Raw genomic sequence first — 113,332 nt, 5'->3', positions numbered from 1 at the left:
GGTGAACTCGTCGGTGTTGACGATGACGGTGCCGCCGCGCGGCAGGTCGCCGATGTTCGCCTTCAGCGCCGCCGGGTTCATCGCGACGAGGACGTCCGGGCGATCACCCGCGGTGAGGATGTCGTGGTCCGCGATCTGGATCTGGAACGACGACACGCCGGGCAGCGTGCCCTGCGGTGCCCGGATCTCGGCGGGGAAGTTCGGCTGCGTCGCGAGGTCGTTGCCGAACGCGGCCGCTTCGGAGGTGAACCGGTCGCCGGTCAGCTGCATGCCGTCGCCCGAGTCGCCCGCGAAGCGGATGACGACTCGCTCCAGCTTGGTGGTGTTCGCGTCCGTTGTCATGGGTGCCTGCCTCTGGTCCGCATTCTGCCCCTAATGGGCTTCCTTCACGAGTTGCTTGGCCAGGGAATCGAAGATCACCTCGGTCGAGCCCTCGTAGATCCGCATGGGACGGGCCTCCCGGTAGAGGCGCTCGAGCTTCCCGCCGCGCACGAGCCCGAAGCGGCCCATGATCTGCACCGAGCGGTCGACGACGCGGGCGGCCGCCTCGGTGGCGCCGACCTTTGCCATCGACGACAGGTGCAGATTGGCGCGTGCGTCGCGGGCCGACGCGGCGGCCGCGCGGTAGGTCAGCGAGCGCGCCATCTCGATGTCGGTCCAGCAGGAGGCGAGGTGCTCGGGCACCGATCCGAGACGCGCGAGGCTGACGCCGAAGCCCTCCCGGGTCTTGGCGTGGGCGACCGCCTCGTCCAGCGCGGCCTGGGCCACGCCGACGGCGGCGCCGGCCACGGACACGCGGAACGTGGCGAGGGTGGCGAGGACGAGCCCGAAGCCCTTGCCCGGTTCCCCGATGCGGTTGCCGACCGGTACCTCGACGTTCTCGAGGATGACGTCGCTGAGCACGTGGGGCGCGATGATCTGGTGCGGGCGCTCGATGCGCAGGCCGGGCGCGTCGGCCGGGACCAGCACGAGGGAGTATCCGTCGCCCTCGCGGGCGAGGATGCTGTAGAAGTCCGCGTCGCCGCCGTTGGTGATGAAGGACTTGTGCCCGTCGACGATCAGCTTGCCGTCGCGCTCGACGACGGTGGTGCTGAGTGCCTTGAGATCGGAGCCGACGTGCGGCTCCGTCAGGCCCAGCGCGGCCACGGCCTCGAGCCGGGCCACCTTGGGCAGCCACTCCGCCTTGAGTTCCTCGGAGCCGCCGACGCTGATGCAGTAGCTGCCGATGCCCTGCATGCCGAACATGGAGTCGAGGTGGGCCGACTCGGCGGCGAGGGCCTCGCGCACGATGGTCACCGCGAGCGAGTCGACCTTCTCGAAGCGACCACCGTAGGCAGCCGGCACGACGACCTCGGTGAGCCGGGACGCGGTCAGCCGCTTGCGGACGTCCGGATCGAAGCTGTCCGCCTCGTCGGCGCGCGCGGCGATGTCGGCACACTCGGCCGCGAGGTCCCGGGCTTCCCGCTGGAGGTCGAGGTACCGCTGCGGCAGGGCGAACAGGTCCTGCTGGTCGTCACTCACCTTGTACTCCGTTCTGGCGATGCGTCCGATCCACCGGGTGCGACACGGCGGTGTGACTCGGCGCGGTCTCGGCCATTGTCGTGAACTGGATCACTATCCGCTAATCTATGATCACAATAGCAAGGAATTGGGTACCGTCAACCAGGACCAGTGGAGGAACTCGATGACCGATTCAACAACCGGCCGGACCCGCCCGGGGTTCGACCCCGTCCGCGCGTTCGATCTGACCGACCGCACGGCGATCGTCACCGGCGGCAGCCGGGGCCTCGGCCGCGCCATGGCGTTCGGGCTGGCTCGCGCCGGCTGCGACGTCGTCATCGCCAGCCGTGACCTGGCCTCCTGCCAGGCCACCGCCGACGAGATCACCGAGGAGACGGGACGCAAGACGCTTGCGCATTCGTTCCACGTCGGACGATGGGAATCGATCGAGGAACTCGTCGAGGCGGCCTACGGTCACTTCGGGAAGATCGACGTGCTGATCAACAACGCGGGCATGTCCCCGCTGTACGACAGTCTCGACACCGTCAGCGAAACGCTGTTCGACAAGGTGATCGGGGTGAACCTCAAGGGCCCGTTCCGGCTCGCGGCACTCGTCGGAACCCGCATGGCGCAGGGCGACGGCGGATCCATTATCAACATTTCCAGCGCCGGGTCCGTGCACCCCAGGCCGGACATCCTTCCCTACGCCGCCGCCAAGGCCGGACTCAACGCCGTTACGATCGGCATGGCGCACGCGTTCGGTCCCACGGTGCGCAGCAACGCAATCATGGCCGGCACCTTCCTCACGGACGTGAGCAACTCGTGGGACATGGAGGCGTTCTCCCAGCGGGCGCAGCGCTTCGCCGCCAAGCGCGGCGGACAGCCCGACGAGATCGTCGGCGCCGCCCTCTACCTCGCGAGCGACGCCTCGAGTTTCACGACCGGCTCCATCGTCACCGTCGACGGCGGCCACCCCTGATCCACCCGGAAGGACACGACATGACCACCGCCACCACCGCCGTCACGCAGCAGCGCTTCCAGCTCGCCTACGGCGACTGCGACGCCGTCGGGATCTCGTACTTCGCCATCAACTACCCGTGGATGGAACGCACGTACAGCGTCTGGCTGCACTCGTTCGGCCTCGACAGCCACACGTTGCTCGACACCGTCGGCGTCTACACCGTGGGCCTGAAGTCGGAGTGCCAGTACATCACCAGCTGCGAGGTGTTCGACGAGCTGACCTGCACGGTCGTCCTCGACCACCTCGGCACCACCTCGTACGCGCTGGGATTCGACTTCGAGCGCGGCGACGAACTCGTCGCTCACGGCAAGATCACGTTCGCCGTGCGCGGCGCCGATGGAAACAAGGCCCCGATCCCGGAGCGGCTGCTCGCCGCCCTCCGGACGCTGGAGCCGCCGAAGACGACGCAACCGTAGTTCCCGCGCGAGTTCCCGCGCGCGAAGGGGGCGTCCACTCCACCGAGTGGACGCCCCCTTCGGCATCTTCGGCGTGCGCGAAATCCATTGACAATTCCCAAATTCCGCATGCAGTCGTCAGCATCGGTGATCTGGATCACTTCGACTCCGATCCCGAACCGTCCGCGGAGGCGCTCGCCCCTGAGCGACGCAACTCCCGCTCGACCGTCGATTCGACGATCCGCAGAGGCCCGAGCCACCGCAGGAGAGCCCCCGTCCCATCCCAGCCGATGCGCGAGCATCGACGGCGGCTTTCCTCGGGACGGACCTGTCGACCGGCGCGGGAGCAGCCCGCCCCGGAATCACGAAAGCGAATGGACATGGGAACCAACGAAAAGAAGGTCGTACAGAACTGGCTCGCCGCCGTCCGCGGCGATTCGGAGGGGGTGGGAGACGCGTTCACCCGCTACTTCCATCCCGATGCCACCTGGACCCTCATCGGATCCACTCCCATCTCGGGCACCTACAAGGGTCTCGAGTCCATCCAGAACGACTTTCTCGGCGCGAACTTCCGCGGCGAGGAGCGCGAAGGCCCGTCCGTGCAGGGCCTGAGCCAGGAGTACGGCATCAAGCCACTCGAGGTCGAGGACGTCCTCTCGCTGGAGGACGGGCGCGTCGTCGTATTCTGCCGCTCGGATGGCATGGGCCGCAACGGGGTTCCGTACAAGAACCAGTACTGCTGGATCGTCACCGTCCGCGACGACAAGATCGCGGCCATGCTCGAGTTCTGCGACACCGCCCTGATCGAGCAGGCGCAGTTCGACAAGATGATCGTCCCCCGGGGTACCACCACTCCCGTCTACGAACACTGATCCGCCACATTTCCCTCGACGCAAGGAGCAATCATGGCCAAGCAGGGACGACTCACCCGGGAGAAATTCGGCTACACGATGCCGGTGGACGAGCCGCTCTACCCGAAGCCGCCCGTCTACTATCGCGACATGGAGACCATCACGGTCGCCTACGAGACCGACGAGAACGCCGCGCTCGACCTCCTTCCGGAGGCAGCGGGTTTCGAACTCACTCTCCCCGCAACCGTCCGCATCGTCATCGCCAAGATGCCGTTCACCACGTTCGGTGCGTACGAGGAGGCTTACCAGTTCCTCGACTGCACGTGGGAGGGCGAGCCGTGCATCTATCCCGTCCGCATCCTGCTCAACCAGGAGTCGGCACTCGCCGCCGGCCGTGAGATCTGGGGCAACCCCAAGAAGTTCGGCCACATCGAGTGGCAGCAGGAAAGCGAGGTCATGCAGGGAATCGTGGAACGTCCCAAGGGAAGCCGCATCTGCACCGTACAGATGAAGCCGGAGCGTCCGGTCGACCTCGAGCCCTACGACATGAAGCCGATGGGCCTCCGGGTCATCCCGAATCCCGAGGGTGGGGACCCGTCGCTCGCGGATCTGGTGCTCAACTCCTGCCGTGTGACCCCGAAGCAAGCATGGTCCGGGCGCGGCTCGATCTCGTTCGGTGTGGAATCCGAACTCGATCCATGGCACACCCTGCCGATCAAACGGATCACAGACGCCCTCTACGTCCGCTCGGACATGGACGTCGCGCCGACAGCGAAGGTCGTCAAACGGTTCTTCTAACCCGCTGCGGGTCCAGCATGTGCAGCCGACTCGGATCGGACGACGAGTACGACGCGGCGCTCGCCGACTACCGCCGGCGTGGCAGCACCCTCGAGCTGGACGGCAGATTCGGTGCGGGCGCCCACTCCTCACGAGTGGGCGCCCGTTCCCGTCGAGAACTCGTTTCACCAATATGCGTTGACATCATTCGAATCGTATTTATAGTTATCAGCACCTAGTGATCCGGATCACTGTCCACCTCCGGCCCCAGACCCTCGGCGGAGCGGCACGACCCCGACCGGTGCTCCGGCACCGATCCTGCTCGACCCTCGATTCGACGATCAGGAGATCCCAGAGTGACCGCAGTCGATCCCCGCCCCATCGCCCCCGACATCCTCTCCCCCGAGTTCCTCGACAACCCGTACCCGCTCCACCGCGTGTTGCGCGACCACTACCCGGCCCTGCACCACGAGGGCACGGACAGCTACCTGATCAGCAGGTACGCCGACTGCGCCGAGGCCTTCCGCAGCCCGAAGTTCTCCAGCCGCAACTACGAATGGCAGCTCGAGCCCATCCACGGCCGCACGATCCTGCAGATGGAAGGGCGCGAGCACTCCACGCACCGCGCGCTGCTCAACCCGTTCTTCCGCGGCAACGGACTCGAACGCTTCATGCCGGCCATCACCCACAATGCCGCCCAGCTGATCGGCGACATCGTCGCGCGCAACGCCGGCGAGCTGCTCGGCGCGGTGGCCCGGCAGGGCGAGGCCGAACTCGTCTCCCAGTTCACCAGCCGATTCCCCATCAACGTGATGGTCGACATGCTGGGCCTGCCCAAGAGCGATCACGAGCGGTTCCGCGGCTGGTACTTCTCGATCATGGCCTATCTCAACAACCTGGCCGGAGACCCCGAGATCAACGCCGCCGCCGAACGCACCCATGTCGAGCTGCGCGAGTACATGCTGCCGATCATCCGCGAACGACGCTCGGGCGACGGCGGCGATCTGCTCTCGCGCCTGTGCCGCGCGGAGGTCGACGGCGAGCAGATGTCCGACGACGAGATCAAGGCCTTCGTCAGTCTGCTCCTCGTCGCCGGTGGCGAGACGACGGACAAGGCCATCGCCAGCATGATTCGCAATCTGATCGACCATCCCGAGCAGATGCGGGCCGTGCGCGAGGACCGCACCCTCGCCGACCGCGTCATCGCCGAGACGCTGCGGTATTCCGGACCCGTCCACATGATCATGCGCCAGACCGAGGACGAGGTGCAGATCGAGGACTCGACCATCCCCGCAGGGGCGACGTGCATCATGATGCTCGCGGCCGCCAACCGCGACGAGCGCCACTTCTCGAATCCGGACGAGTTCGACATCTTCCGAACCGACCTCAACGTCGACCGAGCATTCAGTGGTGCGGCCAACCACGTGCAGTTCATCCTCGGCCGCCACTTCTGCGTGGGCTCTATGCTCGCGAAGACGGAGATGACCATCGCGCTGAACCTCGTGCTCGACACGATGGACTCGATCGAGTACCAGGACGGCTTCGTACCGCGCGAGGAGGGCCTCTACACCCGCAGCATCCCCGAACTGCGCGTGAAGTTCGAACCGACCGGGAAGCTCGGCTGACAGCCGCGACAGCCGGCCGTCCGCGCATGCGATCGCGTACGCGGACGGCCGGCACTGCCGCGTCGGCGAAAGACGGCACTGCCGCGTCGACGAAAGACGGCACTGCCGCGTCGGCGAAAGACGGCACTGCCGCGTCGACGAAAGACGGCACTGCCGCGTCGGCGAAAGACGTTACTGCAGCGTGTAGTCCGTCAGTACCCGGCGACCGGGCGTGAAGGTGGCCGGGATGCGCTGGTAGCCGGTGTTCACGCCCTGTCGCGGGTACGGCTGCAGCGCCGCGAGGTCGACGTCGTAGTCCGGCATCCGTTCGAGCACCTGGCTGATCAGAGCGTGCGACATGTACCGGCCGAGGTGCGAACCGGCGCAGCGGTGCACACCGATGCCGAAGGCGGTGTGCCGGTTGGGCCACCGTTCGATGTCGATCTCGTCGGGCTTGTCGAACAGTTCCGAATCGCGATTGGCGGAGGCCCACGACAGCAGCACCCGGTCGCCCTTCTGCATGGGGCAGCCGTGGAACTCGACGTCGTGCGTCACGGTGCGGGCGAGCGCCTGGGTCGGCGAGAAGTACCGCAGGAACTCCTCGATGGCGTGATCGAGGAGATCGGGGTGGTCGATGAGACGCTGCCGCACGTCCTTGTGGCGGCTGAGCCAGACCAGCGAGTTGCTCACCAGGGACGCGGTGGTGCCGACGCCGCCGGAGATGAGCAGGTCGACGATCGCGAACACGTCGTGATCGTTCATCGGGCTGCCGTCGACCTCCTGCTGGACGAGGTAGCTGATGATGTCGTCCTTCGGATCCCGTCGCCGTTCGGTGATGGTCTGCTCGATGCGTCCGGCCAGGTACGGGAAGTCGACCTCGACCGCGCGGGTGTGCTCGGGGGTGCCCGGAATTCCCGCGAGCACCTGGAAGTGGGCGTTGGAGTAGCGGCGCCACTCCGAGACGTCGAGTCCGAGCCACTCCACCGTGACGATCGAGGGCACTCCGATGACCGACGTCAGGTCGCACTCACCGCTCTCGATCACGCTGTCGATGAAGCCCGCGACGTGCCGGTCGATGGTGGGCTTCATCTTCTCGACGGCGGCCGGCGCACTGACCGGGTTGACGATCCTGCGGTACTTGCGGAACTCCGGGGGATCGAGCTCGATCGGAATATGGTCGTGATGCGGGGTTTTCGGGATCACCACGGACAGCCCGTCGCCGCCGTACTCGCTGCGCGCCGAGGAGAACGTCTCGTCGTCGCGGGCGGCGTCGAAGACCGAACTGTAGTCGGAGAGCACCCAGTATCCGCCGTGAGCGGGAGTCCAGCCGATCTTGACGGTTTCGCGGATCTTCCGGTACGACTCGGCCGGGTCGGCCGAGTGCTCGGGCGAATTGTGGTCGAAGTGGACGACCGGACAGCGAGCGGGGCTTTCCATCGTGCGTTCCTTCCGAGACGGGATTCGTTGGCGGCGAATCGGGTTCTAGGCCTTGGCGAGCAATCCGGCGTCGATGGGCAGGACCACGCCGGTCACGTACCGGGCCTCGTCGGAGGCCAGCCAGACCAGGGCATTGCTGATGTCGACGGCCTCGACCCAGGGGACGTCGAGTTCGTTGCGCCGGCGGCAGTGGTCGACGATGTCGGCCTGCGTGGGCGACTCGAGGTCCGGACGGTAGATGCGGTACATGGCGTCGTTCTCGATCATGTCCGTCCGGACGGTGCCGGGGTTGAGGGTGTTGACCCGGATGCCGTGTTCCCCCAGCTCGTTGGAGAGGGTGCGCATGAGGCTGACGACCCCGCCCTTGCTGGCCGCGTAGTGCCCGAGGTTGCGGCTCGCCCGGATCGCCGCGACCGAGCTGGTGAGCACGATCGCACCGCCGGTACCCTGCTCGATCATCCGGGGCACGACGGCCCGCACGGTGTGGAAGACACCGGTGAGGTTGACGTCGATGACGTTCTGCCATTCCTCGTCGCTGAGATGCCAGGTGGGCGTGAAACTGACGATGCCGGCGTTGGCGCTGACGATGTCGAGGTGCCCGAACTCGTCGACGGCGTCGGAGACGAGGAGGTCGAGGGCCGCCTGGTCACGCACGTCGACCACCCGGGACAGGCAGCGGCGGCCCGTCGCCTCGACGAGCCGGTGGGTCTCGGCGAGGTCGTCGGTGGTGGCGAGCGGATACGCGACCGTGTCGACGTCCTTGCAGGAGTCGAGGATCACGACGTCGGCACCCTCCTCCGCGAGGCGGACGGCGTTCGATCGTCCCTGACCCCGGGCGGCGCCGGTGACCAGCGCGACCTTTCCGGCTACTCGTCCCATGGGTGCTCCCGTTCTCATTGTATGCGTACTGTGACGAACCGCACTCTAATGCTTATCATGATTATTAGCTAGTGAGCCCGCAAGGTCCGAAGGTCCCCGATCGCCGGACACCTACGTCCCGTGCCGGCACAGGTTCCGGAGCCGCGCGCACGGCAGTCAGCCGCGACAGCAACGAACGGCTGTCGCGGCTGACTGGGGACCGCGCGGATATTCGGCAGGGATCCCTCCCCTGATCCGTCAGGCGAGCGACACCGGCCGCAACGGCGCCGCGGCCGGATCCGCCGACGGATCGGCCGCACGGAGCGACGCCCTCGCCGCGGCCCGGCCCGCCCGGTAGCCGAATACCAGGGCAGGGCCCAGGGTTCCGCCGGCTCCGCCGTAGACCATGCCGGTGGGGGCCGCCATGACGTTCCCGGCGGCGAACAGGCCGGGGATGACCCGATCGTCGACGTCGAGGACCGCGCCGTCGGCGTCGGTGCGCGGACCGCCCTTCGTGCCGAGCGTGCTGCTGTGGATCTGCACCGCATGGAAGGGGGCCCGCGCGACGGGTCCCAGGGTGGATTCCACGCCGGGGTACCTGTTCTTGTCCCCGACGAACCCGTCGTACACGCTCTCGCCGCGGTGGTACTCGCTGTCGTGGCCCCGGCGCACGTCCTCGTTCCAGTGGGCGACCGTCGATTCGAGGGTGTCCGCGGGGACGTCGATCTGCCGTGCCAGATCGGCGAGAGTGTCGGCCCGCACGACCCACTCCGGGGCTTCGGTGCCCGGCGCGGCCCCGAACGCCCCGTACTTCTCGACGTGGTCGGCGTCGAAGATCAGCCAGCACGGCTGGTTCAGGTAGTCGAAGTCGTGCGCGTCGAGCTGGTGGAACGCCCCACCGAGCGCGTTGTAGTTGGTCGCCTCGTTGGTGAACCGCCGGCCGAGCCGGTTGACCATGATCGAGTGCGGCGCAGTGCGCTCCCGGTGCACGAGCTGGACGGCCTGGGCACCGTTCGCCCGTTGCCCGGGCAGCACCGCGACCGGCGCCCACCAGGCCTCGCGCATGTTGCCGAGCTGCGCGCCGACGCGCATCGCCATGCGCAATCCGTCCCCCGTGCACGTGGGCACGGTGGCGGGGTGCGCCATCGGTCCGCGCAGGAAGTCGCGCCGCAGCCGCTCGTCCCATTCGAAGCCGCCGGTGGCGAGCACGACGCCGTGCTCCGCGCGCACGTCGTGCGCCCCGTTCCGCCCCTCGAACCGCACGCCGGTGATGCGGCCGGACTCGTCCTGGATCAGCCGCACGCCCCGCTCCCCGGTGTGCACGGCGACGCCCTCGTCGAGGCAGCCCTGGAGCAGGGCCGCGATCATGCCGCGGCCCAGGCCCTCCACGCGGTCCCGCTCCCGCTGCTCGAGCACGTCGGGGGGAAGGTGGCCGGTGCCGCCGCCGATGGGGGTCTCCGCGACCGTCATACGGCGCGGGACCCCGACGAGCTTGTCCTCCCATCGGCCGAGGTCGATGAAGCTGAACAGGTCGGGTTCGAGGGAGCGTCCGCCCTGCGGCATCCCGCCGGGCCGCTCGGGGTGGTAGTCGGGGTAGCCGGCGACGAGGCGCATCTTCAGCGGCGTGGTGTCGAGCCAGTCGAGCAGTTCGGGAACGGTGTCGACGAACGCCTCCGCGAGTTCGGGCAGGATCATCCCGTGCGACAGGGATTCGAGGTAGGCGAGGGACTGCTCGCGCGAGTCGACGATCCCCGCCTCCCGCGCGTACCGGTTGTTCGGCAGCCACGCCACGGCGCTCGACAGGCACGTGGTACCGCCGAGCAGTTCGCCCTTCTCGAACACGCCCACGCGGGCACCGCACCGGGCGGCCGACAGGGCGGCGCACAGTCCGGCACCCCCGCTGCCGAGCACGATGACGTCGTAGGCGTCCGATCCGTCGTTGTCTTGCATCGTAATTCCCTCTCTCGGGATGGTTCAGTCGAAGGTGGGTGACGGACTCGGCCGGAGTCGTCCGTCCTGCTCGGCGGGGGACGGCGGGTCGGGTGCGGCCCCGGCCGTGAGGACCGTCCCGTACGTCGCGGTCGGCGTCGCGTACCGGACCTCGAGCCGGCGTTCGCCGAAGTACCAGCGCCCGGCCCGTCTCACGTAACGGTCGTGGTACCGCAACGCGAGAATGCTCTGCACCCCCGCCTGCGCGAACTCGACGTGGCAGGGCACGACCCCCTGCGCCGTGTCCTCATCGGTGAAGTCCACTGTGCCGGGGTGCGGGGTGTGCACGCTGACCCCGTCGTATCCGTCGAGCGCGGCACGAACGTAGGTGATGATCGCGTCCCGCCCCCACAGCGATTCCGACAGACCGTGGAACGCGGCGTCCGGCGTATACAGCGCGGCCAGCGTCTCCATGTCGTGGTCGTCGACGGCCAGGGCGTACCGCGTCGCCAGTTCGCGGATCTCGAGGACATCCTCCGTCCGTCGCGGGTGGCGGTCCCGGCCGTCGAGCATGTCGTGTCCTTCCGTCGCAGAGCGCGTTTCGGGGCCTGTCACTACTTCACCAGGGCGCCGGCGTCGATCGGCATCGTGATGCCGGTGACGTAGCGGGACTCGGCTCCGGCGAGGAACAGAACGGCGTTGCTGACGTCGTCGGGCTGCACGAACGGGACGTCGAGGGCGTGCATGCCGTGCAGCAGCGGTTCGACCTGTTCCCGGGTGGGCTGCGGCTCGTCCGGGAGGAACAACTTGTAGATCGCGTCGTTCAGCAGCATGCGGGTCTCCACGTTGGTCGGCAGGACCGCGTTGACCCGGATACCTTCGGGGCCGAGTTCGTTGGCGAGACTGCGCATCACGCCGAGCACGCCGTGCTTGGCCGCCGCGTAGTGGGCGTTGTTCGGCAGGCCCTTCAGTCCGGCGATGGAGCTGATCAGCACGATGCTGCCGCCGCGGCCGCCGGCACGCAGGTGCGGGACGGAGGCCTTCACCGTGTTCCACACGCCGGTGAGGTTGATGTCGATCATGTCGCGCCAGATATCGTCGGTGAGATCCTCGACCGGATAGCTGCCGGCGATCCCGGCGTTGGCGACGACGACGTCGAGGCGGCCGAACCGCTCGACCCCCGTCGCCACGGCCTTGGCGACCGCGGCCGAATCCCGCACGTCCGCTTCGGTGGCGACGATCTGCCGCCCCTCGGCCTGCACCAGGCGGACCGTCTCGTCGAGGTCCGCCCGGGTGGCCATGTCGTACGGGGCGCCCTGCACCGGAGCGCACAGGTCGATCGCGATGATGTCGGCGCCCTCGCGGGCGAGGCGCACCGCGTGGTTGCGCCCCTGTCCCCTCGCCGCACCGGTGACGAAGGCAACCAGGCCGTCGAATCCCATGACGTGAACCTCTCTCTCGACTCGCTCTTCGGTTCGCGTCACGGACCGGGCGACCGTCCCCGCGAGGAGGCCGGCCGGGCTTGCGTGCAGAGCGGTGGATCGCGAGACGCGAGAAGAACGGAAACGGAAGAAATCTCTGCATATGATTATGCTCACATCGGACCCGGGAGGTCAATGGTCGATTCGGCGAGCACCCCCGGGTTCACGGTCCGCCCGTCCCGTTCCACCGGCGCGAAATCTCTTGAAGATGAACCTTTCAGATCGAGAAGGGGCGCGCGTTCCCGGCAGTGGGGCCGATACGCGGTCCCGGCGTGAAGCGCGCGGGAATTCGCTTCCAACCGGGATTGACCGCCTGGTGCGCGAACGGTACCACCCGATCGTGCAGGATCTCGTAATCCGGCATGCGGCACAGGATCTGGCCGAGCATCTCGACGGACAGCGCACGGGCGATGTGCGCCCCGGCGCACCGGTGCACACCCATGCCGAACGCCGTGTGCCGGTTCGGCCACCGCTCGATGTCCACGGTGTCCGGGTCGTCGAACGCCTTCGGGTCGCGGTTCGCCGACGCCCAGCCGAGGAGCACGCGATCGCCCGTGCGGAAGTCGTGCCCGAGGAACTCGACATCACGAGTCACCGTGCGGGCCAGGGCCTGCGTGGGCGAGAAGACGCGCAGGAACTCCTCGATCGCCCGCGGCAGCTTCTCCGGGTGCTCGGCGAGGGTGCGACGCAGCTCGTGGTTGCGGTCGAGGTACATCAGCGTCTGGCTGACGAGGGAGGCGGTGGTGCCCACGCCGCCGGAGATCAGCAGCTCCGCCATGGCGAATACCTCGTCGTCCGTCACCGGCCGGCCGTCCACCTCCGAGCCGACGAGGTGACTCAGCACGTCGTCCCGCGGCCGTACGCGCCGCTCGGCGATCGCGGCCCGCAATTGCTCCTCCATCCACGGGAACTCGACGGAGATGGCGTGCTCGAACTCCGGCGTGCCCGGCAGGTCGGAGAGCGCGGCGTGATGGGCGTGCGCGTACCGCTCCCAGTCCGCCGGCGGCAGGCCGAGCCAGTCGATCGTCACCACGGCCGGCACGCCGATGACCGTCGCGAAGTCGCACGTGCCGGCCTCGATGACCTGGTCGATGAACCACGTCGTGTACTTCTCGATCGCCGGCCGCAGGTGCTCGACGGCCGCCGGGGAGGTCAGCGGGTTGATCAGCTTGCGGTACTTGCGATGTTCCGGAGGATCGAGTTCGACGGGGATGTGGTGGTTCACCGGCGTCTTGGGGATGACGGTGGCCAGGCCGTCGCCGCCGTAGGGGCACCGCGCGGACGAGAAGGTCTGGTCGTCGCGGGCGGCCTCGAACACGCCGTCGTAGTCGGTGAGCACCCAGAAGCCGCCGTGACGGGTCGACCGGACCACCGGCCCTGCCGCCCGCATCCGACGGTAGGAGCCGACCGGGTCCTCGGCGTGCGCGGCGGAGTTGTGGTCGAAGTCGACCACGGGACAACGCGGTTCGGTGCTCCGGTCGTCGAGCGTCATCGGACTTCTCCTGTCGGGCTCGTGGACGCCATCGCCGAGGGGGCCACCATGGTGCGGGCGTCGATCGACACGATCTCGCGCATTCCGGGAACGATGTCGCGGCCGAGGTCGTCGAGGTACGCGACGACGTCGTCGGCCGTCATGTCGGGCCACTGCGCGCGCACGATCACCGGATCGACCGGCACCTGCGCCGCGAGAGCGCGCAACTGGCCGAGACAGTCGTCGGGGGTTCCGACGATCGCCTCCGCGGCGGCGACCTGCCGGAATCGTTCGGTGAGGGCGGTGGCATCGCGGGTGTCCAGTTCCCGCTGCGCGTAGGCCAGGAGGCGTTCCCGCGCCATGGATTCGAAGCGCCGGAACGCGTCCTCGGTGGTGGCGCCGGGAACGATCTCGCGGCGCAGCGGATGCCGCGCCACCGGCGGCCGCCCGTGCTTGTGCCGCGCCGCGGCATAGACGCCGAACATGCGGTGCATGTCGTCGGTCCGGGTTTCGGGCGTCACCGGCCACGCGTCGCCCAGTCGTGCGGAGCGCCGGACGCCGGAATCCTTCAGTGCGCCGATCCAGATCGGCGGGTGGGGATCCTGCCAGGGACGGATGTGGGTCTTGACCCTGTCGAGCCGCCAGAACCTGCCGTGGAAGTCGACCTCGTCCTGCGTCCACATGAGCCGGATGATCTGCAGCGCCTCGTCCATCATGGCGAACCGCCGGTCGAAGTCGACGCCGAACGCGGCGAACTCCTCGCGCCGGTATCCCGCGCCGGCGCCGACGATGAGGTTGCCCCGGGTCAGGATGTCGAGGGTGGCGAGTTCCTCGGCGAGCGCGACCGGATGGAACAGCGGCACCTGCACCACCATCGTGCCGATCTTCACGCCGGGGTCCAATTCGGCCGCGATCCGCGCCAGGGTCGGGATCGGCTGCAGCCAGCGCAGGTTGCCGTAGATGTAGTGGTGGCCCATCACGATGTAGCGCACGCCGTTGCGCTGCGCGGCCTCGACCTGGCGCAGCAGTCCGTCGAGGTGCTCGCGCGGCGACAGCGTGGAGTGCACGTCGCCGAGGATCACACCCAGGTCCATGTCTTCCTCGCTTCCGTCGACGGCTCGAGCAGCCAGTGCCGCAGCTTCGCCTTGGCAACCTTGTTCAAGGTGGCGCGCGGGAACTCCGGTACCAGGTGGACCTCGCGCGGTCGTTTGAAGTCGGACAGCAGTTCTGCGCAGGCCCGTTCGATGTCGGCCGGCAGGCCGTCGGGCGCGGCGCCGTCCGGGATCACGAAGGCGACCGGGACGTCGCCGAGCATCGGGTCCGGTTTCGCCACGACGGCGGCCTCCCGGACGCCGGGCACCGCCGCGACCACGCGTTCGATCTCGGCGGCGGCGACGTTCTCACCGCCGACCTTGAGCATGTCCTTGGACCGCTCGACGAACCACAACTGCCCGGAGCGGTCCTGGCGCACCCGGTCTCCGGTGCGGAACCAGCCGTCGGCGGTGAAGGCCTCCCGCGTCGCGTCGTCGTTGTGCAGGTACCCGGCGAACAGGGACACACCCGGTGTTCCGCGCACCCACAGGTCACCCACCGTGCCGGGCTCGACGGGACGGCCGTCGTCGCCGACGACGGCGACGGCGTACTCGGGGGCCGGACGTCCCATGGTCCCGTCGGGGTCGGGATGGGCCAGTTCGCTGACGACGGGGTGCGACACGGTCTCCGTCATGCCGAACCATCCGGTCATGCGGATCCCGTCGGCCACCGAGTGCTGCGTCGCGCTGCCCGACCAGTGCCGGTAGGTGTGGCCGGCCGGAACGGGAGCACCGTCGAGGGCCCGGAGCATGAACGACACCACCGATGCCCACGTGCACCGGTGCCGGAGCGAGACGTCCCAGAAGCGGGACGCGGAGAACTTCGGGGTAAGCACCACGGTGGCCCCCACCCACAGCAGTCCCAGAAACGAGTAGCCCAGGGCGTTGGTATGGAACAGCGGCAGAGTGATCAGTCCGACGTCGGTGCCCCGCAGCCCGGCGTGGGCGGCGTTGACCCGGGCGGCCCAGAGGCAGTTGGCGTGTGTCCAGACCACGGCCTTGGGCCGCGCCGTCGTCCCGGAGGTGTACTGGATGCTCGCGGGCGCGAGCGGATCGATGGACACCGGCGCGGGTGCCCCGGCGGCCCGTCCGAGCGCGCCGAGGCTGCCGGACGCCCTTTCGGGCACGGTACCCCCCGGTGCCGCGGCCTCGAGGGTCTCGGTGCCGCCGGTCGTCGCGATCCACTCCAGGCCGGGCATGGCGGCCCGCGCGGCCTCGGCCGACCGGGTTCCGATCAGCGCGGCCCGGGGGGCGCAGTGCCGGTCGTAGTAGGCGAGTTCGTCGGCGCTGCTGCGGGTGTTGAGGCACACCGCGACCGCGCCGGTCGACACGATCGCCGCCCATCCGACGAGGAAGTCGGGGCAGTTGTCCATCAGCAGCACCACACGGTCACCGGGTGCGATGCCGCGCGCCTGCAGTCCGGCCGCGAGCCGATCCACCGCGGCGGCGAATTCCGCATAGCTCCAGCGCTGCGCCTCGGCGCCGGTGTGCGGCTCCCAGATGAGGAAGGTCGTCTCCGGCCGGTCGGTGCGCCACCGGTCGAGCAGCCACGGCACGGTACGGCTTCCGGTAGACGCGCGGACGGCGAGGTCGGGTGCCGGTCCGTCGAGGATCGGGTACGCGGGAGCGTGTGCGGGCATTCGGGTTTCGGTGGTCACGACGGCACCTGCCAGTTCAGGTGCCTGATCCGGAAGAACTCGGCGAACCCGTCCTCGCCCATCTCGACGCCGGTGCCGCTGCGCTTCGATCCGCCCCATGGCACGTCCGCCCGCATGGGGCCGCCACCGTTGATCGCGACGGTGCCGGTGTCGAGGCGCCGAGCCACGGCCACCGCCTCGGCGTGGTCGCCGAAGACGCTCGCGTTGAGTCCGTACGGGGAGTCGTTCGCGACGGCGACCGCCTCGTCGACGTCCCGGTACGGAAGGACCACCGCGACGGGAGCGAACAGTTCCTCCCGGCAGATCTCGGCGGAGTTGTCCACACCCGTCACCAGGGTCGGCGGCAGGAACCAGCCCTTGCCCACCGGCCGCTCGCCGGCGACCGAGATGCGGCCGCCGGCGGCGACGGCGCGGTCGAGGTAGCCGCGCACGCGCGCGAGGTGCTCGGCGGAGATCAGCGGCCCCACTTCGGTGCGCTCGTCGAACGGGTCGCCGGTCGGCACGTTCTCCTCGATGAAGCCCGCTGCCAGATCGAGGAATTCGTCGATGCGATCGTGTGGAACGAGGATCCGGGTGGTGGCGCCGCAGCCCTGTCCGGCGTTGCGGCAGAACCGCAGGATCGACGGTCCCACGGCGGTGGACAGGTCCGCCGACGGGAGAAGGATGTTGGGGGACTTCCCGCCGAGTTCAAGCACGACCTTCTTGTGGGTGGCCGCGGCCTGTGCCATCACGGCCGCGCCGACGGCGGAGGATCCGGTGAAGCTCACCATGTCCACCCCGGGGTGGGAGCTGAGCAGTTCGCCCACGGCCGGTCCACCCGGCACGAGATTCAGCACGCCGGGCGGCAATCCGGCCTCGTCTGCGAGGTGCATGAAGGCCAGCGCGGACAACGTGCCCCGCGGCGAGGGCAGCAGGACCACGCTGCAGCCGGCGGCGAGCGCGGGCGCCACCTTCCACGAGATCATGTTCAGCGGGTAGTTGTACGGCACGATCGCCGAGACCACGCCGATCGGCTCGCGCAGCAGGAGGCTCTCGGACGACACCGCGCCGCGGATGCCGGGCAACCGCTCCTGGTAACCCCCACGGGGACCACGCAGCGCCGCGTCGGCGAACCACCGGAAGTTGATCGCCGGCTGCGCGACCTGCAGGGTGCGGGCCAGACCGATGGGTGATCCGACCTCCCGCACGACCAGTTCGGTGAGTTGCCCGGCGTGCTCGTCGATCAGGTCCGCCAGCCGCCGCAGGACCTTGGCGCGCTGGTCCGGGGAGGCGGCGCGCCATTCCCCGGCGTCGAAGCTGCGGCGGGCGGCCGTGATCGCGCGTTCGGTCTGCTCCCGGTCAGCGGCGGTCCACCGTGCCAGCGCCTCCTCGGTGGCGGGATCGATCGAGTCGAACGTCTCGCCGCGCCCGGTCTCCCCTCTGCCGCCGACGTGCACGGACGGGCCGTGCGCCGCCCGGGCGAACAGGTCGTGGATCATCGCCTCTCCTCGCGTCCCGGAACGTCGATGTCGAGAATCAGGGACTGGTAGGACTTTCCGTGCGGGTCCACCCGCAGGGACTTGGAGACCCCGCCCGCGAGGGCACGGGTGAGGACGAAGTTCAGGCAGCAGTTCACCGGGATCTCGTAGCGGGTCACCTCGCCCTCGACGAGGTTCCCGAACGCCTCGGCGACGATGTCCTCGGTGAGCACCGACCGGAGCCAGTCGTAGTCGGCGTCGTCGTGCGGGAACACGCAGATGTTGCTGGTGTCGCCCTTGTCGCCGGAGCGGCTGTACGCGACGTCACGAAGTTTCATGCGGTGGTCACCTCCACGGACAGGGGTACCTCGCTGCGGGGCAGCAGGGCGGGGGTCACGACGACGGCGGGGACGACCGAGGTGACCACGCCACCGCCACCTGCGGGACCGAAGTACAGGTATTCGACCTCGTAGGCGGCGGCCTTGGCGACGTCGGGATCGAGGGCCCGGGCCGCGAGCCGCAGCCGCACCTCCGCCGGCTCGCCGCCGGCGATCCGGTCGCCGAAGAGGGTGTCGACGCCGTGCAGTTCGATCCGCAGTTCGTCGATCTGCGCCCGGATCGGTTCGAGGCGCCGGCGCACGATCTCCTCGGCGCGACGGGCGCGGTCGACGCAGCCCGGTCCGCCGTAGGAGATCTCGGCGACGGCCTTGTATCCGAGGTCGACGCCGACGAGCACCTTGAGGGTGTCGGGCCGGGCGGATCCGCGGGCGCCGGACAGGCGTACCCGGTCGGGCCCGGCCTGTTCGATCCGCACGTCGCTGAAGTCCGCGGTCACGTCGGGGGTGAGATAGCGCGCGGGATCGTGGATCTCGTAGTAGAGCTGGGTGCGGGTGGTGCGCAGGTCGACGGCCCCGCCGGTGCCGTCGAGCTTGGTGACGATCAGCTCGTCGTCGTCGATCTCGGCCAGGGGGAAGCTCAGGTTGTGCGGGTCGGGGACGACCCGGTACGGCGGGTCCTCGAAGTTGCCGCCGGTGCTGTGGACGCCGCACTCGAGCAGGTGCCCGGCGAGGGTCGCGGTGCCGACGCGGTCCCAGTCGTCGAGCGACCATCCCAGCTCGTGGCAGATCGGCCCGACGAACAGGGACGGGTCGGCGATCCGGCCGCCGAGCACGATCTGGGCGTCCTGCCGCAGGCAGTCGACGATCGGATCGGCTCCGATGTAGGCGTTGGCGGAGACGATCCGGTCGGCGAGCGCGCGCGTGGTGGTGCCGAGTTCGGGGAGCGCGACGTCGGCGGCCGTGACGGCGTCCCGCACGTCGTCGCCGCGGATGATGCCGATCCGGGTCCCCCCGAGCCCCAGAGCGCGCAGATTGACGGCGAATTCGGCCGCCGCGGCGTCGGGATTGGCGGCACCGAAGTTGCCGACGACGCGGCCTCCCGACGCGAGGAAGCGGCGCAGGATCGGCACCAGGGCGGAGATGCGTTCGTCCTGGCCGGCCGACGGATCGCGCAGGCGGCGGATCTGGGCCAGCGCCATCGTGCGTTCGGCCAGGCAGTCGAAGCCCATGTACCGGACCCGGCCGCTGTCGGCCATGGCGGCCGCTGTCTCGAGCCGGTCGTTGGCGTAGGCCGAGCCCGAGCCGATACTCAGCTGCATTGGTACCTCGTCTCGTTGCGTGCGTCGGCGAACCTGCTGAATTCGCGCGTGACACCGGAATTCGCGCACGCCGTGTCGTGGGCGGATTCCGGTTCACCGCATCGATTTTCGGACTGCGGTCCGTGCGACTCTCAGGACTTGCCGATCACGCCCGCCTCGGCGAGCGCCGCGAGCCGGTCCGCGCTCAGCCCCAGCCGGTCCGAGAGCACCTCGGCGGTGTGCTCGCCGATGGTGGGCACACCGTCGTAGCTGGGACCGTCGTAGCTGCCGAGGTGCAGCACCGGCCCCGGCATCAGCACACCCTTCATGATCTCGTTGCCCGTGATCTCGACGAGGGTGCGCTCCTGGAAGTGCGGGTCGGCGACGACGTCCGCGGCATCGTTCACCGGTGCGCTGACGACCTCGAACTTCTCCAGGGTCTCGAGCACGCTCGCCCGCGGCATCGAGCCGACCCATTCCTTCACCATCGCCTGCACCTCGTCGTTGTGCTCGAGGCGTGCGGCGTTGGTGGCGTAGCGGGGATCCTCGATGATCTCGGGCCGCCCCATCGCGGCGAACAGCCGCTTGGCGATGCCCTGGTTGGACGCCGCGATGGACAGGAAGCGCCCGTCCTGGGCCTCGTAGATGCCCCGCGGCGACGCCGCGCCGGTGGCGTTGCCGATGCGCTGCTGGATCTCGCCGAGCGCGGTGTAGCGCAGGAACATGTCACCGATGATGAACATCAGCGGCTCGTACAGCGCGACGTCGACGACGTCGCCCTGCCCCGTCCGCTCCCGCTTGTACAACGACATCGCGACGCCCATCGCGGCGGACAGCCCGGCGATGGAATCGGCGAACCCGAACGGCGGGGAGGTCGGCGGCGAGTCCGGCCAGCCGTTGACGTGCGCGAAACCGCTGGCCGTCTCGGCGACGGTGCCGAATCCCGGCAGGCTGCGATTGGGTCCGGTCTGTCCGAACCCGGACACCCGGGCCAGCACGAGCCCCGGGTTGTCCGCGCTCAGCACGTCGTAGCCCAGGCCCCACTCCTCGAGCCGGCCGGGACGGAACGACTCGACGACGACGTCGACCTCGGCCGCGAGCCGGCGCACCAGGTCACGGCCTTCCGGCGAACGCAGGTCGATGCCGAGGGACTTCTTCCCGGCGTTGAGACGGGAGAAGCCCAGCGACAACCCCTCCTTCTGCGGAACCCACTGGCGTGCGAAGTCTCCGGTCGTCGGGTCCTCGACCTTGACCACCTCGGCGCCGAAGTCGCGGAGCATGCGCCCCGCGGTGGGGGCGGCATACATGGTGCCGAGCTCGAGCACCTTGACTCCCGCGAGCGGACCCGCAGCGGATGCGTTCATCGTCGTCTCTCCTAGCCTTGTCGTCCGGTTCGGCCCTGCCGAATGCGATGTTGCCGAATACCTTGCCGGCGAATCAGATCCGCCACTGGATGTGCTTGACCTCGAGGTACTCGCGCATCCCCCACTCACCGAGCTCGCGGCCGACTCCCGAGCGCCCGTAGCCGCCGAACGGCGCGTCCGGCCGCATGGCACCGCCGCCGTTGATCCATACCGTTCCGGCGCGGATCTTCTCCGCGACGCGGCGCGCCTCGACCGGGTCGTCGCACCACACGTTCGCGGCGAGACCGAAGGGGGTGTCGTTGGCGAGGCGGATGGCCTCCTCGGTGTCCTTGAACGGCAGGATCACCGCGACGGGACCGAAGATCTCTTCCTGCACCGCGCGCGCGTTGGGCGGAAGATTGCCGAGCAGAACCGGATTGACGAACCAGCCCTTCTCGGGCAGCGGCTTGGTCACCTCGAGCAGCTTCTTGCCGCCCTCGGCCGCCGCGCCGTCGATGAAGCCCTGCACGCGGTTCTGGTGGTCGGGCCGGATCATCGGGCCGATGTTCGTCGCACGGTCCCACGGGTCGCCGACGACCATCTGGTCGAACGCCGACGCGCCGGCCTCGAGGAACTCGTCGTAGACCGAGTCGTGCACCAGCAGCCGGGCGAGGGCGGCGCAGCCCTGACCGCCGTTGCGGGACCAGCGCAGGTGCATCTCGACGGCGATCTTCTGCACGTCCACGCCGGGCAGCACGATGTTCGGCGACTTGCCGCCGAGCTCGAGGGTCACGCCGGCCAGGTTCGCCGCGGCCTGCTCCATGATCTTCGCGCCCACCCCGTCGGAACCGGTGAAGGACACCCGGTCCACGCCGGGATGCGAGGACAGCCGCTGCCCGACGTCCGCGCCGCCGATGACGACGTTCATCACGCCCGGCGGCAGACCCGCCTCGCGGATGAGATCGCCCAGGAACAGGGTGGTCAGCGGGGTGCGCGGGGACGGGAGCAGCACCACGGTGCAGCCGGCCGCGAGCGCGGCGCCGAACTTGAAGATCGCCAGGTTCAGCGGGTAGTTGTACCCGGTGATCGCCGCGACGACGCCCACCGGCTCGTACACGACGTCGCTCATCGTCGGCACCGGCTTGTCGTACTCGCCGAGATGGACGGTGCGGTCGGTCTTCGCGGCCTCGGCGGCCCACCGCAGGTGCTCGTCGACGGCCATCTTGACCTGCAGGTACTCGGCGAGCGAGACCGGCGTGCCGACCTCGTTGACGATCGAGGGCAGCAGCCGGTCGGCGGCCTTCTCGAGCACGTCGGCGAAGCGGTGGATGTGGCGGGAGCGCTCCTCGCCGCTCAGGGCGGACCACGCCGGGAAGGCGGCGCGGGCGGCGGCGACGGCGGCGTCGACCTGGTCGGTGGAGGCGCCGCCGACGGTGGCGATGACCTCCTCGGTGGCCGGGTTGTAGACGTCCCACGTCTCACCGGCGGGCTCGACCTCCCGATCGCCGATCAGCAGGGTCCGGGTTTCGGGAACCCAGTCCTTCAACGGGAATTCGGTTTCGGGCGCTGGAGTCATCTCAGGCACCTTCCTCGGTGGTGGGGCGCTTGGCCATCAGGCCGACGCGCTCGAGCAGGCAGACGAGTTCGTCGCGCTGGTTGAAGCCGCGGTGTTCGAACCACACGATGCCGCTGTCGGTGCGGCTCTCGGATTCACGCTTCTTCAGGATGGTGGTCTCCGCGCGCAGGGTGTCGCCGTGGAAGACCGGATTCGGGAACTTGACCTTGTCGTAGCCGAGGTTCCCGAGCGTGGTCCCCATGGTCAGCTCGGGTACGTGGAACGCACCGATGAGCGCGACGGTGAACAGGCTGTTGACCACCCGCTGCTTGTGGATCGTCGTCTTGCAGAACTCCTCGTCGAGATGCAGCGGCTGGATGTTCATCGTCAGCGAGGTGAACAGCACGTTGTCCATCTCGGTGACGGTGCGGGTCATCGAGTGCTTGTAGTGCTTCCCGACCTCGAACTCCTCGAAGTACAGACCGCGCATCACCGTTCACCTCTCCGTAGGATCGCCTCGGCTCGTTCGAGCCATTGAATTGCCTTGTCGTAGTGGGCCTTGTCGATGTGCAGGCCGCGATACCGCAGCGCGCCGACGCCCTCCGCCTCCGCCTTCTCGTAGGCCTCGGCGAGTCCGCGGTAGAACTCCAGGTCCTGCTCCGACGGGCTGAACACGTCGTTGACGGTGGCCACGTGGGAGGGGTGGATCGCAATCATCCCGCGGAACCCGAGCTGCCGGCCTCGCACCGCGAAGTCGCGAAGCCCGTCCAGGTTCTCGAGATCCTCCCACAGGCCGGTCAGGGCGTGGATGCCGGCCTCCCGGCAGGCCAGCAGCACCCGGCTGCGCAGGTAGAGGGTTTCGTGTCCCTCGGGGGTCCACTCGTAGCCGACCTCGCGGGCGATGTCGGCGTGCTCGGCCGACGGGCCGATCATGGCACCGACGCGCGGCGACGCTGTGGCCACCTCGAGACAGTTGTGGATGGCCTTCACCGTCTCGACGGGCACGATGTACTCGAGCCCCGCCACCCCGTTGCGCAGCTCGAAGTGGTCGAGCAGCGCGTCGTAGCGCAGGACGTCGGTGGCCTGCTCGATCTTCGGGGCGAAGATGCCGGTCAGGCCCGGCACCACGACCGCCTCGAGATCGGCCCCGGTCAGCCGGGTGGCGAGGGGGTTGACGCGCACGAACAGCCCGACGTCCCGGTTGGACTCGCGCACCCGCGCGATGGACTCGGCGACGGTCGCGCGGGCGGCCGCCTTCTCCGCGGCCGGCACGGAGTCCTCGAGGTCGAGCACGACGCAGTCGGCGCCGGCCGCGACGGCCTTGTCCACCCACTTCGGGCGGTGCCCCGGGACGAACAGGATCGAACGATACGGCTGCACGTCGTCCTCCTAGTAGCTTCGCGGCAGGCCCAGCACGTGCTCGGCCGTGTAGTTGAGGACCATCTCCTGGCTGATCGGCGCGATCCGCATGAGCCGCGCCTCCCGGAAGTACCGCTCGACGTGGAACTCCTTGCCGTAACCGAAGCCGCCGTGGGTCTGCAGGGCGACGTCGGCGGCGTAGAAGCCGGCCTCGGCGCACAGGAACTTCGCCGCGTTCGCCTCCCGTCCGCACGGCAGGCCCTGGTCGACCATCCACGTCGCCTTGTCCAGGACCGCCTCGGCGGCGTCGAGGCGGATGCGGGCCTCGGCGAGCTGGAACGCGATGCCCTGGTTCTTCCCGATGGGACGGCCGAAGACCTCGCGCTGCTTGGCGTAGTCGACGCCGCGGCGCAACGCCGCCTCACCGATGCCGAGGGCGGCGTTCGCCGAGATGACGCGTTCGGCGTTGAGGCCGCCGAGGATGGTGCGGAAGCCGTGCCCGACCTCACCGACGACGTCCTCGTCCGCGACGAACAGCTCGTCGATGAACAGCTCGTTGGTGTCGACGGCGTTGCGGCCCATCTTGGGGATCGGCCGGATCTGCACCTTGCTGCGGTCCATCTCCGCGAACATCAGCGTCATGCCGGCGGTGCGCTTGGCGTTCTCGTCGCGGGGGCTGGTGCGGCACAGCAGGAGCATGCGTTCGGCCTCCTGCGCCTTGGTGATCCACACCTTCTTGCCGGACACCAGCCAGCCGCCGTCGACCTTCTTGGCGAAGGTGCGGATGTTGGTGGTGTCCGTACCGGCGTCCGGCTCGGTGACGGCGAACGAGGTGTGCAGCTCGCCGGTGACGACGCGCGGCAGGTACTTGCGCTTCATCTCCTCGGAACCGTGGTGGATGATCGGCTCGAATCCGAAGATGCCGATGTGTACCGCGCTGCACCCGCCCATGCCGGCGCCGGACGCGGCGATCTCCCGCTCGACGATCGCGGCCTCGGTGACGCCGAGGCCGCCGCCGCCGTACTCCTCGGGGACGGTGAGACCCATCCAGCCGCCCTCGGCCATGGCGTTGTAGAACTCCCACGGGAACTCGTGGGACTCGTCGTGCTCGGCCCAGTACTCGTCGGGGAACCGCTTGCACAGATCGTGGATCCCCCGCCGGATTTCCTCGTGGGTCTCGTTCTTGCTGTAGTCCATCTCGGTTGCCTTTCCCGGCCGTCAGACCGCGGGGACCGCGGTGCGGTCTGCGTCGGAGACCGCGGTGCGGTCGTAGGTGTCGGGGGTGATGCCCTCCTCGCGCAGGACCGCCTTGCGGACCTTCTCCGACGGGGTCTTGGGCAGCGCGCCGACGAATCGAAGGTAGCGCGGGATCGCGAAGGCCGGAATCCGGCCGTCGCACCAGGCCAGGATCTCCTCCGGACCGACGTCGCCGGTGCCGACCACGGTCGCGAGCACCTCGTCCTCGCCGCCCTCCACGTCGGCGGGAACACCGATCACCGCGCACTCGACGACGGCCGGGTGCCCGAGCACCGCCTGCTCGATCTCGTAGGAGCTGATGTTCTCGCCGCGACGGCGCAACGCGTCCTTGTACCGGTCCACGAAGTAGAACCAGCCGTCCTCGTCCTTCTTGAGGGCGTCGCCGGTGTGGAACCACAGGTTGCGCCACGCCTCGAGCGTCTTCTCCGGCATGTTGTAGTACCCCATGCTGCACGTCCACGGTTGCACCGGACGCACGACCAGCTCGCCGACCTCGCCGACCTCGACCTCGCGGTCCGTCTCCGGGTCGACCAGGCGGATGTCGAACCACTCGGAGGCCGCGAGCCCCGCGGCCCCGGCCGGCCGGGGCACCCCGTAGGGCGCGACGATCGGCGCGCAGGTCTCCGTCAGCCCGAACGCATCGACGAAGGCCTCGATGCCGTAGCGCTTCTTGAAGTCCTCGACGATGGAGCTGGCCGTCGGCGCCGCGTACACGCAGCGCAGGCGGTTGTCGAGGTCGTTCTCGCGCGGCGGCTGCTTCCACGCGAAGTCCATCATGACCCCGACGAAGTTGGTGACGGTGACGTCGTCGTCGCGCACGTGGTCGATCCAGCGGCTCGCGCTGAACTTCGAGCGCACCACGGCCCGCGCCCCGGCCACCAGGGCGGGGTAGACCGCCATGAACTGGGCGTTGCCGTGGAACAGCGGCGTGGTGGTGAGGTAGGTGTCCTCGCGGGTGAGCCGGGTGAAGCACACCACCTCCTGCGCGAAGAAGTACAGCTGCGAGTTCGGCATCGCCACGCCCTTGGACGGGCCGGTGGTCCCGGAGGTGAAGAAGATCGCGCCGAGGTCCTGGGGCCGTGCCTGCGGCAGCTCCTGCACCTCGCCCGCCTCCAGCGCCTCCCACGCCTCGGCGTCCCAGCCGTTGGCGCGCAGCAGTTCGAGTGCCAGGTCGCGGTTTCCGGCGCCCGAGTCGACCACCCAGAACTTCTCGATGCCACGCGCATGCTCGGCGATCGCCACGAACCGCTCGGCGTAGGTGTCGTCGATCACCGCCCACCGCGGCTCGACGGTCACCACCTGGTGGCGGAGGAACTCGCCCTCGTAGTTGGTGTTGATCGGCACCTCGACGAGTGCGCCGACCGCGGTGCCGAACCAGGAGCGCACGAGCTGGGACGAGTTCTGCGCCATGATGATCACCCGGTCACCCTGCTGCGCGCCGGCCCGGTACCAGGAGCTCGCGATCCGTTCGGCGGAGGAGAGCATCTCGGCGTAGGTGAAGCGCCGATCCTCCTCCGGCGTGACGAGGAATTCCGAATCCGGCTGGGACGCAGCGTACGTGCGCAGCACGTGGCCCAGCGTCCAGTCCTCCGGGTCGGTGAAGGTCGGTTTCAGATCGGTGTAGGTCTGCATCAGGACAACTCCCGGTTTGCGGGGATCGCGGTGATCGACGGAACGATTTCCTTGCCGAGCCGGGAGATGGCGGCGATGGTCTCGTCCGCGTCCATCGTCGGCCACTGCGGACGCATCAGCAGCGGGTCGACCGGCATGGTGGTCACCAGGTCGGTCAGCTGGGCGACGACCTGCTCGGGATCGCCGACGACGGCGTGGCTCGACACCGCCTTGGCGAACTCGTTCTCGAGGTCGGTGCCCTTCATGACGTCCAGGCCCTTGTTCGCGTAGGTGAGGTAGCGGCCCTGCGCCACGCGGGCGTACTCCTGCATCGCCTGCTCGCGGGTGTCGGCGACCAGCACGTTGCGGCGCAGCGGCTGCGGGCCGAATTCCTTGCCCCGCTCGGCGAAGAGATCCCGCACGACCCGGAAGCGTTCGAGCACTTCCTCTTTCGGGGTCTCCGGCGGCGTCGCGTAGGCGTCACCGTACTTGCCGGCGCGGCGGACACCGCCCATCGCGTGCGCGCCGATCCAGATCGGCGGGTGCGGATCCTGCACCGGGAACAGGTGCGGCTTGACGCCCTCGAGCTGGAAGTACTTGCCGTGGAAGGTGACCTCTTCCTCCGTCCACAGCTTCTTCATGATCTGCAGCGACTCGTCGAACCGTCCGGCCCGCTGCTTGAACGGAATACCGAGGTAGTCGAACTCCTCGGGTCGATAGCCCAGGCCGGCACCGAAGATCAGCCGCCCCTCGGTGACCACGTCGAGCGTGGCGATCTCCTCGGCCAGCATCACGGGGTGATACAGCGGCGCGATCATGATCTGGGTGACGAGCTTGATGTGCGGCTCGACGTGCGCGGCGAGGCGCGCGAGCAGCGGCACGGGCTGCAGCCACCGCAGTTCCCCGTAGAGGAAGTGCTGGCCGATCGCGATGTAGGTGAAGCCGTTCTCCTGCGCCGCGTCGACGATGCGCAGTACGTCCTTGAACTGCTGTGCGGGGCTCACCGACTTCGGAACGTCGCTGAGCAGCAATCCGACCTGAACCATGGTCCTGTCCCTCCGGTCGAAGTGGTCGTTACTGAGCGGTGAGTCCGCCGTCGACCGGAATGGTCACGCCGGTGATGTAGCTGGCATCGTCGCTGTTGAGGAAGGCAATCACCGACGCGATCTCCTCGGGCTGAGCACCCCGGCCGAGCGGGATGGTGGCGACGAAGTCCTTGGTCAGGGCCGAGACGTCGGCGCCGGGCTCGCGCCCGAAGAACTGCGAGAGCATCGGCGTGACGACCTGGCCGGGGCAGATGACGTTGACCCGGATACCGTCCTTGGCGCCGACGAGCGCGAGGGAGCGGGCGAACGGGACGAGCGAGCCCTTGGTCATCGAGTAGATCGGGCTGAACGGCGAACCGATCAGCGCGGACGTCGACGACGTGAGGGTGACCGAGCCCTTGCCCTCCGCCTTCTTCAGCAGGTCGAAGCCGAGGGTGGTGGAGTAGTAGGCGCTCTTGACGTTGACCGCGATGTTCTTCTCCCAGTCGGCGTCGCCGACCTCGAGGCCGCCCGGGCCGGGCATGCCGACCTGCGCGTGCAGCGCATGGAGGACGCCGTGGTCGGCGTCGATCTTGCCGAAGAGCGAGCGAAGATCGTCGTTGTTCGTCGCGTCCACCCGCATCGGAGTGGCCTGACCGCCCTCGGCCCGGATCTCCTCGGCGACGGTGACCGCACCGTCCTCGGACAGGTCGGCGACGTACACGTGGCCGCCCTCCTGGGCGATGCGATGGCTGATCGCGCGGCCCATTCCCGAACCACCGCCGATGATCGCGGCAATACGTCCCTCGTAACGACCCAGCATTTCGTTCACCTCGTTCTCGAGAAGTTCTTCGTTGATGTGCAATGTCAGGCGCGCTGATCGAACGTGCGGCCCAGGAGCTCGGAGACGATCCGGGTGCGCTGCATGGTCGGCGTGCCGCCCGCCAGCGCCCATCCGTGCGAATCGCGGTGCAGCCGTTCGATTCCGAACTCCTCGGTGTACCCGTTGCCGCCGTGCAGCTGGATCGCCATGTCGGTGACGCGCTTGGCCATCTCGTTGGCGGTGCACTTGGCGAGGGAGACCTCGAGCGGATCGGGCAGTCCGTCGGTGATGTTCGCGACGGCGCGATCGCGGAGCAGCCGAGCGGCCTCGACCTGCAGGACCATGTCGGCCAGGGTCATCTGGACGGACTGGAACTCGACGAGCGGCTTGCCGAACTGGCGGCGTTCCTGCACGTAGGTGACGGTGCGGTCGAGCGCCTCCTGCCCGATGGCCAGGCTCATGGTCGTGTTGCCCAGGCGCTCGATGGTGAACGCGCCGAACAGCTTCCTGAAGCCGCCGGCCTCGGCGACGATGTTCTCCTCCGGAACGACCACGTCGTCGTAGAAGATGTCGGCCGACGGAATGCCCCGGAAGCCCATGAGCTTCTCGCGTGCGCCGTAGCTGATGCCGGGCCGGTCGGCCTCGACGAGGACGGCTCCGATGCCCTTGGCGCCGGGGGCATCGCCCATGCGGCAGTAGGTGAGGTAGACGTCGGCCTCGCTGCCGTTGGAAATCCACCGCTTCATGCCGTTGACGACGACACCCTTGTCGGTGCGCACGGCCTTGGTGGTCATGTCGGTGGCGGCGGAGCCGGCGTCGGGCTCGGAGATCGCGACGGCCATGGTCTTCTCGCCGGCGACGATCTGCGGCAGGAACGTCTTCTTCTGGTGTTCCGTGCCCAGGCGGGCGATGGCCTGGGCCGGGCCGGTGTTGGATTCGAAGATCTGGAAGGCCGCCGGCCGGCACACCTTCGCGAACTCCTCGATCACCGCCAGGGCGTGGGACAGCGGGGCGCCGGACCCTCCGTACTCCTCCGGCAGCGAGATGCCGAGATAGCCCAGCTCGCCGAGGAAGCGACGCTCGTCGTGCGGGAACGCGGTGCGTTCGAGATCCCACTGCGCAGCCTTCGGTGCGTAGCGCTCCCGGGCTACGGTCGCCGCGGCCGCACGGATGTCCCGGAGCTCGTCGTCGACGTGCGATGTCGCCATGTCCCCACCTTTCTGTGTTCATCATTAACCTAAAGTGCCCACCGGATGTGGTCAAGGTCACTCAGTTCGATGACTCACATACTAACCATGATAATGATTAAGAGGCAATCGCTTCTTTGGTCGATGGTCGCCACCCAGGCCCGGAAGGGTCGTCACCTGCGGAATTCGCGGCCTCGCCGGCGCCGCCCTGTCCTTCCCGCGCCCCCACCGCCTATTGTGCAATACATCACAATCGTTATCAGTTTCTATGGAGGTCACATGATGACACTCGACTCGTCCCCGACGGCGCTGGAGGAGCTGGCCCGGCGCCTCACCCGGCTCGAGGACCGTGCGCGCATCCAGGACCTCGTCGCGGCCTACGCCATCGCCGTCGACGACCACGACCTCGAGACCCTGCTCTCGCTGTTCACCGAGGACGGCGAGTTCGAGCGCGCCGGCTCCATCGCCCGCGGGCGCGAGGAGATCCGCGAGTTCTACGTCGCCGCCATGGACCGCTACAGCCTGACCCTGCACTCGCCGCAGAGCGACCAGATCTCCGTCGACGGGGACCGCGCACGCGGATTGCTCACGGGCCGAGCAGAACTGGCGCTCGACGGGACGTTGATGATGGCGGCGTACCGATACTCCGACGAGTACGCCCGCGTGGACGGCCGCTGGCTGTTCCGGCGCCGGGACCTGCGGTTCATGTACGCCGTGCCGTTCGAGCGGATGAATGCGGGCCTGTGCACGACGGAGCGCATCCAGTGGCCGGGCACGCCGCACCGGCGCGCCGACTTCCCCGAATCCCTGCCGACCTGGTCGACCTACCGATGAGGGCCCTACCGGTGTGACGCGGGCCATACGATCGGTCGGAGAATGGTTTATAGTAACCATCATCATGAATTGATTTCCCGACTGGAGGAACGCCCATGACCCGCGCTGTCATCGTCGACGCCGTCCGATCCCCCACCGGACGGGGCAGAGCGCAGGGAGCGCTGGCCGGGGTGCACCCCAGCGATCTGCTCGCCCAGGTCCTGGCCGGGCTCGTCGCCCGCAACGACCTCGATCCCGGCCTGATCGACGACGTCCTCATCGGCTGCGTCAACCAGTCCGGCGAACAGTCCGCCACCCCCGGGCGGCAGGCCCTGCTCGCGGCCGGATTTCCCACGCACGTGCCCTCCGTGACCATCGAACGCAAGTGCGGCTCCGGCCAGCAGGCCGTCGACTTCGCGGTCCAGGGCATCACCGCCGGCGCGTACGACATCGTCGTCGCCGGCGGCGTCGAGTCGATGAGCCGGGTCCCGATGGGATCGGCGGCCATGGGCAAGGACCCGCACGGGCCCGCCGTGCGCGAGCGCTTCCCCGATCTCGTCCCGCAGGGCATCGCCGCGGAGCTCGTCGCGCAGAAGTGGGCACTGAGCCGGGCCGAGCTGGACGAGTACTCGGCCCGCTCGCACGAACGCGCGGCACACGCGCGCGCCGTGGGCTGGTTCGACGGCGAGATCGTTCCCGTCACCACCCCCGACGGCGTGGTGACCTCCGACGAGACCATCCGCGAGGGCACCACCGCCGGCAGGCTCGCCGGTCTGCCCGCGGCCTTCGACACCGACACGTGGCGCGAGCGTTTCCCCGAGCTGGACTGGAAGGTCACCGCGGGCAACTCCTCGCAGATCTCCGACGGCGCGGCCGCCCTGCTGATCATGTCCGAGGAGAAGGCGGCCGCGCTCGGCCTGCGCCCGCGCGCCGCGATCGTGGCCTCGGCCGTCGTGGGCGACGATCCCACCCTCATGCTCACCGGCCCCATCCCCGCCACCGAAAAGGTCCTCGCCCGGGCCGGCCTGTCCGTCCGGGACATCGCCGCCTTCGAGGTCAACGAGGCATTCGCCGCCGTCCCCCTCGCCTGGCAGCGCGAGATCGGCGCGTCCGACGACGTCCTGAACCCGCTCGGCGGCGCCGTCGCCCTCGGACACCCGCTGGGCGCGTCCGGTGCCCGGCTGATGACCACACTGCTCCACCACCTCGAACGCACCGGCGGGCGCTACGGCCTGCAGACCATGTGCGAAGCCGGCGGAATGGCCAACGCGACCGTCGTGGAACGACTGTAGAAACCCACTTCCGACTCAGGAGAAATCATGGACATCACCCAGGGATCGGCGGTAGTGACCGGCGGGGCCTCCGGCCTCGGCCTGGCCACCGTCAAGCGCTTCGTCGGCCTCGGCGTGCCGACGGTGATCCTCGACCTGCCCACCTCCGACGGGGAGGTCGTCGCCAAGGAACTCGGCGAGCTCGCCGTGTTCGCCCCGGCCGACGTCACCGATCCCGACGCGGTGAACCGCGCGCTCGACGCGGCCGAGGAACGCGCTCCGCTCCGGGCCGTCGTGCACTGCGCCGGCCGCGGTGGCACCGTCCGCGTCGTCGAGAAGGACGGCACCCCCGGTTCGCTGGACATGTACGAGAACCTGATCCGGATCAACCTGATCGGATCGTTCAACGTGCTGCGCCTGTCGGCCGCCCGCATGGTGAACAACGAGCCCGTCGACGGCGAACGCGGCGTCATCGTCCTCACCGCGTCGGTCGCGGCGTGGGAGGGCCAGATCGGCCAGATCCCCTACGCCTCCGCCAAGGCCGGTGTCGTCGGCATGACCCTCGTCGCCGCCCGTGATCTGGCCCGGAAACTCGTGCGCGTCAACAGCATCGCGCCGGGCACCTTCGACACACCGATCCTGTCCCGGTTCTCGCAGGAGATCCGCGACGGACTCGCCGCCCAGACCCCGCACCCCGCCCGCCTCGGGCAGCCCGACGAGTACGCGAAGCTCGCCCTGTCGATCGTGGACAACGCGATGATCAACGGCGAGACGATCCGTATCGACGGCGCGATCCGCATGCAGCCCCGCTAGGAGACAGCCATGGACACCCCCGTACACGTCGAACAGTCCGACGGCGTGCAGATCATCACGATCAACCGGCCCGAGGTGCGTAACGCGATCAACACCGAGACCGCCGTCGCCGTCGCCGCCGCCCTCGATGAACTCGACGCCCGCGACGATCTCGTCGCCGGCGTGATCACCGGCGCCGGCAAGACCTTCTGCACCGGGATGGATCTGAAGGCCTTCCTCGCCGGCGAACGCCCCTCCGTCGAGGGTCGCGGCTTCGCGGGCATCACCGAGAAGTCCCCCGCCAAGCCGCTCGTCGCGGCGGTCGAGGGACACGCCGTGGCCGGCGGGTTCGAGATCGTGCTCACCTGCGACCTCATCGTCGCCTCCGAGACAGCCGTCTTCGGCCTGCCCGAGGTCAAGCGCGGCCTGCTGGCCGGTGGCGGCGGACTCCTGCGGCTGCCACGCCGCGTCCCGCACCAGCTCGCCGTCGAATGGTGCCTCACCGGTGAGTACTTCTCGGCGCAGACCGCGTACGAGGCGAAGCTGCTCAACCGCCTCGTGCCCGAGGGGCAGGCGCTGACCGAGGCGATCGCCCTGGCGAAGACCATCGCGAAGAACGGCCCGCTCGCACTGCGCGCCACCAAGCAGATCATCGCGCAGGCCCGGGACTGGTCCAACGAGGAGGAGTTCGAGCGCATGCGCGAGATCTACGAGCCGGTGCGTTCCTCCGCCGACGCGAAGGAAGGCGCGCTGGCGTTCAAGGAGAAGCGCGAACCCGTCTGGCAGGGACGCTGACCCAGCGGTACGACGAGCGGGGCCCGGGAGGAATTCCCGGGCCCCGCTCGCATTCGTGTGCCGAAGGACCGAATGTCACACCGCTTCGATCAGGGCGGTTTCAGGCGGCCGATGCGACAAGCTCGGTGAACGCTTCGGTTGGCGTGCGCCAGCGTAGCGTCTGCCGGGGGCGGCCGTTGAACTCGTCCTGGACCTGCTGCAGGTCCTCGGGCGTGTACACCGACAGGTCGGTGCCCTTGGGGAAGTACTGCCGGAGCAGACCGTTGGTGTTCTCGTTGGTGCCGCGCTGCCACGGCGAGTGCGGATCGCAGAAGTAGACAGCGACGTCGGTGGCCATGGTGATCTGGGCATGAGCACGCATCTCGTGGCCCTGATCCCAGGTCACCGACCGCTGCATCACCTCCGGCAACGACCGCATCGCGGCGATCATCGCATCGCGGACGCCGGACACGTCGCGGACCTTCGGCAGGTGCAGCAACACCACGTACCGGGTGGTGCGCTCGACCAGGGTGCCGATCGCCGAGCGGTTGCGCGCCCCCATGATCAGATCTCCCTCCCAGTGCCCGGGCACCGCCCGGTCCTCGACCTCGGCGGGCCGCTGGGAGATGAGGATCTTGTCGGGAATATGGCGGGCACTGCTCGGCACTCGCCCCTGCGGCACCCGACGGGTGTGCCGGCGCCGCAGATACTCCGAAAGCTCTTTTCGCAGTTCGCCTTTCAGTTGCACATACACGGCCTGGTAGATGGTTTCGTGGGACACCCGCATCTCCGCTCGGTCGGGGAAGTCGACCACCAGCCTGGCCGAGATCTGCTGCGGGGACCAGCGCAGCTTCAGCCTGGCGACGACATACGCGCGCAACTCGGGTGCGGCCATCAGCTTGGCGACTTTCGGTCGCAGTGCTCGGGTCCAGGCCCGCGCGTGGGCCGACACGGCGCGGTAGCTACCGTCGCGGTTGCTGTTGCGTTCGATCTCCCGGTAGATCACCGACCGGTGCCGGCCCAGGTGCGCGGCGATCGTCTGGACCGACTCGTTGCGGGCGAGTCCGAGGGCGACAAGCTCCCGCTCGCCCAGGGACAACGACCGTCCGCCGTGCTCCCAGTGCGGGGCACGGCGGACGGTGCCGTTGGCCTCGTCCTCCCACCGGTAGCCGGTTTGTCGGCTGACACCGACCGCGGCTGCGGCCTTGGCGATCGACACCTTCGTCATGCGCATGGCGAAGAACCTAGCCTTCTTCGCCTCTCGTGCTGCTCGACCCACTGACATCTCCCCTGGTCAGGGAGCGTGTCGCATGGACCACCTGAGTCAGCCCAGATCGAAGCGATGTGACATTCGGCCACAGGATGAATCAGGCCGACGGCTTGGCGACGACCACCTCACGACTGCCGTCCCATTCGACGAGCACGCCCGGGGTACGCATGTCGTGACCCTCGAACGTGATCTCGCCCTGTGCACCGTCGAATCCTTCGGCGGTGACCTGCTCGAGACCACGCTGGATGTCCTCGCGGGACGCACCGCCGGAGGCCTTGATCGCGCGCGCCAGCAGCCACGCGGCGTCGTATCCCTCGGCCGCGTAGTTCAGCGGGTCCTCGTTGTACTTCGCCCGATACGCCGCGACGAACTCCTGGGACGACGCCGCCGGCTGGTCGAGTGTGAAGTTGGCGGTCCAGAACATGCCGGCGCCGTCAGCCCCCGCCGGGACGAGGTTCTTCGCGCCTGCACCGGTCTGGCCGAGCACCGGTCCCGTGTATCCGGCCTGGCGCAACTGCCGCATGGCCGTGGCGTTCTGGGCGCCGGTGAGGAGCATCGCCACGGCGTCGGGCCGTTCCCCGGCGATCTTCGTCGCCGAGGACGCGAAGTCCTGGGTGGTGTTCTGCACGGACGTGGTCGAGACGATCTGGTAGCCGTGCTCGGCCTGCCCCTCGGGAAGGTTCTTCTCCGCCATCTCCGCGAGGGCCGGGTTGGCCGCGTTGAACAACACGCTGACCCGCTCGACGCCGAGGTCCTCGAGATGAGCCAGGGAGGTGCCGATGTGCGTGGTCTGCGGCGGGGTCGCCCGGAAGGTGTAGTCGCCGCCGAGCACACCGTCGCTGGCGGACTGCGTGTAGACGGTCGGCAGCTTCGCCCGGTCGACGAGCGGCGAGATCGCGATCGCCTGGGCACTGGAGATGCCGCCGAGCAGGGCGCTGACCGACCGGTCCGCGGTCGCTTCGGTCGCCTGGCTCACAGCGGTCTGCGTGTCGCTGGCCGCATCGCGGCTCTCGAGCACGAGCTTCGACTCACCGAGGAACCCACTGCTGTTGACCTGTTCGACGGCGAGCTCGATACCCCGGAACTGGGGCAGGCCACCGAAGGCGGTCAGACCGGTCTTGTCGGTCACGGACACGATCTTGATCTCGCCGGGCATCTCGCCGGACCCCACGGTTCCGCCGCCGCCCGAGCCGCACGCGGTGGTCAGGGCGAGCCCGGCGACACCGGCCAACGCGGCGACGGCAATGCGCTTGTTCTTCATTCTCTTCCGTTCTCGGTTCAGTTGTCGGTTCCGGTGAGCGCGGCTTCACCGAGGAAGGCCAGCACCACGGACGAGTGGTTCCGCGCCTCGTCGACCGGTCCGGAGTACACGGATTCGCCGCGGTTGACGACGACGACGTCGTCCGCGATCTTCATGCCGGCCTCGGCGTTCTGTTCGACCATGAGGACGCCGATGCCGCGGTCGGCGATGCTGCGCACGCTGGCCATGACCCGGTCGACCACGGCGGGGGCCAGACCCATCGACGGCTCGTCCATGAGGATGTACCCGGGCTGCGACATGAGGCTGCGGCCGAAGGCGAGCATCTGCTGCTCGCCGCCGCTGAGCAGGCCGGCGGGGCCGGACTGCCGCTCCTCGAGGATGGGGAACATCTCGAACACGGTCCGCATCGATTCCTCGCGGGCCTTCTTCGACGCCACCAGGCCCCCGATCTTGAGGTTCTCGTGGACGGTGAGCGAGCCGAACACCTTGCGGCCCTCGGGAACCAGCGAGATGCCCCGCTTGAGGATCTTGTGGGCGGGCCATCCCTTGATCGACTCGCCGTCCAGAAGCACGTCCCCGGAACTGGGCGTGGTCAGCCCCGCGACGGTGCGGAGGGTGGTGGTCTTGCCGGCGCCGTTGGCGCCGAGGACGAGCGTCACCCGGCCCGGCCGCGCGGTGACGGACACCCCGCGCACGGCACTGACCTTGCCGTAATCGACGTGCAGATCACGAATCTCGATCATCGTTGTCCTGCTTTCCGAGATAGGCCTCGCGCACCGCCGGATCACGCACCACGTCGGCGGGGGAACCGGAGGCGATGAGCTGTCCGGAGTTCATGGCGAAGAGGTGATCGCAGACGTCCACCATCATCTGCACGTCGTGTTCGACGATCAGCTGGGTGAGTCCTTCCGAGCGCAGGTCGGACATCAGCCCGCCGATCTCCTCGCGTTCGAAGCGGTTCATGCCGGCGGTGGGTTCGTCGAGCAGCAGCAGCTTCGGGGACATCACGATGGCGCGGGCGATCTCCACCCGGCGCTGCAGGCCGTACGAGAGCTGGCCGGGGCGCAGCTTCTCCTTGCCGTCGAGCCCGGTGCGTTCGAGGGCGGTGCGCACGGCCGCCTCGGCGGCGTCGCGTTCGGTGCTGTCGACCCGTCGCCACCACCGTCGCGGTCCCGCGATCAGGTCGTGCCCGAGTTCGACGTTCTCGTGCACGGTGAGATCGTCGAGGAGACGGACGGTCTGGAAGGTGCGCCCGATGCCGAGCCGCGCCACCTGCTCGGGTTGGACGCCGGAGAAGTCCCGCCCCTCGAAGTGCATCGATCCGCGGGTCAGGGGCGTGAGCCGGGTGACGGCGCCGAGCAGGGTGCTCTTGCCCGACCCGTTGGGTCCGAGGATGCCGGAGATCAGGCCGCGCTCGAGGCCCAGGGTGATGCCGTCGACGGCCTTGATGCCGCCGAAGTGGACCGCGAGATCCTCGATGCGTAGCACCTGATCCGGAACCCGACCGGGAACCCCCTCCTGGGGAGCGACTTCGGTGGTCATCGCGTTTCTCCTGTCGAGGCGGAGTGGGCACCGGTGCCCGCGAGTTCGGCGCCGAGTTCTGCGGCGGCCTCGTCGTCGGCCGCGTCGGCGAGACGTTCCGCGGCAGCAGCGTCCTCGAGGGCCGCGCTGTCGCGACGGGCGAGGCGGCGACGGTACAGGTCGGTGACGACGCCGGTGATGCCGCCGGGCATGAAGATCGCGGCGATGGCGACGATGATGCCGTAGACGATGCTCTGGTAGGTGCCCACCTGCTCCAGCATCACCGGAAGCCACGTGAAGATGAGGGCGCCGATGAGCACACCGAGCCAGGACCGGGAGCCACCGACGATGATGATCGTCAGCGCGAGCACGATCAGCGGGAAGCCGATGTTCTCCGGGGCGATGGCCGTCATCATCAGGATGTTCAGGGCGCCTCCGAGCGCGCCGAGCACACCGCTGATCACGAAGGACATCCGGCGGTAGCGGGCGACGTTGATGCCCATGGCCGAGGCGAGTTCCGGGTCTTCGCGGACCGCCTCGATGCGCCGGCCCATGCGGCCACGCTCGCTGAGGATCATCGCCGCGACGACGGCGGCACAGACGACGGCCAGGTGCGGGACGGAGATCTCCGGGGTGGTGAGAACGCCGAACAGGCCGACCGAGCCGCCGGTGAGCTCGCCGCCGTTGTGGGCGACGACGGTGACGATCATGACGAACGCGACGGTGGCCATGGCCAGGTACAGGCCGGCGAGGCGCTGCAGGATCAGCGAGAGCAGGTATCCGATGACCGCGCAGATCACGACGATGGCGGCGGTCGCGGAGATTGCGTCGAATCCGTAGTGCAGCACGAAGATTGCGGCGCCGTAGCTGCCCATGCCGTAGAAGGCGGCGCCGGCGAAGGAGAACACTCCCATCCGGAACTGGATCTGGATGCTCAGGGCGAGCAGCAGCACCGTGAACGTGCTCTGGATGAGGACGATGTTGGAGAAGTAGAAGTCGCTCATACCCGTCGCACCTCCTTCCTTCCGAAGATGCCCTGCGGCCGCAGCAGCAGAACCACGAGGATGAGGCCGAAGCCGACGGCGTCGACCCAGCCGCCGCCGGTGTAGCGGAGCACCAGGACCTCGGAGAACGCGAGCACCATCGCACCGAGCGCGGCGCCGCCGGTGCTGCCCACGCCGCCGAGGATGATGATGGCGAACGCCTTGATGAGGAGGGTCTCACCGCTCTCGGCGGTGATGGCGCCGAGGTTGTAGGTGAGCAGGGCACCGGCGAGGCCGGCGAGGCCGCCCGACACCGCCATCGTCAGCAGCGACAGCTGGCGCCGCTTGACGCCCATCAGTTCGGCGGTCTCCGAGTCCACGCCGATGGCCCGCAGGGCGAGCCCGTGGCTGGTGTTCTTGAGCCAGAAGGAGATCGCCAGCGTGAGGATCAGCGCGCAGCCGAGCACGATCAGGCCCGTGCTCGTCAGTCGCAGGTCGCCGACGGTGTAGACCGACGTCTCGTACGAGCTGCCCACGAAGCCGAACGGCTCGCTCAGCGTGCGGAACTGCACGACGGCGACCGGGATGGTGCCGATTCCGATGCCGCCGATGAGGATCTGCAGTTCGGCGGTCCGCTGGTTCTTGGCCCGTCGCAGGATCGGCTGGAACGCGAAGACGTCGATGGCCGCCGAGAGCGCCGCCCCGACCACGACGGAGATCAGGCAGACCGTGACGAGCCCGAGACCGACGTTGGACACGATCTGGGAGGCCACGAACGCGGAGAACATGAAGATCCCGCCGTGGGCGAAGTTGAGGATGTCGATCGTTCCCCAGGAGATGCTCATTCCCAGGCAGAAGAGCAGGTAGATGGAGCCGAGCACGAGCGCGTCGATCACCAGCTGTGACATGACGCCTGCCTTCCTCCGGCCGGGATTCCCCGGCGGCGGTGCGATGTTCTTCCGGTCATTCGTCGAACTCCTTGGTGCACAGGTGCGGAGCGATCCGCACTACTTCGCCGATTCCTGGTCGTCGATCAGCACTTCTTCCGTGCCGTTCCATTCCACGAGCACGCCGTTGACGCGCATGTCGTTGCCTTCGAAGCGCACCGGGCCGAGCGCGCCGTCGAAGCCCTCGGCCACGACCTGCTCGAGGCCGCGCTGCAGGTCGTCGCGGGACGCACCGCCGGCGTTCTTGGCAGCGTGGGCGAGCATCCAGGTCGCGTCGTAGCCCTCGGCCGCGTAGTTGAGCGGATTCTCCCCGTTGTACTCGGCGCGGTACGCCTCGACGAACCGCTGCGAGGACTCGTCCTTCTGGTGGAAGCTGAAGTCGGTGGCCCAGTACATGCCCGCGCCCGCGGCACCGGCGGGTGCGAGGTTGCCCGCGCCGGCGGCGGGGTTGCCCACCACGGTGCCGGTGTAGCCGGCCTGGCGCAGCTGCGACATGGCCGTGGAGTTGCCGGCGCCGACGAGCAGGACGATGACCGCGTCGGGCTTCTCACCGGCGATCTTCGTTGCGGTGGTGCCGAAGTCCTGCGTGGTGGCCTGGACGGAGGTGCTCGACAGGATCCGGTAGCCGTACTTCTCCTGGCCCTCGGGGATGGTCTTCTCACCGAGTCCGGCGAGGGTGACGTTGCCCGCGTTGTAGAGCACGCTCACGGTCTTCACACCCTGCTGCTGCAGCCGCTCGAGCGCCTTGACGAAGTAGGTCTCCATCGGAGCCGTCGCGCGGTAGGTGTAGTCGCCGATGACGACGCCCTCGCTGCCGGACTGGGTGAAGATCGTCGGCAGCCCGGCCCGTTCCACGAGCGGGGCGATCGCGACGGCATGGGCGCTGAGCACCGGTCCGAGCAGGGCGCTGACACTCTTGTCGGTCAGCGTCTCGGTGGCCTGGCTGACCGCGGTCTGCGTATCGCTCGCCGAATCACGCTTCTGCAGAACGATCTTCGAGTCACCCAGGTAATTCTGCTCGTTGATCTCCTGGATCGCGAGTTCGATGCCCTTGAGCTGGCTGTTGCCGACGTACGCCGTGGTGCCGGTCTGGTCGGTCACGGAGACGACCTTGATCTCGGCCGGCAGGTCACCGTCGGCGACGGTGCCGTTTCCGCCGGAGCCGCAGGCGGCCGTGAACAGGACGCCGAACGCGCTCGCGGCTCCGAGCAGACGACGCCGGACTTTCCGGTCGACTCGAGACATGTGTGCACCTTCCGGTCGAATGATATGCATCATTAGTCGTGATGCCCGTCACAGTAGAGCCACGCCGACGAAATGTCCAGAGGCCGATCCGGATATGCGCAGGAATTATTTGCGGGCGGGGACGCGTACGGGGTCCACGGCGACGGCCGGCGTCCACCGACCCCGGCCCGCCCCCGCGACGGCCACACAGAAGAGGACAAAAATCGTTACCGCACCGGCGGATCCGTAGGAGTATCCCCACGCCGACGAGAAGGCGCCGGCCACCAGGATCATCACCGCCGCGAAGCCGTACGACGAACACGCGTACAGCGACGTGCTCCTCCCCTGCTCCACCGGCGTCATGCCGGCGGTGAGCAGGATGAGGCCCTGCGCGTATGCGAAGCCCTGCCCGATGCCCCACAGGAAGCTGCCGGCCAGTACCGGCCACAGCGTGCGGGCGACGAGGCCGGCGGCGACGAACACGCCACCACCGGCGAGCAGGAGCAGACACAGCTGGGGCCCCGGGAAACGGCCTGCGGCCCGGGCGAGGTAGGGGCCCAACCAGGCCGTGACGAGCAGGATGATGGCGGCGAGGACGCCGACCACCAGCAGCTCGGACCCGATCCCGTCGCGCAACGCCGACGGCAGCACGCCGACGGCGATGCCGCCGACCGTCCACCCGGCCGCACCCAATCCGTAGGCGGGCAACCTGTTCCGGTCGAACGCGGCGCCCGCGCCGGCCGGAACGGGCCCCGCCGGGCGTGGGGGCTCGGCGTGCCGGAGCGCGGAGAGCCGGCGCCTGTTCCCCCACAGCGCGGCGGCGAGCAGCAGTCCCGAGAGCACGAGGGAGACGGCGTGCAGCCGATAGATGAGAACGGTGGGCTCCGGCAGCAATTGGGCGACGGTGGCCGCGGCGATCAGGCCGAGGAACGAGCCGGCGATCGCGCCGGTCGCCGCCAGGGTGCGGCCCGCGTCGCCGCGCGCCGCCACGGCGAGCGTGGCGGCGGATCCGGTGGCGAGCCCGACACACGTTCCGGTCAGGGCACGGCCGACGAAGAGCAGCCAGACGGTGTCGGCGCCGGACCACAGGGCGACGTCGCCGAGGACCCCGACGACGAGCGCACCCGGCAGGACGGCCCACGCGAACCGTCCGAGCGCGGTCCTGCTCACGACCAGGAACATCGACACCAGGGCGACGAAGTACGTCACGAACAGGGCGGCCAGCACGAACGGGGACAGGCCCAGATGGTCCTCGTACAACGGCAGGATCGGGCCCGGAATGTTGGACCCGACGACGGCGAACGTGAATGCGGCCGCCACCGCGGCGCCCAGGAGCACCGGTCCCCGGCCGGGTCGCGGAGCCCGGACCGCGATCATGCCCGTACGGGCAGACTCTTCACGAGCGGTGGGTCGTAGTCGGTCTTTCCGATCTTGGAAGCGCCGCCCGGTGAGCCGATCTCGGCGAAGAAGTCGGCGTTGATCTGCGTGTACCCGGCGCGATCCTCGGGGACGTCGTCCTCGAAGAAGATCGCCTCCACGGGGCAGACGGGTTCGCAGGCGCCGCAGTCGACGCATTCCTCCGGGTTGATGTACATCATCCGGCCGCCCTCGTAGATGCAGTCCACCGGACACTCCTCGATGCACGCCTTGTCGAGGACGTCGACACAGGGCTCGGTGATGGTGTAGGTCACTGCGCACTCCTCCGATTCGATGACCGCGTGATTTAGGTCATAATCATATTCATTGATTGTCGGGTGTCAATGGGTGTCCGCTCCGAGTGCCTCGACGACCGGCCGGCGACGCACCACCGCGACCCCGGCACCGCAGACGCAGGCCAGGAAGAACCCGCAGAAGGCGTAAGTCGCCGGGCGCAAGCCGATTCCGTCCGCCAGGAATCCCAGCCCGAGGATCCCCGACCCGACGGTGGCGTATCCGGCGAGCCACACCATGGACACCACTTCGGCGGTCCGCCCCTCCGGCGCATACCCGCGCGCGAGGGTGAGCCCGGCGAGCTGTGCCAGGCTCTGACCCAGGCCTGCCGCGATCGCGGCCACGACGATGACGGGCACCGAGGCGGCGCCGACGGCGACGGCGATGAGCACCGCGGCCAGCGCGGAAACCGAGAGCCCGACCACCGCGACCCGGTAGATGCTCATCCGGCGGACGAGGAACTGCGCCCCGGCCCCGGCCCCGAAGACCACGAACGACACCGCGCCGGCCAGGGTTCGCGTGTCGTTGCCGAGCAGGTCGGCGATCAACGCCGGGCCGAGGGAGATGAACAGCCCCGCCAGCGCGAAGGGGCTGCCGGCCACAGCCATGGACAGCAGCACGGTTCCCGCGATCTCGCGCGGGATGCTCGGCAGCTGCACCCAGCGACCGCCCACCCCGGCCGGACGACCGCCGACGGCGGTCAGCGGTATCGCGGCCGCCGCCAGCGGAACGATCAGCACCAGGAAGACCAGCCGTGTGGGCGCCGGCGCGACGTCGGCCAGCACCCCGGAGAGCAGCGGCCCCACGGCCGACCCGGCGACGGGTGCCGCGCTCGCGTACAGCGCGGCACGCGCTCCGCGGCCGGGGCCGAACGCGTCGGCGATCGCCGCCGACCCCGCCGCGCCGAACGCCCCGGATGCGAGGCCGATGAAGAACCGCCCCGCCTCCAGCCACAGGGGCGTGCGGGCCGTCGCGAACACGAGGCAGGCCACGATCGCGAGACCCAGGGCGGGCAGCAGGACGGCCCGACGTCCGAATCGGTCCGAAGCGCGGCCACCGAACACCAGCGCCACGACCGACCCGACTATGTAACTGACGAAGATCAGGCTGACCGTGCTGGGTGGAAAACCCATCTCGCGCTGCCAGACCACATACAGCGGAGCCGGGGCATTGCTCGCCGCGAACACGAGGAACACCGACAGTGCGATCCACGACGGCCGAGCCACCCGGCGCCTTTCCAGAACCTCGACCGACACCCGGCCTCCCTATTGATATGAATGATTAGCCCCTATAGAGAGTGGCACATTCCCGGCGCCCGTGGAGCGAATTGCCGGCCCGTACGATGGCGGACTCCCGAGAGAAAGGTGCCGACCGTGGACCCTGAGGCCGATCCGTCCACGCCACTCGAGTCCTTCGGGTCGGCGGTCCGCGCCGGATGGCACGCCGTCTCCGCGGTGAGCGAGCCCGCGCCGCCCCTGCTCGTCGCCCTCACCGCCACCGTCGCGCTGGTGCTGGTGACGGTGCGCCCGCTGTGGCTGGTGACGCGGCATGTGATCACCCAGGCACACGAGGGCTCGCACGCGCTCGTCGCACGGCTCGTGGGCCGGCAGCTGGCGGGCATCCGCCTGCACAGCGACACCTCGGGCGTGACCGTGTCCTCCGGCAACCCACGCGGGCCGGGCATGATCGCCACCGCGTTCGCCGGGTACACCGGCCCGGCCGTGCTCGGGTTCGTGGCCGCGACCCTGCTCACCGTCGACCGGCCCGCAGCGGTGCTGTGGTCCGTGCTGGCCGCGCTCGCCCTGCTGATCCTGTTGATCCGCAACTTCTTCGGATTCGTCTCGGTGCTGGCGGCCGGCGCGGTGATCGGGACCGCCGCCTACTACGGCGACGAGCTGGTGCGCTACACCGTCGCGTACCTGACCACCTGGGTGCTGCTGTTCGGCGCCACCCGGCCGGTGCTCGAACTGGCGCGCACCCACCGGCGCGGCCGCGGGCACGGCTCCGACGCGGATCAGCTGCGGTGGCTCACCCGGGTGCCGACGGCGGTATGGATCGGGGCGTTCGCGGTCGTCACGCTCGGTACCGCGGCGTACGGCACCGCACGCATCGTCGCGACGCAGGTGCCCTGATCACGGCTCGAGCGCGATCGCCACGGCGCGCACCGGGGCGCCGTCCGCGTCCCGCAGCCGCAGCGGAAGAAGACTGATCAGCGGATCGGGAAAGTCGACGAGTTCGAGGTTGCACAGGTTCTCGCACACGATGCCGCCGGCCTCGGCGACGAGGCGATGCGCGGGATAGTCACTGCCGAGGGCGGAATCGATGCTCGGGGCGTCGAGGCCGATGGTGCGCACGCCCCGCCCGAGCAGCCACCGGCACGCGTCCTCCGACAGATAGGGGTGCTCGAAGTAGGCATCGGTGCCGTAGTGCTCGGCCCACCCGGTATGCAGGAGGACGATGTCGCCGGGGCCCGGGTCCGGTCCGCCGGCCACTCCGTCGACGACGTGCCGCCGCGTCACCGCGGTGCGCGGCGGCAGGCCCCGCACGTCCAGGACGATCCCGCGACCCACGAAATGTTCGAGCGGCACCCGGTCGATCGGCGCGGCCCCGGCGCGCATGTGCAGCGGGGCGTCGACGTGCGTTCCGGTCTGCGAGCCGATCTCCACCCGCAGCAGGTTGTACCCGTCGCGCTCGAGCGTCGCGTGCGGCGTCAGCACCGGCACGGGATCGCCCGGGTAGACCTGGGTGTCGCCGGAGACGGTGCGGCTCAGGTCGACGATCCGGCGCACGCGCATGCGCCGATGCTAACGGGTGACCCGCGATCCGCGGGGTCACGCAGCGCCGCCGCGCGGGGCTCACTCAGCGCGCCGGCGCTGCCGTGAGGTGATGCCGGTCGGCGCGGTCGATCGTCGCGGCCGCGACGAGCACGCCGACCACCACGCCGACGAGGGTGTCGGCGATCCGGCTCAGCGCGATCTCCGGCCCGACGGACGCCCCGAGACCGGTGAGGAGCAGCGCCATCGCGGTCACCGCGACGGAGGTCGCTGCGTAGTTCTTCATCACGTACAGTTCCGCCACCGTCTGCAGGACGACGATGGCCAGCGCGTACGGCCAGTAGTCGAGGGACAGCGCGAGCAGCGCGGCGGCGAGCACCGCGCCTGCGACGTTGCCGAGCAACCGCTGGATCGCGCGCTGCACGGTGTTCCGGTAGTTGGCCCCCTGCAACGCGGCCATCGCGCCCATCGTCGCCCACAGCGGGTGCTGCAGACCGGCGGCCTCGGCGAACCAACCCGCGATCAGCGCGGCGAGCAGCACCCGGCCCGCGCCGACGAGAAGCGCGCGATCGCGCAACCGGGCGAATCCCTCTCGCGCGAACCCGGCGGGCCGCGTGAGGACCGGCGCCCCAGCCGCATCGACGCGAGGAATCGCGATGTCGCGCCGCACCTTTCGCAGCTCGGCCTCGAACAGGGCGAATTCGGCGACGCGATCGGCCGCGACGCCGGATGCGGCCCCGTCGACGACCGTCTCGGCCGCGTCGAGCAGCGCGAGCAGTTCGTGGGTGTGCCGGTCGGTCCGGCTGAATCCGAGCGCGAGAACCTCGTGGGCGCGGGCGATCGCCGCCCGGGCGCCCGGCACGGCCCGTTCGCCGTCGCGTTCGATCGCCGCGACCGCCGCCAGGGCCCGGGCCACGGCGAGCCGGGCGGGACCGTGCGGGTGATGCAGCGCGGGCAGCATCGCGACGGCCCAGCCGACGAGCGCGCCGAGGGCCGTCGCGACGACCACGTCGCGCACGTCTACGGCGGTGCGTGCGAATCCGGCGGCACCGGCCGCGGCGAAGATGAGGATCACCGGGCCGGGGCCGGACAGCCGGAAGGCGCCGAGGATCCAGAAGGCGATCGCGGCCGCGACGGAGAGCACCGCGATCTGCGTCCACATGGCCGCACCGGTGGTCCCCACGGCGGCACCGAGTGCGGCGTACCCGACCACCCCGAGGCCGACCACCGCGATCTTGCCGGCCTGCTGCGAGTAGGGCTCGTGCCGGCCGAACGCCGAGGCGAGTGCACCGAGGGCGGCGAAGCCGGCCGGATGCGGCAGATCCAGCAGCCCTCCCGCGACGAGGACTACGAGAACTGCCGCCCCGACGCGCAGCGCCGGAGCGCGCGTGGCGTCCGCACTGCGGAACTCGAGCGACTCGCGCCACGCCGTCGGCGAGAGGGAGTGCGCGAGGGCGATCCGCGAGTGACGGAGGCGGCTGCGGTCCGGGACAGAGGTAGCGAGGGGCACTCCCCCAGTGTAGATATTTCACGTATAAATTAAATATAAATCGATTGTGAGACTCATCGCTAGAATGGGCCCATGACGGACGCCACCCAGCCCGAGGACTTCGTCGACCGCGTGCGGGTCGGCTGGGCCGAGACGTACCCCGACATCGACACGCGACCCATCGACGTCGTCGGCCGCATCACGCGGATCAGCTCCCTGGTGCTCGCCCAACTGGACCGCGAACTCGTCCCCAGCGGCGTCACGCGCCCCGAATTCGAGGTGCTGTGCGCCCTCGCCCGCAGCGAATCACCGCTGCGCGCCAGCGAAGTCACCTCCGTCACCGGACTGAGCGGCGCTTCCACCACCAAGCACGCGGACCGCCTCGTCGGGCTCGGCCTCGTCGAACGTCAGCGCTTCGAGCGGGACGGTCGCGTGGTCCTGCTCGCACTCACCGATGCGGGGCGAGCCGTGGTCGACACCGAGTTCCCGCGCCGCCTCACCCGGGAACGCCACCTGCTCGACGGATTCACCGACGGCGAACTCGACACCCTCACCGCTCTGCTGCGGCGCCTCACCCGCGAGGTCGAGGCGCAGACCCGGCCCTGATCCGGGACGTCAGGGCAGCTCGATCGTCTCTGCGCGTTCGATCTCGCCCAGCGCGCGGCGCAGGTAGAGCTCGGGACCCGCCCGGCGTGCCGCGAGCAGATCCGCGAGCACGACCAGCCCCGCCCGCAGGTACTCGTCGGGGCGAGCCTTCGGCGCGTCGGGATCGGACACCCCGAGCGTGCCGGTGAGCACCGCGACCAGCGCGTCCGGCTGCAGTGACGGCAGCCACGTCGACGCCGTGCGCGCGCTGCGCTCCAGCACCGCCTGCACGTCCTCGCCGGTCAGCCCGTCCGGATGCAACTCCTCGAGCAGTTCCCGCATCATCGTCGCGTGTACCCCGGCGACCTGCTCGTACGGCAACGCGGCGAGCTCGGCCACCGCGTCCTCCCACGCCGGCACCGACTGCGCCCGGGCCGCGGCGAGCGCGGTCGCGGTGTGATCCGCAACCTCGCGTGCGATCTCCGGCCACTGCGTTGGCCACACGATGTCCTCCTGGGGTTGCCGACGTGTCGGCGCCAGCCTGCCAGCCGGCACCGACATCCGTGTCACACCCGGCGTTGCAGCTCGAGCGCGTCCCACGGCGCGTAGCCCTTGATGTCGTTGTCGAAGTACACGTACACGTCGCGCCCCTCGGAGCGCCAACCGCGGATCCGGGCCGCCCACTCGTCCAGCGCCTCGGGGGTGTAGCCGCTGGCGTACAGCTCGGTGTCGCCGTGCAACCGCACGTAGACGAAGTCGGTGGTGGCCTCGGTGAGGAACGGGAAGCGGCCCGCGGTGTCCGCGACGACGAGGGCGACGTCGAGTCGGCGGAGCAGGGCGGCCGCCTCCTCGTCGGCGAAGCTGGGGTGGCGCACCTCGAGCGCGTACCGGATCGGCCGGTCCGCGTCGATCTCGGTCCACACCCGGTCCTCGCGCACCTTGTCCGTGTGCCGCGCCGCGAGCGCCGCGGCCTCGCGCGTCGACGCGGGCAGGCTCGTGAGAAATGCGCCGAGGCGCTCCGGCTCGAATGCCAGAGTGGGGGGCAGTTGCCACAGCACCGGTCCGAGCTTGGGACCGAGGGCGAGCACACCGGAGGCGAAGAAGTTGGCGAGGGCGTCGTCCACGTCGACGAGACGCTTCATGTGGGTGACGAACCGTCCGCCCTTGACGGCGAAGACGAAGCCGTCCGGCGTCTCGTCGCGCCACCGCAGGAAGCTCGACGGCCGCTGCAGCGCGTAGAAGGTGCCGTTGATCTCGATGGAGCCGAACCGCTCCGCGGCGTACTCGAGTTCGCGGCGCTGCGGCAGGCCGGACGGATAGAAGTCGCCACGCCACGGGGCGTACCGCCAGCCGGAGATCCCGATCCGCACCTGAGCCACCGCTACACGGTAACGCTCGTCACGACTGGGAATCGGATCGTCATTCGGCGGGTGCCGGGCGCGGCACGGGCCTACGCTGTGCCCGAACTACGAGACCGCATCCTAGGAGTGGCCGTGTCCGAGAGAGCTTTCACCGCAAACGATCAGTTCAGTCCCCTGTTCAAACAGATGTGGTGGTTGGTGCTGATCCGCGGCATCCTCGCCGTGTTGTTCGGCGTGGTCGCCCTGGTGTGGCCCGGGATCACCGTCTGGGCCCTGGTGGTGGTGTTCGGCATCTATGCCATCGTCGACGGCGTGGTGCTCGTCTACCACTCGATTCGTGACCGGGCCCGCCTCGACGGCTGGGGCTGGTGGCTCGCGATGGGCCTGGTCTCCATCGCCGCCGGCATCGTCGCCCTCGTCTGGCCGGCGGCCACCGCGCTCGTGGTGCTGTACATCATCGCGTTCTATGCGATCCTCTTCGGCGTCACCGGCATCATCGGTGCGCTGAGCTTCCGGAAGGTACCGAACTCCGGATGGGGATGGTCGCTGTTCGCCGGGATCCTCGCCGTCCTGCTCGGCGTCGTGCTGCTGATCTTCCCGGGCAGCGGCATCATCAGCCTGATCTGGTTGCTCGGCATCTACGCGATCCTCTTCGGCGTGCTGCTGATCGTCCTTTCCTTCCAGATCCGCAAGGTGGCCAAGGCGGCCGGGCTCGTGTGAGCCCGGCCGCCCGGGGCCGGCTCAGGCGACGTCCTTGAGCCGGCCCCACGCGTGCCAGCGGTCGATGTCGATCCAGGCACTCACCCGCGGCCGGTTGCGCACCCCGTACGGCTTGCCGGTGTAGTGCCGCGCGATCCGGTCGATGTCGGTCAGTTCCGGGTCGTCGGCGAACTCGGTGACCCGGCCCTGGATGCTCACGTGCGTCACCCAGTCCGTCGGGTCCATGGCGCTGAGACTGACCCGGGGATCGCGCCGCAGGTGCCCGAGGCGGGTGCGACCGGCGTCCATGTTGACCAGGATGCGGCCGTTCTCGAACAGATACCAGGTGGGCACCGACACCGGATGTCCGTCGGCGCGCAACGTGCTGATCGTGGCGTAATTCGGCTGGGCCAGCATCTCGGCGACGGCCTGCGGCAGCGGGGCTTCGGGCACGGCGTGGTCCTTTCCTCGGTGGACGGTGGCGGATGTTCGATCACGAACCTACGCCGGTTCCGGCGGAAACCATCCCGCGACAGGGCCTCCGGGCCGACGATGGGAGGGTCCACGAGCCCGACCATGGAATGGTCCGACAGCCGAGGAGCTGAGAACATGCCGAAGTACCTGTGGCAGGTCACCTACACCCCGGAGGGCGCGCAGGGGCTGCTCTCCGAGGGTGGTTCCGTCCGTAGTTCCGCCATCACCGAGATGGTCGAGAGCGTGGGCGGCAGCGTCGAGTCCGTGCACTTCGCACTCGGCGGGCACGACCTCTACGTCATCGGGGAGGTGCCCGACGACCTCGCCGCGGCCACGCTCGAGTTCCGCACCCGGGCGTCCGGCATCGCGCGTTCCGTGCCGATCCGGCTGCTCACCCCGCAGGAGATGGACGACGCGGTGCATCGCAACGCCGCGTACCGGACGCCCGGGCACTGAGCGGGCCGCTCCCCCGAGCACTGAGCGGGCCGCTCCCCCCGGCACCGAGCGGGCCGCTCCCCCCGAGCACCGAGCGGGCCGCTCCCCGGGCACCGGCGACGAACTCGAGGCGCAGGTCTCCGGGTACTTCGCCGATCGCCCCGCCCGGCTCGGGGTGCCGTCGTTCCGGTCAGGCGACCGGGGTTGCGGCCACCGATCGGGCCGGAAGCAGTCCCGCCCGGCCGTGCGCGACGAACTCGGCCTCGTAGCGGTCCCGCGCGTCCTCGCCGAACGGAACGTACTCGCTGGTTCGTCCCACCCGGACCAGGACCGGATCGTCGGTGCGCCACGCCGCGGACCGCAACGGCGCCTTGTTCACCTTGTTGCTGCCTGTCAACGGGATTCGCTCGACGATCCGCACGAACCGCGGCCACCACTTGTCGCCCATGTCCGGTTGCGCGGCGAGGAACGAACCGAACTGTCGCCCGTCCAGGTGCGCGCCGGGCGACAGTTCGAGTACACACATGACCTGGTCGCCGGTGACCGGATCGGGCACCGCGAAGACCGGGGCGGACAGGACCGCCGGATGACGCTGCAGAATCCGTTCGATCGGTGCCGCGGAGAAGTTCTCGCTGTCGACCCGTAGCCAGTCGGAGGAGCGGCCGGCGAAGTAGAAGTACCCGTCGGCATCCCGGTATCCGAGATCCCCGGACCAGAAGTCGTCGCCCCGGACGCGGTCCGCCATCGCCCCCGGGTTCTTGTAGTAGCCCTCGAACATGCCGGCAGCCCCCACCGCGACGATCTGCCCCACCGCCTCGGGGTTCGTCAGCCGGCCGGTGGCGTCGAACCGGGCGCGTGGGCATTCGTGTCCGGTCGCCTCGTCCAGGATCCGGACGTCGGCGTCGCCGGCGGGCAGGCCCAGCGAGCCCGGCGGAGTCCCGGGCGTGCGGTTGATCCGGAACACTCCCTCACTGAGTCCGTAACCCTCGATCACCGTGCAGCCGAATCGCTCGGCGAAACGCGCGACGTCGGCCTCGGAGGCCTCGGTGCCGAACGCCAGTTCCAGTGTGCCCGTCCGGTCCCGGGGATCCTCGGGCCGGCTCAGCACGTAGGACAGGGCCCGGCCGACGTAGTTGACGAACGTCGCGCCGTACCGGTGGATGTCGTCCCCGAAACGCGAGGCGGAGAACTTGCGGACCATCGCCACCGTGGCCCCCACGCGCATCGCCGTGCCCAGGTTGAGCATGAGCGCATTGCCGTGGAACAAGGGCATGCACAGGTAGGCGACCGAGGCCCGGCGCATCTGTGTCCGGTCGACGAGAACGTCGATCAGCCGGCCGAGTCGCCCCTGGCCGACGACGACCGCCTTGGGCGCCCCGGTCGATCCCGAACTGAACAGCAGGAGGGCAAGTTGCTCAGGCGACGGTGTCGCGGCGGGCGGCTCCACGCCGCGGAACGGTGCGAGCAGTTCGGCGTAGGAGTCCGAGTCGACGTTCAGGATCCGCTCTTCCGCAAGGCCGTGCTCCTCACCGTGGACCAGGTGCGCGAGCCGGTTCTCGGTGAGGAGGAGGTCGACGTCCGCGTGGGCGATGTCGTGAGCGATCTCGGGCCCGCCGCGGCTGGCGTTGATTCCGACTACGACGGCGCCGGCGAGCGCCCCGGCTCCTATCCAGAACACGAAATCGGGCACGTTGTCCAGCAGGACCCCGACGTGGCGTTGCCGACCGGCCGGGGCGGTCACGATCGACTCGAGAGCGGCTGCTCTACAGGCGCTTTCGGACACCACCTCGTCCCAGGTCCAGTCTCTCCCCTCGAAACGCAGTCCGACTTTCGGGTCGCCTCGCCGCGCGAGCAGCACGTCCGTGAATGTCTCCACCGTCCACCTCCGCTGTGTGCAGCATGCGGCGCCTGCCGTCCGGTTCGACGCACCGCCGGGAACCGTCCGGTGCGGAATCGTCGCCGCGGCTGCAACGCCTCGATTCTGTACGAGCGCATCACATCAGAGCAGTCACAGCAGACACGGCCCGTTCCCGCCTGACGGGAGCGCACCGCATTCCGCATAGCGCACCAAGCAAATGCTAGGTAAAGTGCACCGAAGGAGGCCAGACATTGACAGTGACGCGTAGTGACTCGATTCCGACGTCGGACATGCCGCGCGAGCAACGCCCCAGCGTGGCGGAACGGTTCACCCAGATCCTCGACGTGTTCGCATCCGGTCCCGACCGGATGTTCCTCGAGGAGATCACGGCCGCCACCGGATTGCCACGCTCGACCGCCTTCCGCCTGCTCACCCAGCTCGTCGACCTTCACTGGGTCGAACACGACTCCCGCGGATACGGCCCCGGCCTGCGGATGCAGACGATGGCCCGACCCCGGGACTACTCGCAGCTGCGCGCCGCAGCGGCGGGGATGCTCAACGACCTGCAGATCGGCACCGGCGGAGTCGCGCACCTGACGGTGCTCGAAGGCTCGTCCGTCTATTTCCTCGACCGGATCGGGGGCACGGCGAGCGCGGGCATCCCCTCCCAGGTCGCGGCCCGGCTGCCGGCCGAGAGTACCGTCAGCGGACGGGCGCTGCTCGCCGGTCTCGAGCCGGAGAAGGTCGACGCCCTCATGACGGCCGGACCGCACGTACGGTCCCGGGCCGACCTGTCGACACTGCACGACCGTCTGAACCGGGTGCGCCAGCGGCAGGGTCTCGCGTTCGTGCCCGGCCACGCGTGCCCCATGTCCATCAGCGCGGTCGCCGCACCGGTCGTCGGTCCCGACGGCGTCGTGGGTGCGATCTCGGTGGCGTGCCGCGGAACGGTCGAACTCGCCCACATCGCACCGATGGTCTGGGCCACCGCGCGCCGCACCTCGCGGTTGCTCACACCCGGCCGGCCCGGTTCCACCGCGCGGACCCGTCTGTCGCACCGAACGCACGTGGGTGTCGTGAACTAGAACGTGGCGGCGCGCCGGAGGTCGTCCGGCGCGCCGCGAATTCGAGCTGCCTGCACACCGTTCCGTCGACGGAACCGGTCATTCCTCGACGCGGACGAACACTCCCCGCGCCTCGACCGTGCACTCACCGCGGCATTCGATCCAACCCCCGGCGACGGTCTTCCGGCCCTCGATCTCGACGATCCGCGAATACAGATCCAGCGGCTCGTCGAGCGACGTGCGCCGCAGGTAGCGCAGGTCGAGCGACGCCGTCAGCGAACGACTGCCCCGTGCCTGCATGAGGATGCCGAGCATGCAGTCCAGCAGGTGAGCGCTGAACCCGCCGTGCACGCTGTCGGGCGGGCCCTCGTGCAGGGCGTTCGCGATCAGCCGGGCGCGCCTCGTCCGCGCCGAAGTGGATCTCGAGCGATCGCCCGGCCGGTGCCGCGGCTCGCGCCGGTGACGAGCTGCCCGGCGTTCGTCATGCGGGCGCCCCGATTCCTGGTGCGGATCCGAGGACGTCTCCCAGCTCGGCCGCGGTGGCGTCCGCACCGCCGAGGGTGAAGCACAATTGCCGTCCCCACAGGAAGTAGCGGTGGATCGGGTAGTCCACGTCCGCACCGATACCGCCGTGCAGGTGCTGCGTCGCGTGCACCACCCGCAGACCGCCGCGCGACGCCCACCATGTGGCGACGAGAACCGCGGATTCGGCCTCCTGCTCCCGTCCGGCGTCGAGCAGCCACGCCGCCCTCCGGGTGGTGAGCCGGATCGCCTCGGTGTCGAGGTAGGCGTCTGCGGCCCGCACCGCCACCGCCTGGTTGGTCGACAGCGGACGGTCGAATTGGATTCGCTGCGAGGTGTATTCGGCCGTCGTCTTCAGCGCCTGCCCGCACACGCCCAGCTGCACCGCGGCGAGCGCGAGCTGGATCCGGCGGCGCACCCAGGTGACCGTCTCCGCGCCGTCGCCCGGCAGGCGATCGGACGCGGGCACCACGACGTCGTCGAACCGGACGTGGGCGAGGCTGCCGCGGTCGGTTGCGGCGACCGGTTCCACCGTGACCCCGTCCGCCCCGGTCGGTATCACCGCGACGGCGAGCGACCCGTCGTCGCACCGGACCGGAACGATCGTCGCGGCGGCCACGGCTGCGGCGGGCACACCGGCGACGGTTCCACTGACGACCAGGTCGTCGCCCTTGCTCACCGCCGACAGCGAGGTGAGTTCACCGTAGGGCGCATCGAACGCCGCGACGACCGGTCGGGATCCGTCCACGATGCCGGGGACCAGGCGTTCGACCTGTTCGGCCGTGCCGAAACGGACGATCGCCGATGCGGCCGCCGTCACCGACCACAGCGGTACCGGCGCCACGTGCCGGCCCTGCTGTTCGAGCACCGTGATCAGGCCGAGCAGGCCCATCCCGGCGCCACCGGACTCCTCCGGCACCGCGATGCCGAGCAGACCGGCGTCGGCCAGGGCACTCCACAGCTTCGCGTCGAAGCCGCCCTCGTTCTTTTCCACCTCGACAACCCGATCGACCGGCGCGAGCTGCCGGAAGAGCTGGGACGCCAGGTCCTGCACACTCGTCAGGTCGTCGTCTAGTTCGAAATCCATGTCAGCTCCTCGTGCTGGTGGGGGCGTCGGTGCGGCGACGGGCGGCGAGCGTCATGCCGAGGCACTTGGCGGCGACGATCTCGCGCATCACCTCATTGGTGCCGCCGCCGAAGGTGTTGTTCTGGGCTCTGCGCGCCAGGGTTTCGACGCGCCCCTCGAGGACGGCACCGGGGCTGCCGGGCCGGAGCAGACCCCGCACGCCGAGGATCTCCTGCATCTTGCCGTAGGCGGTGACGACCGCCTCGGTGCCGAAGATCTTCGCCGCCGCGGAATCACCGCCGCCGAGGGTGTTCGCGGCGACGTCCGCGACGAGCCGGAGGTTGACGAGGTCGGCGGCGCTGAGCAGCGCGTACGTCTCCGCCAGATTGGCGCGCACCCAGGGCAGGTCGTAGACCGTCCCGGCGCCCAGGGGCTCGGACTGCGCCCAGGCCAGGACGGCGTCGTACAACTCGTTCGCGATGCCACCGCGGGCGGCGAGCGCCACCCGCTCGTGGTTGAGCTGGTTGGTGATCAGGCCCCAGCCCTGGTTCAGCTCGCCGACGACGTTGGTCAGCGGCACGCGGACGTCGTCGTAGTAGGTGGCGGAGGTGCTGATGCCACCGACGGTGTGGATCTCGGTCACCGAGAACCCGGCCGCCGACGTCGGTACCAGCACCACCGAGATGCCCTCGTGCCGCGGCGCGTCCGGATCGGTCCGGACGGCCAGCCAGATCCAGTCCGCGTAGACTCCGGCGCTGGTGAAGATCTTGTTGCCGTTGATGACCAGTTCGTCGCCCTCGATGCGGGCGCGGGTCTGCAACGAGGCGAGGTCGGTGCCCGCGTTCGGTTCGGTGTAGCCGATGGCGAAGATGAGTTCGCCCGCCAGGATCGGCGGTAGGAAGAAGTCCTTCTGCGCCTGGGTACCGTGCTTCATCAGCGCCGGCGCGACGGTGTTGAGGGTGACGAGCGACAGCGGTGCGCCGGCGCGGATCACCTCGTCGTAGAACACGTACAGGGCCTCGGGATCCTCTCCCCGGCCGCCGTATTCGGTGGGCCAGCCGAGACCGAGCCACCCGTCGCGGCCCATCCGCCGCAGGATGCGGTCGAACACGGGACCGCCCTCGGTCTGATCGACGAGCGCGCGCCGGTCGTCGTCGTCGATGATCTCGGCGAAGTAGTTGCGCAGTTCGGTGCGGAGCCGACGTGAGTTGTCGGACAGTTCCGGGTGCATGGCCCCTCCAGGTTCGTGTGATGGATTCGGTGTCAGCGCGGCAGTCCCAGCACGCGACGGGCGATCACGTTGAGCTGGATCTCGATGGTGCCGCCGCCGAACAGCACCGCGGGCAGGCCGATGTGGTCGAGCATGTGGCCGTCGTCGTCGACGGCGCCGACCGGGCCGAGCAGCGAGACCAGCCCGCGCGAGCCGTCGCGTTGGGCGAGGGCGCTGAAGACCTTCTGGACGCTGATCTCCGCGCCGGCGTCGAGACCGGACAACCGTCGCAGCACGCTGCGCAGGTTCATCGCCGACAGGGCCATCTCGCGGCCGGTGTTGCGGCCGAGGACGCGCAACGCGTCGTCGCGGCCGGCGGCGTAGCGGCCCGACTCGACGAGGTCGCGCACCCGCGCGGCCGCGCCGTGCGCGAGCTGTGTGCCCATGCTGAGCCGTTCGTTGGCGAGCGTGGTCACCGCGAGGCGCCAGCCCTGCCCCGGTTCGGAGACCAGACAGTCGTCGGGGACGAAGACGTCGTCGAAGAACACCTCGTTGAACTCCGCGCGCCCGGTCGCCTGCCGCAGCGGCCGCACGTCGAGCCCGTCGCTGCGCATGTCGACGAGGAAGTACGAGATGCCCTCGTGCCTGGGCACATCGGGATCGGTGCGGGCCAGGCAGATACCCCAATCCGCCTCGTGCGCCATCGAATTCCACACCTTCTGTCCGGTGAGGATCCAGCCGCCGTCCACCTTGCGGGCCCGGGTGGACAACCCGGCCAGGTCCGAGCCGGCGCCCGGTTCGCTGAACAACTGGCACCAGACGATCTCGCCGCGCAGGGTGGGCGCGACGAAGCGGCGCTGCTGGTCCTCGCTGCCGTGCAGCAGCAGGGTGGGCAGGGCCCACTCGCCGATGACGGTGGTCGGCTGTTCGAGGCCGCGGCGCGCGAATTCGTCCGCGATCACGGCCTGCTCCTGCGGTCCGGCGGCCAGCCCGTACGGCCGGGGATAGTGCGGCGCGACGAGACCGGCCTCGGCGAGGCGGGCGCGACGTGCCCCGCCTCGCGCCGGCGCCCATCCGTCGCTGTGCACCGCGTCGTCCGGCAGTGCACGTACCTCGTCGAGGACGGCGCCGACCTGCGCGCGCAGCTCCGGTAGCGCATCGGCCTCGACGAAGGAGAAGTCGCGCTCGTCCGACAGTGCGAGCTCACCGAGCCGGCGTGCCCAGACGTCCTCCGGGCCGGCGACGGAGGCGATCGACAGTGCCCGTCGCCAGTACAGGTGCGCGTCGTGTTCCCAGGTGAAGCCGAGACCGCCGAGCAGGGTGACGCATTCGAGCGCCACGTCGACGGCCGCCGGCACTGCCGTCAGTCCTGCCTGCGCCGCCGCGAGCCGCTGCTGCTCCCGGCCCTGCTGCACCGACCGGGCCGCGTCCCACGCTGCGGCACAGGCGATCTCGCTACGCACCAGCATCATCGCAGCCTTGTGCTGCACGGCCTGGAAGCTGCCCACCGGGCGGCCGAACTGGTGCCGGTTGCGGACGTGGTCCACGGCGGTGTCCAGCGCCCACGCCGCAAGCCCGGCCGCCTCGGCGCCGAGCACGGTGTTGACGATCAGCTGCACGTCGTCGTCGTCGATCGCCGGGAGCAGGTGCTCGGGCGTGATCGCCGCTCCGGACAGTCGCAGTCGTCCCACCGAGCGGGTGGGGTCCACGCCGTCGGCGAGCTCGACCTCTCCGGCCGCGGGCGGGAGCCTGAACCACACGGGCGCGCCGTCGGCGGTGGCGCGCACGATCACCTCGTCGGCGCCGGGCAACCCGAGCACCGGCTCGGAGACACCGGTGACCGTCCATCCCCGCCCCGACGTGATCGCGACGAGACCGGGGGTGGTGACGGCGGCACCGGTCGCTCCGTCGGCGAACCGCCGCAACAACTCCGCCGCGGTGCCCTCGGCCGGGAGGGTGGCGGTCAGCGCGCCGGCCACGACGGTGGGCACCCATGGCCCGGGTACCAGGGCGCGGCCGAACTGCTCGGCCACGACCGCGAGTTCCGGCAATCCCGCCCCACCGCCGCCGTGCTCCTCGGGCAGGTGCAGGGCGTGCAGGCCCTGCGCGATGCACGCATCCCAGATCTCGGGCCGCTTGCCCGCCGCCAGGTCGGCGAACGCGGCGCGGGTGCGTTCGATCGGGGCATGGCGACGGGCGAGGCCCGCGACGGAGTCGGCAAGGTCGCGATGGTCGGCGTCGAGTGCAATGGCCATGACTTACATCCGTTCCAGAATCATGCACGTGGTGGCAGCCGACGCGCAGATGGCGATCATCGCGACCTGCCGGTCCCGGCGTTCGAGTTCGTCGATCGCGGTGGCCAGCAGTCGGATTCCGGTGGCGCCGGCCGGGTGACCGAGGGCGATGGCACCGCCGCCGACGTTGAGCACGTCCGGGTCGACCTTGTGCACCTGGGCGAACGACATCGGCACGGCCGCGAAGGCTTCGTTGACCTCGAACAGGTCCACGTCGGCGACCGTCATCCCGGTGCGGTCGAACAGCACCTGCGCCGCGGCCACCGGGCCGTCGAGCATGAACTCGGTGTCGCCGCCGATGACGCACTGCGCGAGCAGCCGGGCCCGCGGCGCCGCACCGAGTTCACGTGCCCTGTCCTCGGACATCAGGACCGCGGCGCTCGCCCCGTCGGACACCTGCGACGAGGTGCCGGCGGTGTGGAGACCGCCCTCGATCGTGGCACGCAACCGCGCGAGCGCCTCCATGCCGGTCTCGCGCAGTCCCTGGTCCCGGGTGACCGTGGTGTCGCCGTCGTCGCTCGGGACGGCGACGGGGATGATCTGCCGGTCGAACCACCCGGCGTCCCAGGCGTCGCGCGCCCGCTGCTGCGACCGCAGGCCGAACGCGTCGAGGTCCTCGCGGGAGAAGCCGCGGTGCCGGGCGATGCGATCGGCCGCCGTGTACTGGTCGGGGGTGTCCACCGACCACGACGCCGGCCGCGGGGTGCCGGCGCCGGTGCCGACCTTGTAGGTGAGCGGGACCCGCGACATCAGTTCGACGCCGCACGCCAGGCCGACCTCGAGGGTGCCGAGCGCGATCTGCCCGGCGACGAGATGCACCGCCTGCAGCGCGGTGCCGCACTGGGCGTCGATGGTGGTGGTCCCGGTGTGGGACGGCAGGCCGGCGTGCATCCACGCGGTGCGGGTGATGTTGCCGAACTGCTCCCCGATCGGGGTGACACACCCGCCGACGGCCTGCTCGACGAGGGTGGCATCGAGGTCGAGCCGGTCGAGCACGCCGCGTTGCGCGAGACCGAGCAGCTCGGCGGCGTGCAGACCGGAGATCCAGCCGTCGCGCTTGCCGAAGGGGGTGCGTGCGGCGTCGACGATCACGGGCTTCATGCGGGCACCTGCACCCGGGTCCACTGCCGATTGTCGAGCCCGCGGACCTCGCGCCCGAATTCGTCGACGAGGCCGAGGCTGTCGCAGATGCGGCCGGTGAAACGAGACGGCACGGCGGTCACCTCCACTTCGCGGCGAAGGCGTGGATCGCGTCGGTCACGCGGGTGACCTCCTCGTCGGACAGCCCGTGGCTCATGCCGAGCGTCATGCCGCGCTCGAACACCGCATCGGCCTCGGGCAGGCCTTCGTCCGGCACGCGGTGCTCGACGCCCGCCATCATCGGGTGGCGGGTGATGTTGCCGCTCCACACGGTTCGCGTGTCGATGCCCTGCGCGTCGACGAATTCCTGCAGGTCGCTACGGGAGAACGGGGCGTCGGCGGTGACCGTGACGGGATAGCACAACCAGGCGGTGTCGAGTTCGTCGGTCTCCACCGGCGTGCTGAAGAACTCGGGGTAGGCGCCGTACGCGGCGGTGAACTCCGCGAAGGTCTTGCGGCGCCGCTCGTAGTTCTGCGCGAGCTTGTTCAGCTGCACGACACCGTAGGCGGCGCCGAGTTCGGACGGCTCGAAGTTCCACGGCAGCAGGTCGAAGATGAAGTCGTTGTCGTAGTCGACCCCGTCCAGATCCTCCCGGAAGACGCGTCCACGTCCGTTGCCGAACAGGTTCGGCTCGGATCGACGTCCCCACCGGCGCAGCAGGAGTGCGCGATCGCGGGTCTGCTCGTCGTCCATCATGACCATGCCGCCGGTGCCGGCACACGTGATGATGTGGGCCATGGAGAAGCTGGTGACGGTCAGGTCGGCGCGCGCGCCGGTGGGCGTGCCGCGCAGCCGGGCGCCGAGGGTGTCGCAGGTGTCCTCGATCACCTTCAGGTCGTGCCGGTCGGCGACGGCCCGGATCGCGTCCCAGTCCGGGCAGTTGCCGGCGAGGTTCGGGATGAGCACGGCGCGGGTCCGGTCGGTGACCATCGCCTCGATCCTGGTGACGTCGACGTTGAACGTGTTCGGTTCGACGTCGACGAAGACCGGTATCAGGCCGGCGCGCACGAGGGGCGCGACGTCGGTGGAGAAGGTCAGCGGCGAGGTGATGACTTCGCTGCCCTTCGGCAGATCGAGCAGCTCGACCGCGAGGTACAGGCCGGAGGATCCGGAGTTGCACATCACGCCGTACTGTTTCCCGGACAGCTCGGGGATGCGGCGTTCGAGCTCGAGGACGTTCTTGCCGATGCGCAGCCCCTGATGGCCGCTGCGCAGGACGTCGACCACCGCTCGGATTTCGTCCTCGCCGTGGGTGGCGCGGGCATAGGTGATGCGTTCGGTCATGTCGGGACTTCCTCTGGATGGGTGGTCGGTCAGTTGTCGGTGGAGAGCACGAGTGCGCTGTGCGGCACCGGGGAGCCGCCCGTGACCAGAACGTTCGCCACGTCCTTGCCGGGTTGGTTCACCGACGTGCCGCGGATCAGCCGCACGCCCTCGGCGATTCCGTTGACGCCGTGGATGTATCCCTCGCCGAGTTGTCCGCCGTGGGTGTTGACGGGCAGACGGCCGTCGAGTTCGAGGTTGCCGTCCGCGATGAAGTCCTTGGCCTCGCCGCGGGCGCAGAACCCGTACTCCTCGAGTTGCAGCAGCACCATCGGGGTGAACGCGTCGTAGAGGATTGCGGCGTCGATGTCGTCCGGATCGATGCCGGCCTGATCCCACAGCTGCCGTGCCACCAGCTCGACCTCGGGCATCTCGTCGATGTCCTCGCGGTAGTAGCTGCTCATGGAGATCTGCTGGGGCCCGACGCCTTGCGCGGCGGCGGAGACGACGGCCGGCGGGTGCGGCAGGTCGCGGGCCCGCTCGGTGCTGACGATCACCAGGGCCTGTCCGCCGTCGCTCTCCTGGCAGCAGTCGAGCAGCCGCAGCGGGTCGGCGATCATCCGGGAGTTCTGGTGCTCGTCGAGGGTGATGGGCCGCTCGTAGAACCATGCCTTGGGGTTGTTTGCGGCATGCTTGCGCGACAGCACGGAGATGCGGCCGAAGTCGGCGCTGGTCGCGCCGTACTTGTGCATGTAGCGCCGGGCGAGGAACGCCTCCTGCTGGGCGGGGGTGAGCAGCCCGTAGGGATTGATCCAGTTGCGGTATTCCTGATCGGTGTTGGCCGTGTATGCGAACGGCGGCGGGCCGGCGCCGAACCGGGTGCCGGAACGTTCGTTGAAGGCCCGGTAGACGACCACGACGTCGGCGACACCGCTCGCGACGGCGAGCGCCGCCTGCTGCACGGGTGCGCATGCGCCGCCGCCGCCGTGCGGGATGCGGCTGAAGAACGTCAGTTCGGGGATGCCGAGTGCGCGGGCGACCGCGATCTCGGGGTTGGTCTCCATCGTGAACAGCGCGAAGCCGTCCACCTCCTCGACGCCGATCTGTGCGTCCTCGAGCGCGGCGAGCACACTCTCGCAGGCCAGCTGCCATTCGCTGCGCCCGGAGTTCTTGGAGAATTCGGTGGCGCCGATGCCGGCGATCGCCGCCTTGCGGGCGAAGCCCCCGCCGGGAATTATCCTGCCGCTCATCGTGTCTGTCCTTCGTACGGTGCGACGGTGACCTCGGCGGTCACGTGCGTTCCTCGGGCGTTACGGCCGAGAACCTCGACGGTCACGGCGCCGGCGTCGACGCGGGTCACCGTCCCGGTCAGGCGCATGATGTCGCCGGGAAAGTTGGGGACGCCCAGCCGCAGTGCGACGCGGCGGATGCGGGCGGTCGGCCCGGCCCAGTCGGTGATGTAGCGGTCGACGAACCCGTTCGTCGAGTTGATGCTCATGAAGATGTCCGGCGTACCGCGTTTTTCGGCTGCCCCCGGATCGTGGTGCACGTCCTCGAAGTCCTGGGAGGCGAGGGCGGTGGCGACGATGGTGCTGCGATCGAGCGGCAGATCCAGTGCCGGCAGCTCGGTGCCGACGGGCACGGTCGGCAGGCTCATGCGGCACCTCCGCCCGGCAGACACAGCTGCGGCAGGATTTCGCCGTGCGCGTGCTCGGCGAAGCCGACCTCGAGCTCCATGCCGATCTGCAGCCGGTCGTGCTCGACCCCGCCGATGTCGGCGACGATCCGGATGCCCTCCTCGAGGTCGATCAGCCCGACCGCGAGGGGATAGTCGAAGGACGGGTCCTTCGGGTGGTGGATCACGGTCCAGCTGTGCAGGGTGCCGCGGCGCGACGACTCGACAGTGTCCCATTTGAAGGAGCGGCACTTCGGGCACGCCGGTCCCGGCGGATGCCGGAGCGCGCCGCAGTCGCTGCAGCGCTGGATCTCGAGCCGGCCCTCGCGGGCGGCTGCGAACCAGAACTCGTTGTCCTGGGTGACGGTCAGCCTGGGAACGGCCGTCATCACGCCTCCTCGGTGGTGTTCGGGTTGAAGCGGAGCAATCGGAACCGCTCCTCGACGAGCAGTTCGCCGCGCTGGTTCTCGTAGCGTTTGTGCAGGGTGACGAAGCAGCCGCGGCCCAGGCCGGTGCGCTTGACCGGGGAGATCGACTCGATGGTGAAGTGCGCGGTGACGTGGTCGCCCGGGACGAGTTCGCGGTGGTAGTCCTGCTCGGCGTTGGTGGCGACGACGGAGGTGAAGCCGTGCCGGTCGAGCAGTGTCATCAGCGCGGAGTAGGCGAAGTCCTCGGTCCGGCCTTCGGCGCGCAGCCGCTGCACCTCGCGCCAGCGGCGGTAGCCGGCCATCACCCACGTCGAGATCATCGCGGGCGGGCACACCACGTCCGGTCGTCCGGTCGCGCGGGCCGCGTCCCGGTCGACGTAGACGGGGTTGTAGTCGTCGTGGGCCTCGACCCAGTTCCGGATCATCGCCTCGTCGACGGCGTACCGGGCCACCCGGGCGGGCTCGGCCACCTTCCCGACGTACTGTTCGAACTCGCGTTCCAACTCCTGTTCCAGCGTCGGCATGTCCGCACCACCTTTCTTGAGCAAGCGCTTGGTGCAGTACCGTAGGCGCGGGCGCCCCGCCAGGACTGCCCACTCCCACTCAGTTGGAACAGAGGGCGGAAAACTCGCGCCGAACCGGCGAATCGGAAGGTGAGGTAACCATGACGTCGGACCGACGCGACGAGATCATGCGGCTCGCGGCCGAACTCTTCGCGACCAAGGGGATCGGGCCGACGACGGTCCGCGACATCGGCGAACGCGCCGGAGTGTTCTCCGGCAGCCTGTACCACTTCTTCAGATCCAAGAATGCACTCGTCGCCGAGATCCTCAGCGGCTTCATGGCCGACATCGACCAGCGCTTCCGGCGCGTCGTGGAGACCTCGACGAGTCCCCGCGAGACTGTGCGCGGCCTGATCCACCAGACCCTCGTCGTGATCGAGGAGCATCCCCATCCGACGGCGATCTACCAGCAGAACCGGCAGTACCTGCGCGACAACGGCCTGCTCGACGTCGTCGACGCACCGTCGCGCACGGTGCGCGACTACTGGCTGACCGCGATCGCCACCGGCGTGGCCGACGGCAGCTTCCGCTCCGACATCCCCGCCGAGGTCTTCTACCGCACGGTGCGGGACGCGCTGTGGGCGAGCATGCACTGGCCGGGACGGGACGGATACACCACCGACGAGTTCACCGACGTGCTCGTTGCGCTGTTCTTCGGCGGTTTCGCCGAGGAGTGACCGGGCTCGTCACCGGACCGAACGGCGCTCAGCGCACTCGACACGGCCGCGGTCAGCGCGCTCCGCCGGGTTCGTCTCCACGCTCGGGGGAGAGACCGAGTTCTTCGAGTACCTCTCGGGTGTGCTGCCCGTGGCGCGGCGCCGGGCGCGCCTCGGTGTACGTCCCGTCCCAGCGCAACGGGGAGCGCGCCGTCGGCACCGGGCCGACGCCGGGCTGCTCGACGCGTTCGATCACCGCGTACTCGCGGGCGGCCACCTCGTCCATGGTCCGGTAGGGCGCCCACAGCACCCGGCTGCCGGACAGTTCCTTCTCGATCTCGGCGAGCGTGCGCGCCGCGAACCACGGACGCAGGATCGCGGTGATCTCGTCGCGCGCGGCGTAGCGGTCACCCTCGTCGGCGAACCGCAGCCCGCGGTGCCGTTCGAGCGCCGCGAAGACCTCGGCGGTGCCGGTGACCTCGACGAGCGATCGCCACTGTGCGGGGGTGAGGCCGACGACCATGACGGCGCGGCCGTCCGCCGTGGCGAAGTCGGACCCGTAGCTGCCGTAGAGCGCGTTGCCCTGCCGGTCGCGGGCCGAGCCGCGTTCCTCGGCCTCGGCCAGCCAGCCCATGCTCGCGACCGCGGACACCGCGACGTCCTCGAGCGCGAGCTCGAGGTACGCGCCCTCCCCCGTGCGGTCCCGCCTGCGCAGCGCGGCGACGATCCCGAGGGCCGCCTGCACCCCGGTGATCAGGTCCCAGGCCGGGAGCACGTGGTTCACCGGGGCGGCAGCATCGACGGGCCCGGTCATGAGAGGCAGCCCGACAGCGGCGTTGACCGTGTAGTCCACGGCGGGGGTGCCGTCGGCGTTGCCGGAGATGTGCAGGTGGATCAGGTCGGGTCGTCGCGCGGCGAGCACCTCGTGGGCGAGCCACGGTGCGTGGGCCGCGTTCTCGAGCACCACCCCGGACCGGGCGATCAGCTCGGTGACGACGGCACGACCGTCCGCACTGCGCAGGTCCACCGCGACGGAGCGCTTCGCCTGGTTCAACCCCGTCCAGTACAGGCTCGCCCCCGACTCCGCGAGGGGCCACCGCCCGCCGTCGACCGCGCCGGCGACCGGATCGACACGGACCACGTCGGCACCGAGTTCGGCGAGGATGCGCCCGGCGGTCGGACCGGCGACGAAGCTCGACAGGTCGACGACGCGGATCCCCTCGAGCGGCCGGGTCGTCATGCGGCCCTTTCGAAGATCGCCGTCAGCCCCTGCCCGCCACCGATGCACATCGTCTCGAGGCCGTAGCGCGCCCCGCGACGATCCAGTTCGCGCAGCAACGTGGCGAGGATGCGCACGCCGGTCGCCCCGACCGGGTGGCCGAGCGAGATTCCCGAACCGTTGACGTTCGTCCGCTCGAAATCGGTTGTCCCAAAGTTCCATTCACGGGTCACCGCGAGTGCCTGCGCCGCGAACGCCTCGTTGAGTTCGATCAGGTCGATGTCGGCGAGCGTCAGGCCGGCGCGCTTCAGGGCCTTCTCGGTGGACGGCACCGGGCCGATGCCCATCTCCGCCGGCGCGACGCCGGCCACCGCCCAGGTCACCAACCGGCCCAGGGGACGCAGGCCCAGGCGGTCCGCCTGCGCGCGGGTGGTGACGAGACAGGCTGCGGCACCGTCGTTCTGACCGCTGGCGTTGCCCGCGGTCACCGTCGCCTCCGGATCCTGCGCCGCCATGATCGGCCGCAGTTTCGCGAGGGTTTCGACGGAGGCGTCCGCGCGCGGATGCTCGTCCCGGTCCACGATGCGGTCGTCGCCCTTGCGCTGGGGCACCGCCACCGGCACGATCTCCTGCGCGAACACCCCGGATTCGATGGCGGCCACCGCGCGCCGGTGCGATTCGACGGCCAGCTCGTCCTGTTCGCGTCGGCCGATGCCGTACTTGCGGCGCAGGTTCTCGGCGGTCTCGAGCATCCCGCCGGGGACGGGATGGTGACGGCCGCCGGCGGTGACCCGGCCGCGGGCGAGGCGGTCGTGCAGGGCGGCCGGAGCCCCCTTGGCACCCCACCGCATCGATTCGGTGTAGTACTCGGCGCGGCTCATGGATTCGACGCCACCGGCGATCACGACGTCGGCGACGCCGGTCTGCACGCGCATCGCCGCGTCGAGCACGGCCTGCAGCCCGGACCCACACCGGCGGTCGAGCTGCAGGCCCGGCACCGTCACCGGCAGGCCCGCGTCGAGCGCGGCGACGCGGCCGATCGCGGGGGCCTCGCCGTTGGGATAGCACTGGCCGAAGATCACGTCGTCCACCGACGACGGGTCGATGCCCGTGCGCGCCAGCAGTTCCGAGATCACCCCGGCGGCGAGGTCGGTGGCGGGGACGTCGACGAACGCCCCGCCGTACCGGCCCACCGGTGTGCGCAGCGGTTCGCAGATCACCACATCGGTTGCGGTCACATCAGTTGCGGTCACGTCGGAAGTCCCTTTCGCGGTCGGTCCATTGCTGCGCCCACTCACGCAGTTCCACGGCGCGGATCTTGGTGCCGTTGCCGCCCACCGTCGTGGGCATCGTCTCGATCACGTGGATCGTCGCCGGCACCTTGAACGCGGCCAGCGTCTCGGCGCACCACGCCTTCAGCGATGCCGCATCGAACTCGACGGCGTCCTCGACGGGGACGACGAACCCCACCGCCCGGGTGTAGCCGCCCTCGCCGGTGATGCCGACGACCTTGGCGGTCCGCACCCCGGGGTGTTCGGCGAGACGGTGCTCGATCTCGGCCGGGTCCACGAGAAACCCCCGCAGCCGCAGCACGTCTCCCATCCGGCACACATAGGTGTAGCCGCCGTCTCCGGTCGCGACGGCGAGGTCGCCGCTGCGGAACCAGCCGTCTGCGGTGAATGCGCGGCGGGCGGCATCGGGGTTGCCGAGGTAGGCGTCGACGACGTTGGGGCCGCGCACCTGCAGCTCGCCCTGTTCCCCGTCCGGGAGGACACGGTCGTCGAGCGGATCGGCGATGCGGACGTCGATCGACGGGTCGACCGGGCGGCCGCCGCCGTTCCAGCGCACCGACTCCGGGTCGCCGGCCGACCACAGCAACGCCAGCGCGAACACCTCGGACGACCCGAACACGCCCGAGGTGTGGGCGCCGAACTCGTCGCGCGCCCAGCGGGCGATCTCGTGCGAGCGGCCGAGGAAGTCGGCGATGCCGAGCCACTTCAGTGCCGACAGGTCGGCGCGCATCTCGGCGTGCCACGTGTCGTGGAGCCGGCCGAACAGGTCGTCGCCCCCGACGACGTGGGTGACGTACAGCTGTTCCATGCGGCGCAGGGTCGCCGCGGCATCGAAGACCGGCTCCATCAGCAGCGCGGCACCGCCGGCGAGCGCGGCCATGGCGGTGCTGTAGCCGAACACCCCGGAGACCGGCAGCACGCACAGCGCGACGTCGCCGGGCTCGACCCGCATGATCGCGGCGTCGGCGCGGGCGTGCCGCACGATCGCCGAGTCGCGGTGGGCGGCGAGCTTGGGGGTTCCGGTGGAGCCGGACGTGGTGAACGCGACGGCCAGCGGGTCCGCCGGATCGTCCTCCGCGCCGGCGGGCGTGAGCGTCGCGGTGTCGGGCGTGTCCGGGGCGCGCACGCCGCGGGTGTCGCCGCCGCCCGCGCACCAGGACCCGGCGCCGAGGTCGAAGGGGGCCGGATCGGCGGATCCCCCGCCGGGTCCGGTGACGACCGCGACCGCGGGAGCCGGCACCGCGGCGACCTCCGAGGCGGCACGGAGCGTGCCGAACAGGTCCAGGCCGTGGAAGCCGGCCGCGACGGCGACGACCGCCGGCCGTGCCGCGGTGAGGATGTGGGCCACCTCGGCGGTGTTGTAGCGGGTGTTCACGCCGATCACGTGGGCGCCGAGCGCCGCGGCCGCGAACTGCCACACGAGGGCGTCGGACCAGTTGGGCAACAGCACCGCGATGCACCGGCCGCGCCGGACACCGACGGCCGCGAGTTCGGCCCGCACCGCCTGCACGCGGCGCCGCAGCTCCGCCCTGCTGCAGATCAGCAGCCGCCCGTCGGCGACGTCGTAGGTGGCGACGGCACCGGGATCGGCGGCGACGAGGTCGTCGAGGAACGCGCCCAGTCCGGAGGTGGTGGTCGCGGTCACGACAGCACCTCCGCGGTGGCGCCCCGCAGGTCGGTCAGCCACGAGTCGGCGAGGACGGCGAAGTCCTCCACCTCCTCCATGGGGTAGTGGCCGATGCCGTCGAGCCGGGTGAACCGCGCCCGTCCCGGCGAGATGTCGTTGATCCGGACGGCGAGGTCCGCGACGGCGTCCGGGTCGAGCCACGGATCGTCGGCCCCGACGACGAGGTGGAGCGGGCAGGTCAGCAGCGGCAGCCGGTCGCGCACGTCGTGGGTGCCCCAGCCGATGAGGTCGGACGACGAGATCTCCGGGTCCTCCCGCTTGTGCATGAGGGCGATCCGGTGCGCCGTCGCGGCGGGTACCGAACGCCCGACGGAGGCGAGGGTGCCCAGATAGGTGCGTTCGGCGCGCGACGGCCCGGCGACGTCCTCGAGTTCGCGGCGCAGACCCGAGACGTTGACGCGGCCGGGGCCGGCCTCGGCCTCCATCGCGACGGCGCCGGCGAGCGGCCGGTCCGGTCGGGTGGCGAGTTCGAGGGTCAGCTTGCCGCCGATCGAGCAGCCGAGCACGTACGGCCGGTGCACGTCGAGCGCGTCGAGCAGGGCGGTGAGCCAGTCGCCGTACGTGGTGAGGCTGGTGACCGGTCCGTCCGGGGCGGGCTCGGATCGGCCGTGTCCCGGCAGGTCGGGCACGAGCACGCGGTAGCCGCGGGCCGCGAGGTCGTGGGCGACGTGCCGCCACTGCACCCCGCTCTGCCCGGCGGTGTGGATGCACAGCACGGTGGGAAGCGCGTCGGGGGCGTGTTCGCCGGCGGGGGTGACGATCTCGACGAATCCGAGGGCTCCGTCGATGTCCAGGTAACGGGCCTCGATCATGAGCGGGCCTTTCTCGCGACGGCACGGGCGTGGCCGATGATCAGGTTCAGCGGTTTGGTGAGCCGGAGATACTCGTATCCGTCTCCGGTGGAGGAGAATTCGCCGCCGATTGCGCGGCGCATGAAGTCGTCGTGCGCACCGAGGATCAGGTCGACCCAGGTGTGGTCGGGTGCGACGAACGTGAAGGTGGCCCCGTGCGGGGTGCGGCGCGTGACGTCGACGATGCGGCCGCGGTAGATCCGCAGGTGCAGTTCCCGGTCGCCGCAGCGCAGGCCGACGGTGCCGTCCCAGGTGGCCAGGGCGGACCCGAAGGCGGGGTCGGCCTCGAGGTGGTCACGGAGCAGCTCACCCCAGGCCGGAGTGCAGAAGTCCAGTGCCGGAACGGGTTCGGATGGCGTGGCGAGCCGCCAGGTCTCGGTGCCCTCCTCCCGCACGGCGCCGGCGGCATCGAGCACGCGGACGAACCGCTCGGCGGTGGTGCCCTCGACGCGGGTGACGACGGCCTCCGACCGGATCCGGTCCACCGCCGTGACCGGCGTGATCGCCGTCCAGCGCAGTCCCGTGCGGTGCGCGGCGGGCACGGGCGGGGTGAGCAGCTCGGCGGCGACGGTCCCGAGCGCGAACGTCCCTGTCGGGAGGACGATTCCGGACTCTGCGAGCAGGTCGGCGGCCATCCGGCCGGAACCGGCGGTGCGATCGCCGACGCGGAGGGTGTTCAGTGTGGTGCTCATGCGGTTTCCGGCCTTCCGAGCAGCTCGTCGGAGATGATGCGCATCTGGATCTCGCTGGTGCCTTCGAAGATCTTCGTCAGGCGGGCGTCGCGCCAGTGCCGTTCGACCTGGAAGTCCGTGGTGTAGCCGGCACCGCCGTGGATCTGCACGGCCTCGCTGGTCACCTGCTCGGCCATCTCGGTGGCGACGAGCTTGCACATCGACGCCTCGAGCGAGCAGCGCCGCCCGGTGTCGATGTCGGTGGCCACGGAGTACATCAGCTGGCGGGCCGCCTCGATGTCGGCCGCCATCTTCGCGATCTTGAACCGCAGGTGCTGGAAGTCCCCGATGGGACGGCCGAATTGGCGCCGGGTGTGTACGTAGGCGATCGAGTCCTCGAGGGCCGCACGGGCGAGGCCGATCGCGCGGGCCGCGGTGTGGGCCCGGCCGACCTCGAGCCCGGAGACGGCGAGATAGAAACCCTTGCCCTCCTCGCCGAGCATCTTGCCGGCGGGGATGCGGAAGTTGTCGAACGACAGCTCCCAGGTGTGCCAGCCGAAGTAGCCGATCTTGCGGACCTTGGTGCCCGAGATTCCCTCCGGGAACACGCCGCGCTGCTTCTCGACGAGGAACGCGCTGATCCCGCGGTGCGGCTTGGCCGGATCCTTGTGCGGATCGGTGCGGGCGAACAGCACCAGGTAGTCGGCCTCGTCGGCGTAGGTGCACCACATCTTGGTGCCGTTGACGACCCATTCGTCCCCGTCGCGGGTCGCCCGGCAGGAGATGTTGGCGACGTCGGAGCCGGCCTCCGCCTCGGACAGGGCGTACGCGCCGAGGTATTCGCCGCGAGCCACCTTCGGCAGCAGGGCGGCCTCCTGCTCGGGAGTGAAGCCACCGCCCATGCCGTTGCCGCGGGCGAGGAGACCGGACACGCTCATCCAGGCCCGGGACAGCTCCTCGGCGACCAGGCAGTACTCGAACACGCCGAGACCGAGGCCGCCGTGCTCCTCGGGGATCATGATGCCGAAGAACCCGATCTCGGCCATCTCCTTCTTCAGCGAGTCGGGGATGGTGCCCTGGACGGGGTCGAGCTCGTTGGCGACGGGCAGCACCTTCGTCATGGCGAAGTCACGGGCGAGGTCGCGGATGGCGAGGCGCTCTTCGGTGAGGTACCGCGGGGTGTCGGTACGGGGCTGCGACGGCCGGTGGGTCATGGGGGACTCCCTCGGTGAACCAGAATCTGGTTATTAACGCTTGTTCACCAAGTACAGCACGCCCCCGCCCGGGCGTCAACGCCGGAGTTCAGGCGGGGCGGTATCCGAGCAGGTTGAGCGCGTACCGGCCGTAGTCGTCGGCCACCTCGGCCGCGCCGAGCGGCCCGTCCGGGCGGAACCACAGCGGGATACCGGCGCACATCGTGAGGACCGCGGTCACGGCCTGGTGCACGTGCGGAACATCGAAAATCCCTATCCGGGAACCTTGTTCGGCAATCTCGACGAACAGCTGCTCCTGCGCGTCCCGCGAACCGACCACCCGCTTGCGATCCACCTCGCCGAGATACCGGAGCTCGGTGTTCGCCACCAGGCACTCACGCGGATTACGGGCGGTGAACAGCGCGTGCGCCACCACGGCGGCCCGCCAGCGCTCGGCGGGATCCGCACCCGCCTTGCGCAGCGCGTTGCGCGTGGCGGTGAATTGCTCGTCGCTGGCCGCCCGGAGGATCTCGACGAGCAACTCCGACTTGTTCTCGAAGTGGTTGTAGACGTTCGCAGCGCTGCAACCAGCACGATTGGCGATGGTGCGCATCGTCGCGCCGTGGAAACCGGCCGCGAAGAACTCGTCGAGCGCCGCGTCGAGGATCCGGTCCCGGACGCCCATCAGGGTCGTGCCCGATCGAGTGTTCATGAGATGGAGGGTAGAGGCCCAGGTCGGGACCAGCAAGAAGCCGGTCTTGACGGTGCGGTTGCCGCCCGTCTATGGTCCACCTCACATGAACATGCGTTAACCACTTCTTCGGAGGGCGCACCTGTGACCACCATCCCCGACATCACGCTCACCGAGCGCATCACCCGCCTCGAGGACCTCGAGGCGATCCGTTCGCTCGACGCCCGCTACTGCCGTCACCTCGACGACGGCGACTGGGACGCCCTGATGGACCTGTTCACCGACGACGGCGAGTTCGACGGCCTGTCCCATCCCCGCGGCAAGGCCGAGATGCGCGAGTTCTTCGCGGGCCTCGCCGCCGGAGGGCTGACCACGTTCTGGCACTTCATCACGAACATGGAGATCGACCTCGACGGCGACCGCGCCACCGTGCGGTCCTTCCTGTGGCAGCCCTGCGTGACCGACGGCGCCCCCGCCATCGCCGCCGGCCGCTACACCGACGAGGTGGTCAAGGTCGACGGTCGTTGGCGCTACCGGGTCAAGCAGGTCCGCTTCCACTTCTTCGGTCCGCTCGAGCAGGGCTGGGACGAGAACCTCTTCGCGCTGGAGACGGCACGCCGGGCGGCGGTGCGGCCGTGACCGAGTTGCAGACCGGAACGCAACCGACCTGGAGCGCGATGCTCTCCCTGCCCGAGGTCGTCGAACTGCGCCGCCGCCGGCGCACCGTCACCAACTCCCTCGGCGCCCTCGCGATCACGCTCTTCGCGTCCTTCCTCGTCGGCTTCGCCTACTTCCCCGAATTCCTCGGTGACACCGAGCTCCTCGGAGTTCCCCTCTCGCTGTGGGTCGTGTTCTCCCAGTTCGCCGGGACATGGGTCCTCGTCTACGCCTACTTCCGACTCACCCGCGTCTACATCCAGCCCGCCGCCGACGCCGCCGTCGCGGCCGTCCTCGAGAACCAGGAGCGTGCGGCATGACCGGCGACGCCGACTACCTCGCGATCGCGATCTGCGCGGCGGTGATCTCGCTGACCCTGTGGGTCACGTTCGCCGTGTCCCGGCGGGCCCGCAGCGCCGACGGATTCTTCGCCGCCGGCCGCTCGATCTCGAGCTGGCAGAACGGCTTCGCGATCGCCGGTGAATTCATCTCGGCCGGAAGCTTTCTCGGAACCACCGGCCTGATCTTCTACAAGGGCGTCGACGGCGCCGTCATCCTCTGCACCTCGGTGATCTCGTTCCTGCCCGTGCTGTTCCTGCTCGCCGAGAAGATGCGCAACGTGGGCAAGTACACCCTCGCCGACGTACTCGTGTTCCGCACCGAGGCACGCAGCGTGCGGGTCGTCGTGGCGTTGAGCACCATCGCCACCGGCACCTTCGTGTTGCTCGCGCAACTCGTCGCGGCCGGGGTGCTGCTCGAGTCGGTCTCCGGTATCCCGTTCTGGCTGTCCGTCATCGTCGCCGGCACCCTCATGGGCATCTACGTCTTCGTCGGCGGCATGCTCGCCACCACGTGGGTGCAGGTCATCAAGTCCACGATCCTGTCGGTCCTCGCGATCGTGGTCGGGCTGGGCATTCTCGCGCAGTTCGGGTTCAGCTTCCCGAAGGTCCTCGACACCGCGACCGAGCACGCGGTTGCGGGCGAGGCCGTCCTGTCCCCGGGCCTGATCTTCGGGCAGACCAGCGCGCTGAACCTCGTCTCGTACTCGCTGGCGTTCGCGCTCGGCACGGCGGGCATGGCGCACATCCTGATCCGCTTCTTCACCGTCCCCGAGGCGAGCACCGCGCGACGCTCGCTGGGCTGGACCGTCGCGCTGTGCAGCATGTTCTACCTGATCGTCATCGTGATGGGCTTCGGCGCCGCAGCCCTGCTGGGGGACGGCGGCGCCGATCGGGTCGGCGCCGGCGGCAATCTCGCGGCGCCCGTGCTCGTCACCGAACTCGGCGGGGGCGTGGGCACGATCGGCGGCTCGATCGCCCTCGCGATGGTCGCGGCGGTCGCGTTCGCGAGCATCGTCGCCGTTGTCGCCGGCGTGGTGATCTCCGCCGCGGGCACCTTCGCCCGCGACATCTGGCCGGCGCTGACCCGCAAGCCGCCGGTGGACGAACTCGACGTCACGGCGCGCACGCGCGAGGAGAACGCCCAGGCCCGTGTCGCCCGGTTCGGTGCGGTGGCGTTCAGCGCCGTCGCGATCGGGCTGACCATGCTGATCGGCGACGACACGAACATCACCTACTTCATGGGAATGGCGTTCATGGTGGCCGGCAGCGCCCACCTGCCGTCGCTGGTGCTCAGCCTGAACTGGCGGCGCTTCAACAGCACCGGTGCCGTGTGGGGAATCCTCACCGGCCTGGTCTCGACCATCGTCAGTCTCATGCTCACCGAGGCGCTGTGGCTCGGCAGCGGCCCGGCACCCCTGACGATCCAGCTTCCGGTGATCGTCACCATGCCGCTCGGCCTTGCCGCGTGCGTCGTCGGCTCACTCGTGGCCGAGAAGCGACGCGGACGCTCCGCGCACGAGGACGAGAAGTTCGCCGAGATGCTGGTGCGCGCGGAAACCGGGATCGGGGCCGAGGTCGCGACCGCCCACTGACGACGACGCAGGCGGGCACCCGCACTCGGCCAGGTCCGAGCGGGGTGCCCGTCGCGTCGCCGTCGTCAGGGCAGGTCGAACAGCGTCGGATGGTCCTGCTGCGCCTGTTCGGCGAGCACCGCGCCGTGTCTCTCGCACATCTCGCGTGCGATGTGTTCGGGGCACGCGAGTTCGCGACCGATCTGTTCCCAGTCCCACCCGGACGCGTGCAGTTCCCAGGCGACGCGGCCGTCTTCGTCCCAGAGTGCCGACATGGCCCGATACTGCTCCGTGTCGAGCGCACGGCCAACGACATTCGTGCGCGTGTCGCGGATCGGGCTGCCGTCCCGCGACCGAAAGTGCTTCCCGCGCTCGTACGGACGCGCGCGGGAAGCACCCCCGCGCGCGGACGTCTAGTCGAAGGTCATGCCGGCGTCGGTGCCCTGCTGCATGGTGGTGTTCGCGCCGTCGAGGGATTCGCGGATGATGTCGGCATGACCGCTGTGGTGGGCGGTCTCCCGGATGATGTGCAGCAGCACCTTTCGGGCGCTCCACCACTGTCGCTCCGGCGCCCACGGCGCGGTGGGCAACGGCACCTGCAGGTCGAGGTCCGCGAGGCCGGCGACGAAGGCCTCCGTCTGCTCCGCGATCGCCTCGTACCGCTCGAGCAGGCCGGCGACGGTCTCGTCGTCGCGCATGTAGTACTGCTCCATCGCGGACTCCATGTCGAACTCGGCGGTGTCGTCGGGTGTGCGGATCGTGTCGATCCAGTGCTGCTCGGTGGTCGAGACGTGCTTGAGCAGCCCACCCAGGGTCAGGTCGCTGACGGTGCTGCGGGTGCGGGCCTGCTCGTCGTCGAGGTTGCGGAGGGTGATCAGAAACATCTTCCGCTGCTCGGCCAGCATGTCGAGGATGTCGGCCCGTTCTCCGGAGAGGGTCCGCTCGGTCATGTCGCTTCCGCCCTTCGTGATGTCGATTCTGCGGCTACGACTACGACGGTAGGGACGAATGCGGACAGTTTCGGTCCTCGATAGGTGACCGGAAATCAGGTGGCGAAGAAGACCGCACCGGTCACCGGCACGAGCGTCAGGAACAGGACCGACAGGACGAACAGCGTGATCGTCAGCTTCCTGTTCCATCCGCCGCGCGTTCCGCTCGCGGCGAGCACGAAGAGCACGAATCCGACGCAGATGGACACGATGCCCACGATCACGGGTGTCTCGATCATCTGTTCATCATCCATCTGTTCGTCATCGCGGAGGGCCGCGCACCGCGCCCACGGTGGGCGGCGTCGGGAACGGCGACGTCCCCGACGCCGCCCGTGCTCAGCCCGGGCAGTGGATGGTCACGTGGCCGCATTTGACGGACGCGCTCGCGGTGGCGGCGTTCGCGGCGCCTGCGGTGCCGAGGACGACGGTGAACAAGGTCGCGACGACCGCGACGGTGGTGCGGATCCGGGTCTTCATGGCAGCCTCCTGAGGGTGGTGAGAAACGGGGTTCGCCCATCGTCGGCCGCCATCCGGGTCCTCGACAGGCACCCTGTGGTGCCGATGCGGCCACCCCGGATCGCCTTCGGAGCGCAGGACCACCCCCGAGGCGGATCATGAAGCCATGACGACCGCCCCTTCCGCGACGACCGTTGCGACCATCGCCGAGGCCGCCGAGCGCACCGGTCTGACCACCCACACCCTCCGCTATTACGAGCGCGACGGCCTCATGCTGCGTGAAATCGGCCGCTCCTCCTCCGGCCACCGGCTCTATACCGAGGACGACCTCTCCTGGGTGGTGCTGCTGACCCGGCTGCGGGCGACGGGCATGCCGATCCGCGAGATCCGCGAGTACGCGGCCCTCTGCCGGGCCGGCGGCGGCAACGAACAGGACCGCCTCGCGCTGCTCCGCGCGCACCGGGCGCGGGTGCTCACCCAGCTCGACGAGGTGACCGAGCACCTCGCCGCGATCGACGGCAAGATCGACATCTACCTCTCCCGGACGAGCGGCCGCGACGACGGACCGTGCGAGAGCGCTCGCGCTTGACTTCGAGCGCGCTCGAAGGTCTTGACTCGTCGCCATGACCACGAACAACACCTCCCGGCCCCCACTCGGCACCCGCACGCTCGGCACCGCGTCGCCGCTGACGGTCTCGGCGATGGGACTCGGGTGCATGGGCATGTCCGAGTTCTACGGCACCGGGGACGAGGCCGAGGCCGTCGCCACCATCCGCCGGGCCCTCGAGCTCGGCGTGACGTTGCTCGACACCGCCGACATGTACGGGCCGTTCACCAACGAGAACCTCGTCGGCCGCGCCGTCGCGGATCGCCGCGACCGCGTCGTCCTCGCGACCAAGTTCGGCAACGAGCGTGCCGAGGACGGCACCCGCCTCGGCATCAACGGCCGGCCCGAATACGTCCACGCGGCCTGCGACGCGTCGCTCCGCCGCCTCGGCGTCGACCACATCGATCTCTACTACCAGCACCGCGTGGACAAGACCGTGCCGATCGAGGACACCGTCGGCGCGATGGCCGAACTGGTGCAGGCGGGGAAGGTCCGCCATCTGGGTCTGTCGGAGGCGTCCGCGGAGACGATCCGCCGGGCCCACGCCGTCCACCCGATCACCGCGCTGCAGACCGAGTACTCGCTGTTCACCCGCGACATCGAGGACGAGATCCTGCCGGCCCTGCGTGACCTCGGCATCGGGCTCGTGCCGTACTCGCCGCTCGGGCGCGGCATCCTGACGGGCGCGATCACGGCGCCGTCCGATCTCGAGAGCTCGGATTCTCGCCGCACCGCGTATTTCCCGCGATTCCAGGGTGCGGCGCTGGAGGCGAACCTGGCGCTCGTGACCGCCGTCCGCCGCCTGGCCCGGTCCAAGAACTGCACCCCGGGCCAGCTGGCACTGGCGTGGGTCCTCGCCCAGGGCGACGACGTGGTCCCCATCCCGGGGACGAAGCGGGTGCGTTTCCTCGAGGAGAACGTCGCGGCCGCGGCCGTGTCGCTCACCGCGGACGAGCTGGGCGCGATCGAGTCGGCGGTGCCCCGGGAGGCGGTCGTGGGGGAGCGCTACGGGGACATGTCCAGCATCGACGGGTGAGCGACGCGTCGCCCGCTGGGAACGGTCGGCGGGCGACACCCGGGCCGCTCCTCCGCGCAAGCGGTTACATGCAGCTTGACAAAGCGATGTAACCGCTTGCACAGTGGGTGGACCCCACACCCGAGGAGAACCCATGGCGACGCTTCGCGAGGTCGCAGCGCGCGCCGGCGTCTCGACCGCCACGGTCTCACGCGTGTTCTCCCGCCCGGAGGCCGTCAGTCCCGACACGCGCGCGAAGGTGTTCACCGCCGCGGAGGCACTGTCCTTCACCCCCAACCCCACCGCCCGCTCGCTCGCCCTCGGCCGCACCCACAACCTGGGCTTCCTCGTCCCGGACATCCGCAACCCCGTGTTCGGCCCCGCCGTCGAGTCGGCACAGGACCGGGCCCGCGCGCGCGGCTACTCCCTCTTCGTCGCGGCGGGCGAGGGACGGTCCGCGGACGAGCTGGACCTCGTCCGCGCGATCGCCCGGCAGGTCGACGGGCTGGTTCTGATCGCCCCGCGCATGTCCGACACCGACCTCGAGGATCTCGCACGGGTCACGCCCGTCGTGCTCGTCAACCACACTGCCGGCGATCTGCCCGCCGTGCTGCTGTCCTCCGACGACGGCATGGTCGAGGCCGTCGAGCATCTCGCCGACGCCGGGCACACTGCCGTCACCTACCTCGGCGGCCCCGAGTACTGGCTCGCCCAGCGCCGCCGCCGCGCCGCCTTCGTGGAGGCCTGCGCCGGCCGGGGCATCACCGGCACGGTGCTCGGCCCCCTCGAGCCCGACTTCGTCGTCGCGGGCCGGAAGGCGGCCGAGGAACTGGTCGGCACCGGGACGACGGCCGTCGTCGCGTACAACGACCAGGCCGCCGTCGGCCTCATGCAAGGCTTCGCCGAGCACGGACTGCGGGCGGGCCGCGACTACTCCGTCGTCGGGTTCGACGACTCGTGGCTCTGCGAGATGACCTCGCCGCCGCTGACCACCGTGCATCTCGCGTTCGACGAGGCCGGCGTGACTGCGATCGACCTGCTGTGCGACGTCCTCGACGGAAAGACCACACCCCGCGCTGCGCCCGTGGAACTCGGCACCCACCTCGTCGTGCGCTCGAGCACCGTGACCGCCCGCCTGCCCGTCGGCTGACAGACCCGGCCGGGAGATGCCCCCGAAACACGAAGAAAGCAAAGGAGATTCGTCCATGACCTCGGTGCTCGTCCTCAACGGCCCCAACCTCAACCTGCTCGGCACCCGCGAGCCCGGCGTGTACGGCGCGCAGACCCTCGAGGACGTGGAGACCCTGTGCCGCAACGTCGGCAAGGAACTGGGCGTCGACATCGACTTCCGGCAGTCCAACCACGAGGGCGTCCTCATCGACGCCCTCCACGACGCCGGCGCCGCGGTCGCCCGCGGGGAGTCCCTCGGGGTGGTGTTCAACGCGGGCGCCTACACGCACACCTCGGTGGCCCTGCACGATGCGATCAAGGGCGCCCACGTACCGCTCATCGAGTTGCACATCTCCAACGTCCATGCCCGCGAGGGGTTCCGCCACCACTCCTACATCTCCCCGGTCGCATCCGGGATCATCGTGGGTCTCGGCGTCGCCGGCTACGAGTGGGCGCTGCGCGCGCTCGTGGCCCAGCGCACGGCGCAGGCGTAACCGGCGCCCCCACACCCCGAGACCGGTCCCCTCGCGCGCGACCCGCGGCGAGCCACCCCTGCCGATACCGGTGTGCGGGGCGAACCCGCCCTCGCGCACCGGTCCCCGATTCCGAGTCCGCCCGCACAGGCGGCACCGTGGAGGAGCCCGACCATGACCCACCCCCGTCCTGGGACCAAGCGCGCCAAGGCAATCGCCACCGTGTGCCTGTCCGGCACCCTCGAGGACAAGCTCGTCGCCGCCGCCCACGCCGGGTTCGACGGCATCGAACTGTTCGAACCCGACCTGATCGGCTCCCCGCTCACCCCCGCGGCGGTGCGCGAGCGCTGCGCCGAACTCGGGCTGAGCATCCCGCTGTATCAGCCCTTCCGCGACTTCGAGGCCGTCCCGGCCGAGATCCACGCCCGCAACATGCGCCGCGCGCGGCACAAGTTCGACGTGATGGAACAGCTCGGCACCGACCTCGTGCTGGTGTGCTCGTCGGTGTCGCCGCACACCGTCGACGATGTCGATCTCGCGGCCGCGCAGCTGCGGGAACTGGCGGATGCGGCAGCGCAGCGGGGCATGCGGATCGCCTTCGAGGCGCTGGCGTGGGGCCGCCACGTGAACACCTGGCAGCGCTCGTGGGAGATCGTGCGCCGGGCCGATCATCCGGCCCTCGGGCTGTGCCTCGACAGCTTCCACATCTTCTCCCGCACCAAGGACGTCGCCGGCATCGCGGACATCCCGGGCGAGAAGATCTTCTTCCTGCAACTCTCCGACGCACCGGAGATGGACATGAACGTCCTGCAGTGGAGCCGCCACTACCGGGTGTTCCCGGGCGAGGGCGAGTTCGATCTCGTCGGACTCGTCGGGCACGTCCTCGCGGCGGGTTACACCGGGCCGCTCTCGCTGGAGGTGTTCAACGATGTGTTCCGCCAGTCGGCGCCGGTGCCGACGGCGATCGACGCGATGCGCTCGCTGCTCGATCTGGAACTGCGGCTCGACGGTGACCCCAACCCGGTACAGGTGCGCGGGCACGCGTTCACGGAGATCGGAACTCCGCCCACCGCTGCGGAGCCGGTCCGTGCGGCCCTCGCTTCGCTCGGCTTCACCCACTCGGGGCAGCATCACAGCAAGCCGGTGGAGCTGTGGGAGCAGGGGGATGCGCGGGTGCTGGTGAACACCTCGAACCCGGCCCACAGCGCGGCCGAGGGCGCGGCCGTCACCGCTCTGGGGATCGAGGTCGCGGACGTCGGCGCCGTCTCCCGGCACGCCCACGAGCTGCTGGCACCGCAGCTGGCGCGGGTCGTCGGCCCGGGTGAGGCACCGTTGTCCGCAGTGGTCTCCCCGGACGGCACCGCCCTGTTCCTGTCGTCGCGGAGCGACGGCCCGGCGAACTGGCGCAACGACTTCCGCCCCACCGGCACGACGCCGACGACGGCGGTGGGCGTGCGGTGCACCGAGTACGTCGCGCTGACCCAGGCCTACGACCGATTCGACGAAGCCACGCTGTTCTACCGGTCGGTGCTGGGCCTGACCGACGCCGAGGCCGCCGAATACGCGGGACCGTTCGGCTTGGTGCGCAGCCGCGTCCTCGCCACGGACGGTTTCGAGGTCGGCCTGGTCGCACCCGTGCTCCGTCGCGGCGAATGGGCACCGGGCGTGCGGCACCCCCAGCACATCGCGTTCGGTGTCGACGATGCGGTGGAAGCCGCTCGCGCCCTGCATGATTCGGGAGCGCCGGTGCTCGAGATCCCCCGCAACTACTACGACGATCTGGATGCGCGCCTGGCTCCGGATCCGGAAATGCTTGCCGCCCTGCGGGAATACAACGTGCTCTACGATCGGGACGAGGACGGCGGCGAGCTGTTCCAGGTGTTCACCAAGGTCGTCAGTGCCCGGGTGTTCTTCGAACTGGTGCAGCGGCGCGGCGGCTACCGGGGTCACGGCACGGTCAACGCCCCGATCCGCATGGCCGCGCACGCGGCCGCGCGACGCTGACCCACTGCTACCGGGCGCCACCCACCGCGCTCGCCAGCGCCGCGAGGGTCTGGGCGCTCGTGTAGCGCGGCTGCCAGCCGAGCTGCGTCCGGGCCCTCGTCGTGTCCATCACGACGGACGTGCGGCCCGTGTGGATCCACTCGACCATCGAGGGCAGGAACGGCAGCCGCGCCACCACGGCCGACGCGGCCGTCGCGACCGACGCCGGGACCCGGATCGGCCGGGCGCCGAGCGCGGCCGCGACGTCCGACAGCGACACCACCCCGTCGCCTGCGATGTTGTACGCGCCGGGCGGCCCCTCGGACGTCACGGCGGCGACGACGGCACTCGCGACGTCGTCGTGGTGCACGAGCTGGAGCGGATGACCGGGGTCCGGGAACACCGGGCGCGGCAGGGGCAGGGCGCCGGCAGCCTTCCGCACTGCCCCGGGCAGATGCCCGGCGACCTGCCGCCACGGCATGGCATCGGCCAGGGCGGTCGCGTGCGGCCCCGCGACGATGCAGGGCCGCAGCACGAACACCTCGAGGTCCGATCCGCGGGTGACCTCGTCGAGCACCCGCTCGAGTTGGGCCTTCTGTTCGGAGTAGTAGTGCTCGTGCGAGCCACGCGTGGGCACGTCCTCGGAGAGCGGGGTCGGATTGTCGGGGTGGTATCCGTACGCGGCGACGGACGAGGTGTACACGAGACGCCGCGGCCGGGCGGCGGCAACCGTCGCCTCGAAGACGTTGCGGGTCCCGGCGATGTTGATCCGGTGACTCTCGGCGCGCGAGCCCATGATGACGAAGGCCAGGTGCACGACGACGTCGGCCTCCGCGACCAGGGCGTCGACGGCGCCGCGGTCGAGGATGTCGCCCTGCCGGTACTCGGTCTTGGTCCAGCCCTGCCGGGCAGGATCGAACGGGCCTCGCGCCATGCCGAGGATCCGGTCGATGCGCGGGTCCTGTTCGAGGGCCGCGACCGCGGCCCTGCCGATCTCGCCGGTGGGGCCGGTGACCGCAACCGTCGTTCCCATGGGATCCCCTTCGCTCGTGACGCCGTCCGTGCGATTCATACCGCGTTCCCGGGCCGGGCCGGGGGCAAACCACGGTCCGGCTCGTGCGGTTAGACTCACCGCCACTGCGGACGGGGGGCGAACGGTGGGCGACGGCGGGTTGACGCAGATCGGCGACGGGGTGTGGGCGGTTGTACGGACGCCGGGCGGCTGGGGAGAAGCGAACACCGGTCTCGTCGTCGATGCGGGCACGGCGTCGCTGGTCGTGGACACCGCGTGGGACACGCGGCTGGCGCGGCGGATCGCCGAGGCACAGCAGCCGCTGGTGTCGCGGGCACCGATCACCGAGGCCGTCAACACCCATTCCGACGGCGACCACTGGTGGGGCAACGACACGCTTCCGGCGACGGCTCGCATCACGACGAGTGCGGCCGCGCTGCGCGGCATGCGCGAGGATCTCCCTCCCGCCGCGGTGGCGGCGCTCGCGGCGGCCGGACGTCCGCTCGCCGCGCTGCCCGGGATGCTGGGCGCCGCGGCCGCCTACATGCGCCGGGTGCCGGGCGGCGCCCGCCTGCCGCTGCGATCGCCTCGGCTGCCCGACCACACCTTCGACACAATCCTGCGGCTCGATGTGGGGCAACGTCCGGTCCAGCTCGAGCGCCTCGGGCCGTGCCACACCGCCGGGGACCTCATCGCGCACGTGCCGGACGCCGGCATCGTGTTCGCCGGCGATCTGCTGTTCATCGGCTCGACCCCGATCCTGTGGCACGGGCCGCTGGAGAACTGGCTCGCCGCGATCGACCGGCTGCTGGCCCTGGACGCGGACCTCTACGTGCCCGGTCACGGGCCGCTGTGCGGACCCGCGGAGATCCGCGAGTTGCGCACCTACTGGGTGTGGCTCGAGCAGGCCGGCCGGGAACAGTACGCGCGCGGCGCCGGGCCGCTCGAGGCGGCCCGGCAGCTGGTGCGGGATCCCGAATTCGTCCGGTGGGGCGACTGGATCCACCCGGAGCGGATCGTCCTGAGCCTGAGCACGCTGTTCCACGGGTGGGACGGGCATCCGCCGGCGGCGCCGACCGTCGTGCGACGGGCGCGGGCGTTCGCCGACGCCGAGACGCTGCTGCGCGAGTTGTCCGCGAAACGGTGAAGGGACCCTCCGATCGGTCGAACCGATCGGAGGGTCCCTTCACCCGGGCGGGTCAGGCGGCGACGGTCGCCTTCGCCTCCTGACGATTGCGGCGGATGCTGCTGGCGAACGCGGCACCGATGAGCGCGACCCCCACGAGACCCGTGACGATCTCGTTCACGTGATGGCCGATCGAGTACAGCAGGATGAACGCGAGCGCACCGATCGCCCAGTGCGCGCCGTGCTCGAGGTAGCGGTACTCCGAGAGGGTGCCCTTGCGGACGAGGAACACCGTGATCGAGCGGACGAACATCGCGCCGATGAAACCGAGGCCCAGGGCGATGATGATCGGGTCCGAGGTGATGGCGAACGCGCCGATCACGCCGTCGAAGGAGAACGACGCGTCGAGCACCTCGAGGTAGAGGAACAGGAAGAACCCGGCCTTGCCGGTGGCCTTGGCCAGCTGGGTGGGCCCGCCCGTCGGCTCTTCCTCTTCCTCGGGGATGTGGAACAGCTCGCCGAGCCCGTTGACGACGATGTAGGTGATCATGCCGAGCACGCCGGCGATCATCACGGTGGAGACCTTGTCCTCGGGAGCGAGGATCGTGGCGGTCAGCACCAGCAGCACCGAGGCGGTGACGACCTCGAGCTGGTCCAGCTTGCCGGCCCGCGCGAGCGGACGCTCGAGCCAGGCCAGCCACTTGATCTCGCGTTCCTCGAAGATGAAGTTCAGGAACAGCATCAGCAGGAACATGCCACCGAACCCGGCGATCTGCGGGTGGGCGTCGGTGATGATGGTCTCGTAGCTGGGGCTGCCGTCGGGGAAGTACGCGGCGTCGTTCGGCGGCGGGTTCAAGGCGAGGTCGAGTGCCTCGATCGGACCGAGGCCGGAGGCGATCCACACGATGAGCAGCGGGAAGATCAGCCGCATGCCGAACACGGCGATGAGGATGCCGATGGTGAGGAAGATCTTCTGCCAGAATTCGCTCATCCGCTGCAGCACGGTGGCGTTGATGACCGCGTTGTCGAACGAGAGCGAGACCTCGAGGATGCCGAGGATCGCGGCGAGGAACAGGGCCTGGGGTCCGCCGTAGAGGAAGGCGACCACCAGGGAGACGACGGTGACGGCGAACGATATGCCGAAGATGCGCAGAACCACGAAGCGTGGCCTTTCTGTCTGGATCGGGGCGGTGCAGGGTGGTTACTGCAGCAATTTATCGGTGAACCAAGGAAAGCGGCCCCCGGCGACGAAGCCGGGGGCCGGATCCGGAATCCGGATGCGACGTCAGACGTTGACGCCGTAGTCGCGGGCGATGCCCGCCAGGCCGGACGCGTAGCCCTGGCCGATGGCGCGGAACTTCCACTCCGCACCGTGCCGGTACAGCTCACCGAAGACCATGGCGGTCTCGGTGGAGGCGTCCTCCGACAGGTCGTAGCGGGCGAGCTCGTTGCCGTTGGCGCGGTCGACGACGCGGATGTACGCGTTGCGGACCTGTCCGAACGACTGGCTGCGGGAGTCGGCGTCGTAGATCGAGACCGGGAAGAAGATGCTCTCGATGTTGGCCGGCACGGCGCTCAGGTCGACGTTGACGACCTCGTCGTCGCCCTCGCCCTCGCCCGTGCGGTTGTCGCCGATGTGCTCGATCGAGCCGTCCGGGGACTTGAGGTTGTTGAAGAAGACGAAGTGCTGGTCCGAGACGACCTTCTTGTCGGCGCCGGTCGCGATCGCGCTGGCATCGAGGTCGAAGTCGGCACCGGTGGTGCTGCGGATGTCCCAGCCGAGGCCGACGGCCACGGCGGTGAGGTTCGGCGCTTCCTTGGTGAGGGAAACATTGCCGCCCTTGGTCAAGCTGACGCCCATGCGGGGTCCTTTCGATCTGTCGGTCCGGACGAGGTGCCCGGGCGGGCACGCCCGATTTGCGCGTGTCACTCCACCCTAATAGCTGTTCCGCGCCGACGCCCCATGCTCGGGGCGCGCGCACGGGGCCGAACCGCGCGGACCAGTACCATTCGGGGCGTGGCGAGCCGATGGACGCGCCGCCTCTTCGGCGGTGGGAGCACCGACGATCCGGTGGCCCGTGGCGCCTACGACGCGATGGTCGCCGCGTTCCTCGACATGGACCGCCGCCAGTCCGTCGCCGAGGCCGCCGTCACGGCCTCGCACGACCTCGCGCCGCAGCGCGGGCTGCGCCGCGAGTGGGAGCCCGTCCGCGAAGCCTGTTACCGCGCGGCCGAGACGTACCTGCACCTCGCCCGCACCGAACCGACCGATCCGCTCGCTCCCGCCCCGGCCTACGAACAGGCTCTGCAGCAGATCGGTCTCGCCACCCGCACCCTCGACCAGTTCTACGATCGCCACCGCGCACACCTCGAGCATTCGGTCGCGGTGGCACAGACCGTCCCGCAGCTCGCCCGGCAGGTCCGCACCGAGGCGCAGGCCGCGGCGGCGCTGGTGGACGCGCCCGAGCACGCCGCATACGCCGACTACCCGTCCGTGCGGGCCGCGGCGAACGCGCTCGACGCGGAGGTCCGCGCCCTGGATTCGGCGGTGGGAACCGGCGCCGTCCGAACGGCGGCACGGCGGGCCGAGGAGGCGGCCATCGCCCTGCGTCGCGCCCTCGCGCAGGCGCCGGACAAGGCCGAGTCCGCCCGGAAAGCTGTGGCATCCGTCACCACCCGCCTGTCGGCGGTCCGCACCCGCGCCGAGAGCCTGGCGCCGGCGTTCTCGGCCCTGCTGCGCGAGTTCAACGCGGCCAGCTCCGCCGACCTGTCCGGCAACGAGCGCGCCGCCCGCGAGTTCCTCGACCGGGCCGACGCCGACGTGACCGCGGCGCGAACGGCTTCGGCCGGGAACCGGCCCGAGCAGGCGCTCGAGCTGACCGCGGCGGCCCGGGCATCGCTCACCCAGGCGGAACGCTACGTCGACGCCGTCACCGAGCGGCTGTCCGTCCTCCGCGCGGTCCGCCGTGATCCGGCCGCGAAGGTGGAGCAGGTACGGTTCCGTCTGCGCGACGCGCAACAACTCGCGGTGCAACGGGGGTTGACCGCAGAATGGGGATCGGTGCTCGACGCGCAGCTCGATCGGATCGACAGGGCAGTCGGTTCGCTCACCGGCGTACACCCCGACTACTGGGCGTACGTCCGAGAGCTCGACGCCGTTTCGCGCTTCATCGCCGGCGTGGTGCAACGAATGAGAGGACGAACGGAAGAGGCATGAGTGGGGGAACCTTCGCCGATATGCGCACGATGCACCATTTCCACCACATGGACCGCGCGACCCGGGACACGCTGTTCCTGCATCCGCCGCAGGCATTCTCCGATGCCGACGAGCGCGATCGGCTCGCCGTCGCGCTCGGGGCCACCCTGTACGTCCCGGCCACCCGCGCGGATCTGACCACCACGATCGCCCGCCGAGCCCGCGAGGGTGTCGCCTCGATGGTGATCGACCTCGAGGACGCCGTCGCCGATCACGAGGTCGAGGACGGCCTGCGCAACGCGGTCGCCACCCTCGACGAGCTCGCCGGCACCGCGGCCGCGACGATGCTGCTGTTCGTCCGGGTGCGCACCCCCGACGGTGTCGACCGCATCGCCGACATCCTGGGGCCCGGCGTCACCGCGTTGACCGGATTCGTTCTGCCCAAGTTCACCGCGGCGTCGGGGCCGGCCTTCCTCGATGCGGTGGCGGCGGCGTCCGAGCGGCTCGGCAAGCACCTGTACGCGATGCCGGTGCTCGAGTCCGCCGAGCTGGTGCACCGGCAGACCCGCGACGGCGAGCTGCAGCAGATCGCGGCACTGCTCGCCGGGCACCGTGACCGGGTGCTGGCGGTACGGATCGGGGCCACCGACATGTGCGGCACGTTCGGCATCCGCCGCGACCGCGACCTGACCATCTACGACGTGCGCGTGGTCGTCGACGTCATTGCGGATGTCGTCAACTACCTCGGCCGCACCGACGGCACCGGATTCGTCATCACCGGTCCCGTCTGGGAGTACTTCGCCGATCACGAGCGCATGTTCCGCCCGATGCTGCGGGCCACTCCGTTCGCCGAGCACGACGCGGTGATGTTCCGCCAGCAGCTCGTCAGCCGGGATCTCGACGGGCTGCTCCGCGAGATCGCCCTCGACCGGGCGAACGGCATCCAGGGCAAGACCGTGATCCATCCCTCCCATGTGGCCGCGGTGCACGCCTTGTCCGCGGTCACCCACGAGGAGTACCACGACGCGGTCGACATCCTCGGCGGCGACGCAGGTGGCGTGCAGGCCTCCGGTTACCGCAACAAGATGAACGAGCGGCGTCCGCACCGCACCTGGGCGCAGCAGACGTTGCTGCGCGCCTCGGTGTTCGGCGTCACCAACAAGGGAGTCACTTTCGTGGACCTGCTGACGGCATTGGTGGACCGGTGACCGCGGGGTTGCAGTCACCCTGGGCGACGGAGCAATTCGGCCTGGAACTGCAGCACTTCGACTCGGCGACCGGCGACACCGTGCCGGACCTCGTCGTGCCGGGGCTGCGCCGCAACCCCCGTCGCGCACACCTGCTGGTCTCCACGGTGCTCGGCAAGCACATTCCCACCGACCCGGCCGCGGTCATCGGCGCGGGTGACCGGCTCGGCGATCTCGTCGCGGACCTGCTGGGCTCCGCCGCGCACGACACGGTCGTACTCGGATTCGCCGAAACCGCAACGGGCCTGGGTCATTGTGTGGCCAGCCGGCTGCGAGCGCGCTGCTACCTGCACTCCACCCGGCGTGACGTGCCCGGCGCCGGCACCTTCGCCGGGTTCGAGGAGGGCCACTCGCACGCCACGTCGCACCTGCTCCAGCCGACGTCGCCGGAGCTGTTCGCGAACGACGCACCGCTGGTCCTGGTGGACGACGAGATCTCCACCGGCGCCACGGCCGTCGACGCGATCCGGTCCCTGCACCGGCACCATCCCCGCGCCCGGTACGTCGTCGCGTCGCTGGTGGACATGCGCACCGCCGATCACCGTCGCGCGGTCGACGAGGCGGCCGCCGAACTCGGCGCCCGGATCGACCACGTAAGCCTCGCGGCGGGACACACGATCCTTCCCGACGGGCTCGTCGAGCGGGTCGCCGCACTGCCCGATCCGGATATGAATCCCGTTGCCTCACAACGGGGCTCCGTGGAGTTCGTGACGTTGCCGTGGCCGGCGACCGTGCCCGACGGCGGGCGGCACGGCTTCCTGCGCACCGACACCGCGGCTTTCGATGCCGCGATCGAGCACACGACCGAGGCCGTGGCCACCGCCCTCGGACCGGGACGGCCGGTCGTCGTGGTGGGCCACGAGGAACTGATGTACCTGCCGCTGCGCATCGCCGACGCGCTCGCCCGCCGGGGGACCCCCACGCGGTTCCAGACCACCACCCGCTCCCCTGCGTACGTCCGGGACGTGCCCTGCTACCCCCTTCGGCGCGGATTCACCTTCATCGCACCCGAACCCGACGACGTCCCGCGGTACCTGTACAACGCGCGGTGGCCGGAGGAACGGGCACGGCTGCTGCTGGTGCTCGACGATCCCGCCGACACCGATCGCCTCCGGGCCGACGGTGGCCTGCTCGACGTGCTGACCGCCGCCGGGGAGGACGTGGTCGTCGCCGTCGTGCCCGCCACCGACCCGTCGGTGCTGCGCGCCGCCCGGGAGGGACGATGACCGTTCCGCTGGCCGGACCCGACTTCGGCTCCTACGCCCCGGACGAGGTGCGGTGGCTCCTCAAGGACCTCTCGCACGTCGCCCTCGAGGCCGACATCGCCGAGCGCGAACGCCGCATCCAGTCGGGTCTCGCCCACTACGCCGAGACGCTGCCGATCGAATACCAACCCGATGCCGCCTACCGCGAGCTGTTCGACAAGGTACTCGCCGCGACGGCGGGGCGCCTCGCCCACGCCGTCGGTACGGTCACCGAACTGCTGCTCGCCGAACGGGGCCGGGACCTGACGCTCGTATCACTGGCCCGCGCCGGCACTCCCGTCGGCATCCTGATCCGTCGCTGGGCGCAGCGGCACCACGGGCTGGACCTGCCGCACTACGCGGTGTCGATCGTGCGGGGCCGTGGCATCGACGTCGCCGCCCTCGACCACGTGACGGCGCGTCACGATCCGGCCTCGGTGGTGTTCGTCGACGGCTGGACCGGCAAGGGCGCCATCGCCCGCGAACTCGCGGCGGCCCTGGCCGAGTACCGGGCCGCGGGCGGTCCGGAACTCTCCGGCGACCTCGCCGTGCTCGCCGACCCCGGGTACTGCGTGCGGACCTACGGCACCCGCGACGACTTCCTCATCGCCTCGGCGTGCCTGAATTCCACTGTCTCCGGCCTGGTCTCACGCACCGTCCTCAAAGAAACCCTGATCGGCCCGGGCGAGTTCCACGGCGCCAAGTTCTACGCCGAACTTGCCGGCGAGGACGTCTCGGCCGTCCTCCTCGACACCGTCGCCGCGGAATTCGGCGACCGGGACGCCGCAGTCACCGCCGCCGGGGACATCCTGCGGTCCGACCGCACCCCCACGTGGGCGGGCTGGGAGTCGGTGGAGAGGGTACGGGCCGAGTACGGCATCTCCACCGTCAACTACGTCAAGCCCGGTGTCGGTGAGACCACCCGGGTGCTGTTGCGGCGCGTGCCGTGGCGGGTGCTGGTCCGCGAGGCCGATGCCGAGGAGCACGCGCACATCCGGATGCTCGCCGCAGCCCGCGACGTGCCGGTCGAAACGGTTCCCGACCTGGCGTATTCCTGCATGGGACTGATCAAGGATCTGCCGTGACCACCGCCCTCGTCGCGACCGACCTCGACCGCACGATGATCTACTCGCGCGCCGCGATGGGCGAATCGCCCGTCGTCGACGGCGATCTGGTGTGTGTCGAGCACTACGACGGTGCGCCCCTGTCGTACCTGACCGTCACGTCCGCGCAGCGCCTGCGCGACCTGGCCGCCGCCGCGGTGGTGGTGCCGACCACCACGCGCACCCCGGAACAGTTCCGGCGCATCGCGCTGCCCGGCGCACCGTGGCGCTACGCGATCGCCAGCAACGGCGGCGTGATCCTCGCCGACGGTGTGCCGGACACCGGGTGGCGGCAGGCGGTGGACGCGGGCGTGCGCGCCGAGGGCGCCGGACTCGACGAGGTCACCGCCGAACTGCGGCGCCGCGTCTCCGACGACTGGGTGCACAAGTTCCGCATCGCCGACGAGTTGTTCTGCTATCTCGTGATCGACGTCGCCGCCCAGCCGGTCGGATTCCTCGACGAATGGGACCACTGGTGCCGCGGCCGCGGATGGAGCGCCTCGCAGCAGGGCCGCAAGCTGTACACGATGCCGTCGGCGGTGTGCAAGAGCAAGGCCGTCGCCGAGGTCCGCCGGCGCCTGGTCGCCGACGGAACGCTCGCCCCGGATGCCGCGGTACTCGCCGCCGGGGACGGAGCGCTCGACGCCGAGATGCTGGTCGCCGCCGACGCCGCGATCCGGCCGCGGCACGGCGAACTCGAAGCGCTGGACTGGCGGCACCCGACGGTGACGGTGACCCGGGAAACGGGGATCCGGGCCGGCGAGGAGATCCTGGCCTGGTTCGCCCGATACGCCCGGATCGGCGCGGGTTCGTACAGTGGCAGTGACGCTCCATGTTCCCCAAGACAGAGTTTCCAGTAACAGTGAGGACCCCTCCCGTGCCCGTATCTCTCGCCAAGGGTCAGAACGGCCCCCTCACCGCCACCGACGTCGTCGTCTCGCTCGAGCTGACCACCCCGGCCGACCTGTCCGCCCTGTTGGTCAAGGCCGACGGCAAGGTGCGCTCCGACGCCGACTTCGTCTTCTTCAACCAGCCGAGCGGGCCGGGGGTGCGGCTCGTGCCGGGCACTCCCGGGCAGGCCGCGTCGCTGGCCGTGTCGCTGAACCAGGTGCCGGCAGACATCGACCAGGTGCGCGCGGTCATCACCCTCGACGACGCGTCGAGCAGCTTCGGTCGCTTCGCCCCGCCGTCCGCGCGGGTCTCCGACACCGCGGGCAACGTCCTCTACGAGTACCGGATCGACGGGCTGAGCAGCGAGTCGATCGTGATCGCCCTCGAGCTGTACCGGCGGCAGGGCGCGTGGAAGGTGCGGGCCGTCGGCCAGGGATACGCGGGCGGGTTCGCCGCGCTCGTGACCGATCACGGGGTGAGCGTCGACGACGCGCCCGCGGCGGCGCCGCAACCGGCTCAGCCCGCGCCGCAGCCGGCTCAGCCCGTGCCGCCGTCGGCCCCGGCCGCGCCGCCCGTACCGCCGGCCTACTCCACGCCGCCGCCTTCTGCTCAGCAGCCCTACCAGCAGCCGGCCCCGCCGCAGCCGTACGTGCAGGCCTCCGCGCCGCAGCCGGCGCAGGACGCCCAGCCCGAGGTCAGCCTCACCAAGAGCCGGCCGGTCAGCCTCGTCAAGGGCCAGAAGGTCACCCTCCGCAAGGAGGGCGGTGTGGCCCTGACCTACCTGCGCATGGGGCTGGGCTGGGATCCGATCGCGAAGCGCGGTCTGTTCGGCAACCGTGCCGCCGACATCGACCTCGACGCGTCGGCCGTGCTGTTCGCCGACCAGAACCTCGTCGACGTCGCGTACTACGGCCAGCTGCGGTCCAAGGACGGCTCGGTCCAGCACCAGGGCGACAACCTCACCGGCGAGGGCGCCGGCGACGACGAGGTCGTGCTCGTCGACCTCACCCGGGTCCCGGCCCACATCACGACGGTCATGTTCATCGTCACCTCGTACAAGGGGCACACCTTCGAGCAGGTTGCGAACGCGTTCTGCCGGCTGGTGGACGGCACCAACAACGCCGAGCTGGCCCGCTACACCATGCAGGGCGGTATGCCGTTCACCGGCATGGTGATGGCCAAGGTGTACCGGCAGGGGCAGGACTGGAAGCTTCAGGCGATCGGCGAGGGCATCCAGGCCAAGCATCCCGGGGAGGCCGCGCCGCAGCTCGGCCGGTTCCTGGTGTCCTGACGCCGTGAGGGGGAGATTCGCGGCGGGGCAGAACGCCCCGCTGACGGCGCGCCGGGTCCGCTTCACGGCGCGCGCGGCGGGGCCGCTGGACGTGTGCGCGCTGGTGGTCGACGCGAACCTGCAGGTACGCACCTCCGCCGACGCCGTGTTCTACAACCAGCCCGCGGCACCGGGCGTGGACCTGGCCGGCGACGCCGTCGTCGTGGATCTCGACCGGGTGTGCCCGCAGGCCGCCGCGGTGCTGTTGGCGGTCTCCTCGGACCGAGGGCCGGTGGGCGCGCTGTCCACCGACCTGACCGGGCCGCCCGGATCCGGGCCGGCGACGTTCGACGCGCCCGCCGGCGGTGCCGAGTCGGCGGTGATCTGCTGGGAGTTGTACCGCCGCGACGGCGGATGGAAGCTGCGGGCGGTGGGCCAGGGGTATGCCGGTGGACTCGCCGAACTGTTCCGCGCGCACGGAGTGGACGTCGACGACGAGCCGGCTCCGCCCTCGCCGGATACCCCGGCGACGGTGCCGGTCGAACCGGAGCAGGCGTGGGAGCGAACCTGGCAGATCTTCGAGGACGCATCCCGCTCTGCCGCCGCGTTCGTCTCCGCACACGACTACGCACTGCACCGGCTCGACGAGGAACTGTCCGCAGCCGTCTCCGACCCGGCCCGCCGCACCGGACCGGCCGCCGACCAGGCTCGGGCCGAGGCGAATCGGCGATGCGACGAGCTGATCGCCGCGGCTCGGGCCCGGCACGCCGCCGACACCGCGTTGTTGACCGAGGAACTGCGCGCCGTCGGCGCGGCCCTGCCCGCGGCGATGGCCTCGTGGGACGCACCGGCGTGGCAGCGGCCGGGTCTCGGCGGAAACGGGCTGCGGATAGGCGAACTCGGGGCCCCGGATCGCGACTCGCCGACACTTCCGTTGTGCCTCCCGTTGCCGCTGCGGCGCCCGCTGTGGGTCGACGGGGACTCCGTCGCCGCCGCCCCGATCGTGTCGGCCCTCGTGGTGCGGCTCCTCGCGGCGCACCCGGCGGCGCGCCTCGACATCGTCGACACGGCCGGTGCGTTGTCCGCCCTCACCGATGTGGTGTCCTTCGCAGTGACGAGCCTGGTCGTCCGCGACGTCCCGGACATCGGACCCCGGCTGCGCGACGTGGCGCACGCGGTCGATCTCGCCGCCCTGGCCGCGACCGCGGATCCGGGTGCCGAGCCACCGGCGCCACGGATCGTGGTGCTCGCGGGTATCCCGCACGGCTACACCCGTGACGATCTGAGGCACGTCATCCGGATCGTGGAGGCGTCTGCGACACAGTCGGTTTCGGTGATCATCGTCGGCGAGGACGACGGTGTGACGGACGAGCCGTTGCTGGACCTGCTCTCGCAGGAGGCTCAGCACCTACCGGTGGCGCCGGGCACCCACATGGCCGATCCGTGGACCGGCACCGACTGGCAGCTCACGTTGGACACTGCGCCGGACCTCGACGGGCTCCGCCGCGTCGTCGCTGCGCTCGGGCGCTGAGCCTCGGGCTGAGCCGAACATCCGCGCGCGGCCGTGCTCCTTGCGCGCGTCCGTCGGGGGCCGTACCCGCGCAGGAAGCACCTCTGCGCGCAAGGACAGTCGCGCGCCGCCGGTCCCGACATAGGCACTCGCTATCGGTCGCTGTGGATCTTGGACTTTGTTCCGCCGAGGCGCTGGTGATCGACTGATCGGGCACGGCGGCCCGACATCGAGGCGCTCGCCGAACGGAACGAGGAGTGGGATGTGAGCGGTCTGCACCTTCCGCAGCGGGTCCGGCAGCACGCGGCGGAACGGCCGGACGCACTTGCACTGACCTGCGGCGACACCACCGTCACCTTCGCCGAACTCGATCGGCGCACCAATCGGCTCGCGACCGCCCTGAGCGGTCTGGCCCGCCGCGGCGGTCGGATCGGAGCGCTCCTGCGCATGCGGCTCGAGGCCGCCGAGACGTTCGTCGCCTGCGGGAAAGCGGGGCTGGTGTTCGTCCCCCTGAACTGGCGGCTCACCCCGGCGGAGGCCGCCCGCATCGCCGAGGACGCGGAACTCGACGTGCTCGTCGTCGAATCCGGGTTCGCAGCGGCAGCCGAGGCGATCCGTGCCGCACTGCCCGGCCTGCCCGTCGTCCTCGTCGACACCGAGCCCGGCGACGACCTGCTGCCCGGGGCGTGGACGTGGGAACGGCTCACCGCCACCGGCGCCGACACCGATCCCGGCCGCGGCAACGACCCCGACACGACGCTGTTGCAGCTGTACACCTCCGGCACCACCGGCACGCCGAAGGGGGTGCTCATCACCCACCGCAACCTCCACAACGACGAGGAGGGACAGCGCATCTACCACTGGCGGCCCGACTCGGTGGCGCTGAACGCGATGCCGCTGTTCCACATCGCCGGGGCCGGATGGCTGAGCACCTGCCTGTCCGCCGGTGTGCACGCCGTCCTGCTCGGCGAGTTCCAGCCAAGGACCGTCGCGTCGCTCGTCGAACGCCATCGCATCACCCATGCGTTCCTGGTGCCCGCGACCGTCCAGATGCTGCTCGACCTGCCCGGCCTGGACACGTTCGACCTGTCGAGCTTGCAGTTGATCTTCTACGGCGCCTCCCCCGTCACCCCGTCGATGCTGCGCCGCGCCGTGCACACCCTCGGATGCGGATTCGTCCAGCGCTACGGGATGACGGAGACGAGCGGCTCCGTCACCGCGTTGCGCGTCGAGGATCACGACCCGACCGGTCCCCGCTCCTACCTGCTGCGCTCGGCGGGCCGTCCCATGCCCGGTGTGGAGATCGCCATCCGCGACGTGGCGACCGGGGAGGACCTGCCGGTGGGAGGGTCCGGCGAGATCGTGTGCCGCTCCCGCCACAACACGTCCGGCTACTGGCGGCGCCCGGAGGAGACCGCGGCGCTGTTCACCCACGACGGGTTCCTGCGCACCGGCGACGCCGGCCACCTCGACGAGGACGGCTACCTGTTCGTCACCGACCGGGTGAAGGACATGATCATCACCGGCGGGGAGAACGTCTACCCGATCGAGGTGGAGTCGGTGCTCGCCGAGCATCCCGCCGTCGCCGAGGTCGCCGTGGTCGGGGTCCCCGACCGCAAGTGGGGCGAGGCCGTCACCGCCGTCGTGCGGGTGGCCGACGGTGCCGCCGTGCCGGACGAGAGCGAACTGGTCGCGTTCACCACCAGCCGGCTCGCCTCCTACAAGAAGCCGCAGCGCATCCACTTCGTGAGCGAGCTGCCGCGCAACGCCAGCGGCAAGATCCTCAAGCGCACGTTGCGCGACACCCTCGCGGGGGAGGTGTCGTGACCGCGGTCGAGGTCGTCGGCGTCGTGCAGCAGGAGGCGTGGCGGCGCGGCGAGCTGCCACCGGTCGAGCAGGTCCGGCCCGGGCTGTGGTCGATTCCCGTGCCCATGCCGAAGAACCCGCTGCGCTACGTGCTGGTCTACGCGCTGGCCCTGCCCGACGGCCTGGCCCTGATCGACGTCGGCTGGGACTCCGAACAGTCGTGGCAGGCCCTGGTCGACGGAATCCGGCAGACCGGGCACGACATCACCGAGGTCCGGTTCGCGGCGATCACGCACCTGCACCCGGACCACTTCGGCCTGGCGCCGCGGCTGCGCGAGGTCAGCGGTGCCGCACTGGCGATGCACGCCGCCGACGCGTCGCTGCTCGGCCACCACACCGCCACGGATCGGGAAGGGTTCACCGCGGCCTGGGCCCGGCAGCTGGCCCGGCTCGGAGCCCCCGAAGAGGTCCGATCGGGCGAGGTCATGGAACTGGTCCGGTTCGGGCCGCGCGAGTCGCTCGACGTCGTGCTCGACGACGGCACCCCCCTGGATCTGCCGGGCTGGGACCTGCACGCCGTGTGGACGCCCGGCCACACCCCCGGCCACCTGTGCTTCGTCGATTGCACCCACGAGCTGGTGTTCAGCGGCGACCACATGCTCCCCCGCATCAGTCCCAACATCTCCACCGTCCCGGGCGAACTGCCGAATCCGTTGCACCGCTACCTGCTGTCGCTGCACGCCACCACGAGCCTGCCCGACGGCGAGGTCTTCCCCGCCCACGAATACCGCTTCCGCGGTGTCGCTTCCCGCGCGCAGGCGCTGCTCGGCCACCACGAGGAACGTCTGGCCGAGATCGCCGAGGCCGTGTCCCGGCATCCCGGTTCCACGGCGTGGGAGGTCGCCACGCGGATCTCGTGGTCCCGTCCGTTCGAGACGATGTCGCCGCGTCTGTGCCGGCTCGCGGTGCGGGAGACCGACGCCCACCTGTTGGTTCTCGCCGACCGGGACGTGGTCACCGGGTGCGGTACCGACCCGGACCGCTGGATGCCGGCAACCGCCGTCCCCGTACGATGAGCCGGTGGACCTTCACCTCATCACCTATTTCGTCGCGGTCGTCGACCGGGGTGGGATCACGAAGGCCGCCCAGTCCCTCTACATTTCGCAGCCGTCGCTGTCGCAGGCCATCCGCACACTCGAACGTCGGCTCGGCACAACCCTGTTCGACCGGACCGGGCGCCGGCTCACGCTCACCGAGGACGGCCGCCGGCTCGACGTAGCGGCGCGCCGCATCCTCGCCGACGTCGAGCGGGCGAAGGCGAAGGTCGCCGCGGTACGCGAACTCGCCTCGGGCCGCGTCGACGTGGTGACGTACTCGTCGTTCTCGTTCGACCCGATGATCGAGCTCGCCCGCCGCTTCCGTGACCGCTACCCGCACATCCTGGTGCGGATCGTCGACACGGACGGTCCCGCCGGGGTGCACACCGTGCTGCGCCGCGGCGAGGCGGAGATCGGCGTGACCGACCTGTCGGTCGAGCACGCGGGCATGATCACCGTGCCGCTGTTCGAGCAGGAGCTCGTGCTCGCCCTCCACCACGACCTCGCGGCCGACCTGCCGGACCCGATCCCGCGCACCCGTGTGCGGGACGTACCCCTCGTCGTCGATCTCGGCGACCGGACCAACGCCGCGAAGGCGGGCGGGCTGCTCGCCGAGAACGCCGCCAATGTCGTCGTCGACTGCGCCCACCCGGCGGCGACGTGGGGACTGGTGTGCCTGGGCACCGGCGCAACGGTGGTGCCCAGGCCGGTGGCCGAACAGCAGATGCCCACGGTGACGGTGCGGCCGCTGGAGCCGCCACTGACCCGGCCCGTCGGACTCGTGCTGCGGGCGGGCGAGCCGTCGCCGGCCGCGGCGGCGTTCCTCGACGTCGCCTCGACACTGCGGCAGGGAGTGTAGGACTGTGGATTTCCGGCAGGTGGAGTACTTCCTCGCGGTCGTCGAGAACAACGGCATCAACGGGGCCGCGACCGCGCTCGGCGTCGCGCAGCCGACGGTGTCGCAGGCCCTGCGCAGCCTCGAACGCGAGCTCGGCGTCGAGCTGTTCCACCGCATCGGTCGCGGCATGGTTCTCACCGCGGCGGGCCGCAGCCTCATCGGCCCGAGCCGGCAGATCCTGCGTGACGTGACCGCGGTCGAGGAGCTGCTCGCCACGTCGGACGGCGCGGTGGCGGGCCGGCTCGACATCATGGCCTTCCCGGCACTGTCCGCCGGCCCGCTGGTGGAGCTGATCGCGCGGTTCCGCCGCGAATATCCCAAGGTCGCGGTGCGGTTCTCGGCTCTGCAGGACGAGGAGCTGGTCGCGTCGCTGATCCGCGACGGTCACTGCGAGTTCGTCGTCGCGCACCTGCCGCTCGAGGGCGGCGACGGACTCGAGGTGATCGAGCTGGGCGAGCAGGAGTGGTGGCTGGCGTATCCGCCGGGATCCGAGCTGCCGGAGGGCCCGATCCACCTGTCCGAGCTGCCGGACATCCCCATGGTGTTCGCGCCGACCGGTGGGTCGATGGTCGATGCGGTGGAGTCGGCGCTGCGCGCGGCCGGTGCCCGTCCGGAGATCTCCGTCCTGGTCGGCCAGCGCGAAGTCCGGCTGCCGATGGTGGCAGCCGGACTCGGCGGGTCGATCGTGGATCGGGTGCCGGCGGAGGCCGCCGGGGACCGGCTCGTGGTGCGCGCGTGCGAGCCGCGGCTGGTGGGCACGTACGGGCTCGCGTTCGATCCGGCGACCCTGTCTGCGGTGGGTCAGGCGTTCGTCGACCTGGTACGGCGGCGCTGACGCGCCGGTGCGTCCTTTGAGTTGCTCCCACAGCCCAAAGGACGCACCGGCCGCGAAGCGGCCTACACCCTCTCGAACACCGCGGCCAGACCCTGACCGCCGCCGATGCACATCGTCTCGAGGCCGTAACGGCCGTCGCGGCGGTGCAGTTCCCGGGAGAGCGTCGCCAGCATGCGGCCGCCGGTCGCGCCGACCGGGTGGCCCAGCGAGATGCCGGACCCGTGGACGTTGGTGCGCTCGAAATCGGCTGCGCCGAACTTCCATTCGCGAGTCACCGCGAGTGCCTGCGCCGCGAAGGCCTCGTTGAGTTCGATCACGTCGACGTCGGCGAGCGTGATGCCGGCCTTGGCGAGGGCCTTCTCCGTGGCCGGAACCGGGCCGATGCCCATGATCTTCGGAGCCACACCGGCCAGGCCCCAGGACACGACCCGCACGAGCGGGGTCAGGCCCAGCTCCGCGGCGCGCTCGGGGGTGGTGACGAGGCACATGGACGCGGCGTCGTTCTGGCCGCTGGCGTTACCGGCGGTGACCGTGGCCTCGGGATCCTGCTTGCCCATGATCGGCTTCAGCTTCGCCAGCGACTCGACGGTGACGTCCGGGCGGGGATGCTCGTCGGTGTCGATGACGTCGTCACCGGAGCGGGTCGTGACGGTGACCGGGACGATCTCCTCGGCGAGGATGCCGTTCTTCTGCGCGGCGACGGCGCGGGCGTGCGAGGACACCGCGAGCTCGTCCTGTTCGAGCCGGCTGATGCCGTAGTCGCGGCGCAGGTTCTCGGCGGTCTCGATCATGCCGCCGGGCACCGGGTAGAAGCGGCCGCCGGCGGTGGCCCGGGCACGCACGAGGCTGTCGTGCATCTGCACGCCGGTGCGGGCGCCGCCCCAGCGCATGTCGACGGAGTAGAACGAGGCGTTGCTCATCGACTCGGCACCACCGGCGACGACGACCTCGTTGTCGCCGTTGCCCACCTGGAGCGCAGCCTGGATGACGGCCTGCAGGCCGGAGCCGCAGCGACGGTCGATGTGCATGCCGGGCACCGTGATCGGCAGGCCCGCGTCGAGCGCGACGACGCGGCCGATGGCGGGGGCCTCGCTGTTGCCGTTGCAGTGGCCGAGAATGACGTCCTCGATCGCGTCGGGGGCGATTCCGGTGCGGTCGAGAAGACCCTTCAGTGCGGCGACACCGAGGTCGACGGCGGTGAGGGACTTGAACATTCCGCCGTAGCGGCCGATGGGAGTGCGGACGGGCTCGCAGATGACTACTTCGCGCATGACGACCTTCGGGAGAGGAGAGTGATTGTGAAAGAGACCGTGAGACAGGGACTCACATGAATCGGCCGCCGGTGACCTCGAGTACCGTGCCGGTCATGTACGAGGACATGTCGGACGCGAGGAAGAGGGCCACGGACGCGATCTCGGACACCTCGCCGGGCCGGCCCATGGGGATCTCGCTCATCTTCTGATCCCAGGCCTTCTGCGGCATCGCCTCGGTCATCGCGGAACGGATCAGGCCCGGCTGGATCGCGTTGACCCGCACGCCGTGGTGCGCCATCTCCTTCGCGGCCGCCTTGGTGAGGCCGACGATGCCCGCCTTCGCGGCCGAGTAGTTGGTCTGGCCGACCATGCCGACCTTGCCGGAGAGCGAGGAGATGTTGACGATGGCGCCACGCTTGGAATCGCGCATGATCGCCGACGCCTTGCGGGTGCCGTGCCAGGTGCCCTTGAGATGGACGGCGATCACCAGGTCGAAGTCCTCCTCGGTCATGGTGCGCATCGTCGCGTCGCGGGTGATGCCGGCGTTGTTGACGACGACGTCGAGCGAGCCGAACCCGTCGACGGCCTCGGCGAGGAGCGTGTCCCACTCCTCTGCGTTCACCACATTGCACCGCACCGCCCGGGCCACCTCGCGGCCACCGAGCTTCTCGGCGGCGGCCGTCGCGGCATCGAGGTCGAGGTCGCCGAGGACGACCCGGGCGCCGGCGTCGACGAACTCCTGTGCGATCGCGAAACCGATGCCCTGAGCGCCTCCGGTGATGACGACGGTTCGGTTCTCCAGCAGTGACATGAGGTTCCTTTCGCACGAGCCCACCCGGTCCGGGGACGGTGGGAAGGCACCGATGAATCGAGGACGCGGGCGACGCCCGTCGGCTGATGCTCCGAATATACCGAGAGGACCGGTGATTCGACCCCGCCCCATTCATCGACAGTGCCTATGTGGCGATGGGGTGATTCGTATTGGACACCCGCCGCCCCGGAAACCGATGGTGGATTCATGACAACCTCGACTGCGACGCCGGCTGCCCAGGTCGACGACGACGACTTCCAGGAAATCCTCGCCCAGACCCGCGCGTTCGTGCGCGGCGTGGTGGTGCCGCGCGAGCAGGAGATCGCCGACACCAACGCGATTCCGGACGACATCCGCACCGCCGCCAAGGAGATGGGCCTGTTCGGGTACGCCATCCCGCAGGAGTGGGGTGGGCTGGGCCTGAACCTGGCGCAGGACGCCGAGCTGGCGATGGAGCTGGGCTACACCACGCTGTCGTTGCGGTCGATGTTCGGCACCAACAACGGCATCGCCGGGCAGGTCCTCGTCGGGTTCGGCACCGACGAGCAGAAGGCGCAGTGGCTCGAGAAGATCGCCTCCGGCGAGGTCGTCGCGTCGTTCGCGCTGACCGAGCCCGGCGCCGGCTCGAACCCGGCCGGGCTGCGCACCAAGGCGGTGCGCGACGGCGACGACTGGATCATCACCGGCGAGAAGCGGTTCATCACCAACGCCCCGCTCGCGGACCTGTTCGTCGTCTTCGCCCGCACCCGCCCCGCCGACGAGAACGGCACCGGCATCGCGGTGTTCCTGGTCCCGGCCGACACCGACGGGGTGCAGGTCGGCGCCAAGGACCGCAAGATGGGCCAGGAGGGGTCCTGGACGGCGGACGTGCACTTCACCGACGTGCGGGTGCCGGCCGCGGCGCTGGTCGGCGGCAGCGAGGACGTCGGCTACAAGGCCGCGATGACCTCCCTGGCCCGCGGCCGGGTGCACATCGCGGCGCTGTCGGTGGGGCAGGCGCAGCGCGCGCTGGACGAGTCGGTGGCGTATGCGGCGACCGCGACGCAGGGCGGCACCGCGATCGGCAACTTCCAGCTGGTGCAGGCGATGCTCGCCGATCAGCAGACCGGGGTGATGGCCGGGCGGGCGCTGGTGCGCGACGCGGCGCGGGCGTGGGTGGAGGGCACCGACCGGCGGATCGCGCCGTCGGTGGCGAAGCTGTTCTGCACCGAGATGGTCGGCAAGGTCGCCGACCTGGCGGTGCAGATCCACGGCGGCACCGGGTACATGCGGGAGGTGCCGGTCGAGCGGATCTACCGGGACGTGCGGCTGCTGCGCCTGTACGAGGGCACCAGCGAGATCCAGCGTCTGATCATCGGCGGCGGACTGGTCAAGCAGGCCCAGCGCGGCTGACCCCGGAACGCGACGAGGGGCGGTGCCTGTCGAAGGCACCGCCCCTTTTCGTCTGTTCGTCCGAGCGAATGTATCGCTCACCTCGTCAGACCGACAGCATGGTCCATTCGCTCGGCGACGCGGCGACGCGGCGACGCGGTGACGCGGTGACACGGCGACACGGCGACACGGCGACACGGCGACACGGCGACACGGCGACAGGGCGACAGCCGGGCACCGTCGCGGTACCCGGCTGCCGGTTCAGCGTGAGGCCGCGGCCTGCTCGATCCGGGCCCGCAGATCCGTCTTGAGCACCTTGCCCGCCGCGGAGGTGGGCAGCGCGTCCACGAGGACGACCTCGCGAATCTTCTTGTAGGGCAGGACCTGCTCGGCAACGAATGCCATCAGCTCGGCAGGGTCGGGCTGCGCGCCCGGCACCGGCACCACGAAGGCGACCGGTTCCTGCCCGACGTTGCCGGCCTCGCGGCCGACCACCGCCGCCGTCGACACCGCAGGATGGGACACCAGGATCTCCTCGAGCTCACGCGGATACACGTTGTAGCCCTTGTAGATCAGCATGTCCTTGGCGCGGTCGCAGATATAGACGTAGCCGTCGGCGTCGCGGTAGGCGATGTCGCCGGTGTCGAGCCAGCCGTCCACGTACTGCTGGGCCGTGATCTCGGGATGGCCGAGGTAGCCGTCGGTCACCTGAGGCCCACGGACCCACAGTTCGCCGCGCTCGCCCTCGCCGAGGACGACGCTCGGATCGTCCTGGACCCGGATCTCGATCTCGGTGTCGAAGACGGGCAGGCCCACACTGCCGAGACGATAGGTGGACCCGATGATCAGCGGCATGGCGGTGACCACACACGTGCCCTCGGTCAGGCCGTAGCCCTCGGCCACGCGGGCGTTCGGGAACGCCGTACCGAGCGCCTCGAGCGTGACGTGGTCGATCGGCGCCGCCCCCGACGACACGACCCGCACCGACGTGGTGTCACGGCGGGCGACGTCGGGGTGGGTGGCCAGCGCATGCCACATGGCCGGGCTGCCGGTGATGTAGCTGGCGCGGTGCCGCTCCACGAGCTCGAGCATGCGGGCGGGGTCGAAGCGGCCCGCGAGCACCTGGGTGAGGCCGCACAGCAGCAGGAACGACGTGTTGATCAGCGCGTGGGCATGGAACAGGGGCGACACGACGACGGTGGCGCCCTCGCCGGGGATCACCCCGTGCACATCGAGACCCTCGATCGGGCGCAGCGCGACCAGCCCGTCGCCGGTGGTGACGACCTGGTGGGCGGCCCGCCACCCGCACATCTGGGTCACGTTGGCGACCACGTTGCGGTGCAGCACGCGCACGCCCTTGGAGATGCCGGTGGTACCGCCGGTGAAGGCCAGGTGCGCGACGTCCGTTCCGGCGACCTCCGCCGGCGTGAACGCCGTGGGCTGCCCGGCGAGGAACTCGTCGTACCGCACGACGGCCGCGGAGGTGGGGGCCACCTCCACCGGCTCGTCGGAGACCACCACGATCGTCACGGCCGTGGTGCCCGCCGCGGCGCCGAGGAGGACACCGAGCTGCTGCGGCTGGGTCACCGCCGCCACGGCGCCCGTCTCCTCGATCTGCTTGCGCAGGCCCGGTTCCGGTTGCAGCGGGTTGACCAGCGTCACGGTGGCGCCGGCCCGCAGCGCACCGTAATAGGCCACGATGAACTCGATGCAGTTGCCCACGTGCAGCAGCACCACGTCGCGCGGGGCGACACCGGCTCCCTGCAGGGCGGAGGCGAACTGCGCGGAGCGCTCGTCGAGCTCGCGGTACGTGCACACCCGTTCCCCGTCGACGATCGCCGGGCGGTCGCCGTAGAGGGCGGCCATGCTCGGCGCCCACACGCCCATCGTCACGTCCGGGTAGGACAGCGACATCGTCGACGGATCCGGCAGGTTCATGGTCATCCGTCCCACCTCAGCGCGGGGCCATGCGGATGGCACCGTCGAGACGGATGGTCTCACCGTTGAGGTAGCCGTTCTCGAGGATGTTGGTGGCCAGCCGGCCGAACTCGTCGGGGCGGCCCAGGCGCGCCGGGTTCGGCACGGTCTTCTCGAGCGAGGCACGCACATCGTCGCGCAGGCGCGCGAGCAGCGGGGTGTCCATGATGCCCGGCGCGATGGTGTTGACGCGGATGTTCTTGCTGGCCAGATCGCGGGCGGCGACGACGGTCATGCCGACGATGCCGGCCTTGGACGCCGAGTAGTTGATCTGGCCGATCTGCCCCTCGAAGGCGGCGACCGACGCGGTCATGACGATGGCGCCACGCTCGCCGTCGACCGGCTCGAGCGCGGCCATGCGCTCGGCACCGAGACGCAGCGCGTTGAACGAGCCGATCAGGTTCAGCCGGATCACGAACTCGAAGTCCTCGAGCGAACCGGCCTTGCCCTCCTTGTCGAGGACGCGCATCTTCCGGCCGGCGCCGGCGCAGTGCACGAGTCCGCGCAGGCCGCCGCGCTCGTGCGCGACGTCGAGGGCGGCGGCGAACTGCTCGGCGTCGGTGACGTCGGCGGCGGCGAAGGCCGCGCCGTCACCGAGGGAGCTCGCGACGTCGGCACCCGGCGAGCCAGGCAGGTCGATGAGGGTGACGGTGCCGCCGGCGTCGAGGACGCGGCGGGCGGTGGCCAGGCCGAGACCGGAGGCGCCGCCGGTGATCGCGACGGAAAGACCCTTCAGTTCCATATCTTTCGTTCCTTTTCGTGAAATGCGAAGCGGGGTGTCAGAGCAGTTCGAGGATGGTGGCGTTCGCCATGCCGCCGGCCTCGCACATCGACTGCAAGCCGTAACGGATGCCGTTGTCGCGCATGTGGTGCACGAGACGGGTCATGAGGATCGCGCCGGAGCCGCCGAGCGGGTGGCCGACGCCGATGGCGCCACCGAGGGGGTTGAGCCGGTCCATCGCGGCGCCGGTCTCGATCTGCCACGCGAGCGGCACCGGGGCGAACGCCTCGTTGATCTCGAAGGCGCCGATCTCATCGATGGACAGGCCCGACCGCTTCAGCGCCTTCTCGGTGGCCGCGATGGGACCGGTGAGCATGATGACCGGATCGTCGGCGGCGACGACGGCGGTGTGGATGCGGGCCATCGGGGTCCAGCCCTGCGCCGCGGCGTACTCGCTCGTGGTGATCAGCAGGGCACCGGCGCCGTCGGAGATCTGCGAGGAGTTGCCGGCGTGGATCACGCCGTCCTCCTTGAACACGGTCTTCAGCTTGGCCAGGGACTCGAGGCTGCCCCCGCGGCGGATGCCCTCGTCGGCGCTCAGGCCGGCGATCGGGGCGAGTTGCCCGGCGAAGGCGCCGGCGTCGGTCGCGGCCGCGGACAGCTCGTGCGAGCGCAGCGAGTACTCGTCGAGCGCGGTGCGGGACAGGCCCCACTTCTCGGCCATCATCTCCGCGCCGGTGCCCTGGCTGAAGCCCTCGACACCGAACCGCTCGAGAACCTCGGCCGGGAAGTGCTCACCGTTCTTGCTCGCGCTGCCCATCGGGACGCGGCTCATCGACTCCACGCCACCGGCGACGACCACGTCGCTCTGACCGGAGATCACGGTAGCCGCGGCGAACGAGACGGCCTGCTGGCTCGACCCGCAGGCGCGGTTCACGGTGGTGGCCGGAACCGTCTCGGGCCAGCCGGCGGCGAACACGGCACTGCGTGAGACGATTCCGGCCTGCTCGCCGACCTGGCTCACGCAACCCCACACGACATCCTCGACCGACGCGGGATCGAGCCCGGTGCGGTCGGCGAGGGCCCCGAGCACGTGTGCCGACAGGTTGGCGGGATGGATCTCGGACAGGGCACCGCCACGGCGCCCGATCGGAGTACGGACGGCATCGACGATCACGGCATCGCGCATGGGGATTCCTTACTGCAGTAGAAGAGCGAGGAGCGGAGACGACGACCGGCCGGGTGGTGGTCCTCGATATCGAGTCGATCACGCACCCGGCCGGTGGGGAAAGGACATTCGGTGGATGACTCCGTTAGGCGGAAGCTATGCCTTCGCGGTGGCGTCCGACTCGCCCCGGATGACGGCGCGGTCGCGCTCCGGGTTCGCGAAGATCAGGACGAGGATCGCCGCGACGATGCCGAGTGCACCGATGACCTGGAAGGCGGTCGCGTAGCCCTCGGCCGGGGTGGCCGCGTTGTCGACGAGCACGCCGGTGCCGTAGGGGGCGACCAGGCCGCCGACCGCCATCAGTGCGAGGAACACGCCCATCGTGCCTGCGGTCTGCTGCGGCGGGCACAGCTCCGAGATGGCGGCGTTGATCAGGGGGAAGACGATCGCGCCGAAGCCGTAGCCGATGGACACGGCCGCGACGGCGAGGCCGGGGGTGCCGATGCTGGGCAGGAAGACCAGGACCGAACCGCAGACGAGGACGCCGATGCCGGGAACGATGATCCGCACGACCCGGGAGCGGTAGCCGCGCTGGGCGAGCCGGTCGGTGACCGAACCGGAGGTGACCATGAGGACGAGACCGACGATCGACGGCAGGGCGAACATCGAACCGGCCTGCAGGGCGCTGTAGCCGAGGCCCACCTCGAAGTAGGAGGGCAGCCAGGTCAGCACGACGGTGGTGAGCGCGTAGACGACCATGATCAGGACGGCGCAGCTGATGAACGTGCGGGTGAGGAAGATCTTCTTCCACGGCACCGACGGTTCGGTGGATGCGGTGCCGGTCCCCTTCTTCACGGCCGTCGCGGTGAACGGGCCTTCCTTCCAGCCGGTCAGCCACGAGGCCATCCACACGGCGCCGAGGATCGACAGGGAGACCAGGGCGGCCCGCCAGCCCCACTCGACCGTGATGTAGGCGAGGATCGGGGCGAGAGCGATCTTGGCAACCGACGCCGAGCCGGCGAGGAAGGCGCCGGGCAGACCGCGCTTGGCCGGGGGATGCCAGGAGTACGCGGCGGTGTGCATGAGCGCCGAGCTGGGGCCTTCGGCCAGGCCGAGCAGCATGCGGGTGACGATCAGCATCACCAGGCTCGCCGAGACGACCAGCGGCAGCATGACCACCGACCACATCGCGGCCAGCGCAAGCAGCGCCCACCGCAGGGTGAGGTATTTGTTGAGCGGGCCGGCCAGGAAGCCGCCGAGTGTGAAGGTCACGAAGAACAGGGATCCGACGAGGCCGATCTGGGAAGAGGACAGTCCCAGCTCGCGAGCCAGCGGCTGCGCGATGATGCCCAGCACCGCCTTGTCGGCGTAGTTGACGACGTACAGGAAGATCACGAGGCCGGTCATGCCCCATGCCTGCTTGCCGCTGACGAGTGGTGCCGCCCCCTTCGGCGGGGCGCCGTGCGCTGCGTCGTGCGAGATTTCGCCAGTGGTCACCGGAGTGTCCCCTTAATGGCTCGAAGGGATATATCGATCGGACGGTGCGTCGGCGATCGAAGGAGATGCACCGATCAGGCGCTCGGGATCCATTCAACGTGGTCTAGGTCACTGAGGCAATGTCCCGTCGACGAATCGATCGATCGTCGAAACCTATGGACTTCCGGCCCTCCAATGCGAGGGCCATTGATCGGCGCTAACCGACCTATAGCCGAACGGTGTTGGCCCTGTGGCCCGGCGGTGCTGCATATTTGCTCGGACAGCTTCGCCGGCGCGCCCTGGGCTCCGGCGTCCGCCCGGATGAGGACAGGCGATATGAACTCCACTGCTTCCATCGACGAGCTTCCCTCGTCCACCGCGCCCCTGGCCGGTGTGCGGGTCATCGAGGTCTCGAGTTTCATCGCAGCCCCACTGTGCGGCATGACGCTCGCGCAGCTCGGCGCCGAGGTCGTCCGCGTCGACCCGATCGGCGGCGCTGCCGACTACCACCGGTGGCCCGTCACCGAGGACGGCGAGTCCATCTACTGGGCGGGCCTGAACAAGGGCAAGCGCTCCCTCGCGGCAGATTTCCGGGACCCGAACGCGCACAAGCTGATCCGGGACCTCATCACCGACGCCGGGGTGCTCGTCACCAACGCCGCGGGACGCGACTGGCTCAACTACGACGAGCTCGCCACGATCCGCCCCGATCTGATCCACGTGCAGGTCCTGGGCCGCGCGGACGGCGGTTCCGCCGTCGACTACACCGTCAACGCCGCCGCGGGCTTCCCGCTCGCCACCGGCCCCGTCGGCCACGCCGGACCGGTCAATCACCTGTTGCCGGCGTGGGACGTCGCATGCGGTCTCTACGCCGCGCTCTCGGTCGCGTCCGCGGTGCACCGCCGCGAGGTCACGGGTGCAGGCGCGAAGATCGTGCTCCCCCTCGAAGACGTCGCCCTCGCCACCGTCGGCAACCTCGGCTACCTCGCCGAGGCCCAGCTCGGCGGGCCCGACCGCGACCGGATCGGCAACGCCGTCTACGGCACCTACGGTCGCGATTTCACCACCTCCGACGGCGCGTCCTTCATGGTCGTCGCGCTGACCCCGCGCCACTTCCGCGACCTGACCGAACTGACCGGCACGACGGCCGCGGTCGACGCGCTCGAAGCCGCCCTCGGCGCCGACTTCCGCGACGAGGGCGCCCGCTACCGCCACCGCGAGGTACTCGACGCGTTGTTCGCCGTGTGGTTCCGCGAGCACACCGCCGCCGAGGTGGAGACCGCCCTGTCGGGCACCTCGATCCTGCACGAGCGGTACCGCACCTTCGCCGAGATCGCGAAAGACCCTCGCGTCACCGCCAATCCGATGTTCCAGTACGTCGAGCAGCCCCGCGTCGGCGGGCACCTGGCCCCCAGCCTGCCGATGTCGTTCGACGGCCTCCACCCCGCACCCCGGCCGGCGCCGGCCAACGGCGACGACACCGCCGCCGTCCTCAGCGAACACCTCGGCCTGACGCCCGAGGAGATCGATCGTCTCGCCACCGACGGGACCGTCGGTGTCCCCGCCGGCACCCTCCCCGCCCTCGAGAAGGACTTCGCATGACCCGTCTCGCCCAGACCCTCGGCCTCACCGAGTTCCAGACCGAGATCCTCGCCACCGTCCGGCAGTTCGTCGACCGGGAGATCATCCCGAACGCGCAGGAACTCGAGCACTCGGACACCTACCCGCAGGCCATCGTCGATCAGATGCGGGAGATGGGCCTGTTCGGGCTGATGATCCCCGAGGAGTACGGCGGGCTCGGCGAGTCGCTGCTCACCTATGCCCTGTGCGTCGAGGAACTCGCCCGCGGCTGGATGAGCGTGTCCGGCGTGATCAACACCCACTTCATCGTCGCCTACATGCTGCGCCAGCACGGCACCGACGAGCAGAAGAACTACTACCTGCCGAAGATGGCGACCGGCGAGACCCGCGGCGCCTTCTCTATGTCCGAGCCGGAACTGGGCTCGGACGTCGCCGCGATCCGCACGAAGGCCAAGCGTGACGCCGACGGCGACTACGTGATCAACGGCCAGAAGATGTGGCTGACCAACGGCGGCAGCTCGACCCTCGTGGCCGCGCTGGTGCGCACCGAGGAGGGTGCCGCCAAGCCCCACGAGAATCTCACCACGTTCCTCGTGGAGAAGCCCGCCGGCTTCGGCGAGGTCGTCCCCGGCGTCACCATCCCCGGCAAGATCGACAAGATGGGCTACAAGGGGATCGACACCACCGAGCTGATCTTCGACAACTACCGCGCCAAGGCGACCGATGTCCTCGGTGGCACTCCCGGCCGCGGCTTCTACCAGATGATGGACGGCGTCGAGGTCGGCCGCGTGAACGTCTCCGCCCGCGCCTGCGGCGTCGCCATCCGCGCGTTCGAACTCGCCGCCCGGTACGCGCAGCAGCGCACCACCTTCGGCAAGCCCATCGCGCAGCACCAGGCGATCTCCTTCTCCCTCGCGGAGATGGCGACGAAGGTCGAGGCCGCTCATCTGATGATGGTCAACGCCGCGCGGCTGAAGGACTCCGGCGAGCGCAACGACGTCGCCGCCGGCATGGCGAAATACCTCACCAGCGAGTACTGCTCGGAGGTCACCCAGGCCAGCTTCCGCATCCACGGCGGCTACGGCTATTCCAAGGAGTACGAGATCGAGCGGCTCATGCGCGAGGCACCGTTCCTGCTCATCGGCGAGGGCACCAGCGAGATCCAGAAGACGATCATCAGCAAGGGCGTACTGCGCAGCTACGCACTCTGATCCGCATCGACCCCATTCGAAGGAGAACCTTTCCGTGCAGCGAACCGTGTTCAACGAGGACCACGAGGCCTTCCGCAAGCTCGTCCGCGACTTCATCGCCAAGGAGGTCGCGCCGGTCCACCACGACTGGGAGGTCGAGGGGCATCCGCCGCGCGACTTCTACCGCCGTCTCGGTGAGCTCGGCGTGCTCGGCATCCAGGTGCCCGAGGAGTTCGGCGGGGGCGGCGAGAAGTCCATCAAGTTCAACGCCGTCGTCGCCGAGGAGACGGCCGCCGCGGGCGTGTCCTTCGGCAGCTACTCGGTGCATTCCAACCTGATCCTGCCGTACCTGCTCGAGTACGCTTCCGAGGAGCAGAAGCAGCGCTGGCTGCCCGGATTCGCCTCGGGTGAACTGATGTTCGCGATTGCGATGACCGAGCCCGGCACCGGGTCGGACCTGGCGAACATCTCGACGACGGCGAAGCTGTCGGCCGACGGCAGCCACTACGTCGTCAACGGCGCGAAGACGTTCATCACCGGTGGTGCGCTCGCCGACCGCATCCTCGTGGTGTGCCGCACGGCGCCCGCCACGCCGGAGGACCGCCGCGCGGGGCTGAGCATTCTCGTCGTCGACACCACCTCCGAGGGCTTTGCCGTGGGCCGCAAGATCGAGAAGATCGGCCTCAAGGCGTCCGACACCGCCGAGCTGTCCTTCACCGACGTGAAGGTGCCCGTGACGGACCGGCTCGGCGAGGAGGGATCCGGATTCTCGTACCTGACGCACAATCTCGCGCAGGAGCGGCTGACCATCGCATTCGGCGCATCGGCGTCCTCGGCCGCGGCGCTCTCGCACGCGATCGCGTACGTCAAGGACCGCAAGGTGTTCGGCAAGCCGGTCGCGTCGTTCCAGAACACCAAGTTCGTCCTCGCCGAGTGCGCCACCGAGGTCGAGGCGATCCGGCTCATGGTCGACCGTGCCCTCGACCTGCACGACGCGGGCGAGCTGACGGTCGCGGACGCGGCGAAGGCCAAGCTGTTCTGCACCGAGGCCGCCGGCCGGGTCATCGACAAGTGCCTGCAGCTGCACGGCGGCTACGGCTACATCACCGAGTACCCGATCGCGCGGCTCTACGCCGACACCCGCGTCAGCCGCATCTACGGCGGCACCAGCGAGGTCATGAAGACGATCATCGCCAAGGATCTCGGGCTCTGACCTCCGCCCGCACAGGATCCGTGCGGAGAACCGGAATCCGCCCACGCCACGGCGTGGGCGGATTCCGGTACTGCGAGCGAATTCGGTTGCGCTCCGGATTCACTCGACGATCGCGGTGGCCGGGACACGTCCGAGCACGGCCCTGGTGGCGGTGACGAGCTGCTCGAGCCAGGCGTCCGTGCCGATCGCCTGGCGCAGCGGCTCGTTCGGCAGCTCGATGCTCACCGGCAGCCCCTCCGGCAGGGCGGACCAGATCGCCGGCAGGTCGATGCCGCCCGTGCCGGGCACGAGCCTTTCCTCCCGGGCGTGCCGGATCAGTTCGGCGTGATCGCGCGGGGCGGGGGTGGCGCCGTCGCACATCTGGGCGTAGTGCAACCACTCGCGCGGGATGGCCGCCAGGTCGGCGACGGTCGTGGAAGAGCGCGCGACGTGCAGCGCGTCGACGAGCACACTGCGGGCCGGACCGTCGGCCCCGGCGACGATCTCGACGGCCGTCTTCGCGTCGGGAACCGCTGTCCACGGCATGAATTCGAGGCTCGCAACGATGCCGTAGGAGGCGCACAGCTCCGCCAGCCGCGCGTAGGAGTCGGTGAGACGGGCCCGGTCGGGGTCGTCGCCGCCGACCAGGACGGCCCGCGCCCCGAGCCGCGCGCCCGCCTCGAGCAGCGGAGCGTAGTCGGACGGGTCGAAATCCGGACCGAGACGGATGATCTCGAGATCAAACACCTCGACCGGGGAATCGGCGAGACGGCGGACGAGCGCGGAGAGCGCGGCGTCGTCCTCATGCAGCGGGTAGGCCGTGGTGCCGGGCGCCGCGGGCAGCAGACGCAGTCCGATCGTGTCGAATCCGTGCCGTTCGGCGAGATCGACGTGCTGCAGCGGCGGGGTGTCGAGGACGGTGAGGGCGGCGAGGCCGAGCGGGGTGCTCATCGGGTGGCTCCTGTGGTCGATGCGAGGCGGCGTCCGGTCAGGTACCCGAAGGTCATTGCCGGGCCCAGATTGATTCCGCCGGAGGGGTAGTGGCCGCCCATTACGCTGGACTGGTCGACGCCGACCGCGAACAGACCGTCGATCGGCCGGTCCTCGCGGTTCAGCACCCGGGACGACGAGTCGGTGACCAGGCCGGCGAACGTGCCGAAACTGCCGGGGACGACCTTGACGGCGTAGAACGGTCCGCGCTCGAGCGGCGCGAGGGACGGGTTGGGCCACGGGTTGTCCGCATCCCCGGACTTGACGTTGAACGGGGTGGTGCCGCGGCCGAATTCGGGATCCTCCCCGAGGCGTGCGCTCTCGTTGAACGCGGTGACGGTCTTCTCGAGCCCGTCCGGGTCGACGCCGATCCGCTCCGCGAGTTCGCGGAGCGTCCGGCCCTTCGAGAGGTATCCGGATCGCAGGTAGGGCCACGTCGGGATCGGGAAGGGCTTGGCCATGCCGAGCGGGAAGTACCGCAGGTACTGCTGGTCGGCGATCAGCCAGGAGCAGATCTCCTCGCCGTCCGGCACCTGTTCGACCATTGCCAGTGTGTAGTCGTGATATCCGAGCGCCTCGTTGACGAAACGGCGCCCGTCGGCCAGCACCCCGATGACACCGGGCTTTCCGCGGTCCAGGATGTGCGGGAACACGCCTTGCCTGCCGTTGCGGTACCGGACGAGGGATACGGGACAGTATGCCACCGGCGAGGCGAGCGAACGGTCCAGGCGGCCACCGACGGATTCGCCCAGCGAGATGCCGTCACCGGTCGTCGTCGACGGCGTGAGCGTCCAGTGTTCGCGTCCGGTCGGGGTGCGGGGGAACAGCTCTCGCCGCCGGTCGAGGTCGCGGGTGAACCCGCCGGTCGCGAGGACGACACCCCGGCGGGCGGACACCGTGTAGGCGCCGTCGGGGCCCTCGAGCCGGACACCGACGACACGGCCGGACGGGTCGGTGACGAGTGCGGTGGCGGCGGTGGCGACGCGGATGTCGGCGCCGGCATCGAGTGCGGAGCGCAGCAGCCGGCCCACGAGCGCCGTCCCGTTGACCAGTTGCTGGCCCCGACGCCTGGTGGCGAGGTCGAACATGTGGGTCGAGACGCGGCGCGCGCAGTGCAGGAACGCCCGGCCCGAGCGGGTCGAGTGCAGGAAGGCCTGCAGGTCCGGGCCGGCCATGATGCCCATGCCGAGGAACGAGGTCTCGTACAGCTGCCGCCGCAGCAGCGCGGCGACGTCGGGTCCGAGGCGGCGCAGGCTCACGGGCTTCGGCGCGACGGAGCGGTGTCCCGTGCCGGCGCCGGGGGTGTCACCGTGGATGTCGGCGATGGCGGCGCCGGGGACGAACTGCAGCGCCGTGTGGTGTTCGAAGAACTCGACCATCTCGGGGGCACCGTCGAGGAGCGCGTCCACCTTGGCGGCATCGAAGTTGTCCCCGAGCCGGTGTTCGAGGTAGCGGCGCGGCTCCGAGCGGTCCTCGTGCACCCCGTCGGCGTGGGCGAACAGGGTCCGCGGCGTCCACATCCACCCGCCCGACCAGGCGGTGGCGCCGCCGCACACGTCCGCCTTCTCGACGACGAGCACGGAGGCGCCCCCGTGGGCGGCAGCCACGGCCGTGGACAGGCCGCCCGCGCCGGACCCGACGACAACCACGTCGTAGGTGAGGGATTCGGACACTGTGTCGGGGGTCATCGGAGCTCCTTGCCGGACGAGACGAGGGTGGGTGCGGGCGCGAGGTCGACGACCCGGCCGGTGCGGGAGGATTCGTAGATCGCGGCGACGACGGCCAGGGAGGCGCGGGCGTCCCGCCCGGTCACCGCGGGCCGGCGGCCGGTCAGCACGGACTCGGCGAAGTCCTGGACCTGCAGGGTGTGGAAGTCGGCGAGGCCGGCATTGACGTCGCGGACGTCGAGATTGGCGTCGACCTCGGGGGAATACGGGGTTCGCAGCTCCACCTCGCCCGGCGCGGTCCACAGCTCGTTGACGCCCTCACGCCCCTCGGGGAACTCGAGGACGCTCGCGATCGCCCCGGTTGCGCCGATCACCGTCACGCGGT

Annotated in this window: 110 protein-coding genes (2 of these 110 running past the window's edge); 39 read left to right on the top strand and 71 right to left on the bottom strand. The window is 70.0% G+C overall.

Annotation, left to right across the window (positions count from 1 at the left end; genetic code table 11):
- Window positions 1-342 carry the 5' end (the start) of a 2-oxoacid:acceptor oxidoreductase subunit alpha gene (locus tag A4U64_RS26470; RefSeq protein ID WP_029546545.1) on the bottom strand. 1,596 nt of this gene lie to the left of the window's left edge, so the window shows 342 of its 1,938 coding nt (coding positions 1-342); the start codon lies at window positions 340-342; its stop codon lies beyond the left edge, outside the window.
- Window positions 343-372: 30 nt separating this feature from the next.
- Complete coding sequence (locus A4U64_RS26465; RefSeq protein WP_006934114.1) at window positions 373-1,521, bottom strand: acyl-CoA dehydrogenase family protein; 1,149 nt, start codon at window positions 1,519-1,521, stop codon at window positions 373-375.
- A 163-nt stretch (window positions 1,522-1,684) separates the two neighbouring features.
- On the opposite strand from A4U64_RS26465, the gene A4U64_RS26460 reads away from it, so the two are divergent.
- From A4U64_RS26460 to A4U64_RS26440, 5 genes are all read left to right on the top strand, one after another.
- Window positions 1,685-2,479 (top strand): SDR family NAD(P)-dependent oxidoreductase, encoded by a 795-nt coding sequence (locus A4U64_RS26460; RefSeq protein ID WP_029546546.1) that lies wholly within the window; start codon window positions 1,685-1,687, stop codon window positions 2,477-2,479.
- A 20-nt stretch (window positions 2,480-2,499) separates the two neighbouring features.
- The gene (locus A4U64_RS26455) at window positions 2,500-2,937 is read left to right on the top strand and encodes an acyl-CoA thioesterase (protein ID WP_006934119.1); all 438 of its coding nucleotides are present in this window, start codon (window positions 2,500-2,502) and stop codon (window positions 2,935-2,937) included.
- Window positions 2,938-3,296: 359 nt separating this feature from the next.
- Window positions 3,297-3,788: a nuclear transport factor 2 family protein gene (locus tag A4U64_RS26450; RefSeq protein WP_144415056.1), complete on the top strand. Its 492-nt coding sequence runs from the start codon at window positions 3,297-3,299 to the stop codon at window positions 3,786-3,788.
- A gap of 33 nt (window positions 3,789-3,821) precedes the next feature.
- Window positions 3,822-4,565 carry an acetoacetate decarboxylase family protein gene (locus A4U64_RS26445; RefSeq protein ID WP_006934121.1) on the top strand — a complete coding sequence of 248 codons (744 nt, stop codon included), beginning with the start codon at window positions 3,822-3,824 and terminating at the stop codon, window positions 4,563-4,565.
- A gap of 335 nt (window positions 4,566-4,900) precedes the next feature.
- On the top strand, window positions 4,901-6,169 hold the full coding sequence (locus tag A4U64_RS26440) for a cytochrome P450 (RefSeq protein WP_065923357.1): 1,269 nt from the start codon (window positions 4,901-4,903) through the stop codon (window positions 6,167-6,169).
- Between the two features lie 171 nt (window positions 6,170-6,340).
- Here the strand turns inward: A4U64_RS26440 and A4U64_RS26435 are convergent, their stop codons facing one another.
- The 20 genes from A4U64_RS26435 to A4U64_RS26340 form a co-directional block, all read right to left on the bottom strand.
- Window positions 6,341-7,585: a cytochrome P450 gene (locus tag A4U64_RS26435; protein WP_006941607.1), complete on the bottom strand. Its 1,245-nt coding sequence runs from the start codon at window positions 7,583-7,585 to the stop codon at window positions 6,341-6,343.
- Between the two features lie 45 nt (window positions 7,586-7,630).
- Entirely contained in the window at window positions 7,631-8,464 is an 834-nt protein-coding gene (locus A4U64_RS26430) for a mycofactocin-coupled SDR family oxidoreductase (protein ID WP_006941613.1), read from the bottom strand.
- A 237-nt stretch (window positions 8,465-8,701) separates the two neighbouring features.
- Complete coding sequence (locus A4U64_RS26425) at window positions 8,702-10,393, bottom strand: FAD-dependent oxidoreductase (protein WP_043802030.1); 1,692 nt, start codon at window positions 10,391-10,393, stop codon at window positions 8,702-8,704.
- Window positions 10,394-10,417: 24 nt separating this feature from the next.
- The gene (locus tag A4U64_RS26420; RefSeq protein ID WP_043802029.1) at window positions 10,418-10,945 is read right to left on the bottom strand and encodes a nuclear transport factor 2 family protein; all 528 of its coding nucleotides are present in this window, start codon (window positions 10,943-10,945) and stop codon (window positions 10,418-10,420) included.
- Between the two features lie 41 nt (window positions 10,946-10,986).
- The gene (locus A4U64_RS26415; protein WP_043802027.1) at window positions 10,987-11,814 is read right to left on the bottom strand and encodes a mycofactocin-coupled SDR family oxidoreductase; all 828 of its coding nucleotides are present in this window, start codon (window positions 11,812-11,814) and stop codon (window positions 10,987-10,989) included.
- 256 nt (window positions 11,815-12,070) lie between these two features.
- A complete protein-coding gene (locus tag A4U64_RS26410) occupies window positions 12,071-13,345 on the bottom strand; it encodes a cytochrome P450 (protein WP_043802025.1) in 1,275 nt (424 codons plus the stop codon).
- Window positions 13,342-14,418 (bottom strand): LLM class flavin-dependent oxidoreductase, encoded by a 1,077-nt coding sequence (locus tag A4U64_RS26405; RefSeq protein ID WP_043802024.1) that lies wholly within the window; start codon window positions 14,416-14,418, stop codon window positions 13,342-13,344. Before A4U64_RS26405 ends, A4U64_RS26410 begins: the two co-directional genes overlap by 4 nt.
- Complete coding sequence (locus A4U64_RS26400; RefSeq protein ID WP_206531103.1) at window positions 14,403-16,055, bottom strand: AMP-binding protein; 1,653 nt, start codon at window positions 16,053-16,055, stop codon at window positions 14,403-14,405. The genes A4U64_RS26405 and A4U64_RS26400 overlap by 16 nt, the downstream gene beginning before the upstream one ends.
- Before the next feature lie 14 nt (window positions 16,056-16,069).
- Window positions 16,070-17,551, bottom strand: coding sequence for an aldehyde dehydrogenase family protein (locus A4U64_RS26395; RefSeq protein ID WP_051446159.1), 1,482 nt, complete (start codon window positions 17,549-17,551; stop codon window positions 16,070-16,072).
- Window positions 17,548-17,868 carry an AtuA-related protein gene (locus tag A4U64_RS26390; protein WP_006941630.1) on the bottom strand — a complete coding sequence of 107 codons (321 nt, stop codon included), beginning with the start codon at window positions 17,866-17,868 and terminating at the stop codon, window positions 17,548-17,550. Before A4U64_RS26390 ends, A4U64_RS26395 begins: the two co-directional genes overlap by 4 nt.
- Window positions 17,865-19,187, bottom strand: coding sequence for an acyclic terpene utilization AtuA family protein (locus A4U64_RS26385; RefSeq protein WP_006941631.1), 1,323 nt, complete (start codon window positions 19,185-19,187; stop codon window positions 17,865-17,867). The genes A4U64_RS26390 and A4U64_RS26385 overlap by 4 nt, the downstream gene beginning before the upstream one ends.
- A gap of 131 nt (window positions 19,188-19,318) precedes the next feature.
- A complete protein-coding gene (locus A4U64_RS26380) occupies window positions 19,319-20,530 on the bottom strand; it encodes a CaiB/BaiF CoA transferase family protein (RefSeq protein WP_043802022.1) in 1,212 nt (403 codons plus the stop codon).
- Window positions 20,531-20,603: 73 nt separating this feature from the next.
- Window positions 20,604-22,085, bottom strand: a complete 1,482-nt coding sequence (locus A4U64_RS26375) for an aldehyde dehydrogenase family protein (protein ID WP_065923356.1) — start codon at window positions 22,083-22,085, stop codon at window positions 20,604-20,606.
- A 1-nt stretch (window position 22,086) separates the two neighbouring features.
- The gene (locus A4U64_RS26370) at window positions 22,087-22,554 is read right to left on the bottom strand and encodes a MaoC family dehydratase (RefSeq protein ID WP_029546556.1); all 468 of its coding nucleotides are present in this window, start codon (window positions 22,552-22,554) and stop codon (window positions 22,087-22,089) included.
- Complete coding sequence (locus A4U64_RS26365; RefSeq protein ID WP_006941636.1) at window positions 22,554-23,444, bottom strand: HpcH/HpaI aldolase/citrate lyase family protein; 891 nt, start codon at window positions 23,442-23,444, stop codon at window positions 22,554-22,556. Before A4U64_RS26365 ends, A4U64_RS26370 begins: the two co-directional genes overlap by 1 nt.
- Window positions 23,445-23,453: 9 nt before the next feature.
- Window positions 23,454-24,620: an acyl-CoA dehydrogenase family protein gene (locus A4U64_RS26360; RefSeq protein ID WP_006941637.1), complete on the bottom strand. Its 1,167-nt coding sequence runs from the start codon at window positions 24,618-24,620 to the stop codon at window positions 23,454-23,456.
- Window positions 24,621-24,641: 21 nt separating this feature from the next.
- Window positions 24,642-26,312, bottom strand: a complete 1,671-nt coding sequence (locus A4U64_RS26355; protein ID WP_043802016.1) for an AMP-binding protein — start codon at window positions 26,310-26,312, stop codon at window positions 24,642-24,644.
- Window positions 26,312-27,337 (bottom strand): LLM class flavin-dependent oxidoreductase, encoded by a 1,026-nt coding sequence (locus A4U64_RS26350; RefSeq protein ID WP_006941639.1) that lies wholly within the window; start codon window positions 27,335-27,337, stop codon window positions 26,312-26,314. The genes A4U64_RS26355 and A4U64_RS26350 overlap by 1 nt, the downstream gene beginning before the upstream one ends.
- A gap of 28 nt (window positions 27,338-27,365) precedes the next feature.
- A complete protein-coding gene (locus A4U64_RS26345; protein ID WP_196813340.1) occupies window positions 27,366-28,139 on the bottom strand; it encodes an SDR family NAD(P)-dependent oxidoreductase in 774 nt (257 codons plus the stop codon).
- A 44-nt stretch (window positions 28,140-28,183) separates the two neighbouring features.
- Entirely contained in the window at window positions 28,184-29,347 is a 1,164-nt protein-coding gene (locus tag A4U64_RS26340) for an acyl-CoA dehydrogenase family protein (RefSeq protein WP_065923355.1), read from the bottom strand.
- Between the two features lie 258 nt (window positions 29,348-29,605).
- Between A4U64_RS26340 and A4U64_RS26335 the strand changes: the two genes are divergently transcribed.
- The 4 genes from A4U64_RS26335 (at window position 29,606) to A4U64_RS26320 (ending at window position 32,997) form a co-directional block, all read left to right on the top strand.
- Window positions 29,606-30,160 (top strand): nuclear transport factor 2 family protein, encoded by a 555-nt coding sequence (locus tag A4U64_RS26335; protein ID WP_065923354.1) that lies wholly within the window; start codon window positions 29,606-29,608, stop codon window positions 30,158-30,160.
- Between the two features lie 95 nt (window positions 30,161-30,255).
- Window positions 30,256-31,431, top strand: a complete 1,176-nt coding sequence (locus A4U64_RS26330; protein WP_065923353.1) for a thiolase family protein — start codon at window positions 30,256-30,258, stop codon at window positions 31,429-31,431.
- 27 nt (window positions 31,432-31,458) lie between these two features.
- The gene (locus A4U64_RS26325; protein ID WP_043802011.1) at window positions 31,459-32,223 is read left to right on the top strand and encodes an SDR family NAD(P)-dependent oxidoreductase; all 765 of its coding nucleotides are present in this window, start codon (window positions 31,459-31,461) and stop codon (window positions 32,221-32,223) included.
- A 9-nt stretch (window positions 32,224-32,232) separates the two neighbouring features.
- Complete coding sequence (locus A4U64_RS26320; RefSeq protein ID WP_065923352.1) at window positions 32,233-32,997, top strand: crotonase/enoyl-CoA hydratase family protein; 765 nt, start codon at window positions 32,233-32,235, stop codon at window positions 32,995-32,997.
- Between the two features lie 100 nt (window positions 32,998-33,097).
- Here A4U64_RS26320 and A4U64_RS26315 read toward each other — a convergent pair whose 3' ends face one another.
- From A4U64_RS26315 to A4U64_RS26270, 10 genes are all read right to left on the bottom strand, one after another.
- Window positions 33,098-34,261, bottom strand: a complete 1,164-nt coding sequence (locus tag A4U64_RS26315; RefSeq protein ID WP_051446190.1) for an IS30 family transposase — start codon at window positions 34,259-34,261, stop codon at window positions 33,098-33,100.
- An 82-nt stretch (window positions 34,262-34,343) separates the two neighbouring features.
- Window positions 34,344-35,507, bottom strand: coding sequence for an ABC transporter substrate-binding protein (locus A4U64_RS26310; RefSeq protein ID WP_029546563.1), 1,164 nt, complete (start codon window positions 35,505-35,507; stop codon window positions 34,344-34,346).
- 17 nt (window positions 35,508-35,524) lie between these two features.
- Window positions 35,525-36,250 (bottom strand): ABC transporter ATP-binding protein, encoded by a 726-nt coding sequence (locus A4U64_RS26305; protein WP_006941656.1) that lies wholly within the window; start codon window positions 36,248-36,250, stop codon window positions 35,525-35,527.
- Entirely contained in the window at window positions 36,234-37,049 is an 816-nt protein-coding gene (locus A4U64_RS26300) for an ABC transporter ATP-binding protein (protein ID WP_029546564.1), read from the bottom strand. The genes A4U64_RS26305 and A4U64_RS26300 overlap by 17 nt, the downstream gene beginning before the upstream one ends.
- On the bottom strand, window positions 37,046-38,032 hold the full coding sequence (locus A4U64_RS26295; RefSeq protein WP_006941659.1) for a branched-chain amino acid ABC transporter permease: 987 nt from the start codon (window positions 38,030-38,032) through the stop codon (window positions 37,046-37,048). The genes A4U64_RS26300 and A4U64_RS26295 overlap by 4 nt, the downstream gene beginning before the upstream one ends.
- Complete coding sequence (locus A4U64_RS26290) at window positions 38,029-38,919, bottom strand: branched-chain amino acid ABC transporter permease (protein WP_006941660.1); 891 nt, start codon at window positions 38,917-38,919, stop codon at window positions 38,029-38,031. Before A4U64_RS26290 ends, A4U64_RS26295 begins: the two co-directional genes overlap by 4 nt.
- A 99-nt stretch (window positions 38,920-39,018) precedes the next feature.
- Window positions 39,019-40,203 carry an ABC transporter substrate-binding protein gene (locus A4U64_RS26285; protein ID WP_043803178.1) on the bottom strand — a complete coding sequence of 395 codons (1,185 nt, stop codon included), beginning with the start codon at window positions 40,201-40,203 and terminating at the stop codon, window positions 39,019-39,021.
- Window positions 40,204-40,308: 105 nt separating this feature from the next.
- Entirely contained in the window at window positions 40,309-41,559 is a 1,251-nt protein-coding gene (locus tag A4U64_RS26280; RefSeq protein ID WP_050036074.1) for an MFS transporter, read from the bottom strand.
- Window positions 41,556-41,873 carry a ferredoxin gene (gene fdxA, locus A4U64_RS26275; protein WP_029546568.1) on the bottom strand — a complete coding sequence of 106 codons (318 nt, stop codon included), beginning with the start codon at window positions 41,871-41,873 and terminating at the stop codon, window positions 41,556-41,558. Before fdxA ends, A4U64_RS26280 begins: the two co-directional genes overlap by 4 nt.
- 66 nt (window positions 41,874-41,939) lie before the next feature.
- On the bottom strand, window positions 41,940-43,148 hold the full coding sequence (locus tag A4U64_RS26270; RefSeq protein WP_230304360.1) for an MFS transporter: 1,209 nt from the start codon (window positions 43,146-43,148) through the stop codon (window positions 41,940-41,942).
- 117 nt (window positions 43,149-43,265) lie between these two features.
- Between A4U64_RS26270 and A4U64_RS26265 the strand changes: the two genes are divergently transcribed.
- A complete protein-coding gene (locus A4U64_RS26265) occupies window positions 43,266-44,024 on the top strand; it encodes a M50 family metallopeptidase (RefSeq protein WP_065923595.1) in 759 nt (252 codons plus the stop codon).
- Here A4U64_RS26265 and A4U64_RS26260 read toward each other — a convergent pair whose 3' ends face one another.
- Entirely contained in the window at window positions 44,025-44,687 is a 663-nt protein-coding gene (locus A4U64_RS26260; protein WP_006941672.1) for a cyclase family protein, read from the bottom strand.
- Window positions 44,688-44,751: 64 nt separating this feature from the next.
- The gene (locus A4U64_RS26255) at window positions 44,752-46,176 is read right to left on the bottom strand and encodes an FUSC family protein (protein ID WP_065923351.1); all 1,425 of its coding nucleotides are present in this window, start codon (window positions 46,174-46,176) and stop codon (window positions 44,752-44,754) included.
- A 72-nt stretch (window positions 46,177-46,248) separates the two neighbouring features.
- On the opposite strand from A4U64_RS26255, the gene A4U64_RS26250 reads away from it, so the two are divergent.
- Window positions 46,249-46,761, top strand: coding sequence for a MarR family winged helix-turn-helix transcriptional regulator (locus A4U64_RS26250; RefSeq protein ID WP_006941674.1), 513 nt, complete (start codon window positions 46,249-46,251; stop codon window positions 46,759-46,761).
- A 9-nt stretch (window positions 46,762-46,770) separates the two neighbouring features.
- On the opposite strand, the gene A4U64_RS26245 is transcribed toward A4U64_RS26250, so the two are convergent.
- Complete coding sequence (locus A4U64_RS26245; RefSeq protein ID WP_198163357.1) at window positions 46,771-47,244, bottom strand: hypothetical protein; 474 nt, start codon at window positions 47,242-47,244, stop codon at window positions 46,771-46,773.
- Between the two features lie 62 nt (window positions 47,245-47,306).
- The gene (locus tag A4U64_RS26240; RefSeq protein WP_029546575.1) at window positions 47,307-48,119 is read right to left on the bottom strand and encodes a DUF72 domain-containing protein; all 813 of its coding nucleotides are present in this window, start codon (window positions 48,117-48,119) and stop codon (window positions 47,307-47,309) included.
- A gap of 108 nt (window positions 48,120-48,227) precedes the next feature.
- Here A4U64_RS26240 and A4U64_RS26235 point away from each other — a divergent pair, with 108 nt between their 5' ends.
- The gene (locus tag A4U64_RS26235) at window positions 48,228-48,821 is read left to right on the top strand and encodes an HdeD family acid-resistance protein (RefSeq protein WP_037201226.1); all 594 of its coding nucleotides are present in this window, start codon (window positions 48,228-48,230) and stop codon (window positions 48,819-48,821) included.
- Window positions 48,822-48,842: 21 nt separating this feature from the next.
- On the opposite strand, the gene A4U64_RS26230 is transcribed toward A4U64_RS26235, so the two are convergent.
- Window positions 48,843-49,253, bottom strand: coding sequence for a PPOX class F420-dependent oxidoreductase (locus A4U64_RS26230; RefSeq protein ID WP_006941679.1), 411 nt, complete (start codon window positions 49,251-49,253; stop codon window positions 48,843-48,845).
- 156 nt (window positions 49,254-49,409) lie between these two features.
- Between A4U64_RS26230 and A4U64_RS26225 the strand changes: the two genes are divergently transcribed.
- Entirely contained in the window at window positions 49,410-49,730 is a 321-nt protein-coding gene (locus A4U64_RS26225) for a GYD domain-containing protein (protein WP_010594059.1), read from the top strand.
- 169 nt (window positions 49,731-49,899) lie between these two features.
- Here the strand turns inward: A4U64_RS26225 and A4U64_RS26220 are convergent, their stop codons facing one another.
- Complete coding sequence (locus tag A4U64_RS26220) at window positions 49,900-51,585, bottom strand: AMP-binding protein (RefSeq protein WP_029546576.1); 1,686 nt, start codon at window positions 51,583-51,585, stop codon at window positions 49,900-49,902.
- Window positions 51,586-51,824: 239 nt separating this feature from the next.
- Between A4U64_RS26220 and A4U64_RS26215 the strand changes: the two genes are divergently transcribed.
- Complete coding sequence (locus tag A4U64_RS26215) at window positions 51,825-52,652, top strand: IclR family transcriptional regulator (protein WP_231385969.1); 828 nt, start codon at window positions 51,825-51,827, stop codon at window positions 52,650-52,652.
- A gap of 78 nt (window positions 52,653-52,730) precedes the next feature.
- Here A4U64_RS26215 and A4U64_RS26210 read toward each other — a convergent pair whose 3' ends face one another.
- The 10 genes from A4U64_RS26210 to A4U64_RS26165 form a co-directional block, all read right to left on the bottom strand.
- The gene (locus tag A4U64_RS26210) at window positions 52,731-52,982 is read right to left on the bottom strand and encodes a PaaI family thioesterase (RefSeq protein WP_080688664.1); all 252 of its coding nucleotides are present in this window, start codon (window positions 52,980-52,982) and stop codon (window positions 52,731-52,733) included.
- Between the two features lie 130 nt (window positions 52,983-53,112).
- The gene (locus tag A4U64_RS26205; protein WP_029546579.1) at window positions 53,113-54,240 is read right to left on the bottom strand and encodes an acyl-CoA dehydrogenase family protein; all 1,128 of its coding nucleotides are present in this window, start codon (window positions 54,238-54,240) and stop codon (window positions 53,113-53,115) included.
- A gap of 1 nt (window position 54,241) precedes the next feature.
- A complete protein-coding gene (locus tag A4U64_RS26200; RefSeq protein ID WP_006941685.1) occupies window positions 54,242-55,450 on the bottom strand; it encodes an acyl-CoA dehydrogenase family protein in 1,209 nt (402 codons plus the stop codon).
- A 32-nt stretch (window positions 55,451-55,482) separates the two neighbouring features.
- On the bottom strand, window positions 55,483-57,684 hold the full coding sequence (locus A4U64_RS26195; protein WP_029546580.1) for an acyl-CoA dehydrogenase: 2,202 nt from the start codon (window positions 57,682-57,684) through the stop codon (window positions 55,483-55,485).
- A 3-nt stretch (window positions 57,685-57,687) separates the two neighbouring features.
- Window positions 57,688-58,824 carry a steroid 3-ketoacyl-CoA thiolase gene (locus tag A4U64_RS26190; RefSeq protein WP_029546581.1) on the bottom strand — a complete coding sequence of 379 codons (1,137 nt, stop codon included), beginning with the start codon at window positions 58,822-58,824 and terminating at the stop codon, window positions 57,688-57,690.
- A 118-nt stretch (window positions 58,825-58,942) separates the two neighbouring features.
- Window positions 58,943-60,148: a DegT/DnrJ/EryC1/StrS family aminotransferase gene (locus A4U64_RS26185; protein WP_006941691.1), complete on the bottom strand. Its 1,206-nt coding sequence runs from the start codon at window positions 60,146-60,148 to the stop codon at window positions 58,943-58,945.
- 29 nt (window positions 60,149-60,177) lie between these two features.
- Window positions 60,178-61,377 (bottom strand): lipid-transfer protein, encoded by a 1,200-nt coding sequence (locus A4U64_RS26180; RefSeq protein WP_065923349.1) that lies wholly within the window; start codon window positions 61,375-61,377, stop codon window positions 60,178-60,180.
- Window positions 61,374-61,784 (bottom strand): MaoC/PaaZ C-terminal domain-containing protein, encoded by a 411-nt coding sequence (locus A4U64_RS26175; protein WP_065923348.1) that lies wholly within the window; start codon window positions 61,782-61,784, stop codon window positions 61,374-61,376. The genes A4U64_RS26180 and A4U64_RS26175 overlap by 4 nt, the downstream gene beginning before the upstream one ends.
- The gene (locus A4U64_RS26170) at window positions 61,781-62,191 is read right to left on the bottom strand and encodes a Zn-ribbon domain-containing OB-fold protein (protein WP_065923347.1); all 411 of its coding nucleotides are present in this window, start codon (window positions 62,189-62,191) and stop codon (window positions 61,781-61,783) included. The genes A4U64_RS26175 and A4U64_RS26170 overlap by 4 nt, the downstream gene beginning before the upstream one ends.
- On the bottom strand, window positions 62,191-62,754 hold the full coding sequence (locus tag A4U64_RS26165; RefSeq protein ID WP_050036082.1) for an FAS1-like dehydratase domain-containing protein: 564 nt from the start codon (window positions 62,752-62,754) through the stop codon (window positions 62,191-62,193). The genes A4U64_RS26170 and A4U64_RS26165 overlap by 1 nt, the downstream gene beginning before the upstream one ends.
- 140 nt (window positions 62,755-62,894) lie before the next feature.
- Between A4U64_RS26165 and A4U64_RS26160 the strand changes: the two genes are divergently transcribed.
- Window positions 62,895-63,470: a TetR/AcrR family transcriptional regulator gene (locus A4U64_RS26160; RefSeq protein WP_029546586.1), complete on the top strand. Its 576-nt coding sequence runs from the start codon at window positions 62,895-62,897 to the stop codon at window positions 63,468-63,470.
- Between the two features lie 52 nt (window positions 63,471-63,522).
- Here A4U64_RS26160 and A4U64_RS26155 read toward each other — a convergent pair whose 3' ends face one another.
- From A4U64_RS26155 to A4U64_RS26125, 7 genes are all read right to left on the bottom strand, one after another.
- A complete protein-coding gene (locus A4U64_RS26155; RefSeq protein ID WP_065923346.1) occupies window positions 63,523-64,689 on the bottom strand; it encodes a CoA transferase in 1,167 nt (388 codons plus the stop codon).
- Entirely contained in the window at window positions 64,686-65,921 is a 1,236-nt protein-coding gene (locus A4U64_RS26150; RefSeq protein WP_065923345.1) for an acetyl-CoA C-acetyltransferase, read from the bottom strand. Before A4U64_RS26150 ends, A4U64_RS26155 begins: the two co-directional genes overlap by 4 nt.
- Entirely contained in the window at window positions 65,908-67,605 is a 1,698-nt protein-coding gene (locus A4U64_RS26145) for an AMP-binding protein (protein ID WP_065923344.1), read from the bottom strand. The genes A4U64_RS26150 and A4U64_RS26145 overlap by 14 nt, the downstream gene beginning before the upstream one ends.
- Window positions 67,602-68,459, bottom strand: coding sequence for an alpha/beta fold hydrolase (locus A4U64_RS26140; RefSeq protein ID WP_065923343.1), 858 nt, complete (start codon window positions 68,457-68,459; stop codon window positions 67,602-67,604). Before A4U64_RS26140 ends, A4U64_RS26145 begins: the two co-directional genes overlap by 4 nt.
- Entirely contained in the window at window positions 68,456-69,190 is a 735-nt protein-coding gene (locus tag A4U64_RS26135; protein WP_006941709.1) for a hypothetical protein, read from the bottom strand. The genes A4U64_RS26140 and A4U64_RS26135 overlap by 4 nt, the downstream gene beginning before the upstream one ends.
- The gene (locus tag A4U64_RS26130; protein WP_006941711.1) at window positions 69,187-70,383 is read right to left on the bottom strand and encodes an acyl-CoA dehydrogenase family protein; all 1,197 of its coding nucleotides are present in this window, start codon (window positions 70,381-70,383) and stop codon (window positions 69,187-69,189) included. Before A4U64_RS26130 ends, A4U64_RS26135 begins: the two co-directional genes overlap by 4 nt.
- An 88-nt stretch (window positions 70,384-70,471) precedes the next feature.
- The gene (locus A4U64_RS26125; RefSeq protein WP_065923342.1) at window positions 70,472-71,074 is read right to left on the bottom strand and encodes a TetR/AcrR family transcriptional regulator; all 603 of its coding nucleotides are present in this window, start codon (window positions 71,072-71,074) and stop codon (window positions 70,472-70,474) included.
- Between the two features lie 123 nt (window positions 71,075-71,197).
- On the opposite strand from A4U64_RS26125, the gene A4U64_RS26120 reads away from it, so the two are divergent.
- From A4U64_RS26120 to A4U64_RS26110, 3 genes are read left to right on the top strand one after another with little or no spacing between them, the layout of a single operon-like run.
- On the top strand, window positions 71,198-71,692 hold the full coding sequence (locus tag A4U64_RS26120; protein WP_006941715.1) for a nuclear transport factor 2 family protein: 495 nt from the start codon (window positions 71,198-71,200) through the stop codon (window positions 71,690-71,692).
- Window positions 71,689-72,030, top strand: a complete 342-nt coding sequence (locus A4U64_RS26115) for a DUF485 domain-containing protein (protein ID WP_029546593.1) — start codon at window positions 71,689-71,691, stop codon at window positions 72,028-72,030. Before A4U64_RS26120 ends, A4U64_RS26115 begins: the two co-directional genes overlap by 4 nt.
- Window positions 72,027-73,643 carry a solute symporter family protein gene (locus tag A4U64_RS26110; RefSeq protein WP_006941717.1) on the top strand — a complete coding sequence of 539 codons (1,617 nt, stop codon included), beginning with the start codon at window positions 72,027-72,029 and terminating at the stop codon, window positions 73,641-73,643. Before A4U64_RS26115 ends, A4U64_RS26110 begins: the two co-directional genes overlap by 4 nt.
- 65 nt (window positions 73,644-73,708) lie before the next feature.
- Here A4U64_RS26110 and A4U64_RS26105 read toward each other — a convergent pair whose 3' ends face one another.
- From A4U64_RS26105 to A4U64_RS28355, 4 genes are all read right to left on the bottom strand, one after another.
- Entirely contained in the window at window positions 73,709-73,897 is a 189-nt protein-coding gene (locus tag A4U64_RS26105; protein WP_003938775.1) for a hypothetical protein, read from the bottom strand.
- A gap of 138 nt (window positions 73,898-74,035) precedes the next feature.
- Window positions 74,036-74,572, bottom strand: coding sequence for a DinB family protein (locus A4U64_RS26100; protein ID WP_006941719.1), 537 nt, complete (start codon window positions 74,570-74,572; stop codon window positions 74,036-74,038).
- Between the two features lie 95 nt (window positions 74,573-74,667).
- Window positions 74,668-74,850, bottom strand: coding sequence for a hypothetical protein (locus tag A4U64_RS26095; RefSeq protein ID WP_006941721.1), 183 nt, complete (start codon window positions 74,848-74,850; stop codon window positions 74,668-74,670).
- 97 nt (window positions 74,851-74,947) lie between these two features.
- Window positions 74,948-75,088 carry a hypothetical protein gene (locus tag A4U64_RS28355; protein WP_006941722.1) on the bottom strand — a complete coding sequence of 47 codons (141 nt, stop codon included), beginning with the start codon at window positions 75,086-75,088 and terminating at the stop codon, window positions 74,948-74,950.
- Between the two features lie 145 nt (window positions 75,089-75,233).
- Here A4U64_RS28355 and A4U64_RS26090 point away from each other — a divergent pair, with 145 nt between their 5' ends.
- The 5 genes from A4U64_RS26090 (at window position 75,234) to A4U64_RS26070 (ending at window position 80,336) form a co-directional block, all read left to right on the top strand.
- On the top strand, window positions 75,234-75,656 hold the full coding sequence (locus tag A4U64_RS26090; protein WP_006941723.1) for a MerR family transcriptional regulator: 423 nt from the start codon (window positions 75,234-75,236) through the stop codon (window positions 75,654-75,656).
- A gap of 112 nt (window positions 75,657-75,768) precedes the next feature.
- On the top strand, window positions 75,769-76,710 hold the full coding sequence (locus A4U64_RS26085) for an aldo/keto reductase (protein ID WP_231772960.1): 942 nt from the start codon (window positions 75,769-75,771) through the stop codon (window positions 76,708-76,710).
- A gap of 133 nt (window positions 76,711-76,843) precedes the next feature.
- Window positions 76,844-77,839, top strand: a complete 996-nt coding sequence (locus A4U64_RS26080) for a LacI family DNA-binding transcriptional regulator (RefSeq protein WP_043803105.1) — start codon at window positions 76,844-76,846, stop codon at window positions 77,837-77,839.
- A 55-nt stretch (window positions 77,840-77,894) separates the two neighbouring features.
- Window positions 77,895-78,353: a type II 3-dehydroquinate dehydratase gene (aroQ, locus tag A4U64_RS26075; RefSeq protein WP_006941726.1), complete on the top strand. Its 459-nt coding sequence runs from the start codon at window positions 77,895-77,897 to the stop codon at window positions 78,351-78,353.
- Window positions 78,354-78,506: 153 nt separating this feature from the next.
- Window positions 78,507-80,336: a sugar phosphate isomerase/epimerase and 4-hydroxyphenylpyruvate domain-containing protein gene (locus A4U64_RS26070; protein WP_006941727.1), complete on the top strand. Its 1,830-nt coding sequence runs from the start codon at window positions 78,507-78,509 to the stop codon at window positions 80,334-80,336.
- A 7-nt stretch (window positions 80,337-80,343) separates the two neighbouring features.
- Here the strand turns inward: A4U64_RS26070 and A4U64_RS26065 are convergent, their stop codons facing one another.
- Window positions 80,344-81,348: an NAD-dependent epimerase/dehydratase family protein gene (locus tag A4U64_RS26065; RefSeq protein WP_065923340.1), complete on the bottom strand. Its 1,005-nt coding sequence runs from the start codon at window positions 81,346-81,348 to the stop codon at window positions 80,344-80,346.
- 124 nt (window positions 81,349-81,472) lie between these two features.
- Between A4U64_RS26065 and A4U64_RS26060 the strand changes: the two genes are divergently transcribed.
- Entirely contained in the window at window positions 81,473-82,474 is a 1,002-nt protein-coding gene (locus A4U64_RS26060; protein WP_065923339.1) for an MBL fold metallo-hydrolase, read from the top strand.
- 52 nt (window positions 82,475-82,526) lie between these two features.
- On the opposite strand, the gene A4U64_RS26055 is transcribed toward A4U64_RS26060, so the two are convergent.
- Together A4U64_RS26055 and A4U64_RS26050 are read right to left on the bottom strand one after the other, a co-directional pair.
- Window positions 82,527-83,612: a DUF475 domain-containing protein gene (locus tag A4U64_RS26055; protein WP_006941733.1), complete on the bottom strand. Its 1,086-nt coding sequence runs from the start codon at window positions 83,610-83,612 to the stop codon at window positions 82,527-82,529.
- A 126-nt stretch (window positions 83,613-83,738) separates the two neighbouring features.
- Entirely contained in the window at window positions 83,739-84,314 is a 576-nt protein-coding gene (locus tag A4U64_RS26050) for a TerD family protein (RefSeq protein ID WP_006941734.1), read from the bottom strand.
- A gap of 234 nt (window positions 84,315-84,548) precedes the next feature.
- Here A4U64_RS26050 and A4U64_RS26045 point away from each other — a divergent pair, with 234 nt between their 5' ends.
- From A4U64_RS26045 to A4U64_RS25995, 11 genes are all read left to right on the top strand, one after another.
- Window positions 84,549-85,670: a hypothetical protein gene (locus A4U64_RS26045; protein WP_044476232.1), complete on the top strand. Its 1,122-nt coding sequence runs from the start codon at window positions 84,549-84,551 to the stop codon at window positions 85,668-85,670.
- A complete protein-coding gene (locus tag A4U64_RS26040) occupies window positions 85,667-86,857 on the top strand; it encodes an HpcH/HpaI aldolase/citrate lyase family protein (protein WP_084648705.1) in 1,191 nt (396 codons plus the stop codon). The genes A4U64_RS26045 and A4U64_RS26040 overlap by 4 nt, the downstream gene beginning before the upstream one ends.
- Complete coding sequence (locus A4U64_RS26035; RefSeq protein WP_065923338.1) at window positions 86,854-88,122, top strand: phosphoribosyltransferase family protein; 1,269 nt, start codon at window positions 86,854-86,856, stop codon at window positions 88,120-88,122. The genes A4U64_RS26040 and A4U64_RS26035 overlap by 4 nt, the downstream gene beginning before the upstream one ends.
- A complete protein-coding gene (locus tag A4U64_RS26030) occupies window positions 88,119-89,225 on the top strand; it encodes a cysteine protease StiP family protein (protein WP_065923337.1) in 1,107 nt (368 codons plus the stop codon). Before A4U64_RS26035 ends, A4U64_RS26030 begins: the two co-directional genes overlap by 4 nt.
- 35 nt (window positions 89,226-89,260) lie before the next feature.
- Complete coding sequence (locus A4U64_RS26025) at window positions 89,261-90,103, top strand: HAD family hydrolase (protein WP_050036473.1); 843 nt, start codon at window positions 89,261-89,263, stop codon at window positions 90,101-90,103.
- 17 nt (window positions 90,104-90,120) lie between these two features.
- Entirely contained in the window at window positions 90,121-91,425 is a 1,305-nt protein-coding gene (locus A4U64_RS26020) for a TerD family protein (protein WP_050036090.1), read from the top strand.
- A 4-nt stretch (window positions 91,426-91,429) separates the two neighbouring features.
- On the top strand, window positions 91,430-92,935 hold the full coding sequence (locus tag A4U64_RS26015; protein ID WP_065923336.1) for a TerD family protein: 1,506 nt from the start codon (window positions 91,430-91,432) through the stop codon (window positions 92,933-92,935).
- Between the two features lie 243 nt (window positions 92,936-93,178).
- Complete coding sequence (locus A4U64_RS26010; RefSeq protein ID WP_065923335.1) at window positions 93,179-94,741, top strand: long-chain-fatty-acid--CoA ligase; 1,563 nt, start codon at window positions 93,179-93,181, stop codon at window positions 94,739-94,741.
- Window positions 94,738-95,796: an MBL fold metallo-hydrolase gene (locus A4U64_RS26005; RefSeq protein WP_029546603.1), complete on the top strand. Its 1,059-nt coding sequence runs from the start codon at window positions 94,738-94,740 to the stop codon at window positions 95,794-95,796. The genes A4U64_RS26010 and A4U64_RS26005 overlap by 4 nt, the downstream gene beginning before the upstream one ends.
- A 4-nt stretch (window positions 95,797-95,800) precedes the next feature.
- Window positions 95,801-96,676 (top strand): LysR family transcriptional regulator, encoded by an 876-nt coding sequence (locus A4U64_RS26000; RefSeq protein WP_029546604.1) that lies wholly within the window; start codon window positions 95,801-95,803, stop codon window positions 96,674-96,676.
- A 4-nt stretch (window positions 96,677-96,680) separates the two neighbouring features.
- On the top strand, window positions 96,681-97,550 hold the full coding sequence (locus A4U64_RS25995; protein WP_043799932.1) for a LysR family transcriptional regulator: 870 nt from the start codon (window positions 96,681-96,683) through the stop codon (window positions 97,548-97,550).
- Between the two features lie 62 nt (window positions 97,551-97,612).
- On the opposite strand, the gene A4U64_RS25990 is transcribed toward A4U64_RS25995, so the two are convergent.
- A complete protein-coding gene (locus A4U64_RS25990; RefSeq protein WP_065923334.1) occupies window positions 97,613-98,821 on the bottom strand; it encodes an acetyl-CoA C-acetyltransferase in 1,209 nt (402 codons plus the stop codon).
- A gap of 52 nt (window positions 98,822-98,873) precedes the next feature.
- Window positions 98,874-99,614, bottom strand: a complete 741-nt coding sequence (fabG, locus tag A4U64_RS25985) for a 3-oxoacyl-ACP reductase FabG (protein WP_029546607.1) — start codon at window positions 99,612-99,614, stop codon at window positions 98,874-98,876.
- A gap of 207 nt (window positions 99,615-99,821) precedes the next feature.
- On the opposite strand from fabG, the gene A4U64_RS25980 reads away from it, so the two are divergent.
- Entirely contained in the window at window positions 99,822-101,006 is a 1,185-nt protein-coding gene (locus A4U64_RS25980) for an acyl-CoA dehydrogenase family protein (protein WP_029546608.1), read from the top strand.
- Between the two features lie 240 nt (window positions 101,007-101,246).
- On the opposite strand, the gene A4U64_RS25975 is transcribed toward A4U64_RS25980, so the two are convergent.
- The 4 genes from A4U64_RS25975 to A4U64_RS25960 all read right to left on the bottom strand — a co-directional run bounded on the left by A4U64_RS25975 (window position 101,247) and on the right by A4U64_RS25960 (window position 106,348).
- Window positions 101,247-102,929 carry a class I adenylate-forming enzyme family protein gene (locus A4U64_RS25975; protein ID WP_065923593.1) on the bottom strand — a complete coding sequence of 561 codons (1,683 nt, stop codon included), beginning with the start codon at window positions 102,927-102,929 and terminating at the stop codon, window positions 101,247-101,249.
- Window positions 102,930-102,939: 10 nt separating this feature from the next.
- On the bottom strand, window positions 102,940-103,704 hold the full coding sequence (locus A4U64_RS25970) for an SDR family NAD(P)-dependent oxidoreductase (RefSeq protein ID WP_006944010.1): 765 nt from the start codon (window positions 103,702-103,704) through the stop codon (window positions 102,940-102,942).
- 37 nt (window positions 103,705-103,741) lie between these two features.
- Entirely contained in the window at window positions 103,742-104,872 is a 1,131-nt protein-coding gene (locus tag A4U64_RS25965; protein WP_006944012.1) for a thiolase family protein, read from the bottom strand.
- Between the two features lie 135 nt (window positions 104,873-105,007).
- Window positions 105,008-106,348, bottom strand: coding sequence for an MFS transporter (locus tag A4U64_RS25960; RefSeq protein WP_006944017.1), 1,341 nt, complete (start codon window positions 106,346-106,348; stop codon window positions 105,008-105,010).
- A 315-nt stretch (window positions 106,349-106,663) separates the two neighbouring features.
- On the opposite strand from A4U64_RS25960, the gene A4U64_RS25955 reads away from it, so the two are divergent.
- The 3 genes from A4U64_RS25955 to A4U64_RS25945 are packed head-to-tail and all read left to right on the top strand — an operon-like array spanning window position 106,664 to window position 110,311.
- A complete protein-coding gene (locus A4U64_RS25955) occupies window positions 106,664-107,929 on the top strand; it encodes a CoA transferase (protein ID WP_065923333.1) in 1,266 nt (421 codons plus the stop codon).
- Window positions 107,926-109,119: an acyl-CoA dehydrogenase family protein gene (locus A4U64_RS25950; protein ID WP_006944025.1), complete on the top strand. Its 1,194-nt coding sequence runs from the start codon at window positions 107,926-107,928 to the stop codon at window positions 109,117-109,119. Before A4U64_RS25955 ends, A4U64_RS25950 begins: the two co-directional genes overlap by 4 nt.
- Before the next feature lie 34 nt (window positions 109,120-109,153).
- Window positions 109,154-110,311, top strand: coding sequence for an acyl-CoA dehydrogenase family protein (locus tag A4U64_RS25945; RefSeq protein WP_065923332.1), 1,158 nt, complete (start codon window positions 109,154-109,156; stop codon window positions 110,309-110,311).
- 99 nt (window positions 110,312-110,410) lie between these two features.
- On the opposite strand, the gene A4U64_RS25940 is transcribed toward A4U64_RS25945, so the two are convergent.
- The 3 genes in view from A4U64_RS25940 to A4U64_RS25930 are tightly spaced (each overlapping or abutting the next) and all read right to left on the bottom strand, a layout consistent with a single transcriptional unit that may run on beyond the window.
- Window positions 110,411-111,241 carry a sugar phosphate isomerase/epimerase family protein gene (locus tag A4U64_RS25940; RefSeq protein ID WP_065923331.1) on the bottom strand — a complete coding sequence of 277 codons (831 nt, stop codon included), beginning with the start codon at window positions 111,239-111,241 and terminating at the stop codon, window positions 110,411-110,413.
- Window positions 111,238-112,968 carry an FAD-dependent oxidoreductase gene (locus tag A4U64_RS25935; protein ID WP_050036096.1) on the bottom strand — a complete coding sequence of 577 codons (1,731 nt, stop codon included), beginning with the start codon at window positions 112,966-112,968 and terminating at the stop codon, window positions 111,238-111,240. Before A4U64_RS25935 ends, A4U64_RS25940 begins: the two co-directional genes overlap by 4 nt.
- Window positions 112,965-113,332, bottom strand: partial view of a Gfo/Idh/MocA family protein gene (locus A4U64_RS25930; RefSeq protein WP_029546613.1) — the 3' portion only. Its footprint extends 727 nt past the window's final position; 368 of the gene's 1,095 nt are visible here — the last part of the coding sequence; the start codon falls outside the window, past its right edge; it ends in the stop codon at window positions 112,965-112,967. Before A4U64_RS25930 ends, A4U64_RS25935 begins: the two co-directional genes overlap by 4 nt.

This window comes from Rhodococcus sp. WB1, assembly GCF_001700945.1.
GTDB classification, from domain to species: domain Bacteria; phylum Actinomycetota; class Actinomycetes; order Mycobacteriales; family Mycobacteriaceae; genus Rhodococcus; species Rhodococcus aetherivorans.
This window is presented reverse-complemented; position numbering and strand designations above follow the sequence as displayed.

Excerpts from the sequence above, each read along its gene's own strand:
- A4U64_RS26460 (WP_029546546.1), top strand. The coding sequence starts at position 1,685 with ATGACCGATTCAACAACCGGCCGGACCCGCCCGGGGTTCGACCCCGTC.
- A4U64_RS26455 (WP_006934119.1), top strand. The coding sequence starts at position 2,500 with ATGACCACCGCCACCACCGCCGTCACGCAGCAGCGCTTCCAGCTCGCC.
- A4U64_RS26450 (WP_144415056.1), top strand. The coding sequence starts at position 3,297 with ATGGGAACCAACGAAAAGAAGGTCGTACAGAACTGGCTCGCCGCCGTC.
- A4U64_RS26445 (WP_006934121.1), top strand. The coding sequence starts at position 3,822 with ATGGCCAAGCAGGGACGACTCACCCGGGAGAAATTCGGCTACACGATG.
- A4U64_RS26435 (WP_006941607.1), bottom strand. The coding sequence starts at position 7,585 with ATGGAAAGCCCCGCTCGCTGTCCGGTCGTCCACTTCGACCACAATTCG.
- A4U64_RS26430 (WP_006941613.1), bottom strand. The coding sequence starts at position 8,464 with ATGGGACGAGTAGCCGGAAAGGTCGCGCTGGTCACCGGCGCCGCCCGG.
- A4U64_RS26425 (WP_043802030.1), bottom strand. The coding sequence starts at position 10,393 with ATGCAAGACAACGACGGATCGGACGCCTACGACGTCATCGTGCTCGGC.
- A4U64_RS26420 (WP_043802029.1), bottom strand. The coding sequence starts at position 10,945 with ATGCTCGACGGCCGGGACCGCCACCCGCGACGGACGGAGGATGTCCTC.
- A4U64_RS26415 (WP_043802027.1), bottom strand. The coding sequence starts at position 11,814 with ATGGGATTCGACGGCCTGGTTGCCTTCGTCACCGGTGCGGCGAGGGGA.
- A4U64_RS26410 (WP_043802025.1), bottom strand. The coding sequence starts at position 13,345 with ATGACGCTCGACGACCGGAGCACCGAACCGCGTTGTCCCGTGGTCGAC.
- A4U64_RS26405 (WP_043802024.1), bottom strand. The coding sequence starts at position 14,418 with ATGGACCTGGGTGTGATCCTCGGCGACGTGCACTCCACGCTGTCGCCG.
- A4U64_RS26400 (WP_206531103.1), bottom strand. The coding sequence starts at position 16,055 with ATGCCCGCACACGCTCCCGCGTACCCGATCCTCGACGGACCGGCACCC.
- A4U64_RS26395 (WP_051446159.1), bottom strand. The coding sequence starts at position 17,551 with ATGATCCACGACCTGTTCGCCCGGGCGGCGCACGGCCCGTCCGTGCAC.
- A4U64_RS26390 (WP_006941630.1), bottom strand. The coding sequence starts at position 17,868 with ATGAAACTTCGTGACGTCGCGTACAGCCGCTCCGGCGACAAGGGCGAC.
- A4U64_RS26385 (WP_006941631.1), bottom strand. The coding sequence starts at position 19,187 with ATGCAGCTGAGTATCGGCTCGGGCTCGGCCTACGCCAACGACCGGCTC.
- A4U64_RS26380 (WP_043802022.1), bottom strand. The coding sequence starts at position 20,530 with ATGAACGCATCCGCTGCGGGTCCGCTCGCGGGAGTCAAGGTGCTCGAG.
- A4U64_RS26375 (WP_065923356.1), bottom strand. The coding sequence starts at position 22,085 with ATGACTCCAGCGCCCGAAACCGAATTCCCGTTGAAGGACTGGGTTCCC.
- A4U64_RS26370 (WP_029546556.1), bottom strand. The coding sequence starts at position 22,554 with ATGCGCGGTCTGTACTTCGAGGAGTTCGAGGTCGGGAAGCACTACAAG.
- A4U64_RS26360 (WP_006941637.1), bottom strand. The coding sequence starts at position 24,620 with ATGGACTACAGCAAGAACGAGACCCACGAGGAAATCCGGCGGGGGATC.
- A4U64_RS26355 (WP_043802016.1), bottom strand. The coding sequence starts at position 26,312 with ATGCAGACCTACACCGATCTGAAACCGACCTTCACCGACCCGGAGGAC.
- A4U64_RS26350 (WP_006941639.1), bottom strand. The coding sequence starts at position 27,337 with ATGGTTCAGGTCGGATTGCTGCTCAGCGACGTTCCGAAGTCGGTGAGC.
- A4U64_RS26345 (WP_196813340.1), bottom strand. The coding sequence starts at position 28,139 with ATGCTGGGTCGTTACGAGGGACGTATTGCCGCGATCATCGGCGGTGGT.
- A4U64_RS26340 (WP_065923355.1), bottom strand. The coding sequence starts at position 29,347 with ATGGCGACATCGCACGTCGACGACGAGCTCCGGGACATCCGTGCGGCC.
- A4U64_RS26335 (WP_065923354.1), top strand. The coding sequence starts at position 29,606 with ATGATGACACTCGACTCGTCCCCGACGGCGCTGGAGGAGCTGGCCCGG.
- A4U64_RS26330 (WP_065923353.1), top strand. The coding sequence starts at position 30,256 with ATGACCCGCGCTGTCATCGTCGACGCCGTCCGATCCCCCACCGGACGG.
- A4U64_RS26325 (WP_043802011.1), top strand. The coding sequence starts at position 31,459 with ATGGACATCACCCAGGGATCGGCGGTAGTGACCGGCGGGGCCTCCGGC.
- A4U64_RS26320 (WP_065923352.1), top strand. The coding sequence starts at position 32,233 with ATGGACACCCCCGTACACGTCGAACAGTCCGACGGCGTGCAGATCATC.
- A4U64_RS26315 (WP_051446190.1), bottom strand. The coding sequence starts at position 34,261 with ATGTCAGTGGGTCGAGCAGCACGAGAGGCGAAGAAGGCTAGGTTCTTC.
- A4U64_RS26310 (WP_029546563.1), bottom strand. The coding sequence starts at position 35,507 with ATGAAGAACAAGCGCATTGCCGTCGCCGCGTTGGCCGGTGTCGCCGGG.
- A4U64_RS26305 (WP_006941656.1), bottom strand. The coding sequence starts at position 36,250 with ATGATCGAGATTCGTGATCTGCACGTCGATTACGGCAAGGTCAGTGCC.
- A4U64_RS26300 (WP_029546564.1), bottom strand. The coding sequence starts at position 37,049 with ATGACCACCGAAGTCGCTCCCCAGGAGGGGGTTCCCGGTCGGGTTCCG.
- A4U64_RS26295 (WP_006941659.1), bottom strand. The coding sequence starts at position 38,032 with ATGAGCGACTTCTACTTCTCCAACATCGTCCTCATCCAGAGCACGTTC.
- A4U64_RS26290 (WP_006941660.1), bottom strand. The coding sequence starts at position 38,919 with ATGTCACAGCTGGTGATCGACGCGCTCGTGCTCGGCTCCATCTACCTG.
- A4U64_RS26285 (WP_043803178.1), bottom strand. The coding sequence starts at position 40,203 with ATGTCTCGAGTCGACCGGAAAGTCCGGCGTCGTCTGCTCGGAGCCGCG.
- A4U64_RS26280 (WP_050036074.1), bottom strand. The coding sequence starts at position 41,559 with ATGATCGCGGTCCGGGCTCCGCGACCCGGCCGGGGACCGGTGCTCCTG.
- A4U64_RS26260 (WP_006941672.1), bottom strand. The coding sequence starts at position 44,687 with ATGCGCGTGCGCCGGATCGTCGACCTGAGCCGCACCGTCTCCGGCGAC.
- A4U64_RS26250 (WP_006941674.1), top strand. The coding sequence starts at position 46,249 with ATGACGGACGCCACCCAGCCCGAGGACTTCGTCGACCGCGTGCGGGTC.
- A4U64_RS26225 (WP_010594059.1), top strand. The coding sequence starts at position 49,410 with ATGCCGAAGTACCTGTGGCAGGTCACCTACACCCCGGAGGGCGCGCAG.
- A4U64_RS26205 (WP_029546579.1), bottom strand. The coding sequence starts at position 54,240 with ATGGATTTCGAACTAGACGACGACCTGACGAGTGTGCAGGACCTGGCG.
- A4U64_RS26200 (WP_006941685.1), bottom strand. The coding sequence starts at position 55,450 with ATGCACCCGGAACTGTCCGACAACTCACGTCGGCTCCGCACCGAACTG.
- A4U64_RS26195 (WP_029546580.1), bottom strand. The coding sequence starts at position 57,684 with ATGGCCATTGCACTCGACGCCGACCATCGCGACCTTGCCGACTCCGTC.
- A4U64_RS26190 (WP_029546581.1), bottom strand. The coding sequence starts at position 58,824 with ATGAAGCCCGTGATCGTCGACGCCGCACGCACCCCCTTCGGCAAGCGC.
- A4U64_RS26185 (WP_006941691.1), bottom strand. The coding sequence starts at position 60,148 with ATGACCGAACGCATCACCTATGCCCGCGCCACCCACGGCGAGGACGAA.
- A4U64_RS26180 (WP_065923349.1), bottom strand. The coding sequence starts at position 61,377 with ATGAGCGGCAGGATAATTCCCGGCGGGGGCTTCGCCCGCAAGGCGGCG.
- A4U64_RS26175 (WP_065923348.1), bottom strand. The coding sequence starts at position 61,784 with ATGAGCCTGCCGACCGTGCCCGTCGGCACCGAGCTGCCGGCACTGGAT.
- A4U64_RS26170 (WP_065923347.1), bottom strand. The coding sequence starts at position 62,191 with ATGACGGCCGTTCCCAGGCTGACCGTCACCCAGGACAACGAGTTCTGG.
- A4U64_RS26165 (WP_050036082.1), bottom strand. The coding sequence starts at position 62,754 with ATGCCGACGCTGGAACAGGAGTTGGAACGCGAGTTCGAACAGTACGTC.
- A4U64_RS26160 (WP_029546586.1), top strand. The coding sequence starts at position 62,895 with ATGACGTCGGACCGACGCGACGAGATCATGCGGCTCGCGGCCGAACTC.
- A4U64_RS26155 (WP_065923346.1), bottom strand. The coding sequence starts at position 64,689 with ATGACGACCCGGCCGCTCGAGGGGATCCGCGTCGTCGACCTGTCGAGC.
- A4U64_RS26140 (WP_065923343.1), bottom strand. The coding sequence starts at position 68,459 with ATGATCGAGGCCCGTTACCTGGACATCGACGGAGCCCTCGGATTCGTC.
- A4U64_RS26135 (WP_006941709.1), bottom strand. The coding sequence starts at position 69,190 with ATGAGCACCACACTGAACACCCTCCGCGTCGGCGATCGCACCGCCGGT.
- A4U64_RS26130 (WP_006941711.1), bottom strand. The coding sequence starts at position 70,383 with ATGACCCACCGGCCGTCGCAGCCCCGTACCGACACCCCGCGGTACCTC.
- A4U64_RS26125 (WP_065923342.1), bottom strand. The coding sequence starts at position 71,074 with ATGAACACTCGATCGGGCACGACCCTGATGGGCGTCCGGGACCGGATC.
- A4U64_RS26110 (WP_006941717.1), top strand. The coding sequence starts at position 72,027 with ATGACCGGCGACGCCGACTACCTCGCGATCGCGATCTGCGCGGCGGTG.
- A4U64_RS26105 (WP_003938775.1), bottom strand. The coding sequence starts at position 73,897 with ATGTCGGCACTCTGGGACGAAGACGGCCGCGTCGCCTGGGAACTGCAC.
- A4U64_RS26100 (WP_006941719.1), bottom strand. The coding sequence starts at position 74,572 with ATGACCGAGCGGACCCTCTCCGGAGAACGGGCCGACATCCTCGACATG.
- A4U64_RS26095 (WP_006941721.1), bottom strand. The coding sequence starts at position 74,850 with ATGATCGAGACACCCGTGATCGTGGGCATCGTGTCCATCTGCGTCGGA.
- A4U64_RS28355 (WP_006941722.1), bottom strand. The coding sequence starts at position 75,088 with ATGAAGACCCGGATCCGCACCACCGTCGCGGTCGTCGCGACCTTGTTC.
- A4U64_RS26090 (WP_006941723.1), top strand. The coding sequence starts at position 75,234 with ATGACGACCGCCCCTTCCGCGACGACCGTTGCGACCATCGCCGAGGCC.
- A4U64_RS26085 (WP_231772960.1), top strand. The coding sequence starts at position 75,769 with ATGGGACTCGGGTGCATGGGCATGTCCGAGTTCTACGGCACCGGGGAC.
- A4U64_RS26080 (WP_043803105.1), top strand. The coding sequence starts at position 76,844 with ATGGCGACGCTTCGCGAGGTCGCAGCGCGCGCCGGCGTCTCGACCGCC.
- aroQ (WP_006941726.1), top strand. The coding sequence starts at position 77,895 with ATGACCTCGGTGCTCGTCCTCAACGGCCCCAACCTCAACCTGCTCGGC.
- A4U64_RS26070 (WP_006941727.1), top strand. The coding sequence starts at position 78,507 with ATGACCCACCCCCGTCCTGGGACCAAGCGCGCCAAGGCAATCGCCACC.
- A4U64_RS26065 (WP_065923340.1), bottom strand. The coding sequence starts at position 81,348 with ATGGGAACGACGGTTGCGGTCACCGGCCCCACCGGCGAGATCGGCAGG.
- A4U64_RS26050 (WP_006941734.1), bottom strand. The coding sequence starts at position 84,314 with ATGGGCGTCAGCTTGACCAAGGGCGGCAATGTTTCCCTCACCAAGGAA.
- A4U64_RS26045 (WP_044476232.1), top strand. The coding sequence starts at position 84,549 with ATGGTCGCCGCGTTCCTCGACATGGACCGCCGCCAGTCCGTCGCCGAG.
- A4U64_RS26040 (WP_084648705.1), top strand. The coding sequence starts at position 85,667 with ATGAGTGGGGGAACCTTCGCCGATATGCGCACGATGCACCATTTCCAC.
- A4U64_RS26030 (WP_065923337.1), top strand. The coding sequence starts at position 88,119 with ATGACCGTTCCGCTGGCCGGACCCGACTTCGGCTCCTACGCCCCGGAC.
- A4U64_RS26025 (WP_050036473.1), top strand. The coding sequence starts at position 89,261 with ATGATCTACTCGCGCGCCGCGATGGGCGAATCGCCCGTCGTCGACGGC.
- A4U64_RS25990 (WP_065923334.1), bottom strand. The coding sequence starts at position 98,821 with ATGCGCGAAGTAGTCATCTGCGAGCCCGTCCGCACTCCCATCGGCCGC.
- fabG (WP_029546607.1), bottom strand. The coding sequence starts at position 99,614 with ATGTCACTGCTGGAGAACCGAACCGTCGTCATCACCGGAGGCGCTCAG.
- A4U64_RS25980 (WP_029546608.1), top strand. The coding sequence starts at position 99,822 with ATGACAACCTCGACTGCGACGCCGGCTGCCCAGGTCGACGACGACGAC.
- A4U64_RS25975 (WP_065923593.1), bottom strand. The coding sequence starts at position 102,929 with ATGACCATGAACCTGCCGGATCCGTCGACGATGTCGCTGTCCTACCCG.
- A4U64_RS25970 (WP_006944010.1), bottom strand. The coding sequence starts at position 103,704 with ATGGAACTGAAGGGTCTTTCCGTCGCGATCACCGGCGGCGCCTCCGGT.
- A4U64_RS25965 (WP_006944012.1), bottom strand. The coding sequence starts at position 104,872 with ATGCGCGATGCCGTGATCGTCGATGCCGTCCGTACTCCGATCGGGCGC.
- A4U64_RS25955 (WP_065923333.1), top strand. The coding sequence starts at position 106,664 with ATGAACTCCACTGCTTCCATCGACGAGCTTCCCTCGTCCACCGCGCCC.
- A4U64_RS25950 (WP_006944025.1), top strand. The coding sequence starts at position 107,926 with ATGACCCGTCTCGCCCAGACCCTCGGCCTCACCGAGTTCCAGACCGAG.
- A4U64_RS25940 (WP_065923331.1), bottom strand. The coding sequence starts at position 111,241 with ATGAGCACCCCGCTCGGCCTCGCCGCCCTCACCGTCCTCGACACCCCG.
- A4U64_RS25935 (WP_050036096.1), bottom strand. The coding sequence starts at position 112,968 with ATGACCCCCGACACAGTGTCCGAATCCCTCACCTACGACGTGGTTGTC.